Source organism: Nonomuraea sp. NPDC050790 (assembly GCF_044456745.1).
GTDB lineage: Bacteria > Actinomycetota > Actinomycetes > Streptosporangiales > Streptosporangiaceae > Nonomuraea.
The window spans coordinates 564050-675506 of sequence record NZ_JBITGF010000005.1; the positions used below are offsets into that span (position 1 = coordinate 564050).

The 111457-nt window shown below is 71.8% G+C and carries 102 protein-coding genes and 1 riboswitch (2 of these 103 cut by a window edge); of the genes, 45 read left to right on the forward strand and 57 right to left on the reverse strand.

Annotated elements, in window-relative coordinates; translation table 11 throughout:
• Nucleotides 1-572: the 3' portion of a GNAT family N-acetyltransferase gene (locus ACIBEJ_RS27845; protein ID WP_397185770.1), read on the forward strand. 346 nt of this gene lie to the left of the window's left edge; the window shows 572 of its 918 coding nt (coding positions 347-918); the start codon falls outside the window, past its left edge; its stop codon occupies nucleotides 570-572.
• On the opposite strand, the gene ACIBEJ_RS27850 is transcribed toward ACIBEJ_RS27845, so the two are convergent.
• Nucleotides 482-2791, reverse strand: a complete 2310-nt coding sequence (locus ACIBEJ_RS27850) for an MMPL family transporter (RefSeq protein WP_397185771.1) — start codon at nucleotides 2789-2791, stop codon at nucleotides 482-484. The genes ACIBEJ_RS27845 and ACIBEJ_RS27850 overlap by 91 nt on opposite strands.
• A gap of 93 nt (nucleotides 2792-2884) precedes the next feature.
• Here ACIBEJ_RS27850 and ACIBEJ_RS27855 point away from each other — a divergent pair, with 93 nt between their 5' ends.
• Complete coding sequence (locus ACIBEJ_RS27855) at nucleotides 2885-3490, forward strand: TetR/AcrR family transcriptional regulator (protein WP_397185772.1); 606 nt, start codon at nucleotides 2885-2887, stop codon at nucleotides 3488-3490.
• Here ACIBEJ_RS27855 and ACIBEJ_RS27860 read toward each other — a convergent pair.
• Nucleotides 3487-4194, reverse strand: coding sequence for an IclR family transcriptional regulator (locus ACIBEJ_RS27860; RefSeq protein WP_397185773.1), 708 nt, complete (start codon nucleotides 4192-4194; stop codon nucleotides 3487-3489). The two genes, ACIBEJ_RS27855 and ACIBEJ_RS27860, sit on opposite strands and share 4 nt — an antisense overlap.
• Before the next feature lie 83 nt (nucleotides 4195-4277).
• Here ACIBEJ_RS27860 and ACIBEJ_RS27865 point away from each other — a divergent pair, with 83 nt between their 5' ends.
• Genes ACIBEJ_RS27865 through ACIBEJ_RS27880 form a run of 4 tightly spaced genes read left to right on the forward strand, consistent with a single transcriptional unit; the run spans nucleotide 4278 to nucleotide 10234 of the window.
• Nucleotides 4278-5411, forward strand: a complete 1134-nt coding sequence (locus tag ACIBEJ_RS27865) for a pyridoxal-phosphate-dependent aminotransferase family protein (protein WP_397185774.1) — start codon at nucleotides 4278-4280, stop codon at nucleotides 5409-5411.
• Nucleotides 5408-8158 (forward strand): FAD-binding and (Fe-S)-binding domain-containing protein, encoded by a 2751-nt coding sequence (locus ACIBEJ_RS27870; protein ID WP_397185775.1) that lies wholly within the window; start codon nucleotides 5408-5410, stop codon nucleotides 8156-8158. Before ACIBEJ_RS27865 ends, ACIBEJ_RS27870 begins: the two co-directional genes overlap by 4 nt.
• A gap of 24 nt (nucleotides 8159-8182) precedes the next feature.
• Entirely contained in the window at nucleotides 8183-9577 is a 1395-nt protein-coding gene (locus ACIBEJ_RS27875; RefSeq protein WP_397185776.1) for an SLC13 family permease, read from the forward strand.
• A gap of 60 nt (nucleotides 9578-9637) precedes the next feature.
• A complete protein-coding gene (locus ACIBEJ_RS27880; protein ID WP_397185777.1) occupies nucleotides 9638-10234 on the forward strand; it encodes a TIGR03086 family metal-binding protein in 597 nt (198 codons plus the stop codon).
• A 46-nt stretch (nucleotides 10235-10280) separates the two neighbouring features.
• Here ACIBEJ_RS27880 and ACIBEJ_RS27885 read toward each other — a convergent pair whose 3' ends face one another.
• Nucleotides 10281-11909 (reverse strand): DUF4082 domain-containing protein, encoded by a 1629-nt coding sequence (locus ACIBEJ_RS27885; protein ID WP_397185778.1) that lies wholly within the window; start codon nucleotides 11907-11909, stop codon nucleotides 10281-10283.
• Between the two features lie 1040 nt (nucleotides 11910-12949).
• Between ACIBEJ_RS27885 and ACIBEJ_RS27890 the strand changes: the two genes are divergently transcribed.
• On the forward strand, nucleotides 12950-13822 hold the full coding sequence (locus ACIBEJ_RS27890) for a helix-turn-helix domain-containing protein (RefSeq protein WP_397185779.1): 873 nt from the start codon (nucleotides 12950-12952) through the stop codon (nucleotides 13820-13822).
• 438 nt (nucleotides 13823-14260) lie between these two features.
• Here ACIBEJ_RS27890 and ACIBEJ_RS27895 read toward each other — a convergent pair whose 3' ends face one another.
• On the reverse strand, nucleotides 14261-14482 hold the full coding sequence (locus ACIBEJ_RS27895) for a DUF397 domain-containing protein (RefSeq protein ID WP_397185780.1): 222 nt from the start codon (nucleotides 14480-14482) through the stop codon (nucleotides 14261-14263).
• Between the two features lie 164 nt (nucleotides 14483-14646).
• Between ACIBEJ_RS27895 and ACIBEJ_RS27900 the strand changes: the two genes are divergently transcribed.
• The 6 genes from ACIBEJ_RS27900 (at nucleotide 14647) to ACIBEJ_RS27925 (ending at nucleotide 22083) form a co-directional block, all read left to right on the forward strand.
• The gene (locus ACIBEJ_RS27900; RefSeq protein ID WP_397185781.1) at nucleotides 14647-15660 is read left to right on the forward strand and encodes a BTAD domain-containing putative transcriptional regulator; all 1014 of its coding nucleotides are present in this window, start codon (nucleotides 14647-14649) and stop codon (nucleotides 15658-15660) included.
• A complete protein-coding gene (locus ACIBEJ_RS27905) occupies nucleotides 15657-17843 on the forward strand; it encodes a hypothetical protein (RefSeq protein WP_397185782.1) in 2187 nt (728 codons plus the stop codon). Before ACIBEJ_RS27900 ends, ACIBEJ_RS27905 begins: the two co-directional genes overlap by 4 nt.
• Before the next feature lie 18 nt (nucleotides 17844-17861).
• On the forward strand, nucleotides 17862-18956 hold the full coding sequence (locus ACIBEJ_RS27910) for a hypothetical protein (RefSeq protein WP_397185783.1): 1095 nt from the start codon (nucleotides 17862-17864) through the stop codon (nucleotides 18954-18956).
• Between the two features lie 4 nt (nucleotides 18957-18960).
• A complete protein-coding gene (locus tag ACIBEJ_RS27915) occupies nucleotides 18961-19791 on the forward strand; it encodes a hypothetical protein (RefSeq protein ID WP_397185784.1) in 831 nt (276 codons plus the stop codon).
• On the forward strand, nucleotides 19782-21149 hold the full coding sequence (locus tag ACIBEJ_RS27920) for a hypothetical protein (protein WP_397185785.1): 1368 nt from the start codon (nucleotides 19782-19784) through the stop codon (nucleotides 21147-21149). The genes ACIBEJ_RS27915 and ACIBEJ_RS27920 overlap by 10 nt, the downstream gene beginning before the upstream one ends.
• Before the next feature lie 70 nt (nucleotides 21150-21219).
• A complete protein-coding gene (locus ACIBEJ_RS27925; protein ID WP_397185786.1) occupies nucleotides 21220-22083 on the forward strand; it encodes a D-alanyl-D-alanine carboxypeptidase family protein in 864 nt (287 codons plus the stop codon).
• A gap of 84 nt (nucleotides 22084-22167) precedes the next feature.
• Here ACIBEJ_RS27925 and ACIBEJ_RS27930 read toward each other — a convergent pair whose 3' ends face one another.
• A complete protein-coding gene (locus ACIBEJ_RS27930; protein WP_397185787.1) occupies nucleotides 22168-22479 on the reverse strand; it encodes a hypothetical protein in 312 nt (103 codons plus the stop codon).
• Nucleotides 22480-22550: 71 nt separating this feature from the next.
• Here ACIBEJ_RS27930 and ACIBEJ_RS27935 point away from each other — a divergent pair, with 71 nt between their 5' ends.
• Complete coding sequence (locus ACIBEJ_RS27935) at nucleotides 22551-23471, forward strand: GlxA family transcriptional regulator (protein WP_397185788.1); 921 nt, start codon at nucleotides 22551-22553, stop codon at nucleotides 23469-23471.
• 15 nt (nucleotides 23472-23486) lie between these two features.
• Here the strand turns inward: ACIBEJ_RS27935 and mmuM are convergent, their stop codons facing one another.
• From mmuM to ACIBEJ_RS27955, 4 genes are all read right to left on the reverse strand, one after another.
• Nucleotides 23487-24350 carry a homocysteine S-methyltransferase gene (gene mmuM / locus ACIBEJ_RS27940; RefSeq protein ID WP_397185789.1) on the reverse strand — a complete coding sequence of 288 codons (864 nt, stop codon included), beginning with the start codon at nucleotides 24348-24350 and terminating at the stop codon, nucleotides 23487-23489.
• 18 nt (nucleotides 24351-24368) lie between these two features.
• Nucleotides 24369-26609, reverse strand: coding sequence for an arylsulfatase (locus ACIBEJ_RS27945; protein ID WP_397185790.1), 2241 nt, complete (start codon nucleotides 26607-26609; stop codon nucleotides 24369-24371).
• 88 nt (nucleotides 26610-26697) lie between these two features.
• The gene (locus ACIBEJ_RS27950) at nucleotides 26698-29034 is read right to left on the reverse strand and encodes a VIT domain-containing protein (RefSeq protein WP_397185791.1); all 2337 of its coding nucleotides are present in this window, start codon (nucleotides 29032-29034) and stop codon (nucleotides 26698-26700) included.
• Nucleotides 29031-29633, reverse strand: coding sequence for a MerR family transcriptional regulator (locus ACIBEJ_RS27955; protein ID WP_397185792.1), 603 nt, complete (start codon nucleotides 29631-29633; stop codon nucleotides 29031-29033). The genes ACIBEJ_RS27950 and ACIBEJ_RS27955 overlap by 4 nt, the downstream gene beginning before the upstream one ends.
• Before the next feature lie 100 nt (nucleotides 29634-29733).
• Between ACIBEJ_RS27955 and ACIBEJ_RS27960 the strand changes: the two genes are divergently transcribed.
• Nucleotides 29734-30201, forward strand: coding sequence for a Dps family protein (locus tag ACIBEJ_RS27960; RefSeq protein ID WP_397185793.1), 468 nt, complete (start codon nucleotides 29734-29736; stop codon nucleotides 30199-30201).
• On the opposite strand, the gene ACIBEJ_RS27965 is transcribed toward ACIBEJ_RS27960, so the two are convergent.
• Nucleotides 30198-32600, reverse strand: coding sequence for a P-loop NTPase fold protein (locus ACIBEJ_RS27965; RefSeq protein WP_397185794.1), 2403 nt, complete (start codon nucleotides 32598-32600; stop codon nucleotides 30198-30200). The genes ACIBEJ_RS27960 and ACIBEJ_RS27965 overlap by 4 nt on opposite strands.
• A gap of 123 nt (nucleotides 32601-32723) precedes the next feature.
• Here ACIBEJ_RS27965 and ACIBEJ_RS27970 point away from each other — a divergent pair, with 123 nt between their 5' ends.
• Nucleotides 32724-33779: an alkaline phosphatase PhoX gene (locus ACIBEJ_RS27970; protein WP_397185795.1), complete on the forward strand. Its 1056-nt coding sequence runs from the start codon at nucleotides 32724-32726 to the stop codon at nucleotides 33777-33779.
• Between the two features lie 44 nt (nucleotides 33780-33823).
• Entirely contained in the window at nucleotides 33824-34279 is a 456-nt protein-coding gene (locus tag ACIBEJ_RS27975; protein WP_397185796.1) for a MarR family winged helix-turn-helix transcriptional regulator, read from the forward strand.
• Here the strand turns inward: ACIBEJ_RS27975 and ACIBEJ_RS27980 are convergent.
• On the reverse strand, nucleotides 34276-34983 hold the full coding sequence (locus tag ACIBEJ_RS27980; protein WP_397185797.1) for a lysophospholipid acyltransferase family protein: 708 nt from the start codon (nucleotides 34981-34983) through the stop codon (nucleotides 34276-34278). The genes ACIBEJ_RS27975 and ACIBEJ_RS27980 overlap by 4 nt on opposite strands.
• A 157-nt stretch (nucleotides 34984-35140) precedes the next feature.
• Between ACIBEJ_RS27980 and ACIBEJ_RS27985 the strand changes: the two genes are divergently transcribed.
• Together ACIBEJ_RS27985 and ACIBEJ_RS27990 are read left to right on the forward strand one after the other, a co-directional pair.
• A complete protein-coding gene (locus ACIBEJ_RS27985) occupies nucleotides 35141-35899 on the forward strand; it encodes an alpha/beta hydrolase (RefSeq protein ID WP_397185798.1) in 759 nt (252 codons plus the stop codon).
• A 25-nt stretch (nucleotides 35900-35924) separates the two neighbouring features.
• Entirely contained in the window at nucleotides 35925-36392 is a 468-nt protein-coding gene (locus tag ACIBEJ_RS27990; RefSeq protein WP_397185799.1) for a hypothetical protein, read from the forward strand.
• A 9-nt stretch (nucleotides 36393-36401) separates the two neighbouring features.
• Here ACIBEJ_RS27990 and ACIBEJ_RS27995 read toward each other — a convergent pair whose 3' ends face one another.
• The 7 genes from ACIBEJ_RS27995 to ACIBEJ_RS28025 all read right to left on the reverse strand — a co-directional run bounded on the left by ACIBEJ_RS27995 (nucleotide 36402) and on the right by ACIBEJ_RS28025 (nucleotide 42178).
• The gene (locus tag ACIBEJ_RS27995; protein ID WP_397185800.1) at nucleotides 36402-37520 is read right to left on the reverse strand and encodes a hypothetical protein; all 1119 of its coding nucleotides are present in this window, start codon (nucleotides 37518-37520) and stop codon (nucleotides 36402-36404) included.
• 205 nt (nucleotides 37521-37725) lie between these two features.
• On the reverse strand, nucleotides 37726-38418 hold the full coding sequence (locus ACIBEJ_RS28000) for an endonuclease/exonuclease/phosphatase family protein (protein ID WP_397185801.1): 693 nt from the start codon (nucleotides 38416-38418) through the stop codon (nucleotides 37726-37728).
• A 32-nt stretch (nucleotides 38419-38450) separates the two neighbouring features.
• Nucleotides 38451-39383, reverse strand: a complete 933-nt coding sequence (locus ACIBEJ_RS28005; protein WP_397186101.1) for an ROK family glucokinase — start codon at nucleotides 39381-39383, stop codon at nucleotides 38451-38453.
• Between the two features lie 2 nt (nucleotides 39384-39385).
• Nucleotides 39386-39802, reverse strand: a complete 417-nt coding sequence (locus tag ACIBEJ_RS28010) for a hypothetical protein (RefSeq protein WP_397185802.1) — start codon at nucleotides 39800-39802, stop codon at nucleotides 39386-39388.
• Nucleotides 39795-40952, reverse strand: coding sequence for an ArsA family ATPase (locus tag ACIBEJ_RS28015; protein ID WP_397185803.1), 1158 nt, complete (start codon nucleotides 40950-40952; stop codon nucleotides 39795-39797). The genes ACIBEJ_RS28010 and ACIBEJ_RS28015 overlap by 8 nt, the downstream gene beginning before the upstream one ends.
• Nucleotides 40949-41389 carry an SRPBCC family protein gene (locus ACIBEJ_RS28020; protein ID WP_397185804.1) on the reverse strand — a complete coding sequence of 147 codons (441 nt, stop codon included), beginning with the start codon at nucleotides 41387-41389 and terminating at the stop codon, nucleotides 40949-40951. The genes ACIBEJ_RS28015 and ACIBEJ_RS28020 overlap by 4 nt, the downstream gene beginning before the upstream one ends.
• 21 nt (nucleotides 41390-41410) lie before the next feature.
• The gene (locus tag ACIBEJ_RS28025) at nucleotides 41411-42178 is read right to left on the reverse strand and encodes a metallophosphoesterase (protein ID WP_397185805.1); all 768 of its coding nucleotides are present in this window, start codon (nucleotides 42176-42178) and stop codon (nucleotides 41411-41413) included.
• 127 nt (nucleotides 42179-42305) lie between these two features.
• On the opposite strand from ACIBEJ_RS28025, the gene ACIBEJ_RS28030 reads away from it, so the two are divergent.
• The 8 genes from ACIBEJ_RS28030 to ACIBEJ_RS28065 all read left to right on the forward strand — a co-directional run bounded on the left by ACIBEJ_RS28030 (nucleotide 42306) and on the right by ACIBEJ_RS28065 (nucleotide 52386).
• Nucleotides 42306-44069: an AMP-dependent synthetase/ligase gene (locus tag ACIBEJ_RS28030; protein ID WP_397185806.1), complete on the forward strand. Its 1764-nt coding sequence runs from the start codon at nucleotides 42306-42308 to the stop codon at nucleotides 44067-44069.
• A 175-nt stretch (nucleotides 44070-44244) separates the two neighbouring features.
• Entirely contained in the window at nucleotides 44245-45531 is a 1287-nt protein-coding gene (locus tag ACIBEJ_RS28035) for an ABC transporter substrate-binding protein (protein ID WP_397185807.1), read from the forward strand.
• Nucleotides 45528-46409 carry a carbohydrate ABC transporter permease gene (locus tag ACIBEJ_RS28040; protein WP_397185808.1) on the forward strand — a complete coding sequence of 294 codons (882 nt, stop codon included), beginning with the start codon at nucleotides 45528-45530 and terminating at the stop codon, nucleotides 46407-46409. The genes ACIBEJ_RS28035 and ACIBEJ_RS28040 overlap by 4 nt, the downstream gene beginning before the upstream one ends.
• Nucleotides 46406-47218: a carbohydrate ABC transporter permease gene (locus tag ACIBEJ_RS28045; protein WP_397185809.1), complete on the forward strand. Its 813-nt coding sequence runs from the start codon at nucleotides 46406-46408 to the stop codon at nucleotides 47216-47218. Before ACIBEJ_RS28040 ends, ACIBEJ_RS28045 begins: the two co-directional genes overlap by 4 nt.
• 63 nt (nucleotides 47219-47281) lie before the next feature.
• The gene (locus tag ACIBEJ_RS28050; RefSeq protein WP_397185810.1) at nucleotides 47282-48325 is read left to right on the forward strand and encodes a substrate-binding domain-containing protein; all 1044 of its coding nucleotides are present in this window, start codon (nucleotides 47282-47284) and stop codon (nucleotides 48323-48325) included.
• Nucleotides 48313-49449: an NPCBM/NEW2 domain-containing protein gene (locus ACIBEJ_RS28055; RefSeq protein WP_397185811.1), complete on the forward strand. Its 1137-nt coding sequence runs from the start codon at nucleotides 48313-48315 to the stop codon at nucleotides 49447-49449. Before ACIBEJ_RS28050 ends, ACIBEJ_RS28055 begins: the two co-directional genes overlap by 13 nt.
• Entirely contained in the window at nucleotides 49437-50936 is a 1500-nt protein-coding gene (locus tag ACIBEJ_RS28060; protein ID WP_397185812.1) for a sugar ABC transporter ATP-binding protein, read from the forward strand. The genes ACIBEJ_RS28055 and ACIBEJ_RS28060 overlap by 13 nt, the downstream gene beginning before the upstream one ends.
• A gap of 418 nt (nucleotides 50937-51354) precedes the next feature.
• A complete protein-coding gene (locus ACIBEJ_RS28065; RefSeq protein WP_397185813.1) occupies nucleotides 51355-52386 on the forward strand; it encodes an ABC transporter permease in 1032 nt (343 codons plus the stop codon).
• Between the two features lie 397 nt (nucleotides 52387-52783).
• Here ACIBEJ_RS28065 and ACIBEJ_RS28070 read toward each other — a convergent pair whose 3' ends face one another.
• The 8 genes from ACIBEJ_RS28070 to ACIBEJ_RS28105 all read right to left on the reverse strand — a co-directional run bounded on the left by ACIBEJ_RS28070 (nucleotide 52784) and on the right by ACIBEJ_RS28105 (nucleotide 59817).
• A complete protein-coding gene (locus ACIBEJ_RS28070; RefSeq protein WP_397185814.1) occupies nucleotides 52784-53164 on the reverse strand; it encodes a hypothetical protein in 381 nt (126 codons plus the stop codon).
• Entirely contained in the window at nucleotides 53161-53952 is a 792-nt protein-coding gene (locus ACIBEJ_RS28075) for a DUF4097 family beta strand repeat-containing protein (RefSeq protein WP_397185815.1), read from the reverse strand. Before ACIBEJ_RS28075 ends, ACIBEJ_RS28070 begins: the two co-directional genes overlap by 4 nt.
• A 305-nt stretch (nucleotides 53953-54257) precedes the next feature.
• Nucleotides 54258-55037, reverse strand: coding sequence for a hypothetical protein (locus ACIBEJ_RS28080; RefSeq protein WP_397185816.1), 780 nt, complete (start codon nucleotides 55035-55037; stop codon nucleotides 54258-54260).
• A gap of 69 nt (nucleotides 55038-55106) precedes the next feature.
• Nucleotides 55107-56204, reverse strand: a complete 1098-nt coding sequence (locus ACIBEJ_RS28085) for a glycosyltransferase family 4 protein (RefSeq protein ID WP_397185817.1) — start codon at nucleotides 56202-56204, stop codon at nucleotides 55107-55109.
• The gene (locus ACIBEJ_RS28090; RefSeq protein ID WP_397185818.1) at nucleotides 56201-57475 is read right to left on the reverse strand and encodes a M48 family metallopeptidase; all 1275 of its coding nucleotides are present in this window, start codon (nucleotides 57473-57475) and stop codon (nucleotides 56201-56203) included. The genes ACIBEJ_RS28085 and ACIBEJ_RS28090 overlap by 4 nt, the downstream gene beginning before the upstream one ends.
• Nucleotides 57472-58185: a hypothetical protein gene (locus ACIBEJ_RS28095; RefSeq protein WP_397185819.1), complete on the reverse strand. Its 714-nt coding sequence runs from the start codon at nucleotides 58183-58185 to the stop codon at nucleotides 57472-57474. The genes ACIBEJ_RS28090 and ACIBEJ_RS28095 overlap by 4 nt, the downstream gene beginning before the upstream one ends.
• A 69-nt stretch (nucleotides 58186-58254) precedes the next feature.
• A complete protein-coding gene (locus tag ACIBEJ_RS28100; protein WP_397185820.1) occupies nucleotides 58255-58731 on the reverse strand; it encodes a C40 family peptidase in 477 nt (158 codons plus the stop codon).
• Between the two features lie 67 nt (nucleotides 58732-58798).
• Nucleotides 58799-58963: riboswitch (cyclic di-AMP (ydaO/yuaA leader) on the reverse strand.
• Between the two features lie 221 nt (nucleotides 58964-59184).
• Nucleotides 59185-59817 carry a class I SAM-dependent methyltransferase gene (locus tag ACIBEJ_RS28105; protein WP_397185821.1) on the reverse strand — a complete coding sequence of 211 codons (633 nt, stop codon included), beginning with the start codon at nucleotides 59815-59817 and terminating at the stop codon, nucleotides 59185-59187.
• 70 nt (nucleotides 59818-59887) lie between these two features.
• Here ACIBEJ_RS28105 and ACIBEJ_RS28110 point away from each other — a divergent pair, with 70 nt between their 5' ends.
• Entirely contained in the window at nucleotides 59888-60766 is an 879-nt protein-coding gene (locus ACIBEJ_RS28110; protein WP_397185822.1) for a LysR family transcriptional regulator, read from the forward strand.
• 6 nt (nucleotides 60767-60772) lie between these two features.
• On the opposite strand, the gene ACIBEJ_RS28115 is transcribed toward ACIBEJ_RS28110, so the two are convergent.
• Both ACIBEJ_RS28115 and ACIBEJ_RS28120 read right to left on the reverse strand, forming a co-directional pair.
• Entirely contained in the window at nucleotides 60773-61726 is a 954-nt protein-coding gene (locus tag ACIBEJ_RS28115) for an NlpC/P60 family protein (protein ID WP_397185823.1), read from the reverse strand.
• Between the two features lie 313 nt (nucleotides 61727-62039).
• A complete protein-coding gene (locus ACIBEJ_RS28120; protein WP_397185824.1) occupies nucleotides 62040-63272 on the reverse strand; it encodes an NYN domain-containing protein in 1233 nt (410 codons plus the stop codon).
• 224 nt (nucleotides 63273-63496) lie between these two features.
• Here ACIBEJ_RS28120 and ACIBEJ_RS28125 point away from each other — a divergent pair, with 224 nt between their 5' ends.
• Complete coding sequence (locus ACIBEJ_RS28125; RefSeq protein WP_397185825.1) at nucleotides 63497-64570, forward strand: phosphotransferase family protein; 1074 nt, start codon at nucleotides 63497-63499, stop codon at nucleotides 64568-64570.
• Here ACIBEJ_RS28125 and ACIBEJ_RS28130 read toward each other — a convergent pair.
• Nucleotides 64552-65211: a response regulator gene (locus ACIBEJ_RS28130; protein WP_397185826.1), complete on the reverse strand. Its 660-nt coding sequence runs from the start codon at nucleotides 65209-65211 to the stop codon at nucleotides 64552-64554. The two genes, ACIBEJ_RS28125 and ACIBEJ_RS28130, sit on opposite strands and share 19 nt — an antisense overlap.
• Nucleotides 65208-66407, reverse strand: coding sequence for a sensor histidine kinase (locus tag ACIBEJ_RS28135; RefSeq protein ID WP_397185827.1), 1200 nt, complete (start codon nucleotides 66405-66407; stop codon nucleotides 65208-65210). Before ACIBEJ_RS28135 ends, ACIBEJ_RS28130 begins: the two co-directional genes overlap by 4 nt.
• Before the next feature lie 112 nt (nucleotides 66408-66519).
• Between ACIBEJ_RS28135 and ACIBEJ_RS28140 the strand changes: the two genes are divergently transcribed.
• The 3 genes from ACIBEJ_RS28140 to ACIBEJ_RS28150 are packed head-to-tail and all read left to right on the forward strand — an operon-like array spanning nucleotide 66520 to nucleotide 68850.
• A complete protein-coding gene (locus ACIBEJ_RS28140; RefSeq protein WP_397185828.1) occupies nucleotides 66520-66741 on the forward strand; it encodes a hypothetical protein in 222 nt (73 codons plus the stop codon).
• A 1-nt stretch (nucleotide 66742) separates the two neighbouring features.
• The gene (locus tag ACIBEJ_RS28145) at nucleotides 66743-67234 is read left to right on the forward strand and encodes a PH domain-containing protein (RefSeq protein ID WP_397185829.1); all 492 of its coding nucleotides are present in this window, start codon (nucleotides 66743-66745) and stop codon (nucleotides 67232-67234) included.
• On the forward strand, nucleotides 67231-68850 hold the full coding sequence (locus ACIBEJ_RS28150; protein WP_397185830.1) for a PH domain-containing protein: 1620 nt from the start codon (nucleotides 67231-67233) through the stop codon (nucleotides 68848-68850). Before ACIBEJ_RS28145 ends, ACIBEJ_RS28150 begins: the two co-directional genes overlap by 4 nt.
• Nucleotides 68851-68944: 94 nt before the next feature.
• Here ACIBEJ_RS28150 and ACIBEJ_RS28155 read toward each other — a convergent pair whose 3' ends face one another.
• The 3 genes from ACIBEJ_RS28155 to ACIBEJ_RS28165 form a co-directional block, all read right to left on the reverse strand.
• A complete protein-coding gene (locus ACIBEJ_RS28155) occupies nucleotides 68945-70456 on the reverse strand; it encodes a hypothetical protein (protein WP_397185831.1) in 1512 nt (503 codons plus the stop codon).
• Between the two features lie 89 nt (nucleotides 70457-70545).
• Nucleotides 70546-71988 (reverse strand): serine/threonine-protein kinase, encoded by a 1443-nt coding sequence (locus ACIBEJ_RS28160; RefSeq protein WP_397185832.1) that lies wholly within the window; start codon nucleotides 71986-71988, stop codon nucleotides 70546-70548.
• The gene (locus ACIBEJ_RS28165) at nucleotides 71978-73477 is read right to left on the reverse strand and encodes a protein kinase (protein ID WP_397185833.1); all 1500 of its coding nucleotides are present in this window, start codon (nucleotides 73475-73477) and stop codon (nucleotides 71978-71980) included. Before ACIBEJ_RS28165 ends, ACIBEJ_RS28160 begins: the two co-directional genes overlap by 11 nt.
• 124 nt (nucleotides 73478-73601) lie before the next feature.
• On the opposite strand from ACIBEJ_RS28165, the gene ACIBEJ_RS28170 reads away from it, so the two are divergent.
• Together ACIBEJ_RS28170 and ACIBEJ_RS28175 are read left to right on the forward strand one after the other, a co-directional pair.
• Complete coding sequence (locus ACIBEJ_RS28170; protein ID WP_397185834.1) at nucleotides 73602-75308, forward strand: DEDD exonuclease domain-containing protein; 1707 nt, start codon at nucleotides 73602-73604, stop codon at nucleotides 75306-75308.
• Between the two features lie 10 nt (nucleotides 75309-75318).
• The gene (locus tag ACIBEJ_RS28175; protein WP_397185835.1) at nucleotides 75319-75606 is read left to right on the forward strand and encodes an Lrp/AsnC family transcriptional regulator; all 288 of its coding nucleotides are present in this window, start codon (nucleotides 75319-75321) and stop codon (nucleotides 75604-75606) included.
• A gap of 394 nt (nucleotides 75607-76000) precedes the next feature.
• Here the strand turns inward: ACIBEJ_RS28175 and ACIBEJ_RS28180 are convergent, their stop codons facing one another.
• Genes ACIBEJ_RS28180 through ACIBEJ_RS28195 form a run of 4 tightly spaced genes read right to left on the reverse strand, consistent with a single transcriptional unit; the run spans nucleotide 76001 to nucleotide 80221 of the window.
• A complete protein-coding gene (locus tag ACIBEJ_RS28180) occupies nucleotides 76001-77656 on the reverse strand; it encodes a cytochrome bc complex cytochrome b subunit (protein ID WP_397185836.1) in 1656 nt (551 codons plus the stop codon).
• Complete coding sequence (locus tag ACIBEJ_RS28185; protein WP_397185837.1) at nucleotides 77653-78753, reverse strand: Rieske 2Fe-2S domain-containing protein; 1101 nt, start codon at nucleotides 78751-78753, stop codon at nucleotides 77653-77655. Before ACIBEJ_RS28185 ends, ACIBEJ_RS28180 begins: the two co-directional genes overlap by 4 nt.
• Complete coding sequence (locus ACIBEJ_RS28190) at nucleotides 78750-79559, reverse strand: cytochrome c (protein WP_397185838.1); 810 nt, start codon at nucleotides 79557-79559, stop codon at nucleotides 78750-78752. The genes ACIBEJ_RS28185 and ACIBEJ_RS28190 overlap by 4 nt, the downstream gene beginning before the upstream one ends.
• A 14-nt stretch (nucleotides 79560-79573) precedes the next feature.
• Nucleotides 79574-80221, reverse strand: a complete 648-nt coding sequence (locus ACIBEJ_RS28195) for a heme-copper oxidase subunit III (protein WP_397185839.1) — start codon at nucleotides 80219-80221, stop codon at nucleotides 79574-79576.
• 207 nt (nucleotides 80222-80428) lie between these two features.
• Between ACIBEJ_RS28195 and ACIBEJ_RS28200 the strand changes: the two genes are divergently transcribed.
• The gene (locus ACIBEJ_RS28200) at nucleotides 80429-80827 is read left to right on the forward strand and encodes a hypothetical protein (RefSeq protein ID WP_397186102.1); all 399 of its coding nucleotides are present in this window, start codon (nucleotides 80429-80431) and stop codon (nucleotides 80825-80827) included.
• A gap of 10 nt (nucleotides 80828-80837) precedes the next feature.
• The gene (gene trpD / locus ACIBEJ_RS28205) at nucleotides 80838-81881 is read left to right on the forward strand and encodes an anthranilate phosphoribosyltransferase (RefSeq protein ID WP_397185840.1); all 1044 of its coding nucleotides are present in this window, start codon (nucleotides 80838-80840) and stop codon (nucleotides 81879-81881) included.
• A gap of 287 nt (nucleotides 81882-82168) precedes the next feature.
• On the opposite strand, the gene ACIBEJ_RS28210 is transcribed toward trpD, so the two are convergent.
• From ACIBEJ_RS28210 to ACIBEJ_RS28230, 5 genes are all read right to left on the reverse strand, one after another.
• Nucleotides 82169-83731: an MFS transporter gene (locus ACIBEJ_RS28210; RefSeq protein ID WP_397185841.1), complete on the reverse strand. Its 1563-nt coding sequence runs from the start codon at nucleotides 83729-83731 to the stop codon at nucleotides 82169-82171.
• Between the two features lie 112 nt (nucleotides 83732-83843).
• Complete coding sequence (locus ACIBEJ_RS28215; RefSeq protein ID WP_397185842.1) at nucleotides 83844-85040, reverse strand: Ig-like domain-containing protein; 1197 nt, start codon at nucleotides 85038-85040, stop codon at nucleotides 83844-83846.
• Between the two features lie 141 nt (nucleotides 85041-85181).
• Nucleotides 85182-85595, reverse strand: a complete 414-nt coding sequence (locus tag ACIBEJ_RS28220; RefSeq protein WP_397185843.1) for a cytochrome c oxidase subunit 4 — start codon at nucleotides 85593-85595, stop codon at nucleotides 85182-85184.
• Nucleotides 85595-87247, reverse strand: coding sequence for a cytochrome c oxidase subunit I (gene ctaD, locus ACIBEJ_RS28225; RefSeq protein WP_397185844.1), 1653 nt, complete (start codon nucleotides 87245-87247; stop codon nucleotides 85595-85597). Before ctaD ends, ACIBEJ_RS28220 begins: the two co-directional genes overlap by 1 nt.
• Nucleotides 87244-87966, reverse strand: a complete 723-nt coding sequence (locus tag ACIBEJ_RS28230) for a cytochrome c oxidase subunit II (RefSeq protein ID WP_397185845.1) — start codon at nucleotides 87964-87966, stop codon at nucleotides 87244-87246. The genes ctaD and ACIBEJ_RS28230 overlap by 4 nt, the downstream gene beginning before the upstream one ends.
• Nucleotides 87967-88225: 259 nt before the next feature.
• Between ACIBEJ_RS28230 and ACIBEJ_RS28235 the strand changes: the two genes are divergently transcribed.
• The 3 genes from ACIBEJ_RS28235 to ACIBEJ_RS28245 are packed head-to-tail and all read left to right on the forward strand — an operon-like array spanning nucleotide 88226 to nucleotide 90092.
• Nucleotides 88226-89359: a cysteine desulfurase family protein gene (locus ACIBEJ_RS28235; RefSeq protein WP_397185846.1), complete on the forward strand. Its 1134-nt coding sequence runs from the start codon at nucleotides 88226-88228 to the stop codon at nucleotides 89357-89359.
• Nucleotides 89356-89601 (forward strand): sulfurtransferase TusA family protein, encoded by a 246-nt coding sequence (locus ACIBEJ_RS28240; RefSeq protein WP_397185847.1) that lies wholly within the window; start codon nucleotides 89356-89358, stop codon nucleotides 89599-89601. Before ACIBEJ_RS28235 ends, ACIBEJ_RS28240 begins: the two co-directional genes overlap by 4 nt.
• 56 nt (nucleotides 89602-89657) lie before the next feature.
• Nucleotides 89658-90092: a CBS domain-containing protein gene (locus tag ACIBEJ_RS28245; RefSeq protein ID WP_397185848.1), complete on the forward strand. Its 435-nt coding sequence runs from the start codon at nucleotides 89658-89660 to the stop codon at nucleotides 90090-90092.
• Nucleotides 90093-90142: 50 nt separating this feature from the next.
• Here the strand turns inward: ACIBEJ_RS28245 and ACIBEJ_RS28250 are convergent, their stop codons facing one another.
• Nucleotides 90143-91129: a carbohydrate kinase family protein gene (locus ACIBEJ_RS28250; RefSeq protein ID WP_397185849.1), complete on the reverse strand. Its 987-nt coding sequence runs from the start codon at nucleotides 91127-91129 to the stop codon at nucleotides 90143-90145.
• Between the two features lie 199 nt (nucleotides 91130-91328).
• The gene (gene erpA / locus ACIBEJ_RS28255; protein ID WP_397185850.1) at nucleotides 91329-91682 is read right to left on the reverse strand and encodes an iron-sulfur cluster insertion protein ErpA; all 354 of its coding nucleotides are present in this window, start codon (nucleotides 91680-91682) and stop codon (nucleotides 91329-91331) included.
• A gap of 184 nt (nucleotides 91683-91866) precedes the next feature.
• On the opposite strand from erpA, the gene nadA reads away from it, so the two are divergent.
• A complete protein-coding gene (nadA, locus tag ACIBEJ_RS28260; protein ID WP_397185851.1) occupies nucleotides 91867-93000 on the forward strand; it encodes a quinolinate synthase NadA in 1134 nt (377 codons plus the stop codon).
• A gap of 4 nt (nucleotides 93001-93004) precedes the next feature.
• On the opposite strand, the gene ACIBEJ_RS28265 is transcribed toward nadA, so the two are convergent.
• From ACIBEJ_RS28265 to ACIBEJ_RS28300, 8 genes are read right to left on the reverse strand one after another with little or no spacing between them, the layout of a single operon-like run.
• A complete protein-coding gene (locus ACIBEJ_RS28265; protein WP_397185852.1) occupies nucleotides 93005-93616 on the reverse strand; it encodes an SIMPL domain-containing protein in 612 nt (203 codons plus the stop codon).
• A 36-nt stretch (nucleotides 93617-93652) separates the two neighbouring features.
• Complete coding sequence (locus ACIBEJ_RS28270) at nucleotides 93653-96028, reverse strand: protein kinase (RefSeq protein WP_397185853.1); 2376 nt, start codon at nucleotides 96026-96028, stop codon at nucleotides 93653-93655.
• Between the two features lie 58 nt (nucleotides 96029-96086).
• Nucleotides 96087-99440, reverse strand: coding sequence for a bifunctional lysylphosphatidylglycerol synthetase/lysine--tRNA ligase LysX (lysX, locus tag ACIBEJ_RS28275; protein WP_397185854.1), 3354 nt, complete (start codon nucleotides 99438-99440; stop codon nucleotides 96087-96089).
• 17 nt (nucleotides 99441-99457) lie between these two features.
• A complete protein-coding gene (locus ACIBEJ_RS28280) occupies nucleotides 99458-100822 on the reverse strand; it encodes an alpha/beta fold hydrolase (protein WP_397185855.1) in 1365 nt (454 codons plus the stop codon).
• A gap of 51 nt (nucleotides 100823-100873) precedes the next feature.
• On the reverse strand, nucleotides 100874-101431 hold the full coding sequence (locus ACIBEJ_RS28285) for a hypothetical protein (protein ID WP_397185856.1): 558 nt from the start codon (nucleotides 101429-101431) through the stop codon (nucleotides 100874-100876).
• Nucleotides 101428-102321, reverse strand: a complete 894-nt coding sequence (gene htpX / locus ACIBEJ_RS28290; RefSeq protein WP_397185857.1) for a zinc metalloprotease HtpX — start codon at nucleotides 102319-102321, stop codon at nucleotides 101428-101430. Before htpX ends, ACIBEJ_RS28285 begins: the two co-directional genes overlap by 4 nt.
• Nucleotides 102322-102324: 3 nt before the next feature.
• A complete protein-coding gene (locus ACIBEJ_RS28295; protein WP_397185858.1) occupies nucleotides 102325-102603 on the reverse strand; it encodes a hypothetical protein in 279 nt (92 codons plus the stop codon).
• On the reverse strand, nucleotides 102600-103424 hold the full coding sequence (locus ACIBEJ_RS28300) for a PspA/IM30 family protein (RefSeq protein ID WP_397105181.1): 825 nt from the start codon (nucleotides 103422-103424) through the stop codon (nucleotides 102600-102602). Before ACIBEJ_RS28300 ends, ACIBEJ_RS28295 begins: the two co-directional genes overlap by 4 nt.
• A gap of 153 nt (nucleotides 103425-103577) precedes the next feature.
• Between ACIBEJ_RS28300 and ACIBEJ_RS28305 the strand changes: the two genes are divergently transcribed.
• On the forward strand, nucleotides 103578-104162 hold the full coding sequence (locus tag ACIBEJ_RS28305) for a DUF3043 domain-containing protein (RefSeq protein ID WP_397186103.1): 585 nt from the start codon (nucleotides 103578-103580) through the stop codon (nucleotides 104160-104162).
• A 27-nt stretch (nucleotides 104163-104189) separates the two neighbouring features.
• Here the strand turns inward: ACIBEJ_RS28305 and ACIBEJ_RS28310 are convergent, their stop codons facing one another.
• The gene (locus tag ACIBEJ_RS28310) at nucleotides 104190-105128 is read right to left on the reverse strand and encodes an SMI1/KNR4 family protein (protein ID WP_397185859.1); all 939 of its coding nucleotides are present in this window, start codon (nucleotides 105126-105128) and stop codon (nucleotides 104190-104192) included.
• An 80-nt stretch (nucleotides 105129-105208) separates the two neighbouring features.
• Here ACIBEJ_RS28310 and ACIBEJ_RS28315 point away from each other — a divergent pair, with 80 nt between their 5' ends.
• The gene (locus tag ACIBEJ_RS28315; protein ID WP_397185860.1) at nucleotides 105209-106207 is read left to right on the forward strand and encodes an aldo/keto reductase family protein; all 999 of its coding nucleotides are present in this window, start codon (nucleotides 105209-105211) and stop codon (nucleotides 106205-106207) included.
• Nucleotides 106208-106261: 54 nt separating this feature from the next.
• On the opposite strand, the gene ACIBEJ_RS28320 is transcribed toward ACIBEJ_RS28315, so the two are convergent.
• Nucleotides 106262-106468, reverse strand: a complete 207-nt coding sequence (locus ACIBEJ_RS28320; RefSeq protein WP_397185861.1) for a hypothetical protein — start codon at nucleotides 106466-106468, stop codon at nucleotides 106262-106264.
• Nucleotides 106469-106550: 82 nt separating this feature from the next.
• On the opposite strand from ACIBEJ_RS28320, the gene ACIBEJ_RS28325 reads away from it, so the two are divergent.
• Together ACIBEJ_RS28325 and ACIBEJ_RS28330 are read left to right on the forward strand one after the other, a co-directional pair.
• Entirely contained in the window at nucleotides 106551-107216 is a 666-nt protein-coding gene (locus ACIBEJ_RS28325) for an SCO2322 family protein (protein ID WP_397185862.1), read from the forward strand.
• Nucleotides 107217-107290: 74 nt separating this feature from the next.
• A complete protein-coding gene (locus ACIBEJ_RS28330; RefSeq protein WP_397185863.1) occupies nucleotides 107291-108358 on the forward strand; it encodes a bifunctional adenosylcobinamide kinase/adenosylcobinamide-phosphate guanylyltransferase in 1068 nt (355 codons plus the stop codon).
• Nucleotides 108359-108435: 77 nt separating this feature from the next.
• Here ACIBEJ_RS28330 and ACIBEJ_RS28335 read toward each other — a convergent pair whose 3' ends face one another.
• Nucleotides 108436-109290: an aldo/keto reductase gene (locus tag ACIBEJ_RS28335; RefSeq protein WP_397185864.1), complete on the reverse strand. Its 855-nt coding sequence runs from the start codon at nucleotides 109288-109290 to the stop codon at nucleotides 108436-108438.
• On the reverse strand, nucleotides 109281-110123 hold the full coding sequence (locus ACIBEJ_RS28340; RefSeq protein ID WP_397185865.1) for an NAD-dependent epimerase/dehydratase family protein: 843 nt from the start codon (nucleotides 110121-110123) through the stop codon (nucleotides 109281-109283). Before ACIBEJ_RS28340 ends, ACIBEJ_RS28335 begins: the two co-directional genes overlap by 10 nt.
• 71 nt (nucleotides 110124-110194) lie before the next feature.
• On the opposite strand from ACIBEJ_RS28340, the gene ACIBEJ_RS28345 reads away from it, so the two are divergent.
• Nucleotides 110195-111133 (forward strand): LysR family transcriptional regulator, encoded by a 939-nt coding sequence (locus tag ACIBEJ_RS28345; RefSeq protein ID WP_397185866.1) that lies wholly within the window; start codon nucleotides 110195-110197, stop codon nucleotides 111131-111133.
• Here the strand turns inward: ACIBEJ_RS28345 and ACIBEJ_RS28350 are convergent.
• Nucleotides 111080-111457 carry the end of an ABC transporter ATP-binding protein gene (locus ACIBEJ_RS28350; protein ID WP_397185867.1) on the reverse strand. It continues 423 nt past the right edge of the window, so the window shows 378 of its 801 coding nt (coding positions 424-801); the start codon falls outside the window, past its right edge; it ends in the stop codon at nucleotides 111080-111082. The two genes, ACIBEJ_RS28345 and ACIBEJ_RS28350, sit on opposite strands and share 54 nt — an antisense overlap.

Here is a 111457-nt window from a genome sequence, read left to right on the forward strand (position 1 = left end):
TCGCGCGGCTGCTCGACGGGCTGACCGAGGAGGACCAGGGGCGGCTGGTCGGCGGCATGGCCCTCATCCGCCGCCTGCTCGGGGACCCGGCCGTGGCCGGGCGGGAGCCGTACGTCATCAGAGGGCCGCGCGCCGGGGACCTCGGCTGGGTCGTGCAGCGGCACGGCGCCCTCTACGCGGAGGAGTACGGCTGGGGGCTGGCCTTCGAGCAGACCGTGGCCGGGATCTGCGCCGCCTACTCCCCCGAGCGCGACGCCGGGTGGATCGTCGAGGTGGACGGGGAACGGGTGGGCTGCGTGTTCTGCGTGCGCAGGGACGAGGAGACGGCTCAGCTCCGGATGCTGCTGGTCGAGCCGTCTGCCAGGGGGCTCGGCATCGGGCGGCGGCTGGTCGGCGAGTGCCTGCGGCACGCGCGGGAGCAGGGGTTCGGGCGGATCGTGCTGTGGACGCGCGACAGCCTGGTGAGCGCGCGCCGGATCTATCAGGAGGCCGGGTTCGCGCTGGAGTCGGAGGAGAAGGGCGAGGAGAACGGCGTGCCGGTGGTCGAGCAGATCTGGTCGCGGCCGCTCTGAGGCCGCCTGAGGTCGCGGCCGCTCTGCGGCCGGCTGGGGTCGCGGCCGCTCTGAGGCGGGCTGGGCCACCAGTTCAGCGGACCGGCCAGGCGCATGGCCGCCGGGACCAGGATCGCCCTGATCACCGTGGCGTCGACCAGGACGGCGATCGCCATGCCGACGCCCAGCATCTGCACGAACGACACGCTCGCCGTCGCATAGGCCGCGAACGACACCGCCAGGATGCCTCCGGCCGCCGTGATCAGCGGGGCGCCCTCGCGCAGGCCCGCGGCGACGGCGCGCGTGGTGTCGCCGGTGCGGTCGTACTCCTCCTTGATCCGCGACAGCAGGAACACCTCGTAGTCCATGGACAGTCCGTAGGCGACGCAGAGCATGAGGATCGGGATGCTCGCGTCCAGGGTGCCGGTCGCGGTGAAGCCGAGCACGCCTGACAGGTTGCCCTCCTGGAAGATCCAGACGATCGCGCCGAACATGACGCCCAGGCTGAGGATGTTCAGGAGCGTGGCCTTCAGCGGGATGAGCAGGCTGCGGGTCATGGCGAACAGCAGGGCGAAGGTGACGCCCAGCATCAGGGCCAGGACCAGCGGGAGGCGGTCGACGATGGAGGCCCGGTAATCGGCCAGCTCGGCGGGGTAGCCGCCCACCAGGCGCTGGAAGGGGGCGGGGGTTTCGCGGACCGCCGCCACCAGGTCCACGGGGTCCGCGGCCAGCGCCTCGGTGCCGGGGACGACCGACAGCCAGGTGCCCTTCTCCGCGGGGCCGAACCTGGAGGGGTCGCCGTCGCCGGTTCGTTCGCCCCTGGTGTAGGAACCGGCCGCGGAGTCGACCTGGGCCACGCCGGGGAGGCGGGAGAGAGTGGCCGCGTACGCCGAAATTTCGCCTGTCGGGGGACTTGTCGCGACGATCTGGATGGCGTCGGTCTCCTCGGCGGGGAAGCTCTGCCGGATGACCTCCTGGGTCTGGCGCGCGGGGGCCGAGGCCGGGAGGATCCGGTCGTCGGCGGTGCCGAAGTTGAGGCCCAGGAACGGCGAGGCCAGCGTGAGCAGCAGCGCGGTGGCCACGCCCCCGTAGACGAGCGGCCGCCGCATGACCAGCACGGCCAGCCCGTGCCAGAACCCCTCCCCCCGCGCCTCGCCGTTCGCGCGTGCCCGCGCCTTGGGTAGCACCGCGCCGCCCACCGTCGCCAGTACGGCCGGCAGCACCAGCAAGGCCACCGCCACCCCGCCCGCCACGACCGCGATCCCCGCGAAGGCGAACGAGCGCAGGAACCCGAACGGCAGCGCGAACAGCACCGCCAGCGACGCCGCCACCGTCAGCCCGCTGAAGAGCACCGTGCGCCCGGCGTGCTCCACCGCCCCCGCCACCGCGTCGGCCCGGTCGCGCCCCGCCCTGGTCTCCTCGCGGAAGCGGGCGATGACGAACAGGCAGTAGTCCACGCCCAGCCCGAGTCCCATGGCGAGCGTGAGGTTCAGCGCGAACGTGGACACGTCGGTGAAGACCAGCACGCCCCGCAGCAGCGCCAGCCCGATCGCCATCGCGAACACCCCGGCCAGGATCGGCACCAGCGCCGCCACCGGACGCCGCAGGTACCACCACAGCAGCACGAACACCAGCGGGAAGATCACCAGCTCGGCCCGCACGAAGTCCTGTCTGGCCAGCGGGACGGTCTGCCGGAACACCTCCTCGCCGCCGCCCGCCCGCACCGTGGCCACGCCCGCGACGCCCTCGCCCATCCTGGGCACCAGCGCGGGCAGCACCGTGCCGCGCACGTGGTCGGCGTCGCCGGGGATGCGGACCACGATGAGCGCGTGCCTGCCGTCGCCGCTGCGCAGGGTGGCGGGGTTGCCGCGGGTCCAGTAGGAGGCGGCCTCGGCCACGCCGGGCACGGCCTTGGCGCGGGCGGTGAGCTCGCGTCCCGCGGCGGCCACGGCCGGGTCGTCCACGCCGCCGCTGACGGCGGTGACCAGGAAGATCATGTCAGGGCTGCCGGTCTGGAAGCGGCCGGCCAGTTCGGCCTGGGCCCGGTCGGACTCCGACCCCGGCGCCTCGAACCTGGCCAGCGACAGTCTGGGCACCGCACCGGCCGCCAGGGCGGCGGCGATCACGAAGGCCAGGAGGGCAAGGGCCAGGACGGGGCGGCGGCGCCGTACCAGGAAATGTCCCAGCCTGCGCAGCCGCGGCGGCGGCGCGACACCCGGACGGATCGGCACAGCGTTCATGAGGGTTCCCCCCGAAACTCGGTAAACTACTCGTGTTTGTGCTCCTAGCCAGAAATACAAGTAAATGCTCGCATTTGTCAACGAGGTGTGCCCATGACCGAGCGACCCGTCCGCAGGCAGGCGCGCGGGCTCAAGCGCATGGCCGAGATCCTCGACGCCGCCGAGCTGGTGATCGCCGAGATCGGCTACCCGGACCTGACGACCAACCACGTCGCGGCGCGAGCGGGGCTGTCGCCGGGCTCGCTGTACCAGTTCTTCCGCAACAAGGACGAGATCCTCGACGGCCTGGTCGCCCGCTACACCGACGAACGCCAGGAGTTCTGGGCCGGCCGCCTGGCCACTCTCAGCCCGACGGTCCCCCTGGAGGTCCTGGTCGGCCAACTGGTCGACGAGAGCGTCGCCTTCAAGTCACGCGCCCCCGCCTACTGGGCCCTCCTGTACGGCACGGCCACCGGCGACCGCCTGGCCACCGCGTCGGCCCGCCTGCACGAGGCCATCGCCGCCAACGTGGCCACCATGCTCCGCCGCCGCTCCCCCGGCCTGCCCGAGCCCCGAGCGCTCCTGCTGGGCACCATGGCGGTCGCCATGGTCAAGGCGGTGATGCCCCTGCTCCCGGCCGCCCCGGACCCCGAAGCCCTGATCACCGAACTGAAGACCGCCCTGACCCGCTACCTCGCCCCACACCCGGCGGCGGGCTAGAGGGCGGCGGCTATGCGGGTGGCGGATTCGGTGACGAGCTTGCCGTACTCCGGGCGCAGGTCGTCGGTCATGCGGGTGGCCGGGCAGGAGATGCTGAGGCTGGCCACCGGGCCGTCGGCCCCCAGGACCCCGGCGGCCACCGCGGCGATGTCGGAGCGCCACTCCCCCCGGTTGTCGGCCCAGCCCCGGTCGCGGATCAGGGCCAGCTCCTCCCGCAGCACCTCCGGGTCCGTGATGGTGGCGGAGGTGTAGGGCTCCAGCGGCGGCAGGTCACCGGGCAGATGGGCCAGTACGGCCTTGCCGTTCGCCGAGGCGTGCAGCGGCAGCCGGATGCCCAGCGGCAGCACGATCCGCAGCGGCTTGTCGGTCTCCAGGCGTTCGATGAGCACGACGGCGTCCCCCTCGGGAACCATCAGGTGCACGGTCTCGCCGGTGCGCTGCCGCAGCTCCTCCATGACCGGCAGCGCCACGTCCCGCAGCCCCAGCTCGGCCCGCCGCCCGACCTGCAGCGCCTTAGTGGTGACCAGCCAGCGGGTGACCTCGCCCCCGGCGGGCCGGATCCAGCCCGCCTCGTGCAGGGTGCGCAGCGAGCGCTGCACGGTGCTCTTGGGCAGCCCAAGCGCGCGGGCGAGCTCGCCCACGCCGATGGGCTGCCGGGCCGCGACCTCTTCGAGGGCGCGCAGGGCGTTGACCACGTTCTGCATCCATTGACTCCTTCGACGACCCGCTTCTAAGGTTAGTGAACCGCAACACGGCACGCTGTGCCGCGAGACGGCACGGAGGAATCGTGCACTTCTTGCAAATCCCAGGCCCGACCAACGTCCCGCAGCGCGTGCTGCAGGCGATGGCCCGTCCGACCATCGACCATCGCGGGCCGGCGTTCGCCGAGCTCACGCTGGACCTGCTGCCGCGCCTGGCCGCGGTCGTCCAGACCGCCGGCGACGTGGTCGTCTACCCGTCCTCGGGCACCGGCGCCTGGGAGGCCGCCCTGGTCAACACCCTGTCGCCGGGCGATCGGGTGCTGGCCTTCGAGACCGGGCACTTCGCCACGCTCTGGTGCCGCATGGCCGCCGGCCTCGGTCTGGAGGTGGACGTCGTCCCCGGCGACTGGCGGCACGGCGTCGATCCCGACCTGGTCGCCGAGCACCTCACCGACGAGACCGCCGCCGTCATGGTGGTGCACAACGAGACCTCGACCGGCGTGCGCAGCCGGGTCCCGGAGATCCGGGCGGCGCTCGACCGCGCCGGGCACCCCGCGCTGCTGCTGGTCGACACGATCTCGTCGCTGGGCTCCATCGACTACCGGCACGACGAGTGGGGCGTCGACGTCACCGTCGGCTGCTCGCAGAAGGGCCTGATGCTCCCGCCCGGCCTGGCCTTCAACGCGGTCAGCCCCAAGGCGCTGGACCATCCGGGACGCCTGCCGCGCTCCTACTGGGACTGGGGGCCGATCATCGAGGCCAACCACTCCGGCTACTTCCCCTACACCCCGCCCACCAACCTGCTGTACGGCCTGGCCGAGGCGCTGGCCATGCTGGAGGAGGAAGGGCTTGCCCAGGTCTTCGCCCGGCACGACCGGCACGCGGAGGCGACGCGGCGGGCCGTACGGGGATGGGGGCTTGAGGTGTTGTGCGCCGACGAGCGGGAGTACTCCAGCGCGCTGACCGCGGTCGTGGTGCCGAACGGCTTCGACGCCGACGAGGTGCGCAGGGTGGTGCTAGAGCGCTTCGACATGTCGCTCGGCACCGGCCTGGGCAGGCTCGCCGGGCGGGTCTTCCGCATCGGCCACCTGGGCCACTTCACCGACCTCATGCTCGCCGGCACGCTGGGCGGCGTCGAGATGGGGCTGCGGGCCGCCGGGGTGCCGATCAAGGACGGCGGCGTCCAGCGGGCGCTGGCCTATCTGGAGGACGGGGCATGAGCCTCGCGCGGACGCTCGGTCCGCTGCTGTCCGGCGAGGTCAGGGACGACGACTACACGCGCCACCTCTACTCCTCCGACGCCAGCATGTACGCCATCGAACCCCTGGCCGTCGCCTACCCCAGGCACACCGACGACGTACGCGCGCTGGTCACGGCCTGCGGCGGGCTCGGGGTGCCGGTGCTGCCCAGAGGCGCGGGCACGAGCCTGGCCGGGCAGACCGTCGGCGCGGCGGTGATCGTGGATTTCTCCCGGCACATGAACCGCATCCTGGAGATCGACGGCGGCCTGGCCAGGGTCCAGCCCGGCGTGGTCCAGGACCAGCTCAACCGGGCCGCCGCCAAGCACGGGATGATGTTCGGCCCCGACACCTCGACCAGCAACCGCGCCACCATCGGCGGCATGATCGGCAACAACTCCGCCGGCAGCCACTCGATCCGCTACGGTTCGACGATCGACCACGTCGAGGCGCTGAGCGTGGTCCTGGCCGACGCCTCCACCCCCGATCTGGCCACGGACGAGAGGCTACGCGCCGGGGTGGCCGCGATCCTGGAGAACCTGGACCTCGCGGGCTACCCGCGGTTCTGGCGGCATTCCGGCGGCTACCGCCTCGACCGGGTCCAACCCGACGACCTCACCCCGCTGATCGTCGGCTCGGAGGGGACGCTGGCGGTGGTGACGGAGGCGACCGTACGCCTCGTGCCGCGGCCCGGCACGCGGGCGATCGCCGTCGGCCACTTCGACGGCACCCTGCCCGCGATCGCCGCCACCCACGAGGCCCTCGCCCTGGACGCCGCCTCGGTCGAGCTCATGGACAAAGCCATCCTCGACCTGTCGCGGCAGCGCGTGGACTACGCCGGGCTCGGCGACATCCTGGAGGGCGACCCGGAGGCGCTGCTGTTCGTGGAGTTCTTCGGCGACGACGCCGCCGACCGGGTGGAGGAACTGGCCAGGGCCTGGAAGGCGGCCGGGCACGGCTACCACACGCTGCGCGCCGTCTCCAAGGAGCAGCGCGAAGCCGTACTGAAGGTGCGCAAGGCCGGGCTCGGGCTGCTCATGGCCTCCAGCGTCGGCAGCCGGCGCCCGCTGGCCTTCGTCGAGGACACCGCCGTGCCGCCGGAGGCGCTGGTGCCGTACGTCGCGGAGTTCGCGAAGATCCTGGAACGGCACGGCATGAAGGCCGGCTTCTACGGCCACTGCTCGGTCGGCTGCCTGCACGTACGCCCCTTCGTCGACCTGCGCGCGCCCGGCGAGGTCGAGGCCATGCGCGCGGTCGCCGAGGAGGTCGCGGAGCTGGCCGCCCGCCACGGCGGCGTGAACTCCAGCGAGCACGGCGACGGCCTGGCCCGCTCGGAGTTCAACGAGCGGCTGTTCGGCGCGGACGTCTACGCGGCGATGCGGGAGGTCAAGCGGCTGTTCGACCCGGGCAACCTGCTCAACCCGGGCAAGATCGTGGACGCCGCCCCGATGACCGAGCACCTGCGCGACCCCTCCCGCCCCGAGCCGCCGCCGCTGCGCACGACGCTCGCGTTCGCCGACGGCATGCACGCCGCCGCCGACCGCTGCATGAACATCGGCGCCTGCCGCAAGGAGGACGCGGGCGTCATGTGCCCCTCCTACATGGCCACCCGCGAGGAGGAGCACTCCACCCGCGGCCGGGCCAACGCCCTGGTCAAGGCGCTGTCCTCGCCCGACCCCCGGGCCGCGCTCGGCGAGGAGCGGCTGCACGGCATCCTCGACCTGTGCCTGGAGTGCAAGGCGTGCACGTCGGAGTGCCCGCTCGGCGTGGACATGGCCTCGCTGAAGAGCGAGGCGCTGCACCAGTACCACCAGACGCACGGCGTGCCACTGCGCTCGCGGCTGTTCGGCGCGATCCGCACGCTCAACCGGCTCGGCTCGGCCACCGCGCCGCTGTCCAACCTGCTCGCCGCCCCGCTGCGCGGCGCGCTCGGCCTGGCCAGGCAGCGCCCGCTGCCCCGCTTCAGCCGCGAGACGCTGCCGCGCTGGCACGCCCGCCGCACCCCGGCACCCGGCGACAGGGGCGAGGTCATCCTGCTGGCCGACTCCTTCACCTCCTTCACCGAGCCCGCCATCGGCAGGGCCGCCGTCGAGCTGCTGGAAAAGGCCGGCTACACGGTACGGCTGGCCGCCGAAGGCTGCTGCGGCCGATCCAGCCTGTCCAAGGGCCTGCTCGACAGGGCCAGGGACATGGCCGAGTCGATGGTCACCCGCCTGTCCGCCTCCGACGCGCCGATCGTCGGGCTGGAGCCGTCCTGCCTGCTCACGCTCAAGGACGAGTACGCGGCGCTCCTGCCCGGCGACCCCCGCGTCAAGGAGGTGGCCGCGCGCGCCCGCCTCGTACCGGAACTGCTGCTGGAGGCCATCGACGGCGGCGCGCTGCCGCTCGGCGACGGCCTCGGCGGGCGCACGATCCTCTTCCACGGCCACTGTCACGAGAAGGCCGTCACCGGCACCGCCGCCACGCGCGAACTGCTCACGCGCATCCCCGGCGCCACGGTGAGCGAACTCGACGCCGGCTGCTGTGGCATGGCCGGATCGTTCGGGTTCGAGGCCGAGCACTACGAGTTGTCCATGAAGATCGGCGGCCTGCGGCTGTTCCCTGCCGTGTCCGCCACCACCGAGGACACCCTGGTCGCGGCCACGGGCGTGTCCTGCCGCCAGCAGATCGCCCACGGCACCGGCCGCACCGCCCGCCATCCCGTCGAACTCATCCGCCTGGTGACCTGACTCGGGGGAGAACGGAGTCATGTCATGTCCGCCGAACTCCTGTCCATACTCGCTCTCATCCTGATGTTCGTCGTGGCCACGGTCTTCCCCGTCAACCTGGGAGCCCTGGCCCTCGTCGGAGCCTTCCTCGTCGGCACCCTCGCCGCCGGGATGGGCACCGACGACATCCTCGGCGCGTTCCCCGGCAGCCTGTTCGTGATCCTGGTCGGGGTGACGCTGCTGTTCGCGATCGCCACCAACAACGGGACCGTCGACTGGCTCGTGCGAGCCGCCGTCCACCTCGTGCGCGGGCGCATCGTCGCCATCCCGCTGGTGATCTTCACGATCGCCGCGCTGCTCACCGCGGTCGGCGCGCCCGCACCCGCCGTCGCCGCCATCCTCGCCCCCATCGCGTACGGCTTCGCCGCCCAGTACAAGATCCACGCCCTGCTCATCGGCCTCATGGTCGCCCACGGCACCCAGGCGGGGGCCTTCTCCCCGATCTCGGTGCTGGGCGGCATCGTCAACGGGGTCACCAAGGAGGCCGGGCTGCCCAGCTCCAGCCTGGTGCTGTTCCTGGCCAGCTTCGCCTTCAACGCGGCGGCGGCGGTCATCGTCTTCCTCATGTTCGGGGGGCCGGCGCTGGCCCGCCGTACCGTGTCCGGCGGGCCTTCGGAGGAGCAGGTCGCGGAGGAGACGCTCGCCGAGGAGCACAGCGGGACCTCCGGCGGCGTGACTTCAGACGGCGGCTCGGCTTCTCCCGGCGGCGTGGCTTCTCCCGGCGTGGCTTCTGGTGGCGGCGGGACCGCGACCATCGCCAGGCCCGGGACGGGGCTGCGGCTGACCACGCACCAGGCGCTCACGCTGGCCGGGATCGTGGGGCTGTGCGCGGGGGTGCTGGCGTTCAAGCTGGACCTGGGGCTGACCGCGGTCACCGTCGCCGTGATCCTCTCGCTCACCTCGCCCAAGGCCAACAAGGGCGCGGTCGAGCGGGTGGCGTGGCCGACGGTGCTGCTGATCTGCGGCGTGGTCACCTACGTGGGCGTGCTGCAGGAGATCGGGACGATCGACTGGGTCGGCACGCACGTGGCGGCGATCGGGGTTCCGCTCGTGGTCGCGCTGCTCATCTGTTACGTGGGCGGCGTGGTGTCGGCCTTCGCCTCGACCGTCGGCATCCTGGGGGCGCTGGTGCCGATGGCGGTGCCGTTCCTGTCGCAGGGGACGCTCGGCCCGATCGCGATGATCGCGGCGCTGGCGGTGTCCTCGGCGATCGTGGACGTCAGCCCGTTCTCGACCACGGGCGCGCTGCTCGTCGCCAACGTCAGGGGCATGGACCGCGACGTCTTCTACCGCAAGCTCCTCGGTTACGGCGCCGCCGTCGTGGTCGTCGGCCCGCTGGCGGCGTGGGCGCTGCTGGTGGTGCCCGGCTGGCTCGGCTGACGCTTGACCGGTCCCCTCGTGAGCCGGTAGAAAACCATTAGGTTATGGAAACGAGGGGTTATGAACGAGATCGCCGACGTCTACCGCCGCCGGGCCGACGCCTTCGAGGCGAAGGTCGCCGCGGTCCGGCCCGAGCAGTGGGCGGACCCGTCGCCCTGCGCGCAGTGGACCGCCCGCGACGTGGTGGAACACATCGTGGACATGCACGCCGTCATGCTGAGCCCGGTCGGCCGCGGGCTCAGCCCTGCCCCATCGGTGAAGGAGGACCCGCTCGCCGCCTTCCGCGCCGCGCGCGCCGACGTCGAGGCGCTGCTGTCCGACCCGGCCGCGGCGAACACCGAGTGCGACACCCCGTCCGGGCGGATGACCGCCGCCCGGCACGTCAACGAGGTCGTGAGCGCCGACCTGCCGCTGCACGGATGGGACCTGGCCAAGGCGACCGGCCAGGAGGCCACCATCGATCCGGAGGACGTGCGGCTGTCGTGGGAGTCGGTGTCGGGGCTGCCGCCGGAGCTGCTCGAGAAGTTCCGGACGCCGGGGGCGTTCGGGCCGGGGATCGAGGTGTTCGGGCGCGAGGTTCCGGTCGCGCCCGAGGCTCCGCTGCAGGACCGGCTGCTGGGGCTGATCGGCCGCGACCCGGGCTGGCGGCGTCCCTAGGTTTTGTCCCCGGGGGCGGGCGTGTGCGCGCCCCCGGGGCAGGAGGTCAGCCGCCCGAGCCTACGGCCTGGCCGCCGTCCTCCCAGCGGTTGTTGCTCCAGACGTTGCCCTCGGCCTTGGAGTCGAAGTGGGCCATCGGGCCGTAGTAGCCGCACTTGCTGAAGACCTGGCGGCTGAAGACGTTGTCCTTGATGACCACGTTGTAGGGCGAGTAGGGGTGCTGGACGTGCTTGGCGCCGCCGTAGATGCAGTAGCCGCCTCCGGCCAGCAGGTTGCCGGTGACCTCCACGTCGTGGATCGGGCCGAAGACCGGGCTCAGGATGATGGCCGAGGTCTGGTTCTCCGGGTTGATGATCGTGTTGTGGCGGATGACCAGCTTGTTCTTCTCCTTGTTGCCGTTGGTCTGGATGCCGTCGGTGTGGTCGCCCGGGTTGGCCTGCCACATGTCGTGGATGTAGTTGTCCTCGATGAGGCCGGACTTGGCCATGATGGCGGCGTTCGACGTCGTGTGGATGTCGTTGCGGCGAACCGTCATGTCACCGGTGCCGTCGTTCCAGATGCCGATGTCGAGCTTGGTCTTCCTGTTCGAGCCGATCTCGCAGTTCTCGACCGTGAGGTTGGTGTGGCCGGGGCGTAGCTGGATGCCCCAGTAGCCGCTGGTGATGATCTTGCAGTTGCGGATCGTCACGTTGTCGGCCCAGATGTCGAAGCCCTCACTGACCTCCACCCCGTCGAACACCGCCCCGTCCTGCTTGACCTCGCCGCCCTTGATCTTCTTGAACGTGGAGACGGTGGGGCCGGTGTTGCCCTCGTTGGGGAAGCCGGCCATGGGGGGTGGGTCGGTGGGCTTGGTCGGGGTGGATGTGGGCTTCGTGGGCGTACTGGTCGGCGTACTGGTCGGCGTACTGGTCGGCGTACTGGTCGGCGTATTGGTTGGTGTGCTGGTCGGCTTGGTTGGTGTGCTGGTGGGCTTGGTCGGTGTGCTCGTGGGTGTGCTGGTGGGCTTGGTCGGTGTGCTCGTGGGCGTGCTGGTCGGCGTGGTGGTGGGCCGTGTGGGGGTGCTGGTCGGCTTGGTCGGGGTGCTGGTCGGCGTCACCGTGGGCTTCGTGGGCGTGACCGTGGGGGTGTTCGTGGGCTTGGTGGGGGTCGGCGTCGCCGTGGGGCTGGGGGACGGGCGGTAGTTGAAGATCACGTCGGTGAAGTAGTTGAACTTCGCCGGGTTGGCGTAGGCGGGGAAGCGGGGGCGCTTGCCGTACGCGAAGACGCCGTTGCGGTCGGACGGCGCGGACAGCGGACCGGACACGACCGGCTGCGAGAAGCCACCGCGCTGGGCGACATAGGTGCCGTGGCGGGTGTGGTACGAGGCGGTGTAGACCGCGCCCGCCGACACCGGGACGGGATCACCGAAGAGCGCCGTCTGCCACCCCTCGCGGGTCTCCTGACCGAACTGCGCCCTGGCCAGCACGCGGCCCCGGGCGTCCCAGAGAGTCCCGACATGTCGGCCACGCTCACCGCGCGCCTTGTAGAAGCGGATGCCGGAGATCTCGCCGTTTCTGTCGGCCGTGAAGCGTACGCCGAGTTCCAGGGGTATCCGCTCGACCCGGCGCGGGGCGGTGACCGGCCTTTCGTCCCAGAGGCTCGCCTGAAGGGTGCTGGGCGCCGACTGCGCCCGCATCTTTTCGACCTTCTGCGCTTTCTGCGTTTTCTGCGCCTGGCGGGCGGACCCCCCCGCCACGGCGCTCGTCGTCGGTATGGCGACCAGCGCGACGGCCACGAGCACCCCTAACGCCAGTCGCGATCTTTTACGCTTCGACCTGGCAGCATGAGATCCCACTGTTCGGCGCTCCGTCGTTTGAGGGTATCCGAATTTACTGTTTTGAGATAACCGCTTTCGAGCCCTCTTCTAATCTCGGCGCCAGATCATACCGACGCACCGAGTACACATACGGGAAATACCAAATTCCTCTCCATTTCCCCAATCCCCCCACCCCTCACCCCCTCCCCACCACCCCCGCCCCACCCCATCGCCCACCCCGCCATGGAGCCAGCCCACCCCGCGCCCTCACACCCCACACCCCACACCACCGCCAGGCATCACCACGCCCCCTCACCCCCGAGTGACTGCCCCACCGCGTCCCCACACCACCGCCAGGCGCCGCCACGCCCCCTCACCACCGTGCTACCGCCCCACCGCGCCCTCACACGCATGGGCCGGATGCCGGAGAGCAGGACGGGCGGCGCGCCCGAAAGCACGGCCCGGACGGAGCGGTTGGGCACGCACCGGGCGGGGCAGCAGAGGCGGAGCGGGTGCGGCAAGAGGGGTGCGCAGGACAGGAAGGGTGCGTGGGGCAGGAGGGGTGCGTGGGGCAGGAGGGGTGCGTGGGGCAGGGGTGGTGCATGGCGTGTGTAGGACGAGAGGGGTGTGTGGGGCAGAAGGGGCGTGTGGAGCGGAAGGGGCCTGTGGGGAGGGCGGGGGAGCATAGCGAGGGTGTGGGGGCTGAGGTGGGGTAGTGGATGAATCATGCTAAGTCGCTATGAGACATATATTTCGGTCTTTATACCGCTAACTGGGGAGCAGCCACCTGTACGGTGGTTGACTACTCACTGAATCACCCACAGACTCGCATCATAATGAATCATGTCGAATCGTCGTGCATCGTGCGCGGGGATCTCGGCCGATGCGGGAGGCACGTGCCTGTGGTGACGGACGACGGTATGGATCCGCAGATCAAGCGGCAGTGGCTTGGAGCAGAGTTGAGGCGTTTGCGTGACATGGCCGGCGTCTCGGGACGAGATCTCGCCGAACAGATCGGGATCAGCCAGTCCAAGGTCTCGCGGATCGAAGCCGGAGCGGCGATGCCGTCGTTTTCGCAGGTGATGGCGTGGGCCGAGGCGGTGAACGCGCCCGATGAAACGCGCGAGGTGCTCGCCTCGCTCACCCAGGCGGCCTTCACCGAGGTGCAAACGTGGCGCGCGGCCCTGCGCAACCGGCCGCATCTGCAGGGCGAGATCCAGAAGCTGGAGAGAGGGGCGCACCTGATCCGTACGTTTCAGCCCACGCTCGTGCCGGGGCTCCTGCAGACGGCCGAGTACGTGAAGCGGGTGCTGACCCTGTTTCAGCCCGGGTACGCGGAGGACAAGCTGGCCACCGTCCTCGCCGCCAGGCTGGACCGGCAGCTCGCCCTGTACGACGAGGCCAAGCGGTTCGAGTTCCTGATCACCGAGGCGGCGCTGCGGTGGCGTCCGGGACCGCCCCGGCTGCTGCTGGCCCAGCTCGATCGGATCGCCTCGCTCAGCACCCTGGAGAACGTCTCCGTCGGCCTCATCCCGCTCGCCACCGAGGCGGTCACCAGCATGGCCCACGCGTTCGTGATGTTCGAGACGGACGGCGAGGGCCACGACGACGAGGACGACGACGGTGCCGTGGTCACGGTGGAGACGGTGCACGCCAACCTGGTCGTCAAGGGGTCGGAGAGCGTGAGCCTCTACCACGACCGGTGGGCGGCGCTGTCCCGGATGGCGCTCTTCGACGACGCGGCCCGGTCCTTCCTGTCCCAGATCAGCGCCACCATCCGATCGGGAGGCTGAGCCATGCCCACCGCACCCTTACCCCGGCCTCCCACCCTCACCCCAGGAGTGGGCTGGGGCCGGCAAACCTGCCCGACCAGCGAGTCCCCACCCCCGAGCGCCGAGTGCCCGACCAGCGGAGCGCCACCCGCGAGGGCCGGGTGCCCGACCAGCGGAGCGCCACTCGCGGGAGCTGGGCGCTCAACCGACGGGGCGCCACCCACAGGGACCCGGTGCCCGGACGGCGGAGCGCCACCCGCGAGGGCTGGGTGCTCGACGGATGGGTTCCAGCCTGGATGGTCTGGGGTGGGGGTCCGTAAGGCGCTCGGGTCGGTGTCGGCCCGACGGCCGGCGTACGCGCGAGGGGTGCGTGGCACGCGGCCGTCCGGCCAGGCACGGCCCGAGTCGCGGCCGCCCGGGCTGGGTTCGCCCGGGCGGCCGCTCATCGGGTCAGGCCGGTCAGGCCAGCGCGGCCCGCCTGACCGGCAGGTCGAACTCGCCGGCCTTCACCGCCACGGTGAACGCCTCCCACTCCCTCTCGTCGAACAGCAGCACCGTCCCCTGCGGGTCCTTGGAGTCGCGCACGGCCACGACCTGCACCATGGCCACCTCCACGCAGGCGCCGCCGCCGTCGCAGGGCCGGCGGAAGTCCATCGGCGTCTCCAGCTTGATCTCGCTCATCTCGAGCCCTTCCTGGTGTCGGGTGTTTCTTCCTGACTCCAGACTCCACGGCTTCACCGTTAAGGATCTTGCCGTGACCTGCGAATACTCCGAATTTCGCCTGGGCCGCGGCCAGCCGTTTCTCCGGTTTCCCGGAGATCTTTCGAAGGAGGTAGACGAGGAACATGTCAACGGAAATAGCGGTCCGCGAGGGCCCGCCGCCGGTGCTGAGCCTGCTCGGCCCGGTGGAGGTCCTGCGGGGAGACTCGCGCTTCTCCCTGGGCGGCCCGCAGGTCAAGCGCATGATCGTGGCTCTGGTGGGAGCAGAGGGCAAGCACCTCTCCCACGCCAGGTTGAAGGAGTGGGTCTGGCCCGGCCAGCCCGCCGACGGTTACCCGGCCGACGCCCTGCACGGGCTGGCCAGCGCCGTGCGCAAGGCGTTCAAGGAGACGGGGATCCCGGCCGACCTCACCAAGGAGGGCCTGTCCTACCGGTTGCGGGTCGCCGACGAGCACGTTGACGTCCGTATGTTCCGTGAGGAGGTACGGCAGGCGCAGCACCTCCTGTCAGCAGGCCAGGACGCACCCGCGGTCCGCCTGCTCGGCCAGGCGCTGGCCAGGTCGAAGGGCGAACCGCTGACCGGCCTGGACGGCCGCCCGGTCGAACGCTTCCGGGAGGCGCTGATCGGGGAGGCCACCGAGGCCCGGCTGATCCTGGCCGCCGCCCGCATCAAGGGCGGCGACCACGGCGAGCAGATCGCCCCGCTGAAGGCGATCGTGGACCAGGACCGGAGCAACGTGGCCGCGGTCTGGCTGCTCATGCACGCCCACTTCCGCGACCACCACTGGGAGCTGGCGCACCGGGTGTTGCAGGGCGTCCCCGCGGCCCCCGAGTTCCTGCGCGACCTGGAACGCAGGATGCTCAGGTCCGACCCGGACCTGTACCGCCCCGAGGCGATCGACCTGCCCGGCGCGCCCGTCACCGTGACCCGCATCGAGCAAAACGACCCACCAAAACACGAAAAATCCCCGAGAATCGCGCTCACGCCAGAGGAGCCCCCACGAGCAGCCCCCGACACACCACCCGACAAGCCGCGAACACCCAGGCACCAGCGTGACACCGTCACCAACAACAGCTTCGGCAGCGGCGACATCCACACCTACAGCGCCGAGACCATGAACTTCGGGAACCGGTCATGACCGAGCTCATGCCGTACGGCGCGCCGTACCAGAAGGAAGAGCCGCAACCCGATCTCCCGCCCCGCAAGGAACCCGAGCCCGAGGAGGAGCAGCGCGAGGCCGACACCGAGCGCGGCCGGCGGGCCGACGGCCTGCGGTTCCTGTTCGGCCCCGGGTGGTACGCAGGCCCGGGCGGCGCGGGCCGCGACCGCACGACGTCGTGGGCCGCCCGCGACGTGCACAGCTACCACGCCGACACGGTGAATATGAACACCGTCTACCAGGTCGCGCAGGACTTCGTGACCCCGCCCAGGTTCGGCGGCCTGACCCGCGACGACCTGAACCTGCGGCACCGGCTCCACGTCGGCACCGGTTCCGACCTGTGGCTGCGCGAGAGCGTGGAGCGGCATCGCGCGGTGGTGCTGTGCGGCGAGGCGTCGACCGGGCGGCGCGACAGCGCGCTGTGGGTGCTGTCGGCGACCGTCCCGGTGGCCTCGGCGCCGCGGCACGAGTTCCCGGTGGAGATCGCCGAGGTGGGCACGATCGAGGCGTTGTTCCCGGAGTTTCCGGGCGGCGCGGCGCCGGGCTGGCGGATGGAGCGGGAACGCGCGTACGTGCTGGACGCGTCGGGCCTGAGCGGGCGGATCAACCACGCCCACCTGGCCGCGCTGAAGCGGGCGGCCGGCACGCGCTCGTGGGTGATCGTGCTGGCCTCGGAGCAGGCGCTGGCCGAGGATCTGCACGGGGCGCCCGAGGTGGTCGCGCACGAGCGCCCCGACCTGATGAGCGTGCTGGAGAACCACCTGCGGGGACGGCTGGAGGACGCGCCGGCCGGGGTCGAGGAGAACGCCCGCCGCCTGCTGGCCGCCGAGTCTCTGCTGATGGAGGTGTCCACGCTGCGCTTCCCCGCGGAGTCGGTACGCCTGTCCGGCGACCTGGCCATCCAGCTCCTCGCCGGCAGCACGGCCGAGGACGTGCTGACCCGGCTGCCGGGCCGGCGCGGGGAGAAGCTGCGCCGGTGCTTCCACGACGTCGATCCCCGGCACCTGGCGCTGCCGCTGGTGGCCGCCGCCGCGTTCCAGGGGCAGCCGGTCGGGAAGGTCGTGCGGGCGGCGGACCGGCTGCGGGAGAGCATGCCGGGCCAGAAGATCCCGCCGGACCCGTTCCTGCGCTGCCTGCCGGAGACCATGGACACGTTCGTCAGCGGCTTCAAGGGCATGGACGAGGAGGCCGCCCGGCGGGGGCGCGACCCCCGGGTGATCCTGCTGCCCGAGTCGCTCGGCCGGGACGTGCTGACCATGGCCTGGCGCGACCTGCCCGGCCTGCGGGCCACGATCCTCGGCTGGCTGGCGGCGCAGGCGGAACTGCCCGATCCGGCCATCCGGGTCCAGGCCGCCCAGGCCGTCGGCATGTTCGCCGTGCTGGACTTCGAGCACGTGGCCGTCACCACGCTGCTGCCGTGGCTCGAGTCCCCCGACCCGCGCCACCAGCGCGCGTTCAGCCTGGCGCTGGAGGCCGCCGCGGGCGCCGACGAGCGGACCGCGGAGCGGGTGCGCCGCCTGCTGAGGTCCGGCGGCTCGGCGGTGTCGCGGGGCACCCTCGTCGAGGCGTACGGCACGCGCATCGGCGCCCTCTTCCCCGACGACGCGTTGCGCGCGATCGACGCCTACCTGCGCGACACCCCCGACCGGCCCGGCGCCGCGGCCGGCGTCGGGCCGGCGAGGATCGCCAGGATCGTCACGGAGATCTTCGCGGGCGGCGCGGCCCACCAGGTGCTGAACCAGCTCCACGCGTGGTCGGGCGCGCCGCTGCGCGGCGTGGATCCGGTCGTGGCGCTCGTCCGGCGCCAGGTGGCGGTGCGCGCCTTGGTCCGCGTGGCCAGGCTGCCCGCGCCCGGCGTCGCCGTACCCCGGCCGCCGGCGCTCCTGCGCATGCTGGCGGGCGGCGAGGTCTCCGCGTCCAGGCTCCGCCCGTTGTGGCAGGTCAGCCTGACCGACCGGGACATGGGCAGCCGCGCGTGGGAGGTCCTGCGCCGCTGGGTCGAGGCCGCCGACGGCGACGACTCTCTGGTCGAGCCGGTGCGTGACCTCGTCGTCCCGCTCGCCGGCCGCAGCCGCCTGGAGAGCAAGCGGTTCTACCACCAGATCGAGCAGTGGAAGCGGCGCCGTGGGGGCGCCGCGTTCCAGGCATTCCCCTGTATCTGACTCTTTAGAGGAAGCCCAATGACGGCAACCACGACAACACCCCGGCCTGTCCGGCCGGGTCTGGGCCGGCGCCTGATGAGCTGGTTCCGGCGTTTCACCCCGGAGGTCCCGCCGGTCAACGTGATCGGCGGATTCTCCTTCACCTCCCCCGCCCGCGACGACGCGTTCTCCTTCACCGTCACCGTCCGGTGCTGCTGGTGCGCCCGCGGCGGCCTCGACCGCGGCGCGATGGAGAAGTTCGTCGGCGAACGGCAGCGGCTGGACGAGCAGGCCATCCGCCGGCTGGTCCGCGCCGCGGTGCGCCCGTTCCCGCCGTACGCGGCCAAGGACGCCGAGGAGGCGGCCAACAGGGCGCTGACCGACGACGGGCCGGTCCTGCTCGGCACCACCACGCGCGAGGGCATGAGCGCGACCTGCACGGCCTGGGTCGAGATCGACGTGGCCGAGCCGGTGCGCAGGTACCAGGAGCAGGAGTGGCGGGCGAGCCTGTCCTGGGCGGCGCACGCCCACCACTCCAAGCAGGCCGTCGCCACGCTGACGAAGCTGCGCGACGAGTGGCTGGTGTTCCTGGGCGCCGACCCGGGCAAGCTCGCGCACGACTGGCGGCTGCCGTTCGCGATCCGGCTGGCAGAGCACGGACGGCAGGTGACCGAGACGGTGGCCAGCATGCACTGGCGGCGCAGGCGCGACGTCACGTTCGCGGCGGGCTTCTACCAGGACGTCATCAAGCAGTTGCGCAGCGCGGGCCACTACGACTTCGCGGTGAGCGTGGAGGACCTGCTGCGCAAGATGGTCAAGGCCTACGACCTGCCCAGGTACGACCTGGTCGGCGAGATGCTGCAGAACGAGCTGCTGCCCTATGACGAGAACGACCCGATGCACCACGTCTTCGGCATGGGCCAGGAGCAGGGACCCGAGCCCGAGATGTTCGGCACGCAGGGCGAGCACGACCCGCCCGGCTGGCAGACCTGGCACGGCGAGCAGGTCGAGGAGCCGGTGGCCGTCCCCGATCCCGACGACGACGAGCCGGAGGAGGCCGAGCCGTCGCCGGAGTCCGGCGGGCAGGCCAACGGACAGGTGCCGCACCAGCGCGCGGCCGACGAGGGCGAGTGAGGCGATGACGACGCACAAGCCCCTCGCCGGCCTGCTCGCGGTGCTCTGCCTCACCGGCTGCGTGCGCACCGAGCAGCTGCAGCGGCCCGGCGCCGGCGACCCGTGCGCGGTGATGGCACCGCCGGGCGCGAGGGCCGCCGCCACGAACGTCATCCTGGTCGACCGCTCCGGCTCCACGCTGGCCAAGGGCAAGGCCGGGTTCGAGCCCAAGTGGGAGAAGCGCCTGGGCGCGGTGCTGCCGATCCGCGACGGCGAGCAGTATCTGATCGCGCCGTTCGCCGGCGGCGATTACCTGTCCTTCCCCGACGAGCCCCTGGTCGCGCCGCCGATCAGGGGGACCAGCAACAAGCAGGCTCCGCTCAGGAAGGCCGTGCGCGACTGCCTCACCCGCCGCGTCACCGGCGCGGCGCTGAAGAAGGGGATACCCAAGGGCACCGACATCCTGGGCGCGCTGCACGCGGCGGGCCGGCAGCTCACCGGGTTCCCGCAGGGTTCGGCCAAGCGCATCTTCGTGGCCACCGACGGCTACGCCAGCACCGGCTGCGCCGAGATCAAGATGGGCCGGCGGCTGAGCGAGCGCGACATCGCCCGCATCGCCGACGGCTGCGCGGGCGAACTGCCGACCGGTCTGAGCGGCGTCCCGATCACGATCGTCGGCATCGGCACGACCTCCAGCAAGATGCGCGCCGTCCGGCCCGACGCGGTCACCTCCCTGGCCAGGCTCTGGGAGACGCTGTGCCGGCGCATGACCACGACGTGCACCGTGGAGAGCGGCGCACCGACAGACGACGCGTCCGCCGCCGCGGGCGCGGGAGGAAGGCACGTATGGTCCTGACCGAAGAACCTCCCCGGGCCGCGGCCGGGCGCGGCCGTTCCCGCAGGGAGCCGCCGTCCTACTGCGCCGACGGGTGCCGGTGCGCGCTCTGGGAGAGCCTCGGGGAGGCGGAACCCGACGCGCCGGCCGTACGGAAGGAGCATCATCCCGATCCCGCGGTGCTCGGCTACGCCGAGACGTGCGCCCTGCTCGGCGGGACGCAGACCGGGCTGCGGCGGCTGCTGGACGCGGCCGAGACGATGCGCGCCCGCAGGCAGGCGCTCATCCGCGCGCACCACGACGCCGACGCGGCGGTGAACGCCTACGAGCGGTTCGTGGTGGAGGGCAGGCACGCGCAGCAGGTGGGGCGGGCCTGCCGGGACGAGCGCGCGCTGGCCGCGCGCGAGCGGCCCGCGCCGCCGACCTGGCTGCGGATCTTCCGCTGGCCGGCGATCCTGCTGATCGGCACGTTCGACGTGTGGTTCTTTCAGCAGTACTTCCTCGACGTCGGCTACACCGGCGCCGACGAGGACCCCGGCCTGGTGCAGAACCTGATCGCGCTGGTGCCCGGCATCGCGGTGGTCTTCATGGTGCTGCTGAGCGCCACGCTCGTCGGCGGCCTGGTGCGGCGCCGGTCGGCCGGGAGCCGGGTGGCGCGGTTGCTGGGCGTCGTGGTGCCGGTGGTCTACCTGGTGCTGGTGCTGGGGCTGGTCGGGTACTTCGCGTTCCTGCGGGCCTACGACTCCTTCGCGGACGAGATCGACAGGCAGGTCGCCGTGGACGACAAGGTGATCCTCATCGGGGCGCTGATCGGGCTGCTCACGCTCACCTCGATCCTGATGAAGGTCAAGGGGGACGATCCCGAGGCGGACGCGGTGTTCGTGGCGCGGCTGCGGCGCCGGCGCAGCGAGCGGCGGTGCGCCAGGGTCCAGGCTTCGGCGAAGGCGTCGCTGGCCAGGCACGTCGAGGCGTACTCGGATCTGCGGGCGGCGCGCGACGAGGGGCTCAGCCGCTTCCGCGAGGCGATGCTGGAGGCCTACCGGCGCGGCATCCTGGAGCCGAGGGCGCAGCAGCGGCCCGGCGCCGAGGTGCCGCCCGCGCTGACGCTGCCGCCCGTCCTGCACGCCACGGCGGTCAACGGCGCCGTCCCGGCCAAGGGGGCGGCGGCCCGCGAGTACGCCCGCCTGCTCGACGACTCGCTGGTGGACGGCGCCGGCCCGCTGCTGCCCGAGTTCGAGGACATCAGGCAGCCGCGGCCCTCGCTTGGGCCGCTGCCGGAGATCTGCAGGGTGCTGGCCAGGCTGGACCCGGCGCCGCTGCAGGAGCGCTGGCAGCGGGTGGAGCGGCGGCTCACCGAGGACATCGCGCGGCTGTCCTGATACAAAGCCGAGCGGCGGCGGCGACACGGGGACGGCGGGCCGGATGCGTCCGCCGTACACCGTTGCCGGTATGCGACTCTTCCTGCTGTTCCTCCTGCTGGCAGGCGCGCTGTCCGGCTGCGCCGCCGTCTCGGCGACCTCCCACGACCTCTCGCTGCCCTGGCCGGAGGAGGGCCAGTCCGCCGTGGAGATCGAGGGGCTGGGCGCCTTCGGGGCCGGCGACGACGGCGAGCCGGTCCCGATCGCCAGCGTGACCAAGGTGATGACCGCCTACGTCATCCTCGACGGTCACCCGCTGCGTCCCGGCGAGCGCGGCCCCCTGATCGAGGTGGACCGGACGGCCGCCGACGAGTCACACTCCCGCGTGGAGTCCTCCGCCCCGGTCCGGCAGGGCCAGCGGGTACGGCTGCGCCACCTGCTGGAGCTGATGCTGGTCCCGTCGGGCAACAACGTGGCCCGCCTCCTGGCCCGCTGGGACGCCGGATCCCAGGAGCGCTTCACCGCGAAGATGAACGCCGCCGCCCGCCGCCTCGGCATGCGCCAGACCACCTACACCGGCGCCAGCGGCAACGAGGACAGCACCGTCAGCACCGCCGCCGACCAGCTCAAGCTGGCCAGGGCGGCGATGCGCGACCCGGTCTTCCGCGAGGTGGTGTCGCTGACCGCGACGACGGCTCCCGGCGGCGGGCAGCGCCTGCCCAACACCAACACCCTGCTGGGCCGGCACGGCGTGGTCGGCATCAAGACCGGCTCAGGCACGGCCGCGGGCGGCAACCTGATGTGGGCCTCGCGGGTGCGCGGCCGTCTGGCGCTCGGCGTGATCCTGGGCCAGCGGCCGGGCGCCGGTCCCGCGGCGGCCAAGGAGGCGGCGCTGCGGGCGGGGGCGGAGATGACCGCCGCGGTCGAACGCCGGCTGCTGGGGCGGGGCGACTGACCACGGGCTGGAAGCGGTCCTGACGGCGCCCCCGCGATCCCCGGGAACTGCACCACCAAGCCGGCCCGCCCCCGCGGGCGGCGGTCAGCGGCTGCCCTCGCGTTCCACGACCAGGATCCGCGCCTCGGGAACGGGATGGGCGACGTGCTCGTCGCCGGGCTCGGCGTAGCAGACTCGGCCCGGGGTGAGCCGCTCGACGTGCTCCTCGCCGTCGCGCCGGTAGCGCATGTCCACGGCGCCGTCCAGGACCACGAAGACCTCGGGGCCGTCGTTGACGTGCCAGACGTACGGCGTGTCCGTCCAGTGCAGGCGCACGGTGGCCCGGTCGATCGCGGTGATGTCCAGCGCGCCCCAGGGGCGGCTCGCGGTGAACGCCGGGGCGTCGAAGAATCGCATGCCACCGATCCTGTCGGCGGCGGAACCGGCTGACGAGTGACAGGAATGCCGATATCCGTAAGAATCCTGCCATGCAGAAAGTCGTGGCGCTGGCGCTGCCGTCGGTGGTGGCCTTCGACCTGGCCATCCCGGCGGAGGTCTTCGCGGGCGAGGAGTACTCCTTCGCCGTCTGCGCGCAGGCCCCCGGCCCGGTGCCGACCACGACCGGCTTCGAGATCACCGTCCCGCACGGCCTGGACGCGCTCCAGGACGCCGGAACCGTCGTGGTGCCCGGCTACGATCCGCTCGACGAGCCCCCGGAGCCGGTCCTGGCGGCGCTGCGCGCGGCGGCGGCCCGCGGCGCCCGCATGGTCTCGGTGTGCACCGGCGCCTTCGCCCTGGCCGCCGCCGGGCTCCTCGACGGCCTGCCCGCCACCACCCACTGGATGGACGCGCCCGCGCTCGCCGAACGCTATCCGGACGTCGAGGTGGACCCGGGCAAGCTGTACGCGGGCGGCGGCAACGTGCTGACCAGCGCCGGGTTCGCCGCCGGCATCGACATGTGCCTGCACCTCGTGCGCGGCGACCACGGGGCGGAGGCGGCGGTGCGGGTGGCGCGGCGGCTGGTCGTGGCGCCGCACCGGGCGGGCGGCCAGGCCCAATACCTGGAGCAGCCGATCCCGGCCGCGGGCGACGGCATGGCCGAGGTGCGGGCCTGGGCCCTGGAACGGCTGGCCGATCCGCTCACCGTCGCCGACCTGGCCAGGCGGGCCGCCCTGTCCCCGCGCACCTTCGCCCGCCACTTCACCGCCCAGACCGGCGTGAGCCCGCACCGGTGGCTGGCCGCCCAGCGCGTGCACCTGGCCCGCCGCCTGCTGGAGCGCACGGACCTGCCCGTGGACGAGGTGGCGCGGCGCTGCGGCCTCGGCACCGCCGCCAACCTGCGCCTGCACCTGTCCCGCGAGGCGGACACGACGCCCACGGCCTACCGCCGCACGTTCCGCGGCCCCTGACCTTGCCGATCGGGGTCAGCCGACGCCGGCCGCCACGTGCCTGATGTGCTCCGGCGTGGTACGGCAGCAGCCCCCGATGAGCGAGGCGCCCAGTTCCTTCCACTCCTTGGCCGCCTGCCCGAACTCCACCGGATCGGACAGCCCCAGCCAGCGCCGGTTCTCCGCGTCCCAGGTCTCGCCCGAGTTCGGGTAGACGACGACGGGCAACTCGGTCAGCCGGGAGATCAGGCCGGGGATGTGGCGGGGCGCGGTGCAGTTGACGCCGACCGCCACCACCTGCGGTTCGCCGGAGAACAGCGCGGCCGCCTCGGCGATCGGGGTGCCGTCGTTGAGGTGCGCCTCGTCCCGGCAGGAGAAACTTACCCAAGCTTTGACCTGCGGCGTCTCGCGCAGCAGCCGGGCGATCGCGCGCGCCTCCTGGTAGGAGGGGATGGTCTCGACGGCCATCATGTCGGGCTCGGCGGCGGCCAGGATCTCCCAGCGCGGCTCGTGCCAGGCGCGCAGGCCGTCCTCGTTGAGGTCGTAGTCGCCGGTGTACTCGGCGCCGTTGGCCAGGTACGCGCCGTAGGGTCCCACGGAGGCGGCGACGAGGCCGCCTCCGGCCTCGTCGCGGGCCTGCGCGGCCAGTTCCACCGACAGCGTGATCAGCCGCGCGGCCTCGGAACCGTCCAGGCCGCGCGCCATGAAGCCGTGCACCGATGCCTGGTAGCTGGCCGTGGTGGCGACGTCCGCTCCGGCCGCGAAGTAGGCGGCGTGCACGGCGCGGATCAGGTCGGGGTTCTCCAGGAGCAGCCGCGCCGACCAGAGCTCGTCGCGCAGGTCGGCGCCGAGCGCTTCGAGGTGGGTGGCCAGGCCACCGTCCAGGACGAGGGTTTTCACCTCAACAGCCTATTCGCCCTATTCAAAGCGTAAGCCGATCTCCCTGACCAGATCTACGAAGTTCGTCCCCGCGTCCGGCGCGAAGTCACCCGGTGTGTAACACACCTCACGCAACCGGCCGCTGAACGGGAAGGGTCCGTGCCGCTCGAACACCTCCCAGGATACCGGCGAGCGCCGGTCGGCCCCCACGTCGATGCCCTCCATCGGGCAGAACGCCGCCAGCATCGGCAGTCCGGTGAGCTTGCCCCGCTCCTGTCCGTCGACCAGGACCGCCGCCTCCCACACCCAGTTGCCGGGCGCGCGGACCTCCACCTCGACCCGCTCCCCCGGCGGCCCGGCCCGCAGTTCGCGTGACTCTCCGTAACCGTTGTGGACGAAGACGACCTCGCCGTCCGCCACGTACAGCAGGTAGCCGCCGCCCTGGCCGCCGTGCGCCACCAGCACGCCCTCGCCGGGCTCGGCGATGTCGGCCGTGATCGTGAACGAGCGCCACTGGATCAGTTGCAGGGCCCGCCAGCGCTCCAGCGTGGGGACGGGCGGCGTCAGCCGTACCGGGGAGGGGTCCTGCTGCCACGGCGGGCGCAGCAGGTAGCGCAGGCGCGAGCCCTCGTCGAGCGGGTAGACCTGGCCGTCGCGGGCGGCGCGCTCCCACGCCGCGGCGACTTCGCGCACGATCTCGGGGTGGCGGGCGGCGAGGTCGCGCGTCTGCGTGCGGTCCGACGGGCGGTGGTAGAGCTCCCACTCGTGCTCGCCGAACGGCGTCAGCGGCGCGTGCCTGGTCACGATCTCCCACTCGCCGCGCACCTGTCCGCGGTGTCCCTGCAGCTCGGTGTGCTGCTCCACATGATCGTGTACGGCCAGCGGCTCGCGCAGCACCCTCACCAGCGACGAACCCGAGCGCGGCAGCCCCTCGGCCGCCTCCACCCCGGTCAGCTCGATCAGCGTCGGCAGCACGTCGGTGACGTAGGCCCACTGGTGACGCAGCCCGCCGCACCCGGCCAGCCCGTCCGGCCACGAGATCAGCAGCGGTACGGCGTGGCCGCCCGCGTGGGCGTTGCGCTTGTACAGGCGGAAGGGGGTGTTGGAGGCCATGGCCCAGCCGCGCGGGTAGTGCGACAGCGTGCGCGGCCCGCCGACGAGGTCGATCCTGGCCAAGTCGGCGGCGGGGTCCTCGCGGTCGTGGCGGCTGTTGGACGACAGCAGCGTGCGCAGGTACTGGGTGGTGCCGTGGCGCTCGCCCTCGCGGGAGGCGCCGTTGTCGGAGGTGAACACGAAGATGGTGTTGTCCAGTTTGCCCAGCTCGCGCAGCGTCTGCCGCAGGGCGCCAACGCTGCGGTCGATCCCGGCGATCATGGCGGCGTAGACCTCCATGTAGCGCTGGAAGAGGCGGCGGGTGTCGTCGTCGAGGGTGTCCCAGGCGGGCACGTCGTCACCGTCCTCGGCGTTGCGCTCGGGAAGGACGGTCCCCTCGGGATGGAGTCCGAGCTCCTGCTGCCGCCGGAACCGACGTTCGCGGATGGCATCCCAGCCCCGCTCATATTTACCGAAAAATCGCGAAATATCGGCCTTCGGTGCCTGAAGTGGGGCGTGCGCCGCGCCGTGCGCCAGATAGAGGAAGAACGGCTGGTCGCCCGCCTGCCGCATCATGGCGACGGCCTCGCGGGTGAGATCGTCGGTCAGGTGATACCCGTCCGGATAGCGGTCGACCTCGACGGCCGAGTTGTCGCGGATGAGCCGGTGCGGATGATGAAAATTGGTGAACGCCTCCAGGAACCCGTAGAAGCGGTCGAACCCCCGCTGCAGCGGCCAGGCGTGGCGCGGACCCGAATCCGACATGTCGGAGTCCTTGGTCAGGTGCCACTTCCCGACGGCCAAGGTGAGCCACCCCGCGTCCCGGAAGATCTCGGCCATCGTGACCGCGTCCTGGGCCAGTTCCCCCGCATAGCCGGGAAACCCGGGATCGGAGTTGGCCACGTGCCCCACGCCCGCGCGGTGCGGATCGACCCCGGTCAGCAGCGCCGCCCTGGTCGGGGAGCACATGGGCGTGACGTGGAAGTCGGTCCACTGGGTGCCGTGGGCGGCCAGTTCGTCCAGGTGCGGCGTGGGTATCTCCGACCCGTAGCACCCCAGATCCGCGAACCCGACGTCATCCACCAGCACCACCACGACATTGGGCGCCTGGGCCCCGGGCACCCGCCGAGGCGGCCACCACGACTCCGAACCCGCGAACGTCCGCCCCACCCGTCCCTGGAACTCCATGCACCGGGTTATAACCCGAAAGATCACCCCCCACCACCCCTCCCCTGAGCGCGGGGCGGGGTGGCGGGTCACGTGTGGCACCGAGGAGTCACGGGCGCTTCCAGAAGGCGGTGCGGGAAGCGCCCTCCGAGCCGCCCCCACCGCCCGACGTCAGCGACGTCAGCACCTCGATGGCGCGCGCCCACAGGGCGGCCAGGTCGGCGCCCGGCCGGTCGGCGGACTCCAGTTCGCGGGCCAGCGCCGCCAGTTCCGCGTGCCCGCCCAGGAACGCCGCGAGCACCGCCAGCCGCGAGGCCAGGTCGGCCAGGTACAGCGGGTCGGGCACGCCCCGGGCCGCCTTCAGGCGGTCCAGTTCGGCCACGAGCTGGGGGCGTACCGCGTCCAGGGAGTGGCGGACCGCGCCGGGGGCGAGGGGCCGGGAGGCGGGCACGGCCCTGGCGAAGCCGCGTCCGCGCTTCATCGCCTGGCCGCCCGCGGCGGCAGGCGGGGCGAAGCCGCGCGGGCCGCCGCCTCCCCCGGCGCCGCCGAAGCTCGACAGATTGTCGGCGGCCTCGTGGATCCCGGCGGCCGGGGCGGACAGCGGCGAACCAGGCGCGGGCATCTGGAAGGCGGCCATCGGCGCGGCCGCCGCCGGCGTCTCCCAGCCGCGGGGCAGCTCGACCGGCTGGATCACCCGGTGCTCGGGCCCGCCCTCGGTGACCTGCCGGGTGTCGGCGGCCACGTAGGCGGTGAAGCGGCACAGCACGCCGTACTCCAGAGAGGTCCGGACGATCTGGCCCTCCAGCTCGTGCTCGCCCATCGCGTAGCGGTCCTCCAGCTCGCGCAGGTGGGCGCGGGCCCAGACGGCCTTCAGGGCGGGGTTGTCCACGACCGTGGCGGCCACCCGCTCCTCCCAGGGCGCGCCCGCGGCCAGCCCGCGCACGGTGACGGCGGCGGCCTCGCGGTAGCGCCCGTACACGCGCAGCGGCACCCCGGGGAAGATCGAGCCCAGGTGGGTGACGGTGCCGGGCTCGGTCTCCAGGCCCTTCAGCGACAGGTCGGTCACCAGCGGCGCCCCGATCCTGCGGTGGATCTGCTCCATGGCGGCGTCCAGCCGGTCCTCGGACTCGACCAGCTCGCAGCGCCCGGCCCCGAGACCGGCCAGGCGGCTCAGGAACCCGGCGTTGACCGCCTGGTCGATGCCGACCGTGTGCACCCGCATGGCCGACAGCGCGCCGCCGGTCTGTTCGAGGATCTGGTCCTCGTTGCCGACCTGGCCGTCGGTGACCAGCACGATGACGCGTTCGCGGGCGGTCTCGCCGAGCAGGGCGATCGCCTGGCGCAGGGGTTCGAGGAGCTCGGTGCCGCCGCGCGCGTCCATGCGTGACAGGTGCTCGACGGCGCGGTAGCGGTTGCGGTCGCTCGCCTCGCGCAGGCCGTCGAAGGCCGCCTCGACGTAGGAGTCGAAGGCCAGTACGGCGAAGCGGTCCTGGTCGGTCAGCGTGTCGACGATGCGGGAGGCGGCGCGGCGGGCGGCGACCATCTTCCAGCCGCCCATGCTGCCCGAGCGGTCGAGCAGGAGCACCAGGTCCCGGGGCGTGCGTGTCCCCTCCAGGGGCGGCGGCACGACGGTGAGCGCGAACGTTCCGGCGCCGTCGAGCTGCAGCGCGGTCGAGGCGTCGAAGCCGAGGCGCAGGATGAAGTCCCTGTCCAGCCGTTCGCCGGGCTCCAGGCTGAGCCGGTCGCCCTCCCGCCTGACCACGTGCAGGCTGGAGGCCAGCTCGCGCAGCTCGAGGCCGGCGGCGTCCACGTCGACCGTGAGCGACAGCCGTACCGGATGGGGGAAGCCGGGCAGCAGCACGGGCGGCGAGATGCGCGAGGCGTCGGGCACCGCGTCGGTGTCGGGCGCGACGCCGTCACCCGCGGAGGGCCCGTCGAGCGGCGCGCCGGGAACGTAGCGCGGCGCGACCACCAGCGGGAAGCGGAAGGTGGCGGCGCCGTCCTCGTAGGGCAGCGGCTGGCTGAGCGTGAGCCTGACCGTGACCCGCTCGCCCGGCACGATGTTGCCCACCCGGATCGTGAACACGTCCGGCCGGTCCTCCTCGGCGATCGCCGCCCGGCGGCCCTCGCGCAGGGCCTGGTCGTAGTCGGCCCTGGCCGCGCCGCGCTCCTTGAGCACGCCCTCGATCACGCGGTCGTCGGCCTCCATGCGGAAGGCGGTGACGGCGGCGCGGTCGGGCAGCGGGAAGACGTAGGTGGCCTCCAGCGGCACCTCGAACGGGTTCCTGAAGCCCTGGGCGACCTCGACGCCCGCGACCAGCCCCGAGATCGAGGCGGTCACGTCGACGCTCTCCAGCGGGAGGTTGCCGCGCTCGGTCTCCAGCGCGCCCAGCCCGGCGTCGGGCAGGGGCAGGCAGCGGGCCGGATCGAGAGAAGTGATCTTCATGTGAGCTTCCTCTCCTGTAGCACTCGAAGAAGCGGTCCGGCCGCGGCGAGGACTGCCTCGATGTCATCGTCTGTGGGGGTACGGCCCGCGCCGTCCAGCACCAGCGCCACCCCGGGCGCCAGCCGGACACCGGAAACCCGCCCGCCACCCACCGGAGCCGGGATATCCGCCTTTGCGCGAGCCGGAGCGTCCGCCGTAGCCGGGATGTCCGCCGGAACCGGGATGTCCGTCGCGGGGCGGGTGGTCCAGAAGCGCGGCCGGGCGCCCTCGGCCCGTGGCGCGTCGGGAAGCTCCAGCAGCGCGGCGGCCTCCAGCGTGGCGTCGGTGGCGCCGGTCAGGCGGGTCTGGATCTCGGCGATCGAGTGGCCTGCCGCCTGCAGGCGTTTGACGGCCACCACCTGGAGCAGGTGGCGCCGGCCGTACTGGGCGATGCGGCCGCGTCTGGTCAGGGGCGGGTCGACGAGGCCGATGGTGGTGTACCAGCGGATGAGACGCTCGCCCGGCACCTCGCGGATCCGGCCGTTGGCGCGCTGGAGACCGGGCCGCAGCGCGTCCGCCGCCCGTTCGGCCAGCTCACCGATGGTCCAGGTCTCACTCATACCCTCACAGTGACACTGTCACTATTGCAGTGTCAACGCGGAAGAATCGGGCATCAAGATCTGTTGTTCAGAGGAAAGCGATTCAAAGGGGGATTCAGACATGGCACCGATCACCGGACCACTCTCCGGGGACGCCAAGAAGGTCGTCGCCGACGCGCTGCAGGGGGCGCTCGTCGACCTCATCGACCTGTCCTTGGTCGCCAAGCAGGCCCACTGGAACGTCATCGGCTCGCACTTCCGTTCGCTGCACCTGCAGCTCGACGAGCTCGTCGCGATCGTGCGCGAGCACGCCGACACGCTCGCCGAGCGGGCCGTGGCGCTGGGTCTCAACCCGGACGGCCGGGCCGCCACCGTCGCGGGCTCCACCAAGGTGACCCAGCCGGAGCGCGCGTGGATCGAGGACGGCAAGGTCGTCGCCCTGTTCACCGACATCCTGGAGGGCGTGATCCAGCGCCTGCGCGAGCGCATCGCGGCCACCGACGAGCCGGACCCGGTCACCCAGGACCTGCTCATCGCCGTCGCCCAGGACGTCGAGAAGCAGCACTGGATGTTCCAGGCCCAGCGTTAGAGCAGCGTGCGGGCCAGCGCGGCGATCGGCGGCCGGGTGGCGAGGAGCTGGCGCAACGCCTCCTCCTCCGCCAGCCCGGCCTCTGCCATCGTCCTGGCCCACGCGTCGCCGTCGCACGACAGCGCCGCCTCCTCCAGGCGCTCCAGGACGGTGGCGCCCGGATGTGCCTCCTGCGCCAGCGCCCACAGCAGGTGCGGCCACCTGATCGTCAGCGCCGCCACCTTCGCCACGCACTCCTCGCCGTGATGCGGCTGCCCGGCCAGGTGGCGCCGGTAGGTGATGAAGGAGTAGAAGCGGAACACGTTGAGGTAGCGCTTCACCTCGCGCGGGTTGGTGAGGTTAAGGGCGGGCAGCGCCGTCTCCGCCGCCCGGCAGGCCCGCTCGTCACTGTAGAGCTCGTCGAACACCCGGTCGGCCGCCCTGGCCGCGGCCTCGGACGATCCGGCGATGCCCGCTCCGGCCACCCCGAGGGCGGCCTGCGCGCGGCGGGCGGCCTGGTCCAGCGTCTCGATCGTCGGCGCCATACCGCGGATGGCCGTCTCCAGCCGGTCGACCAGCTCCGCCCTCGGCTCGGGCACGGGCTCGGGCCTGGGCGCGGCCGAGCGCAGCCCCAGCACCTGCCTGACGTAGTCGGGCGCGCCCTCGTCCAGCGACGGCACGCTCAGCGGCAACTGCACGATCTTCTCCAGGAAGCGCCAGCCGAGCCGGGAGGTGCGCTCGTCGGGCAGCGTCCCCATCAGCTCCCGGTAGGCCAGGCCGACGTGCGCCGCGACCACCTCGGGCTCCATGCCGAGCACGAACACGCAGTTGCCGAAGTCACCGGCCACGAACAGGTTGATCGCCTCGATCACCTGTGACACCGTGCCGGGCGAGCAGCGGTCGAGGTCGTCCACGAACACCACCAGCGGGCGTTCCTCGGTGGCGACCAGGTCCAGGACCCGCCGCATGTCGCCCTGGACGAGGTGCAGCAGCCCGGCCTGGTTGCGATAGCCCTGGTCGGCGACCCCGAAGCGGGCCAGCGGGTCGGGCTGGCGCACCAGCGGGCCGAAGGCGCCGTCGGCCGACTCGGCCAGGAACCTCGCCATCCGCATCACGCCGGCGCCCACGGAGGCCAGGCAGCCGGCCGAGGCCACGGCGGCGGCCGTACCCTCCAGGGCGGGGAACAGGGCGCTGGCGGCGGTGCAGGCCGCGGTGACCAGCGCCGTGGCCAGCAGCCCGAGCGCCACCGGCGCGAGGCGGGTCAGCGCCAGCCAGTACATGCGCCGGCGCACCTCCTCGGTGTCGATGCGCGACAGGTTCAGCTCCAGCCAGAAGCGCTCCCGCTCGGCGGCGGGCAGCCGGCCGGTGATCTGGCTGATGATCTCGTGCGCGAGCCCGGCCCAGACCTGCTCGCCGTTCTGGTACATCCACGGGTTGAACCACACCGTCGGCCGCCACCCCGCGTCCGCGGGCGCCTGCGCGCAGGCGTCGGCGGGCCGCCGCGCGCGCAGCCGTCCGAGCACGTCGAGGTTGGTCAGCCTCCCGGTACGGCGCCGCAACCGCAGCCCGCCCGACCCCGGCGGATCCAGCAGTTCCTGCACCATCCGCATGAGCGAGGTCTTGCCCGCGCCCCACGGCCCCTTGATGCCGATCGTCAGCGGCGGCGAGGTGTCCCGGTGCCGCAGGAACGCCGCGACCGCCTCGGCGTAGACGCGGTGGCCCAGCCGGTCGTCGAGCGTCCAGCGGTCGGAGGCCAGCAGGGTGCGCGGCCGCACGGCCCGCCGCAGCGCGTCACGCCGCCGCCTGGCCGGATCGGGGGCCCGCTGCCCGGTGCCGACCGGCACGTTCGCGATGTCGCCGTGGCTGAAGAGCATCGCGGTCAGGCCCGAGCCCGCGTACTTGCCGGCCGCCAGCTCGTGCAGTTCGGCGACGGTGAGGGGCCCCTCGGCGGCCAGCAGCGCGTCGGCCAGCACGCCGGTCAGGCTGGGCGCGCCGCCGGGCCGGTCGCCGGTCGAGGCCATGGAGGCGGTCAGGGCGGCCGCCGCTATGGGCGGGTCGCCGGGCACGTTCAGGCGGGCCTCGCCGTCACCGTTGACAACCCAGCCGAAGTCCACGACCAGCACCAGCGCGGCGGCGGGCGAGTCGCCGAGGCGGCTGCCGAAGTCCATGATGAGCCGCGTGAATGCGCTCGGCGCCCAGCCCGCGCCGGACGGCCAGCGCACCAGCAGCAGTTCGTCCGGCTGCGCCGAGGTCAGGAACGCCGCCAGCTCCCGGGGAGCGGCGTCGGCGGCCTCCACCGTGGTCACGTCGTAGCCGCTCACGCGCAGCGCTCTGGCCAGGCGCGGCGCCGACGGCGTCCCGTCGAGATAGACCAGTGCCCTGCGCGTCTTGATCGCGGGCGCCAGCCGTACAGCAGTCATGATCGAAATGTGCCGACTCCGGGGTGCCGGTGGCCCCGGGTTTGCGGAGAGTTTGGCCTTGCGAGTACCTCCCATTCACGTGGGTGCGATCGACTGGCGTGGCATCCACAGGGGAGGCCCCACATGTCGCGCAGCACGCCACTTCGCGCGAGCGCCGTCGTCGTGGTGGGCTCGCCCTGGCTGGGCGCCGCTCGTGCCGGCGCCGGTCCGTACGGGCCGCTGCTGCCTCCCAACGGCGACGGGCTCGCGCTGCCCGAGGGGTTCACGAGCAGGACGGTCGCGCGGAGCGGGCGGAAGGTGGCGGGCCTGAAGTGGCACGCCGCGCCCGCGGGCGGGGCCTGCTTCCCCGACGGCGACGGCTGGATCTACGTCTCCAACGCCAAGGTCCCCCTGCTGGGCGGGGCCTCCGCGCTGTGCTTCGGCTCCAACGGCACCGTGATCGAGGCCTACCGCGTCCTGTCGGGCACCACGCTCAACGCCGCCGGCGGCGCCACCCCGTGGAACACCTGGCTGTCGTGCGAGGAGACCGAGAGCGGGCGCGTCTTCGAGTGCGACCCGTACGGCGAGCGCGCCGCCCGCCCGCGCCTGGCGATGGGCAGGTTCCGGCACGAGGCGGCGGCCTGCGACCCGGAGCGCCAGGTGGTGTACCTGACCGAGGACGAGCCCGACGGCTGCTTCTACCGCTTCCGCCCCCGCGACTGGGGCGACCTGACCGAGGGCACGCTGGAGGTCCTCGCCATGGGCGGCGTGTGGCGCCCGGTGCCGCACCCCGCCGCGCCGGTGGAGCCGACCCGCTTCCAGGTGCCCGACGCGCTGCGTTTCGACGGCGCCGAGGGCTGCCACTACGCCGACGGCGTCTGCTCCTTCACCACCAGGGGCGACGGCCGGGTGTGGAGCTACACCGCCTCCACCGGCCGGCTGGAGGCGGCGGGCGGCCCGGAGGCGGGCGAGCGGTTCGTCGTGCGGGGCGGCGGCCCGATGGAGATCAGCGTGATCACCCGTTCCGGCGAGGCGGCGCCCTTCGCCCGGCTGGAGGGCCACGGCCTGTCCACGCCGGCGGGCCCCGCCTTCAGCCCGGACGGCACCCGCCTCTACCTCTCCTCCCAGCGCGGACGCACGGGGGCCAGGGCCGGCACCGACGGGCACACGTTCGAGGTGACCGGCCCCTTCCGCGGGTGAGAGGTGATCGCGCGAGCGCCCGCCCGGGGTGGTGCAATGGTGGGGTGACACAGACACGGTGGCTCGACGAGACGGAGGCGGCCGCCTGGCGGGCCTTCCTGTTCACCGCGCACCTGCTCGAACGCCGCATCGAGGAGCAGTTGAAGACGGAGTCCGGCCTGACCCATCCGCAGTACGAGATCCTCGTGCGGCTGTCCGACGAGCCCGACCGGCGGCTGCGGATGACCCAGCTCGCCAGGGAGGTCGTGGTCACCAAGAGCGCGCTGACCTACCAGATCACCCAGTTGGAGAAGGCGGGGCTGGTGGAGCGTGCCACCTGCCCCTCCGACGACCGGGGCGTGCTGGCGGTGCTGACCGAGAAGGGTCTGCGCTGCCTGGAGCGCACCGCGCCCGGGCACGTGGACGTGGTGCGCGAGTACCTCATCGACCACCTGTCGCCCGAGGAACTGCGCACGATGACGCGGGCGCTGCTGAAGGCGCAGACGGCGCTGCGGGGCTAGGACTGCTGGCGGGCCGCGCGGGCGGCGCGCTCCATCTCGACCCTGGCGCTGGCGGCGTACTTGTCGACGTACTCCTGGCCGGACAGCTCCATGAGCGCGTACATGATCTCGTCGGTGACCGCGCGCAGCACCAGGCGGTCCTCCTCCATGCCGTAGTAGCGGGAGAAGTCGAGCGGCTTGCCGAAGCGCACGCCCGGACGGATGCCGAGCTTGGGCAGGGCGCGGCCGGGCGGCATCATCTCGAAGGTGTTGACCATCGCCCACGGGATCACCGGGACGCGCGACTCCAGGGCCATGCGGGCCACGCCGGTCTTGCCCTTGTAGAGGCGGCCGTCGGGCGAGCGGGTGCCCTCGGGATAGATGCCGAGGACGTTGCCCTCGCGCAGGATGCGCTTGCCGGTGCGCAGCGCGGCCTCGCTGGCCTTGCCGCCGGAGCGGTCGATGGGCACGGTGCCGACGCCGCTGAAGAACATCCGGGTGAAGAAGCCCTTGATGCCCCGGCCGGTGAAGTAGTCGGACTTGCCGAGCGAGATGACCTTGCGCCGGAGCTGGAGCGGGCCGAAGAAGTGGTCGGCGAACGACAGGTGGTTGCCGGCGAGGATCGCCGGGCCGTGCTTGGGAACGTTCTCGACGCCCTCTGCCCAGGGGCGGAACACCACGTGGAGGATCGGCGCCAAGATGGCCTTGACCACCCAATAGAACACCCGGCCACCCCTTCGCGAATCTGGTTCTGCGAGCAGAGTCATCTTCGCATCCCAGGGGCGATGCTCCTACACATGCTCTCGCACATCGGCCACAACCGTGCGACGATCGGGCAATTCCGGGATGAATTACAAACACGCCGATGTTGTGGGAGCTGTCATGCCGCTCATGCCTGGCGCGGAGCCATACCACCACGAGGCCGGTCCGGTCGGCGTGTTGCTGTGCCATGGGTTCACCGGCACGCCGCAGTCGCTGCGGCCGTGGGGTGAGTACCTGGCCGGGCACGGGCTGACCGTCTCGCTGCCGCGCCAGCCGGGTCACGGCACGACGTGGCAGGAGATGAACCGCACCCGCTGGGACGACTGGTACGCCGAGGTGGAGAAGGCGTTCCAGGATCTTCTCGGCAGGTGCTCGGAGGTGTTCGTGGCCGGGTTGTCGCTGGGCGGCTGCCTCGCGCTGCGGCTGGCGGAGGTCCACGGAGAGGCGGTCAAGGGGGTGGTGGTGGTCAATCCGTCGATCACGCTCGACGTGCCCCTGCTGCGGCTGGCGCCGGTACTCAAGTGGTTCCTGCAGTCGGTGCCGGGGGTGGCCAACGACGTCAAGAAGCCAGGGGTACGCGAGCTGGCGTACACGCGGACTCCGGTGAAGGCGGCGGCCTCGCTGCCGAAGCTGTGGTCTCTGGTCCAGGCGGACCTGTCCAAGGTCACGCAGCCGCTGCTGGTGTACCACAGCACCGATGACCACGTAGTCAAGCCGACATCCGTCGCGATACTACGAAAAGTCCTCAAACACGCGACGATCGAGGAACTCTCCGATAGCTACCATGTTGCGACGCTGGATAATGATGCCGACAGGATCTTTGCCGGGAGCCTCGACTTCATCCGGACACATGCCTCGGTACCCTTGCAGAGGGACTGAACGCACCCAGGGGGAAGGCGCGTAGGTGACGCCCCAGAGTGACGAGGACGAGGTCTGGCGTCAGATCGTCGCGTCCTTCAACGAGACAGCCGAGCGCGACTCGGCCGACCAACCATGGCCCGACAGCGAGAACGTGCCGGAGGAGCCGACCCGGCGGGTGGTGCGACCGCCTGAGTTCCGCGAGGTCGACACCGACCTCGCCGAGCCCGAGGGTGAGAGCGAGCCCGAGCGCGAGGAGGAGGAAGAGGGGCACTACGTGCCGCCTCCCCCGCCTCCGCTGCCCAAGCTCGACCTGCCCACCAAGCTGGCCTGGGTCGCGCTGTTCGGCGGCCCCGCCTATCTGCTGCTGGCCGCGATGGCCGAGTGGGAGATGGAGGGCTGGGCGCTGTTCACCGCCGTGGCCGCCTTCATCGGCGGCTTCGTGGCGCTGGTGGTGCGGATGGGCGACGGCCCGCCCAACGACTCCGGCTGGGACGACGGCGCGGTCCTGTAGCGCCCGGCCTCAGGACTGGGTGGGCGTCTTGGGGCCGAACGTCTCCACGACGTCGGTGTAGCGGTCGGTGGCGTCCACGACGTGCCCGACCGCCCACACCGAGCCCTTGCCCGGCAGGTAGGTCACCGCCTGCAGACGTACGGCGTCGCGCCCCTTGAGCGTGCCGCCGCCCCTGATCACCTGGAAGCCGTCCTTGCCCTGGCGCATGAGGAAGCCCTCGGTCGGCCGCGCCGCGTCGTAGCCCGCGATCCAGTAGCGGCCCTTGCCGTCGCCCGTGACCCCGTAGAGGCGCGCCTCGACGGCAGGCAGCTTCTCGCGCGACCACTTCTTGCCGTTCCACGACAGCACCAGCGGCTCGACGCTGCCGGGACCGTGGTAGACGCCGCCGACGGCCAGCGCCCGCTTGGCGTTGTCGACCTGGATGTCGCGCAGGTAGCCGCCGGGCACCGACGGGACCGGCATCGCCTTCCACGAACTGCCCGACTGCCGCACGATCAGCGGCTGCTCCCCCGTGTCGCCGACCGCGAACCCCGAGGACACCGCGTACAGCGCGCCCTTCTCCTTGGTCTTCTGCACCGTCCAGGAGTTGCCCTGCCCGGTGACGATCAGCCCGGTCTTGTCGCGCCGGCCGACCGCGACGACCTTCCCGCCGCGCGCGTCGAGCCCGCCGAGCCAGTCGCCGCTCCACAGGCCGGGCACCTGCACGCGGTCGAAGCCCGCGAGATCACCCTTGGCCAGGTACGGCAGGCCGTCGTGCCCGTCGCCCAGCGCCCACACCTCGCCCGGCCCGGCGGCGGCCACGCTGCGCAGGTTGCCCGCGCCGGTGGAGTCGCGGATGGCGACCTCGCCCCAGGCGCTGCCGTTCCAGTGGCGGATGGTGCCCCGATTCTTCCAGACGTCCCAGATCTCCTGCTGGCCGACGGCCCAGATGTCGCCCGCCGACAGCGCCAGCACGTCGGACAGCGAGCCGTCGGCGTCCAGCCGCGCGCTCGTCGACTGCTGCCACGCCTCGATCGTGGCAGGGCGAGGGTCGTCGGCATGCGCCACCCCGGGCGGGACGGCCAGCGAGGACGCCAGGCACACAGCCGCGGTCAGGGAGAGCGCACGCCGCCGAGAGCGACGGGTCATGAGCAAATGGTACGGGCTGCCCGGGCACGCCCGCCCGGGGACCCCGTCATGAGTCCACCGGCCGCCCCACCGCCCCAGCGCTGCGGCAATCCCCTTTCACCTGCCCTGACCTGCGGAAGATCACCGAGCGTGCGCGATCGGACACGGGAAGATGTTCAGCTTTCCGTTGCCGGGGCGTGACCGTCGGCACCCCTGGATCACGCCCTCACCGGGGGTCCGGGGCGAGTTCGGCGAGGACGGGGAGGTGGTCGGTGGCGGCGATCAGGTCGTCCCCGGCGGCTCCGGTGCCGCCGCAGCCGGTCACCCGGACCCCGGCGCCCGCGAACACCCCGTCGATCCGCTTGCGCGGCTGCCTGGCCGTGAACGTCAGCCCGTCGCCCCGCGGCGCCCAGGCGTAGGCGTCCACCAGCCGTCCGGCCAGGTACCGCCAGGTGGGCGCGTCGCTCTGCTCGTTGACGTCCCCGCACAGCACCGGCGCCGCCCCGAACCGGGAGGCGACCGCCTCCAGGCGGGCCAGGGCCTCCACCGCGTGGTGGAACCTGGCGGCGGCGTTCAGGTCGAGGTGGACGGAGGCGACGGCCAGCCGTACCCCGTCGAGCTCCACCACGGCGATGGCCACCGCGCGGATCTCCAAGCCCAGGAAGATCTTCAGCACGTGGTGCTCGGCGTGCAGGACCCGCGCCCGCGGGCCCACGTAGACCGACACGCCGCCGAGCCGCCCGCCGGCCGCCACGCGCATCCCGGCCGCCTCGGCCAGCGCCTGGCGCCGTCCCCGCCAGTAGAGCAGGCGCGGCGCCTCCTGCACGCACAGCACGTCGGCGCGCATCGCCGTGATCACCCTGACCAGCGCGGGCACGCTGTCCTTCAGCCCGCGCACGTTGTAGGTGCCGACCCTCACGCTGGGGAACCCAACCCCGCCGTGCGCCGCTGTCAGCGCTGCCGGGCCAGGTCGGCCGCGCCCACCACCCCGGCGGAGGCGCCGAGCTCGGCCAGCCGTACGTCGGCGACCGGGCGGTGCCCGCGGCCGGTGAGCTGGCGGGCGAAGGTCTCCTTCGCCCGCTCGAAGAACAGGTCGGCGGCCCGCGAGACGCCGCCGCCGATGATGAAGCAGCCGGGGTCGAGCACGGCGGCCAGGTCGGCCAGCCCCTGGCCCAGCCAGTCGGCCAGCGAGGCGAAGGCGGCCAGCGAGGCGTCGTCGCCCTTGCGGGCGGCCTCGGTCACCTCCTCGCCCTCGATCTTCTCCCCGGCCAGCTCGAACAGGATCCTGGCCCGCTCGGGCTGCTGCCTGGCGATCTCCCTGGCGTCGGCGACGAGGGCGTTGCCGCTGGCGTACTGCTCCCAGCAGCCCAGGTTGCCGCACCCGCACAACCGGCCCTCGGGGACGACCTGCATGTGCCCGAGCTCGGCGCCCATCCCCCACCGGCCGCGGTACAGCTTGCCGTCGAAGACGAGCCCGCCGCCGATGCCGGTGCCGACGGTGATGCAGACGACGTGGGTCTGGCCGCGCCCGGCGCCGAAGTTGGTCTCGCCCCACGCCATGGCGTTCGCGTCGTTCTCGACGACGACGGGCAGGCCGACCAGGCCCATGATCTTCTTCTGCAGGGGTTCCTCGCGCCAGGCGAGGTTCGGGGCGAACCGTACGATCGACCGCGTCTCGTCGACGAACCCGGCCGCGCCTACGCCGATCGCCTCGATCTCGCGGCCCTCGGCCAGTTCCTTGACCACGTCGGCCACGGTCTCGGCGACGAGGTCCGGCTGGTCGGCCGGCGTCGGCCGCAGCGCGTGCGCGACGATCTCGCCGTCCTCGTCGACCACGCCGGCGGCGACCTTCGTGCCGCCGATGTCCACCCCGATAGTCAGCATGCTCACCCCAGGTCGATGTGTTCCACGTCGTCGCCACCGCGCTCGTCGCGCGTGCGGGTCCTTTCGGCCGCCCCGGGGGTGGGCCTGTTCAGCGCGTCGAACGCGCCACGGACCGCGGCGAACAGCTCTCCGCCCGCGGCCACCAGGTGCCCGGCCACGTCGGAGCCGGACTCCCGCTGTGCCGCGATCGCCCGGCAGACCGGGCAGGCGCGGCAGATGTACTCGTCGTGCGGCTCGGACACGGCCTCGCCCCACACGTCTCTCTCCCTGCGCCCGCCGCCGGTGACGCTGCTGGCGAAGGAGTTGATGACGGTCTTGCCGACCTGCCTGGTCGCGCGGTTCTGGATCACGCCGAACAGCTTGCGCGCCTCGTCCGCCACGGACCCGATCGGATCCCTGTCGTTGTTCGTCTCAGTCATCAGACCCTCCTGAAACGAACCGTACCTTCAGGAAACCCTCTCGGAGCACGGCGGAGCCGATCTTCCTGCGGGCGAGGGCCGCGGGCAGCGCGATGATCCTGCGGTACGGCCCCGCCGTCACGATCAGCTCGTCCCGCTTGCGGGCCAGGTCGACCTCGCCCTTGACGGCCCCGGGCAGCGCCAGGCTGAGCTCGTCGCCGGTCAGGACCAGCGGCGGCGGGGTGGCCGGCGGGGCGAAGGGGTCGGCCGTGCCGTACAGGCGCTCGCCGAGGGCGGTCAGGGCGTCGGCGCCGACGGGCTCCTCGGGCAGGTAGGGCACCACGTGGATGGGCAGCGGGGCGAACGACTCCTCGGCCTCGCCGAGCAGCCGGGCCTGGGCGCGTACCCACTGGGCGCGCCACTCGTCGGCGTCACCGGAGGGGAAGACGCGGTTGGCGATGACGGCGTCGACGCGGTAGCCGTACAGGTTGAGGGAGGTGAGGGTGCGCCGCGCCTCGGCCAGCACCACCGACTCGGGCGTGAGCACGAGGCGCACGGACGCGCCGGGACCCGTGAGCAGCTCGCGGATCTCCATGAGCCCGCGGTGCAGCCGCTCGCCGGCGCTGACCACGTCGTCGCCCGGCGCGCTGACGTGGGCGACGCTGCGCATGAACGGCGAGACGACCTTCATGATCCGGCGGCCGACCGGCAGCAGGCGGCTGACGTGCCAGTCGAGCGCCTCGGGCAGCGCGAGCAGGCGCAGCGTCTCGGCGGTGGGCGCGCAGTCGACGACGATGACGTCCCAGCCGCCGGAGCGGGCGTGCTCGCGCAGCTCCAGCAGGGCGATGACCTCTTCGGCGCCGGGCAGGACGGTGATCTCCTCGGCGGTGATCTGGTCGAGGCCGAGTTCGCCGAGCACGCCGCGGGCGTAGTCCTGCAGCTCGCCCCAGTGCTCCTCCAGGGACTTCTGGGTGTCGACCTGGTGCAGGCACAGGCCGGGCGCGATCTCACCGGGCTGGGCGGCCAGGGCGTCGGCCAGCGAGTGGGCGGTGTCGGTGGAGATCACCAGCGTCTTGAGCCCGCGGCTGGCGGCGAGCGTCGCGGTGGCCGCGGCGACGGTGGTCTTGCCGACGCCGCCCTTGCCGGTGAACAGCAGGACGCGGGGGCTCACCTGTGGCCCTCGACCCGCTTCTTCAGGCCCTTCAGAGCCGTGTCGACGATCACCTTCTCGGCCTTGCGCTTGATCATGCCGATCATCGGGACCTTGAGGTCGACCGCGAGTTCGTAGGTCACGGAGGTGCCGCTGCCCGTGTCGGCCAGCGCGTAACTCCCGCTGAGCTCGGAGACCATCTTGCCCTGCTCGACGACCCGCCAGCGGACGCCGGTGTCGTCGTCCCAGGTGTAGCCGAGGGTGTAGGAGTCGCTGATCACGCCGGCGTCGAGCACGAAGCGCACGTCGGCCGGCCGGCCGTCGGGGCCGGTGGTGACGACCTCCGCGCTCTTGACCGCGCCGGCCCACTCCGGGTAGCGGGGCAGGTCCGCGATGACCGCCATGACGGCGGCCCGGTCGGCGGAGATGGTGATGCTCGAAGTGGTGCGATCAGCCATGCGACCACAGTATCGGTCCACTCACCACTCCAGCACGAACGGCTGTCCCTTTCCCCGGAAATGACCGACGTTCCAGCATTCTGTGCGGCCGATCCTGGTGTGGGAGTAGAGCGGCTGGTGAACGTGCCCGAACAGGGCGTAGCGCGGCTGGACGCGCCTGATGTAGTCGAGCGTCGCCTCACTGCCGCGCTCGAAGCGCCTGGCGACCGTGTCGTACAGCAGTTGCGGCACCGCGGGCGGGATGTGCGCGCACAGCACGTCCACCTCGCCGAGCGCGGCGACCTTCGCCGCGTACTCCTCGTCCTCGATCTCGTACGGCGTGCGGTACGGCGTCTTCAGCCCGCCCCCGACGAACCCGAAGCGCCGTCCCCCGATCTCCGCCTCCTGCCCGTCGAGCACCGTGTGCCCCGGTTTGAGGTAGTCGGCCCACAGCCGGGGCACGTCCACGTTGCCGTAGGTGAGGTAGGCGGGCTCGGGCATGGCGGCGAACAGCGCGGCGTACTGCCGGCGCACGTTGGCCTCGATGTGCTCGCGCGGGTCGCCGCCGAGCCCCTTCCACAGCTCCGCCGACATGGCCCTGGCCTCGTCGAAGCGCCGGGCGGTGCGCAGTGCGATGAACGTGGCGGCGTTGCCGGCGCCGAACAGGTCGGCGAAGATCCCCTGCGCGTGGTCGTCGTAGTCGATGTAGAGGATGAGGTCGCCGAGACAGACCAGGGCGTCGGCCCCGTCGCCCGCCCTGGACAGCGCCTCGACGCTTCCGTGCACATCGCTCACGACATGGACCCGCATGCGGGAAATCCTATGAGCGGCGGCGGCTAGCATGAGGTTTGCCCTTCATAACGCCTGGATGACGAAGCTACCGGTGCGTAACTTAACGCGGTAACGTCGCGCCGGTCCCCGAAGAGGAGTTTGATCCGTGCGCGAGTACAGCGTCCCCGTCCTGGTGGATGTGCCGGCCTCGGCCGGCCTGACCGACACCGTGTTCAGGCGTGGCGAGCAGGAGCCGGGCGCGGTGATGTTGCGCCGCAAGTCGGGCGACGACTGGCCGGCCGTGACCGCCGCCGAGTTCAGGGACCAGGTGGTGGCGCTGGCCAAGGGCATGGTGGCCGCGGGCGTCGAGCCGGGCGACCGGGTCGCGATCATCTCCCGCACCCGCTACGAGTGGACGCTCGTCGACTACGCGATCTGGGCGGCGGGCGCGGTCTCGGTGCCGGTCTACGAGACCTCCTCGGTCGAGCAGGTGCGCTGGATCCTGTCCGACGGCGGCGTCAAGGCGGTCTTCGCCGAGCTGGACGACCACGTGGGGACCGTACGCGAGGCGGCGCCGGAGCTGAAGGCGATCTGGCGGATGGACGAGGCGCTCGACGGCTCGGGCGTCGCGGACGAGGAGATCGAGCGCCGCCGCGCCGAGCAGACCGGCGCGGACCTGGCCACGATCATCTACACCTCGGGCACCACGGGGCGGCCCAAGGGCTGCCGCCTGACCCATGACAACCTGCTGTTCACCGCGCGCAACGTGGCCGGCGGGCCGCTGGAGACGGTGTTCACGACCGACGAGCCGGGCGTGCTGCTGTTCCTGCCGCTGGCCCACGTCTTCGCCCGGCTGATCCAGGTGGTCGCGATCGAGACGGGAACGGTCCTTTCGCACACGCCGAACATGAAGAACGTGGCCCCCGACCTGGTCTCGGCCAAGCCGACGCTGCTGCTGGGCGTGCCGAGGGTCTTCGAGAAGGTCTACAACGGCGCCGAGCAGAAGGCGATCCAGGGCGGCAAGGGCAAGATCTTCGCCCGCGCGGCGGACGTGGCCGTCGCCTACAGCAGGGCCTCCGGCAAGGCCGGGTTCGGGCTGCGGCTCAAGCACGCGCTCTTCGACCGGCTCGTCTACTCCAAGCTGCGCGCCGCCACCGGCGGCCGCCTCTCCACGGCGATCTGCGGCGGCTCGGCGTTGGGCGAGCGCCTCGGCCACTTCTTCCGCGGCGTCGGCATCGAGGTGCTCGAAGGGTACGGCCTGACCGAGACCTCGGCCCCCTCGACGGTCAACCTGCCCGGCGGGAACAAGATCGGCACGGTCGGCAAGCCGCTGCCCGGCGTCACGGTGCGCATCGGCGAGGATGGCGAGATCCTGGTCAAGGGCCGCCACGTCTTCGCGGGCTACTGGAACAACGAGCAGGCCACGGCCGAGGCGATCGACGCCGGAGGCTGGTACCACACCGGCGACGTGGGCGAGCTGGACGAGGACGGCTACCTGCGCATCACCGGCCGCAAGAAGGAGATCCTGGTGACCGCGGCGGGCAAGAACGTCGCGCCGGGCCCGCTGGAGGACGCGCTGCGCGCGCACCCGCTCGTCTCCCAGGCCATGATCGTGGGCGACGACCGGCCGTTCGTGGGCGCGCTGGTCACGCTCGACCCCGAGGCGCTGGAGCACTGGAAGAAGGAGAACGGCGCCGACGGCGCGAGCCTGGCCGAGCTGAGCCGCGACCCGAGGATCCTGGCCGAGGTGCAGCGGGCGGTCGACGCCGCCAACCTGACGGTCTCGCGGGCCGAGCAGATCAAGAAGTTCGTGGTGCTCGACCTGGACATCACCGAGGAGAGCGGGCACCTGACGCCCACGCTGAAGATCAAGCGCAACATCGTCATGCGCGACTTCGCGGACACGGTCGAGGCCCTGTACACCCCGTAACCCCTCCGATCACTCTTCTGTTTGAGAACGGTTGCAGGGCCGTTATTGACAACTTGAGACGGATCACAGCTACTAGAGGTCGTATCATTCAGCGGCCCTGACTAGCAGTGCTCCGATGAATGGGCCGCACAGTCAACCCGCCGGTTCGTCACGCCCGGCGAGGAAGGCGGCAAGGGTGAACAGGACCCTCGCAGCAGGCTTAGCGGCCCTGCTCGCGCTCACCGCGTGCTCGGTGAACGAGGCGGCCGCGCCGTCGTCGCCGGGCCAGGCAGGCGCCAAGGAAGTCACCTTTCTGCTGTTCGAGTCGCCCAACCTGAACGCGGCGTACTGGGACGCGCAGATCAAGCGGGCGACCGACGCGGTCCCCGGCATCACCGTGAAGAAGGTCGTCGCGCCCGCGGCGGGCAGCCGCGACGAGTTCGCCAAGCAGCTCATCGCCTCGGGCCAGTTCCCCGACGTCCACATCGGCCTGCAGGACATCCTCGGCTTCGCGCCGAACCTCTACTCCTGGACGCCCGAGGACCTCAAGGACTTTGAGTGCACCGCCTGCGGCGCCATCGGCGGCAAGGTCGTGCAGTTGCCGACCAACACGCAGACGCACTCGAACGTCTACTACAACAAGGGCCTGTTCGAGAAGGCCGGCATCACCGCCCCGCCCAAGACCTACGCCGAACTCCTCGACGCCGCGGCCAAGCTCAAGGCCAAGGGCATCACCCCGTTCGTGACCGGCGGCGGCCCCGACGCCTTCGCCTCCACGCTGGCCTGGACCGGCGTCCTGACCACCGACGTGTACGGCGTGAACCCGGAGTGGATGAAGCAGCGGCGCGAGGGCAAGGTCAAGTTCTCCGACCCCGGCTTCAAGGCCGCCACCCAGAAGTTCGCCGACCTCGCCGCCAAGGGCTACATCGACAAGAAGGACCTCTCGCGCGACTACGGCGCCACGCAGACCGCCTTCCTGGAGGGCAAGGGCGCCATGTACCCGATGGGAAGCTGGTTCGCCTCCCCCAGCGCGGGCGACAACCCGGAGAACACCATCGAGATCGGCCGGTTCACCTGGCCGGGCGAGACCGGCGCGGACAAGCTGGCCGCCTTCACCGGCGGCGGGCTCACCGTAAGCGCCGCCGCCAAGGACCTGGAGTCGGCCAAGAAGTTCGCCCTGGCCTTCCAGCTCGACAAGGCCAACCTGGACGCCTCGGTCAAGGCCGACGCGCTCTTCCCGGCGATCAAGGGCTATACGCCGCCGTCGATGGGGCCGGTGTTCACGGAGTCGTACAAGGCGTGGTCGGACGCCAAGACGGCGGGCGCGATCGTGCCGTCCTTCGGCTGGGAGGCCGGCGACGAGGCGATGCTGCCCGGCATGAAGGAGAAGTGGTGGTCCTCGGCCCAGGACCTCGTCAGCGGCAAGAAGACCGTGGACGAGGTGCTGAGCTACCTCGACGACGAGTGGGACAAGTCCTCTTGAGAGTCGCGTACGGCAGGGCCTGGCACTTTCTCAGCTTCGGCGCCCCCGGGCTGCTGATCTACGTGTGCTTCGTGCTCGTGCCGATCCTGCTCAGCGTGGGCTACAGCATGACGAACTACAGCCTGCTGCGTCCCGGCTGGAGCTGGGTGGGGCTGCGCAACTACGAGCTGCTCCTCACCGACCAGGCGTTCCTGACCTCCCTGCGGGTCACGACCGTCCTGACGGTCATGGTCCTGGTCCTGCCCAACCTCCTCGGGCTGGCGATCGCGGTGCTCCTGGACCGCCGCGGCTGGTTCTACAACGCCATGCGCAGCGTCTACTTCACCCCGATGGTGCTCAGCTCCGTCGTGGTCAGCGTGATCTGGACGCGGGTCCTCGACGACGAGGGCCCGCTCAACCAGGCGCTGCGCCTGCTCGGCGTGGCCGACCCGCCCGGCTGGCTGTCCGACCCGGACTACGCGCTGTTCTCCCTGGGCGGGATCGTCTCGTGGCAGATGCTCGGCTTCTGCGTCGTGGTCTACCTGGCCGGGCTGCAGGGCGTGCCGACCGAACTCGCCGAGGCCGCCTCCATCGACGGCGCGGGCCCGTGGACGCGCTTTCGCCGCATCACCTGGCCGCTGCTGGCCCCCGCGCTGACCGTCAACACCGTCGTCCTGCTGATCACCACGTTCAAGATCTTCGACCATGTCAAGGTCATCACCAATGGCGGGCCGGGCACCGGCACCACCGCCACCGTCGCCTTCACGATCATGCAGGAGGGCTTCGTCGAGAACCACCAGGGCTACGCCTCGGCCATGGCCGTGGTCATGCTGGTGATCATCGCCGTGGCCTCCGTCGTCGCGCTGCGCGTACTCCAGAGCAGGGAGGTGCAGCTGTGAGGCGGCCACTCCTCACGCTCGCGGTCACCAGCGTCTTCTTCGTGCCGCTCTACGTGGCGCTGGTCAACGTCGTCAAGCCGAGCGCGCTCATCCCGGGGGCGGGCGCGATCGCGCTGCCGATCCCGCCGACGCTGGACAACCTGACCGCGGTCCTCACCGACCCGACCAACCTGTTCTGGGCGAGCCTGGCCAACAGCGTCATCGTCACGACGCTGTCGGTGATCGTGCTGACGCTGCTGTCGGCGATGCTCGCCCACTACCTCGCCCGTACGGCGGGCCGCTGGGGCCGGCTCGTCACGGTCCTCCTGCTGTGCGGTCTCATGATCCCGCCCCAGGTCATCCTGGTCCCGATCACCCAGGTGCTGCGGGCCTTCGGCCTCATGACGACGGTCCAGGGACTGGTGCTGTTCAACGTCGGCTACTACATCCCGTTCGGGGTGTTCGTGTTCACCGGGTTCCTCAAGGGCATCCCCGCCGACCTGGAGGAGGCGGCGGCGATCGACGGCGCGGGACGCGGGCAGGCGTTCTGGCGCATCGTCTTCCCGCTGCTGCGCCCGGCCACCGCCAGCGTCCTGATCTTCCTGTCGGTGTGGATCTGGAACGACTTCCTCAGCCCGCTCATCATCCTCGGCCCCGGCCAGGGCACCACGGTCACCACCGGCATCTACCGCTCGCTCGGTCAGTACTCCTTCGACTACGGCGGCGTGTTCGCCCTGATGTTCCTCTCGACGCTGCCCGTCCTGATCTTCTATCTCGCCCTGCAGAAGCAGTTCGTCAAGGGACTCACCGGCGGTGCCACGAAGGGGTGAGTTTAGCCGGCCTGACAAACGGAAAAAGATCTCAGTCAACGCAAGGAAGCAGGTGCACCCCCCATGATCCTGCCGTCCACCAGAACCGCCGTGGCGTTGCTCGGCACCGCGCTGGTCCTGGCCGCGTGTTCGTCCGGCAGGGAGGAGACCACCGCGGGCGCGAGCAAGGCGCCGGCGGGCGGCAAGGTCTCGATCGCCTACCTCCAGAAGCAGGGCGACCAGGAGTACTTCATCGGCGAGGCCCAGGGCGCCAAGGACAAGGCCGCCGAGCTGGGCGTCGACCTCCAGGTCGTCGACCTCGGCGAGGACACCAACAAGGCGGTCACCGAGACCCAGGCGGCCATCGGCAAGAAGGTCGGCGGCATCATCATCGTCGTCCCCGCCCCGGCCGTCGGGCCCCAGATCGTGCAGCTCGCCAAGGACGGCGGCGTACCTCTGCTCACCTCCGACGACCAGGTCTGCGTCGACGGGCCCGACCCCGCCGCCTGCGACAAGTCCAAGCTGGTGCCCCGCGTCGGCTTCTCCGGCGCCCAGATGGGCGAGTCCGTCGGCACCCGCGCGGGCGAGGAGTTCAAGAAGGCCGGGTGGAAGAAGGAGGACACCGCGATCATCACGGCCTGGCAGCAGGACGTGACGGTCTGCACCGACCGCGTCAAGGCCGCGGTGCCGAAGTTCGAGGCGGCGGCGGGCGTCACCGGCGTGAAGGTCATCGAGGTCGGCACCGACAACACCCCGACCGGCGCCCAGGACAAGGTCGCGGCCACGATCAGCGGCAACCGGGCGGTCAAGAACTGGGTGATGCTCGGCTGCAACGACGAGAACGTCAGCGGCGGCGTCACCGCCATGCAGAACGCCGGGATCAAACCGGAGAACATCATCGGGGTGGGTTTGGGCGCCTATCTCGCGTGCAAGGACTGGAACAGCGGCAAACCTTCAGGTATGAAGGCAGCGTTGTTCATCAACGGATACGAGGTCGGCAAGCTCGCCGTGCAGACGATGTATGACACCATCAAGAACGGCACCGCCATGCCGGCCGAGGCCTTCGCACCAACGAAGATGGTGGATGCGACCAACTGGCAGGCCGAGGGAGTCAAGTGCAGCGCCTGACACGGTTATCGGTGGCCGCCGCGGCGGCGGCCACCGCTCTGGCAACGCTCGCGAACCCGGCGGCGGCCGACGAGGTGCCCGAAGGCGCCCTCCTCGGCGACGGCAGCCGGGTCGTGCGCGTCGACGACGGCCGCTGGGTGGTGGCCAAGCAGCTACCCAACGGCGACCTGGCGGTGGCGCTCTACAACGAGAGCGGGCACCCGCAGCGCATCGCCACCACGGTGACCGACCTCGGGCTTCCCGCGGCGGCGCCCGCCTACCGCGTACGCGAGCTGTTAACCGGCGCCGACGCCCACACCTCGGGCGTCCTGGCCGCCAACGTGCCCGCCAGGCAGGCGCTCCTCTACCAGATCTCCAGGGACGCGGCCTGGTCCTCCTACCCGCCGCTCCTCGAGTTCGACCTCCAGGTCCCCACCCCCTACCAGGGCGCCGCCGCGCTCATCGAGCCCGGCGCCACCACCCAGGTCACCACCGTCGTCACCAACCACGGACTCACCAACGCCGCCGACATCGCCTCGTCGCTGCGCGCGCCCGAGCGCTGGATCTCCACCGCCGCGACCCCGGCCGCCGCCAAGATCCTCGGCCCCGGCCAGCGCCTGGCCACCACCTGGAACCTCACCACCCCGGCCGGCCTGCCCCGCAACGCGTACTGGCTGGAGGCCGCCGCCGCCAAGCTCCGTGCCGCCTCCGTCTTCGTCGTGCCGCCGCCCGCCCCCGCGGGCACCGCCTACGTCAGCGACCTGAGCTGGCTCAGCATGGCCAACGGCAAGGGCGCGGTCGAGCGGCGCAAGGTCACCGTCAACGGCGCCGCCTACAACAAGGGCCTGACCGCCCACGCCCCCGGCACCCTCGACTACTACCTCGGCGGGCGCTGCACCAAGCTCACCGCGCACGCGGGCGTCGACGACGCCGCGGGCACGGGCGGCACCGTCACCTTCGAGATCTGGGCCGACGGCCGCAAGGCCGCCGACTCCGGGGTGCGGACCGGCGCCATGGCCGCACTGCCGCTCGCCGCCGACGTGACCGGCGCGCGTCTCGTCAGGCTCGTCGTCACCGACGCGGGCGACGGCCCGGGCGGAGACGCGGCGGCCTGGGGAGACCCGGTGGTCACGTGCTCAGGGTAGAGGAGCTGGCCAAGCACTTCTCCGGAGTACAGGCGCTGCGCGGCGTCACCCTCGACTTCCCCGCCGGCCAGGTCACCGCCCTCATGGGCGAGAACGGCGCGGGCAAGTCCACGCTCATCAAGATCGTCAATGGTGACCACCGCCCCGACGGCGGCCGCGTCCTGCTCGACGGCCGTCCCCTCGACCTGCACTCCCCCGCCGACGCCCGCCGTCACGGCATCCGCGTCATCCCCCAGGAACCGGAGATCATCCCGCACGTCTCCGTCGCCGAGAACGTCCACGCCGGCGCCCTCCCCCGTCGCCGCGGCCGCCTGCTCGACCGCGCCGCGCTGCGCGAGCGCGTCCAGGCCCAGCTCGTACGGCTCGGCTTCGAGCACGCCCTCCACCCCGACGCCCTCGGCTCCGCCCTCACCCCCGCGCAACGCCAGCTCGTCGAGATCCTGCGCGCCCTGACCGGCGAGGCCCGCGTCATCGCCTTCGACGAGCCCACCTCCTCCCTCGGCGAACACGAGACCGAAGCCCTCTTCGCCCTCATCGCCCGGCTGCGCGAGCAGGGCCTGGCCATCGTCTACGTCTCCCACCGGCTCAAGGAGATCTTCCGCCTGGCCGACCGCATCGCCGTCCTGCGCGACGGCGCCCTGGTCGGCGTACGGCCGGCCGCGGAAGCCGGTGAGAACGAGATCGTCCGCATGATGGTGGGCCGGGACCTGTCGTCCATGTTCGAACGCCCCGGCACCGAGGCGGGCGAGGTCGTCCTCGACGTCCGGGGGGTCACCACCGACGACGTGCGCGACATCACCTTCCAGGTGCGCGCCGGGGAGGTCGTCGCCCTGGCCGGCCTGGTCGGCGCCGGCCGGTCGGAGCTGTCCCGCGCGCTGGCCGGCGACCTGCCGATCCGCTCGGGAACGGTGAGCGTGGCGGGCCGCGTGCTGCGGCTGCGCCACCCGGGCGACGCCGTACGGGCCGGGCTCGGCTACGCGCCCGAGGAACGCAAGGCCCAGGCACTCTTCCTCGACCGGAGCGTGCGCGACAACACCTCCCTGGTCATCCTCGACCGGCTGCGCAGGTTCCGCTTCGTCCGCCGCGCCGCCGAGAACCGCGCCGTGGCCGAGTTCGTCGACCGGCTGCGCGTGCGCACCCCGTCCCTGGAGCACGAGGTACGCAAGCTGTCCGGCGGCAACCAGCAGAAGGTCGTCCTGGCTCGCTGGCTGGCCCGCCGCCCCAAGGTGCTCATCCTCGACGAGCCGACCCGGGGGATCGACGTCGGGGCGAAGGCGGAGATCTACCACATCATCGCCGACCTGGCCCGCTCCGGAGTGGCCGTCCTGGTGGTCTCCTCCGAACTCCCCGAGATCCTGGGCCTGGCCGACCGCATCCTGGTGATGCAGAACGGCCGCATAACCGGCGAACTCCCCCGCACCCACGCCACCGAGGAATCCATCCTCTCCCTGGCCATGACCGACGACCTAACCCCCACCCCCTCCTAACCCACCCCACCCCTTCGCCACCTCCCACCCCCACACCCTCTCCAGCCCAACACCCCACCCCGGCGCCCCTCTCCGGCCCAGCACCCTCTCCCGCGCCCTCTACGACCCAGCACCCCTCTCCCGCGCCCTCTACGACCCAACGCTTCACACCGCCGCGTCCCCTCTCCGACCCGACGCCCCAGCCTCACGGCACCTGCGGCCCAGCACGCCACGGCACCTTCGGCCCAGTGCCCGGCAGGCAACCCGGAACCCCACCGGGAACCTCCAGACCTCCGACCCCACCACCACCCGGGCTCACGCGACCGCCGACGCCGTACCAGCGCGCCCGGCTCCTCACCCCCGCCGCCAGAAACCTCCGACCACCCCGAGGCCCGCACCCCATGACCACCACAGCAGACCCCACACCAGGAGGCGCGCGATGACCTCCCAGACCAGCGCCCACGAGGCCCCCAGCGACCCGAGCCGGAACCGGGGACGGCTGGCCGGAGCCGTCGCGGCCATCGGCGCCCAGAACCTGATCCTGCTGCTGGCCATCGTGGCCGTGGGGGCGCTGTTCGGGGTGCTGGATCCCGGTTACCTGGCGTGGAGCAACATCCGGGTCATCGGCGACGCCGTCACGATCGCCGGGCTGCTGGCGGTGGTCCAGACGGTCGTGATCATCTGCGGCGCCCTGGACATCTCCGTCGGCTCGGCCACGGGCGTGGCGTCGGTGGTCAGCGCGATGGCGTTCATGGCCACCGGCCGCAACCCGATGCTGGGCATGGCCGCCGCCCTGGCCGTGGGTCTGCTGCTCGGCCTGATCAACGGCATCATCATCGTGTACGGCCGCGTCAACGCCGTCATCGCCACCCTGGCGACGCTGGCCGCGTACAAGGGCCTGGCTCAGTTGTTGTCCGGCGGCGCCGCGCAGGGCTACGTGCTGGGCGACGACCTGTTCATCTTCATCTCCCGGGGCAGCGTGGCGGGCCTGCCCACGATGGTGTGGATCCTCATCCTGGTCGCCCTGGCCATCCACATCCTCCTGAAATACACCGACATTGGCCGCAACCTCTACGCCATAGGCGGCAACGACGTCGCCGCCCGCCTGGCAGGCATCAACATCAACAAATACCTCATAGCCGTGTACGCCCTGGCGGGCCTGGTAGCCGCGATAGCCGGCATCATCCTCACCGCCCGGATCGGCTCCGGCCACCCCACCTCGGGCAGCGCCGGCCTGGAACTGAAGGCCATCACCGCCGCCGCTCTGGGCGGCTGCGCCCTGAAGGGCGGAAAGGGCGGAGTGGGCGGCACCCTCCTGGCAGTGGTCCTGCTGGGCGCCCTGGAAAACGGTCTCACATTCCACGGCATCAGCACCTTCTGGCAGAACGTCGCCCAGGGCGCCCTCCTCGTCGTGGCCGTGGTGATCCAGCAACGCCGCAGCGGCGAACGAGCCGTCGGCCTCCCCACCTAGCACCACCCGCAACCGCTTGCAAGGTAGTCGCAGTAGGCCGGGTGCGCATGGAATTGGCGTGCGATCAGCGGGCGTGCGACGCGGCCGACCCGTAGGTACGCGCCTGACGAGGCAGTCGCGGAGATGTGTGGGCTTGGTGCACGAGAGGACTGCGTGTGGAGGGCTCGGAGGCTGAACGCTCCGGTGGTCTCGGGCAGGTGGGCTCAGGGTGTGGCGGGCGCGGCCAAGGTGGCTCGGCGAGCGGACAGATCGGGCCTGGCTGGCGCGGCATTCTCGGGCGGAGACGGGTGGAGGCTAGAGAGACAGGCAGGGCTGACGGGTCGCGGGGTAGGGGTGGTTGAGCGGGGGCGGTGGAGCGGGGATGGTTGAGCGGGGGTGGTTGAGCGGGGGCGACGGGCTAGGGGGTGGTGGGGTGGGGGTCTATGGCGTTGGCGAGGGTGTGGAGGGCGCGGGCTGCTCGGCGGCGGAGGCCGCCGCCCGACGTGGCGGCACGTGTGCTGTAGGGCGGTGAGCCGAGGGTTCGTGAACCATGGGGTGGCGAGGTGGCGGACCGTGAGTTGGCGGGCCCGGAGGCGGGGGTGGACGGGGCGTTGGCGGGGGTGGACGGGGTGTTGGTGGGGGTGGACGGGGCGTTGGCGGGGGTGGGTGGGGTGTTGGTGGGGGTGGACGGGGTGTTGGTGGGGTGGAGGTGGGCGGTGGCGGTGCGTTCGGCGGTGGCTTCGGCTATGAGGTCGGCGTGGCGGGTGCGGATGTAGTCGGTGATCATCTGCTCGTTCATGAGGTGGGCTCCGCTCGGATGATGGCGATGTCACCGCTCAGGCTGCGGGCGGTGATCTCGACGGTCTGCTCGGTGGGCGCGGGTTCGGTGGTGTCCTGGTTGAGGGCGGAGGTGACGTGGCCGGTCAGGGAGTTGACGTCCAGCCAGGCTGCGGTGCCGAGGGGGACGGCGACCGTGGTGTCGCCCGAGGCGGTCTGGATGCCGATCTTGCCGTTGGTGACGCCTCGGAGAGACACGTCGCCGGAGGTTGACTTGATGGCGGCGCCCGCGGTGGCCTTGCCGATGATCAGGTCGCCGGAGACCACGCTGGCGGTGACGGGGCCTCGGGCGTCGTTGATGCGTACGTCGCCTGATGCGCTTCTGACGTCGGCGACGCCTTCGATGACGTCAAGGGTGATGTCACCTGACGCCGTCTTGGCGGTCGCGGTGGCGGCGTGCTCGGCGTCCAGGTCTCCGGAGGCGCTGGAGAACTCGATTCCGGCCAGCGTTCCCTGGATTCTGACGTCGGCCGAGGCGGTGTCGACCAGCACTCGGGAGCCGGTGGGGAGGTCCACGACGATGTCCAGGCTCGGGGTACGGCGCAGGCGGGAGCCTTCCGGGGCCTTCACCTGTACGACGCCGTCACGGTGTGTGATCTTGACCGACTCCGCGTACTCGGCCCCGAGGTCCAGGTTTTCCGGGGTGACCTCGACGGTCGTGTCCCGGCGGTCGGAGGCGGTGACGACCAGGTCACCGGCGGGGAAGTTCACGTGGAGGGTGATGGGGTCCGGTGTGCTGAACGTCGGCATGACGGGATCTCCGTTCGGCGCGGTGAGGAGCACCCTCGGCGCGGGATGCGGTGAGGGCGTGCTGGATGACCGCCCCGGCCTGGACGGGCCGGAGCCGATTTGGTCACGGACTGTTCGGGACGAGCCTGGGTCTGGTCGCGGCCTGCTCGGGACGAGCGCGGGTCTGGTCGCGGCCTGCTCGGGACGAGCGCGGGGCCCGGTCGCGGACTGGTCGGGGTGAGCCCGGGTGAGGAACTCTGCGGGCGTGGCTGGGGTGCGGGGTTCTGCGGGCGTGGCTGGGGTGCGGGGTTCTGCGGGCGAGGCGGTTAGCGGGCCCAGCCGGTGATGCGCTGGCCGGGGAAGCCCGAGGACGGTGGGGGTGTCGGCTGGCCGGAGACGGCCTGGGTCAGGGCGCGGACCATCCACGCGTTCACCGACATGCCCGCCTGCCCCGCGACCTGCTCGATGCGCGACTTCAGCGGCTCGGGCAGGCGGAGCGTCATCCTGGCGGTGCCGGGATCACCGTCACCCGAACCGGACGGCTCGGGGGGCGCGGGAGGGGCCGGTGGCGCGGGAGGGACGGGCGGCACCTGGTCGGGCCAGCCGGGCGGAGCCGGCGGACCATACCCGCCAGGGCCATACCCGCCCGCACCATAGCCATCCGGACCAAAGCCGCCCGCGCCATAGCCTCCCGGACCGTGGCCGCCCGGACCATAGCCGGCGGCAGCGTAACCGGCGGGGCCGACACCGCTGCCGGGATCAGCACCACCAGCGGGGCCGAAGCCGTGGCCGGCCCCACCGGCGGCGAACCCGCCGGCGCCGTGCCCGGCAGGAGCGAAGGCGCCGTGGAAACCGGGGTCGCCCGGTGGGACGGTGACCACCAGCTCCGGCTCCCTGCCCCGGATCCGCAACTCCACCAGACCGGGCTCGATCTGGCTGGTCACGGACTCGGCGGCATCGGACAGCACCTCCAGCAGCGTCAGCCGCACCGACGACTCCAGCGCCGAGGTCAGCGACTCGGCCGCGGCGCGCATCTCCGCGCCGCCCACGTCGGCGGCGGCGGCCAGCTCCCTGCGGAGGGTGTCGATGTGGGGCGTCAGATCCATGACGTCATCATGACATCAGAGTGCTGTCACCGCAAGCCGCCGAGCGACACGGACCGCATCAAAGTGACGTCACCCGAGAGGCGCCTCTGCCAGGATGTCGTGGAAGCGCCGCGCCACCAGCTCCCACGACCAGGCCGAAACGATCCACTCCCGTCCCAAGGCCCCCATCTTCCGCGCCCGTTCCCGATCCACCAGCAGTTCCACCAGCGCCTGAGCCACCGCCCCAGCCGACCGGCCGTCCACGACCAGCCCGCTCTCCCCCGGCCGCACGGCATCGGGCGCCCCGCCGGAAGCCCCCGCCACCACCGGCAACCCGGTCGCGGAGGCCTCCAGGAACACGATGCCGAGCCCCTCCACGTCCGCCCCGCCCAACCGCGTACGGCACGGCATCGCGAACACGTCCCCCGCCGCGTAGTACCCCGGCAACATCTCCCCGGACACGGCCCCGGCGAACACGACCGACCGCGTCCCAGCCGCCAGCCGTTCCAGCCGCCGCCGGTCGGGCCCATCCCCCACCAGCAACAACACCGCATCCGGCACCGCACGCAACACGGCGGGCCAAGCCCGGATCAACTGATCCTGCCCCTTGCGCCGCACCAGCCGGGACACGCACACCACCACCGGCCCGCCGAAGGCCCGGACAGCCTCCACCCCAGGATGAAAGGCCGCGGTGTCGACGCCAGGCGCCAGCCGTACCAGCTTCCCGGAGGGAACCACCCGCGCGAGCCGCTCCCGCGTGTACTCCCCCAGGTAGGTCACCACGTCCGCATGCGCGCCGATACGACGCAGCACCCCGCGCAGCATCGGCGTGCCCGCCCACGACGCCTCGTGGCCGTGGGTCAGCATCACCACCCGCCGCGCCCCCGCCGCCCGCAGCCGGGGCGCGAGCAGCCCCAGCGGCGCCGCCGCGCCGAAGACGACGGTCTCGGCGCCGAGGCGGGTCACCAGGCGGGCGGCCCGCCGCGCGACGCCGGGCGTGGGCAGCATGAGCGAGGTGGGGTGCCGCACGATCGGGTACGGCTGCCGCCGGTCGAACTCGGCGCTGCCCGCCCAGGCCGGCGCGTAGACGACCGCCCCGGGCGTGCGCACCGCCAGCCCGTGCACGAACGACTGGATGCCACCCTGCCGGGGCGGGAAGTCGTTCGTGACGAAGAGGACGCGCCTCACGGCTCGGGGACGCCGTTCAGCAGCGCCCAGGAGCGGGCCATGGCGATGCGCTGCGGCGCGGTGGGGTGGGAGGAGTACAGGACGTGCTCAAGGGGGTCCGGCGCCAGGTCGGAGATGTTGGTCGTGGCCAGGCGCTTCTGCATGGCGGTGAACGTCGCCGGGTCGCGGGTGAGGTCGAGGGCGTGGGCGTCGGCGCGGGCCTCGACGTGGCGGCTGACGACGTTCTGGGCGGGTCCGGACAGGACGGTGGCCAGGCTCATCAGGCCCATGACGGCGCCCACGGCCAGGGGTTCGGTGATGGCGGTGACGCGGGCGCGCCGCCGTACCAGGGGGAAGACCGCGAACAGCAGGGCGGCGCCGAACGCGGCCCCCAGCGCGCCGATGAGCGTGCCGTTGAGCACGTCGTCGTACTTGGCGTGGCCGAGTTCGTGAGCCACGACGAGTTCGACCTCCGGCTCCGGCGCCTTCAGCAGCGTGTCGTAGACGACGATGCGGCGGGTGGCGCCGAAGCCGGAGACGTAGGCGTTGAGCGCGGTGGTGCGGCGGGAGGCGTCGGCGACGAGCACGTCCTCGACCAGCACGCCGTCCCGCTCGGCCATGGCCAGCAGGCTGGTACGCAGCGGCGAGGCCGGCATGGAACGGAAGTCGTTGAACAGCGGCTCGAAGACGACCGGATACACGAACGAGGCGGCGACGGTCAGCCCGGCGGCGCCCACGGCCGCGGGCACCCACCAGCGCCGGAACCTGCGCGCCAGACCCACCAGCGCCACGATCATGATGGACAGCAGCACGACCCGCACCGCGATGTTCTTCAGCCGGTCGCCGCTCCACGCCGCCCATTCCTGGGTGGACAGGCCGAACTCGCGCAGCCGTACCTCGAACCACATGCCGAGCGGCCAGCGCACGACCTCGACCAGCGCGGTGAGCAGCAGCACGCCCAGCACGGCTCGCAGCCACCACGGGCCCCTGAGCCGTCCCAGGACCTTCGCGCCGAGCGGCGTGGCGACCAGCAGCCCCGCGAACAGGATCGTGAGGCCGAGCGACAGGTACGACGGCAGGCTGGTGGCCGCGTCGAACGCCTGCGACCTGGCGATCTCGGCGGCGGAGAAGTCGCGGGCCGGGTCGGGGGCGACCTGGGGCGCGTCCGGCGGCAGGGCCCGCCAGGGCGTGGTGAGCGCGGCGGCCACGACCACGGCGGCGCCGAGCACGACGGCGGCGACCCCGGCCTGGCGCCGTACCCGCGCGGGGGCCTTCTCCCGCTGATCGGTCACTCGAGTTCCTTCCTTAGGTAGGCGCGCCACCCGGCGGCCAGCTCGCGGGCGGGCAGGGGCAGGGCCCGCTCCACACCCAGCCGCCGCGCGTCGCGGTAGAACCTCACCAGCCTGTCCTCGCCGAAGCGCGCGGCGAGGAAGCGACACGCCAGCCAGGCCTCCTGGTAGGACTGTGCCAGCCGCGCGGCCCCCGGCGCGAACGCGCCCGCTCCCGGCAGTTCCCGCGGCACCCGGCCCGCGCGCACCTCGGCGGCCAGTTCCGCCGCCGCCACGGGCACGGCCAGTGCGGCGTCCTTGTAGGCCACGTAGTCGGCGAAGCCCTCGTACAGCCAGGCGGGCAGCCCGCCGGTCCCCGCGGCCACGTGGGTGAGCTCGTGGGCGAGCACGACGTCGCGCCCGGTGGGGGTGAGCCGGGCGTAGTTCTCGGGGATCACGATGACCCTGCCGTCGTGGGCGAGCGCGGCCAGTCCCTCGGCGGAGGCCGTGCCCGCCGTCCGCGCCGCCTGCGCCGCGTCGGCGGCGACCTCGACGCTGGGGCGCACCGGATGGCCGAGCACCGCCGCCACCCGCTCCGCCGCCCGCCGCGCGCGCAGCGACAGGTCCGCGCGGTCCACCCCGTCCCGAGGGGTACGGCCGGCCGGCTCGCGCGCGCAGCCGACCGGCACGACGACCAGGAGGGCCGCGAGGGCGGCGCGACGGCTCACGACCACGGCCCCGATGGTAGCCGGACGCGCGAAGGCCCCGTCCCGGGAGGGGACGGGGCCTTTCGGACCGGGCGGCTACAGACCGGGCCGGACGGCTCCTGCGAAGGACGACTTGCGCCATCCGCCGAGCTTCTCGATGCGCACCCGCTTGCCCGAACTGGGCGAGTGGACCATCTTGCCGTCGCCGACGTACATGCCGACGTGGCCTCGACCGCGGAAGAACAGCAGGTCACCCGGCTGCAGCGACTTCCACGAGATCTTCTTCTTGATGCGCGCGTACTGGCTGTGCGTCACGCGGGGGATCTTGACTCCGGCCTTCTTCCAGGCGTACTGGACGAGACCGGAGCAGTCGAAGGCGCCGGGTCCCGTTCCGCCGTAGCGGTACGGGTCGCCGATCTGCGCCCTTGCCGCGGAGACGGCCTTGCGGGCCTTGCTCTTCTGCCGTGCAGTCGCCGACTGCTTCGCCGTCTTGGCCGTCACGGTGGTCTTGACCGCGGTCTGCGCCTGGGCCGCCGGGGCATGGAGGGCGAACCCTCCGGCCGTCACGGTCATGGCGATCGCCGCACCACTCAAGACAAGACGACGGGGGTTGTGCAGGGAGGTAGACAGGATTTCTCCTTGGTTCTTCCACGAACGCCTACCGGGTTAGCTGACGGATTCGGGCCTGGAAGTCGCCCTACGGCACGCCGAAACGCGCCGATTCACCCCTTGATCCCGGGGGAATGGGATCGGTGGTTCCCCGGCTCCGTGCCTCCTGGCTGCACGGACTCGGCAGGTCACGGCCCCTTGTCGAGCAGGGGGTGACCGGCGGATCTCTGTGGGACTCGGCGACATGGCTTGTTCGCCGCGACGCCAGAACGTACTCGCGGGTTCACGGCTCGGCAAAGTCCCGGCAAAGTTGTCAAGATCCGACAGAGGTGTCAGTCAAGTCGGGAACTCCTGCTGGACACAGGGGTCCGTTACCGGAATGTGACCCTCCTCACACTTGGAGCTCCAGGGGGTGAGTCAGGTCCCATTCGTCACACCTGTCACACGGGTCACAGCGGTCAGCCGGAAGCCGGTCGGCTGGTGCCGTACCTCCTCGATCTCCTTCAGCCGCGCCGCGTGCTCGCCGCCGAGATACCGGAAGAGGTACGGCACCCGCCGCATCCGCACGACCTCGAACCGGGCGGCGACGGCGTCGAGCATGTCCCCGGCGGGCGAGTGGTCGACGTGCGCCGCGCGCCATCGGGCCAGGGGGTCGGGCTCGGGCCGGTCGAAGCGGCCGAGCAGCCTCCCGACGTCGTAGAACCAGGTCGCGGCGGCCGCGTCGGCCCAGTCCCAGGCGAACTCGTCCACCACCAGCCGGCCGCCGGGCCGCAGCAGCGCGGCCGTCCGGTCGAGCGCGGCCTCCAGCGGGTGCATGTGGTGCAGCGACAGTGACAGCACGATGACGTCGAACGGGTCGTCCTCGTAGACCGTCAGGTCGGCCTCCCGCGCGGGCACCCCCGCCGCCCTGGCCGCGGACGGGTCGAGGTCGATGGCGGTGACGTCGTGTCCGCGCGCGATCAGCGCCGCGGCCAGGGCGCCCGCGCCGCAGCCCGCGTCGAGCACGCGGGCGGGGGCGTCGGGGAGCGCGGAGAGCATCCAGGTGTCCATGACCCGATCGTGCGCGGCCCGAGCCATGCGCACCACTGCGGGATCGGCATGAAAGACATAAGCTCCATGCATGCTTGACGTCTGGTCGCTGAAGGTGCTGTCAGAGGTGGGGCGGCTGGGGTCGTTCTCGGCCGCCGCCGAGGCGCTGTCGATGACCCAACCGGCCGTCTCCCGGCAGATCGCCGCCCTGGAGCGCCGGGCCGGGGTGCTGCTGTTCCACCGGCTGCCACGCGGCGTACGCCCCACCGGCGCCGGACAGGCCGCCCTGGAGCAGGCCGCGCACGTGCTCGACGGGATCGCGCTGCTGGAGACCCGGCTGGCCGCGCATGCGAGCGGCGAGCGCGGGCGGGTGCGGGTGCAGGCGTTCCCGAGCGCCGCCACCGCGTACGTGCCCGAGTGCTTCCGCCTCTTCGCCGCCCGCCACCCGGCGGTCGAGCTGTCGCTGACCGTGGGCGGGGGCGCCGCCGCCGTCCTGTCCGGACAGGCCGACCTCGCGCTGGTGACGTCGTGGGACCCCGCGCCGCAGGGCCTGGAGCTGGTGCCGCTGCTCGACGACGAGCTGCTGGTCGCACTGCCGGGCGCGCATCCGCTGGCGGGCGGCGACAGCGTGCGGCTGCGGGCGCTGGCCGGGGAGGCGTGGATCGACGGCAGCCACCCCGACTGCCTCGGGCCGCTGTCGGAGCTCGCCGCCGCGCTCGGGGCGCCGCCACGTGTCAGCCACCTGTGCGACGACTGGAACGGCCGTCAGGGGCTCGTGGCGGCGGGCGTCGGCGTGATGGTCTTCCCGTCGATCGCCGGGGGGACGGCCGTGCGCCCGGACATCAGGCTCCTGCGTCCCGAGCCCGCCCTGCCCGCGCGCCGCGTCCTCGCCGCCGTCCTGCCCGCGCCGGGGCGCTCACCCGCCGTGGAGGAACTGCTGCGCACCATGCTCGGGTACGGCCGGCCGTGACGCCACTCAGGGGCGGATGGCGCCCACGACCCGCCTGCCGTAGGAGGAGAACTTGACCACCTTGATGACGTCGCCGGTCTGGGGCGCGTGCACGATGTTGCCGTTGCCCGCGTAGATGGTGACGTGGCCGAGGCCCTCACTGAAGATCAGGTCACCGGGCCGCAGCGAGTCCATCGAGACGCGGCGCTTGGCCCCCCACGCCCACTGCTGCCAGGTCGTGCGCGGCAGCGAGACGCCGCCCGCCCGCCACGACGCCTGGGTGAAGCCCGAGCAGTCGTACCCGCGTGGCCCGGTGCCGCCGTAGATGTAGGGCTTGCCGACCTGCGCGAACGCGAACTGCAGCACCGCCGCGGCGTTGCCGGTGGCGGGGCCGGTGTACTTGATGCCGGTGCTGTTGGGGTCGCCCGCGTTGTACGCGCCGAGTTCGCGCAGGAGCTTCTTCTGCTCCTGGATGAGCTTGAGGATCTCCGCGCGTTCCTTCTCGACCTTGTCGCGCTCGTCGTCGGCGGCGACCAGGGCGTCCTGGGCGAGGTCGCGCTGGGTCTTGAGCCCCTTGTTCTCCCGGTCGAACGCGGCCAGCCGCTCGGCGCGCTCGGCCTGGAGCTGGCCGGTGAGCGCCATGCCGCCGAGCAGGCCCGAGGGGTCGCCCTGCCCCATCAGCGTGGGCCAGGAGGTCATGTCGGCGCCGATCTGGTAGTCGTTGACTGCCATGTTGATGACCTGGGCGCGCAGGCGGGCCACGGAGGCCAGCTTCTCCTTGTAGGTGGCGTTGAGCGTGCCGTACTTCTTCTTGGCCGCCTTGTGGCGTTCGGTGGCGGTGTTGAAGCGCTCGACGACGTGGTCGGCCTTGTTGTTGAGGCGGGAGAGCTTCGCCTTGGCCTGTTTGATGGTCGGCTTGGGATCGGCCACCGCCACACCGACCGGCGACGCCAGCAGCCCGATCGCCAGACCAGCAGCCAACGAAACCCGGCCAAACCTCACAGCGTCGCCTCCCAGTGATCACACCTGGGGGCAAATAGTACAGAAGTGCTGGGTGAGTTCTCAGCCTTTAGCCGGATTTGTAACCCACGCCCCACCACCCTCACCTCTCCCATCCGACTCTCGTCCGGCAAGGACGAAGCCCGCCACCGCGCGACCGGCCGCCCTTCTGGTGCCCGGGACCGCTGAGGGTGTGCCGTCGGGCGACCGGCCGCGCCGATGGGCGCAGATCGGAAGGTACGCCCGGCCGGGCCGTCCGCGCAGCAAGGCAGACCGATCCGGTCTGGAGCAGGGGTCAGGCGCGGCCGAGGCGGCGCAGGAGGAGGGCGGAGGAGACGGGGCGGGCGCCCATGCGGCGCACCGACTCGGCCACCTCGCGGTCGGTCGACACCACGGCGATGGCGCGGCCGGGCGGCTCGGCCCTGACCAGTTGCCTGATCACGTCGTCGGCGATCTCGCCGGGCGCGCTGAACAGCACGCGGACCCCGCGCGGCGCCACCACCTGGACGGGCGAGTTGAGCTCGGCGCCGTCGAAGACCACGGTGACCTCCACCCGGGTCTGCGCGACCAGGCCGCCGAGCCCGGTCATCAGGCGGGCGCGCTGGTCGGCGAGGGTGAAGTTGCCGTAGCCGGTCTTGGTCACGTTGTAGCCGTCGATGATCAGATGGACCTGCGGCAACGCCAGCAACTGATCCAGCAGTTGCGGATCGTCGTCGGCCAGGGCGCGCGCGGGCACGCCCCGCACGCCGGGGGCGCCGGGCGCGACCGCGGCCACCGAGTCGGCGGGGCGGCTGATGGTGGTGGGCAGGGCCAGTTCCCTGCGCAGCCCGGCCGAGGCGTCCTGCAGCGCGTCGAGCAGGACCCGGATGCGGGCGTCCTCGATGCTCCTGCCCTCGCGGGCGGCCCGCCGGGAGGCCTCCAACTGTTTCTCCACGTCGCTGAGGCGCTCGCGCAGCCGGCGCAGCTCCGCCTCCCCCGCGCTCCCGGCCGCGGTGGCGGCCGTCTTGGCCTCGTCGGCGGCCTGCTCGACGGCCGAGACCCGCTGCTCGGCGGCCTTGGCCCGCTCGCGGGCTTCGTGGAGCTTGCGGCGCAGGTCGGAGTTCTCCGCGCGGGCGGTCTTGAGCTGCTCGCGCAGCCGGTCGGCCTCCTCCTTGGCGGCGCTCTTCTGCCCGGCCAGTTGCTCGCGCAGCCGGATGACCTGCTGCTCCTGCGCCGAGCCCTCGGCCACGACGGCGGACTGCTCCAGGTCGGCCCGCGCCATCTCCACCATCTCCGCCCAGCCGGGCGGGCGGGTGAGGTAGGCGGCAGCGGCCACCAGCACGGGGTCGGCGGCGGGCGGCACGTTGCCCTCCGCGAGCGCGGCCACGAGCTCGGGCCAGCCGGCCGCGACCGACTCGGCCACGGCCTCGCGGAACTCCTTGTCGCTCTCAAGCTGGGCGGCGATGGGCGCGCTGCCCAGCTTCGCGCGCTTGCGCGGATCGAACCTGGCGATCCCGCGCAGCGGCGGAGGCACGATGGCGGCCGGCATCGACCCCAGGACCTGCGCCGCGAGGTCGACGACGTTCAGTCTTACCTGCTCAGGGAGCGGGCGAGACAGGCCTTCACCGGCTGAACTCATCCCGTTGTGTCCCTTCGCGCCTTGCTCTTTCAGTCAAGGGTACGGCTGTCGCGTACCTAACCGTAACTGTGCGTCGCATCTGGACAAGCGCTTGGTTGGCGGTATACGACTGTGCCAGGCCAGGGAGGTCCAGGGTGACGGAGCAGATGCGTACCTCCACGCGTGACCTGGAGGAACTGCACGATCGGGTGTCCGCGTGGCTCGGCGCCAAGCTGGGCCGGGCCGTCCCGGTGTCGGAGCTGGAGCGTCCTTCGGGCAATGGAATGTCCAGCGAAACGTTATTTTTCACCGCACGATTAGCCGAAAACCCCACACGATGTGTCGCCCGCATGGCCCCGGCCGCCGAGGCGGTGCCCGTCTTCCCGGCCTACGACCTCGGCGCCCAGTTCGAGGTCATGCGCCTGGCCCGCGAGCGCGCGGGGGTGCCCGCGCCCAGGCCGCTGTGGTTCGAGCCGGACCCGGAGCCGCTCGGCATGCCGTTCTTCGTGATGGAACGCGAGGAGGGGCTGGTCCCGCCCGACGTCATGCCCTACACCTGCGAGGGCTGGCTGCTGGAGGCCGGTCCCGAGGACGCCCGCACGCTGCAGGACGAGACCGTGGCGATCCTCGCGGCGCTGCACGAGGCGCCCGTCCGTCCCGCCGAACTGGCCTTCCTGGGCGCCGCCGGGCTGCGGGCGCACGTGGAGGAGCAGCGCGCCTACTACGCCTGGGCGCACGGCAGGCGCCGCATCCCCGTGCTGGAGCGGGCCTTCGACTGGCTGGAGGCGCACTGGCCGCAGGACCCCGGCCCCGACGTGCTGACCTGGGGCGACGCCCGGCCGGGCAACGTGATGTACCGGGACCTGCGCCCGGTGGCGGTGCTGGACTGGGAGATGGCCGCCGCGGCGCCCAGGGAGTTGGACCTCGGCTGGATGATCTTCCTCCACCGCTTTTTCCAGGACATCGCGGAGATGCTGGAACTGCCCGGCATGCCAGGCTTCATGCGCCGCGACGACGTCTGCCGGAAATATCAGGAGCTGACCGGCTACCAGCCCCGCGACATGGACTTCTACGAGATGTACGCCGCCCTCCGGCACGGCATCATCATGGCCCGCGTGTGGCAGCGGCGCATCCACTTCGGCGAGCAGGCCGACCCCGAGGATCCCGACGACCTGGTCATGCACCGCGCCGCCATCGAGCGGATGCTGGCTCAGGGCCCCGCGTCGTAGACGGTCAGCGCGATCTGGACCCTGTTGTTCAGCTCCAGCTTGGTGAGGATGCGCGACACGTGCGCCTTCACGGTGGCCACGCTCATGAAGAGCTCGGCCCCGATCTCCGCGTTGGACCTGCCCTGCCCCACGGCCGCCGCCACCTCCCGCTCACGCTCGCTCAGCCGCCCCAGCAGCTTCCGCGCCCGATCGGTGCGCTGCCCGGCGCCCCCGTCGGAGACGTGGGTGATGAGCTGCCTGGTGACCGCGGGCGACAGGATCGGCTCCCCCGCCGCCACCCTGCGGATCGCCGCCACCAGGTCGCCCGGCGGTATGTCCTTCAGCAGGAACCCCGCCGCCCCCGCCCGCAGCGCCCGCAGCACCTGGGCGTCGGCGTGGAAGGTCGTCAGCACCACCACCTCGGGCGGCGCGGCGGTGGCGCGCAACGCCTCGGTGGCGGTCAGTCCGTCGACGCCGGGCATGCGGATGTCCATGAGCACCACGTCGGGCCGGTGCTCGGCCACGCTCGGCGGCACCTCGGCGCCGTCGGCCGCCTCGCCCACGATCTCGATGTCGCCCGCCCCCGAGAGGATCATCGACAGCCCGGCCCTGACCAGGGCGTCGTCGTCGACGATCAGTACGCGGATCGGTGCGGTGGTCATGTCGTCCACGGTAGCCATGCCTTCACCAGAAAGTCCCCATCAGATCGCGGGCCGTGCTCCAGCCGGCCGCCGGACAGCTCCGCTCGTTCGGTCAGGCCGATCAGCCCGGCCCCCGCGCCGGGGATGGGCGAGCCGAGCCGTACCCCTGTCGGGTTGCGCACCTCGACCGTGAGGCCGTCACCCGGACCGCCCGAGACCCGCACCGTCACCGGCGCGCCCGCGGCGTGCTTGCGCGCGTTGGTGAGCGCCTCCTGGACGATGCGGTAGGCGTTGCGGCCCAGCGCGTCGGGGACGCCGTCGTGGTCGGGCAGGATCAGCGCGACGTCCATGCCGGCCTGGCGGCACTCGGCCACCAGGCCGCTGAGGTCGGCGAGCGTGGGCTGCGGGCGCTCGGGCACCGCGTCGTCGCCGCCGTGGCGCAGCACGCCGATCACCCCGCGCAGGTCCTGAAGGGCCTGGTGGGCGCTCTCGCGGATGGCGCCGGCGGCCCTGGAGATCTCGGCGGGCCCCGCGTCGGGATGGAACTCCAGCGCGCCCGCGTGCAGGCTCAGGATCGACAGCCGGTGGGCGAGCACGTCGTGCATCTCCCTGGCGATGCGCTCGCGTTCGAGATGCCTGGCCTGCTCGGCGGCGGTGTCGGCCTGGGCGCGCAGCGACCAGACGAGCTGCCGCCTGGCGCGCACCACGAGCCCCCAGGCGAACAGCGCGGTCACGATCGAGGCGCCGAGCGTGAAGTTGCCCCAGAAGCCCAGGTCGGGGCTGGGCCGGAAGTAGGCGAGCGGGAAGAGCGTGATCATGCCCGCCACGGCGACCGGACCCGAGATCTTGAACGGGCGGTGCACGGCCACGGTGAACAGCGCCACCGCCGAAGCCCCGCCCACCAGGACGAGCCCGGTCGAGAGCACGTTGAGCACGAGCGCCAGCGTCACCGGCCAGCGCCGCCGCAGCCACACCGACGCGCAGGCCAGCGCGCCGATCACCTGCTCGGTGGCCTGGAGCGGCTCCGGGTCGCCGCTGATGTCCGGCAGGGTGAGCAGCGTGAGGCCGCAGGCCAGCATGAACATGACGGTGTCGACGATCCAGTCGCGCGTCGAGCGCTTGACCGGCCGCCCCTCCTCGCCGTCGCCGAGCAGGACCGAGGGCAGCGCCCAGCGGTACTCCTGCCCGGGTGCCCGGGCGCCGTCCGACTCCTTCATCGTTTTCCGAGGTTAGGGCCTTCCTCTGACAGAAAGACAGCGACCAAAGTCGATGTCTCGCTCAACCTACGGACGAGGCGGCGTCCACGCGCGCCTTGCCAGGCTGGACGGCATGAGAGTGGTCCTCGAGATAGCCGGCTGGCTGCTTCTGCTCCAAGGGGCGGGCGGCGTGATCAATACCCTGTTCGGCTGGTGGAGCTGGGCGCACGACCTGCTGCTGGTCAACAGGCTGTCGTTCGTGAGCGGGTACGAGGTGTTCGCCAGCATCGTCCTCGGCGTGCTCGGCGGGGCCCTGCTGGCCGCCACCAGCGCGACCAGGAAGCGGGAGGGCTGAGATGAGCACACTCGCCCTGCGCCCGCCGCGCCACCAGGCCGACCCGAGGGCCGTCTCCTGGTGGACGGTCCAGGCGTTCATGCTGGCCGTGCCGCTCGCCGCGGCGGCGGTCGCCGCGTACTGGTTCTTCTCCGGCCGGCCGGTGTGGCTGGGGCTGGTGGTGACCGCGTTCGTCCTGCTCTGCCTGGTGCTGGCCCTGGTGGCGCCGCGCGCGTACTACCGGGTGCAGCGCTGGGAGGTGACCGACGACGCGGTCTACACCCGGCAGGGGTGGCTGACCCACACCTGGCGGGTGGCGCCGATGTCGCGCATCCAGACGGTCGACACCGCGCGGGGGCCGGTGCAACGGCTGTTCGGGCTGGCCGACGTCACGGTGACCACCGCCTCGGCCGCCGGCCACATCAAGATCGAGGCGCTCGACCACGAGCTCGCGGCCCGGCTGGCCGAGCGCCTCACCGCGATCACGCAGGCCACCCCGGGTGATGCCACATGACCGCCCCACGGGACCAGACCGCCCAGGAACAGTCCGCCCAGGAACAGGACGCTCAGGGACAGGACGCTCAGGGACAGGACGCGCGGGAGCATTCCCCGCGGGAACAGGACGTTCTTCGCGAGCAGGACGGCTGGCGGAGGCTGGCGGGCAGGAGCGTGGCCGCCTCGATGGTGTTGTCGGTGGCGATCGTCGTGCCCGTGGTCGTGGTGCTCGGCCGCATCATGCTGGGCGTGGACTGGTCGTTCGCCGCCGTGGCCGGCGTCAACGCGGTCGCCGCCATCGCCATCGTGGCCGCCGTCGCCGTCTACGACGTGCTGCGCCTGCGCACCACCCGCTGGCGGCTCACGGACGAGCGCCTGGAACTGCGCTCGGGCATCGCCGAGCGCCGCCACCGGTCCGTGCCGCGCGAGCGCGTGCGCAGCGTGGACATCACCGCCGATCCGGTACGGCGAGCCTTCGGTCTCGCCGTGGTCAAGATCGGCACCGGCGAGCACACCGGCGAGACCAAGGAGCTGACCCTCGACCCCCTGCTCAGACCGGAGGCGGAGACGCTGCGCCGTACCCTGCTGGAGCAGGAGCGCCCGGAGGGCGCGCAAGCGCACCCGGCGGCCCGCGACACGACGGTGGCGCGGCTGGACTGGGCCTGGATCAGGTACGCCCCGCTGAGCGTCTGGACGTTCGTCGGCGGCGCGATCGTGGCCGGAGCGCTCTACAAGGGTCTCGACATGCTCGGCTTCGACCTGGTGAGCGGCGGCACGCTGACCGCGCTGTGGGCGTGGGCCACGGCGCACCCCTGGGCGGCGGTGCTCGCCGTCGTCGGCGCCAACGTGCTCGTGGGCGTCGTGGGAGCGCTGGGCCTGTTCGCCGAGACGTGGGGACGCTACCACCTGGAGCGCGAGCCGGGACGGCTGCGCCTGCACCGCGGCCTGCTGACCACCCGCTCGCTGACGCTGGAGGAGCGGCGGCTGCGCGGCGTGGAGGTGGCCGAGCCGCTGCTGCTGCGGCTGGGCGGCGGCGCCAAGGTGAAGGCGGTGGCGACCGGCCTGCGCAAGGCCGCGGAGAACGAGACCGAGGACGTGGCGGCGCTCACCCCGCCGATGCCGCGCGAGCTGGCCTGGCGGGTGGCCGCGGCCGTCCACGGGCCGGGCGGCGAGCCCCCGGTGCTGCTGCGCCACCCGCGCGCGGCCAGGATGAGGCGGCTGCGCTGGGCGGTGGCGTGGGTGGTGGCGCTGGCCGCCGTCGTGGGCGTCCTGGACGCGGTGTTCGCCTGGATGCCGGTCTGGGCCTGGGCGGCGCCCGTCGTGGCCCTGCCACTAGCCCTGGGGCTCGCGGTGGACGCCTACCGCGGGCTCGGGCACGGGCTGGGGCCGGCGCACCTGGTCACCCGGTCAGGGTCCGCGCTGCGCAGCACGGTGGCGCTGGACCGCTCGGGCATCGTGGGCTGGACCGTGCGCCAGTCGTTCTTCCAGCGCCGCGCCGGGCTCCTCACGGTCTCGGCGACCACGGCCGCGGGCAAGGGCCACTACGACGTCCTGGACGTCGCCCAGGACGAGGGCCTGCGCACGGCCGCCGCCGCGGTTCCCGGACTCCTGGAGGCGTTCGTCGTCCGGCGGTGAGGAAGTCGTGCTTTGCCCAGGCCCCTGTGCTGGGCAAAGCACGACTTCGACGGATAACCGTAGTCAGCGCACTTGCAACCCAGTTGCAACAACCTCAGCTACCGATCGGTTGTTCCTTCAGCGCGGCGGCGAAGGCTCGGGCCAGCTTGAGCGCGCCCTCGCGAGCCTCCCGGTCGGGCAGCAGCCGCGCCTTGGCGCCGTTGGGCGCGGCGCCCTCCGGCACGTCCACGCCGGCGTAGTCGACCAGGATCACCTTGGCGCCCACGCGCATGACGACCGTGCCGCTGCCGTTGTGGAGCAGGCCCTTCTTGAACGTCACGTACTGGCTGAACGCGCCGTCGCCCAGTCCCTTGACGTCGGTCATCTCGCTCCACGTGATGCCGCCGAAGCCCATCTCCTGGTTGGCGCCGCGCCGCTGCGCGTACATGCCCTTGGCCGCGCCCTGGTCCTCGGCGCCCGCCCGGTTGGTGAACTCGTGCACCGTGATCATGGCGCTGCGCAGCTTGTAGCCGGCGCCCTCCATGGGGATCTTCCGGTTCAGCCAGCGGCACTCGCTCTGGCGCTCCTGGCCCGCCTGCGCCTCGCGGGCGCGGGTCTCGCCCTCGGGCACGAGCTCCAGCGCGACCTGGGCGACCTTCTCGCACACCGGCGGGAAGGCCGCGACCGGCGTGGGCGAGAGCGTGGGACGGGCCGTCGGCGAGGTGGTCACCTTGGGCTTGGGCTGGGCGAGCACGTGCGGGTTGGCCGCCTGCCAGGCCGCCATGCCCTTGACCACGTGCCCGACCAGGCCGCTGACCTCGCGCAGGGCGTTGTCCTCGTTGATGGACTGGGTGCCCTCGTTCGTGAGCATGCCGGCGTCCTTGGGCTGCTGGCTGGCCTGGAACTTGACCTTGACGGTCATGTCGCCGCTCCTGGCCTGGGCCTCGCCGTAGGAGTACCACAGCAGGTTCCCCGAGCGCCGCCAGGTGTACTGGACGAACGCGCCCTCGCCCACGCCGGGCAGCTCGCGCATCGGGGAGATGTACTCCTTCTCGCCCTTGCGCGGCTCCGGCTTGGCGGTCTCGCGGAACTTGGCGCTGCTCAGGTCGAGCTCGTAGGAGCTCTGGGCCATGGCCCTGCCGGTCTTGGCGCCCTCGCCCTTGTGCTGCTCGACGCGGACGTCGATCTCGCGGCTGCGCCAGTACTCGTTGAAGGAGATGCGGTTGTTGCGCCAGTTGCAGGTGAAGGAGATCGTGTAGGAGTCGGGGGTGTCGCGCGAGTCGCCGCTGACGGTGGCGCCGGGCACCAGCCGCTCCACCTCCTGGCCGGGGACCATCGCGCAGACGTCGAGCGCGGACGGCGCCGCCGGCTTGCCCGTTCCGGACCCGGAGGGCGGGCTCGTCGGCTGAGCCGCGGGCGGCCTGGCGCCGGGCAGCGCGACCCTGCCGGTGAGCACGAGCGCGGCCACCGCCCCCGCGCCCAGGACCACCACGACCGCGGCGGCGATCAGTGCGACCAGCCAGCCCCTTCGGCGGGGCGGCGGCAGTTGGGCCGGCGGCATGGTCGGCTGCTCGAACGGTCCGCGGTACGGGTTGGTCGGCGGCTCGAACTGGCTACCGGGGTTCACTGCGTCACTCCTGACTTGCCCGGGAACGGTGGGGAAACATGCTAGTCATGGGGCTTGCAAGGCACTTGCAGGCATAAGCCCGTTGCGTATCAGCCCTTCAGCGCGCCCGCGACGGCCTTCGCGGCCCGCGCGGCGAGGTCCTTGTCGTCCGCGCCGACCCGTTCCGCGTCCTGTTCGTACACCAGGACCTCCCCGATGAGGTTGCTGTCGCGGAACACCACCCGCGCGGTCGCCTGCCCGCTGTCGCCCGTCAGGTGTCTCTTGAACGTCTCCTGCGCGAACGCCGCCTCGCCCACGCCGGGCACGTCGGCGACCTCGCCGGTGGTCAGCCGGAACGTCGTCCCCTTGGAGGCGGCGCTGTTGACCCGGTCGGCGTCGAACAGCGTGCGGGCCGCGCCGGGCCCGTCCAGGCCGCCGCGCGGCTGCTCGACGCGGGTGCGCACGGTCAGCTCGCGCGCCGGGCGCGAACCCCGCCAGACCCGCCAGCGGCACTCGCCCTCGCGGGTGCGCTCCGGCTTCGCCGCGCTCTTCATCAGCTCCGCCGCCCGCGCGTCGGGGAGCAGGGTGCACGGGTCGGGGGCGGCCTCGTACCTTCCCGTTTCGGGTGCGGCCAGTACGGCCACGCCGTACCAGATCCCGCCTCCCAGCACGAGAACGGCGGCCAGCGCGGCGGGCAGCAGCCACCGCCGCCGGCGTGGCGCGGCGGAGCGCACGACAGGCGGCGGGCCGCCCGACAACGCGGACCGGACCTGCGCGGCGGTGGGCCGGGCGGCGGGGTCCTTGGCCAGCATCGCCATGAGCAGCCCGCCCAGCTCCCTGCCCGCCCGCGCGGGGAAGGGCGGCTCGTGCAGCAGCACGGCGGCGGCCACCGCGGCGGGCATCGGCCGCTCGAACGGCGGCCGCCCCTCGACCACGGTGTACAGGCTCGCGCCGAGCGACCACAGGTCGGAGGCGGGCCCCGAGGCGTGGCCGTTGAGCCGCTCGGGCGCCATGTAGCCGGGCGAGCCCGCGCTGCCGTAGCGGTCGCCGCGCCCGCCCACGGGGGCGGCGATGCCGAAGTCGGTGAGCATCGCGGTGCCGTCGGCGTCGAGCAGGATGTTGGCCGGCTTCACGTCCTGGTGGACGATCCCGGCAGTGTGCGCCGTCTCCAGCGCCGACAGTACGCGCAGCCCGATCCTGGCGACCAGCTCGGGCGGCAGCGGGCCGTGCTCCTTGACGATCTTGTCGAGCGAGCGGCCGGTGGACAGGTCCATGATGATCCACGGCTGGTCGCCGTCGAGCACCACGTCGTGGATGAGCACGATGGCCGGATCGCGCAGCCGTCCCGCCGCCCTGGCCTCGTGGATGGCCCGGTGGGCGAACTCGGCGCGTTCCTGCGGGCTCAGCCCGGCGGGCACCCTGACCTGCTTGACCGCGACCGAACGGTGCAGGGTCTCGTCCAGGGCCCGCCACACCGTGCCCGCGCCGCCCTCGCCGAGCCGCTCCAGCAGGCGATAGCGGCCGGCGAGCAGGTAGGAGCCGTCAGCCCGCACGGCGCAGCCCCTGCTCGATCAGCCGCGCGGCCTGCTGGGCGGTGTTCCTGATCTGCACGTCGGTGGGCTTGTTGTTGAGCGTGGTGTATTCGACCTGCACGACCAGGTTCGCCGCGCGGAACAGCACGAACGAGCTGTGGACCCGGCCGGTGCTGCCGGACAGCTCGAAGGCGAAGCCGCCCTCCGCCGGAGCCGTGACCTTCCTGATGGCGCCGCGCTTGGCCGTCAGGCTCTTCTTCACGCCGATCTCCTCCCAGGTCCACTGGACCTGGGCGGCGCGGTTCCAGGCGCGCTCCTGGTTGGTCAGCAGCCGACCGGCCGTGACCGGGGTCATCCGCCAGGGGTCGGGCGTGTCGGAGTCCTTCTGCACCTGGACGCCGACCCCGGCGCCCGGCGTCGCCCAGCCGCACTTGGGCCCCGCCTCGTCGGCCGACGGCTTGCCCGTGGGCGGCTGACGGGAGCCGAGCAGCGTGCCCACCTCCTCGGGCGTGAGCAGCTTGCACAGGTCCAGCGGCACGTTGTACGCGCTGGGCGGCGCGCTCTCCCCCGGCCGCAGCAGGAAGAAGCCGCCCACGCCCGCCACCAGCAGAACGGCGGCCGCGGCGGCGATCCAGATCCACACCCGGCTCCCGCCCTTGCGGCGCGTGGGCACGGTGGCGTCACGGTCCCTGGGCAACTGGGCGTCCTGCCCGGCGGCGAGCTGCCGCAGCGCGTGCAGGGCCGTGCCCGCGTCGGGGCGGGCGAAGGGGTCGCGGGCGAGCATGGCGGCCAGGAGCAGGCCGAGCTGGCCGCGCGCGGGCCTGGGCGGCCTGGTGAGCGTGTCCTTGATCCGCTCGGCCACCGGCCCGTCGTACAACGGGCTGCCCTCGACCGCCAGGAACAACGTGGCCGCCAGCGACCACAGGTCACTGGCCGGGCCGCCGGGATGGCCCTCCAGGCGCTCGGGGGCGATGAAGCCGGGTGAGCCGATCATCAGGCCCTGCTCGGTGAGCGTGGCCTGGCCCTCCTGGCGGGCGATGCCGAAGTCGGTCAGCACCACGCGGCCCGAGTCGGTCAGGAACACGTTGCCCGGCTTCACGTCCCGGTGCTGCAGCCCGCGGGCGTGGGCGGCGGAGAGCGCGTCGAGCGTCTCGGCGCCGATGCGGGCCACCTGGGCGGGCGGCAGCGGCCCCTGTGCGGCGACCAGGGCGCCGAGGTCGCGGCCGCGCAGCAGTTCCATGACCAGCCAGGGCCGGTCGTGCTCGACGATGACGTCGTGCAGCGCGACGATGCCGGGGTGGCGGAGCTGGGCGGTGGCCTGCGCCTCGCGGACCGCTCTGGTCACGGCCTCGTGGCGCTCGCGCGGGCCCAGGTGTTCGGGCAGCGTGAGCTCCTTGACCGCGACCTCGCGATCAAGCATCTCGTCCCTGGCCAGCCAGACGCGGCCCATGCCGCCGCTGCCGAGCGGCCGGATCAGGGCGTACCTGTTGGCGAGTCGTCCCCCGGACATAGGTAGGAGACTAACGAAAGATCTGGATTTATCGGTCAGCTACCGCACGACAGACCTCTTCGTCCGGCACTACAGGGGATGCGGGGCGGATAACTGTCGGTCCCCCCTTCTATGGTCTTGGTTCGTGGACGCGGTTCAAGGCACTCTCGACGAGCTCGGCACCCCCCTCAGCGAAGTCACGTTCGTCGTCTTCGACCTTGAGACGACCGGCGGCTCCCCCGCCGAGCACGCGATCACCGAGATAGGCGCGGTCAAGGTCAAGGCCGGCGAGGTGCTGGGCGAGTTCTCCACGCTGGTCGACCCCGGTGGACCGATCCCGCCGTTCATCTCGGTGCTGACCGGCATCACCGACGCCATGGTCGTGGCCGCGCCGCGCATCGAGGCGGTGCTGCCGAGCTTCCTGGAGTTCGTCAGCGGGGCCGTCCTCGTCGCCCACAACGCCGGCTTCGACACCCGCTTCGTCAAGGCCGCCTGCGCCGCCCTGGGCTACCCGCCCCCGGTCAACCCGGTCGTCGACACCGTCGACCTGGCTCGCCGCGTGCTCACCCGTGACGAGGTGCCCAACGCCAAGCTCGGCACGCTCGCGCGCTTCTTCCGCAGCCCCACCGAGCCCTGCCACCGCGCCCTGCAGGACGCGCGGGCCACCGTCGACGTCCTGCACGGCCTCATCGGCCGGGCCGGCTCGTTCCAGGTCCACACGCTGGAGGAGCTCAAGTCGTTCGTCCGCGCCCCCACGCCCGAGCAGCAGCGCAAGCGCCACCTCGCCGAGTCGGTGCCCCACGCCCCCGGCGTCTACCTGTTCGAGGACGAGCGCGGCGAGATCCTCTACATCGGCAAGTCCACCAACCTGCGCAACCGCGTCCGCTCCTACTTCACCGCCAGCGAGACCCGCCCGAGGGTGCGCGAGATGATCGGCATCGCCGACCGCGTGCGCCACGTCGTCTGCGCGACCGCCCTGGAGGCCGAGGTACGCGAGCTGCGCCTCATCGGCGGCGCCAAACCCCGCTACAACCGCCGTTCCCGCTTCCCCGAGAAGGTCGTCTGGCTGAAGCTCACCCAGGAGCCCTTTCCCCGGCTCTCGATCGTGCGTGAGGTGCGTGACGACGACGCCGCGTACCTGGGCCCCTTCAGCAGCGCCAGGGCGGCCGACGACGCGCGCACGGCCCTGCACGAGGCGGTGCCGCTGCGCCAGTGCACGCAGCGCCTGACCGCCTCCACCCGCGTGCCCGCCTGCGCCCTGCACGAGATGGGCCGCTGCGGCGCCCCGTGCGCGGGCCACGAGAGCCCCGCCGACTACGCGCTGCACGCCGAGGCCGCCAGACGCGCCATGCAGCACGACGCCGACGCCGTCTACACGGCCGTCAGCGCCCGCATGGAGCGACTGTCGGTCGAGCAGCGCTACGAGGAGGCGTCGGTCGACCGCGACCGCCTGGCCACGTTCATCCGGGCCGCGGCGCGCATGCAGCGGCTGTCCGCGCTGACCCGCATCCCGCAGATGGTCGCCGCCAGCCCCGCCTTCGACGGCGGCTGGGACATCCACGTGATCCGCTACGGCCGCCTGGCCGCCGCCGGCGTCATGCCGCGCGGCACCCACCCCGTCCCCTTCGTCGAGTCGCTGGTCGCCACCGCCGAATCCGTCCTGCCCGGCCCCGGCCCCACCCACGCCGCCACGGCCGAGGAGACCGAGTGCATCCTGCGCTGGCTGGAGTCCCCCGGCATCCGCCTCGTCGAGGTCGACGGCCAGTGGAGCCTGCCCGCCCAGGGCGCCGCCCGCCACAAGGCCCGCATCGACCTGGCCTACCGCGGCCTCGACCACAAGGCGCTGCGATAAGGTTGCGGTCATGGTCACGGCAATCGTTCACATCAACGCCGAGGTTGACCGCATCCCGGAGGTCGCCCAGACGATCGCCGAGATCGACGGGGTCAGCGAGGTCTACTCCATCACCGGCGAATACGACCTGCTGGCCATGGTCCGCGTGGCGGCCTACGAGGAGATCGCCGAGGTCATCCCGGGCCGCCTGAACAAGGTGCCGGGCGTGCTCCACACCGAGACCCACATCGCCTTCCGCACCTACTCCAAACACGACCTCGACGCGGCCTTCTCCCTCGGCCTCCCCGAAACCGACTAGCCGCCTCCCGCGTCCGCCCGCGCGGCCCTTCAGCGTCCTCTCCGCGGTCCTTTCGTGCCTCTCCGCGGTCCTTCACGTGCTTTTCGCGGTCCTTCACGTGCTTTTCCGTTACGGCAAAGCCACACCCCCGCCACCCACCGCCGTGGGCTCGCGCCGATCGTGGGGATCGCTTCTCACGTCGGACGTGGTCCCCACCGCAACGGCCCCCGTCAGCCCCTTCCCGCGAAACCCCTCGCCGGCCAGACACCGCGCGTGCGGCCGCACAGGAAGAACGGCAAGGACCCCAACAGCAGGCCCCGAGCAGAAGCCCGCAAACGGCAGCACGCCGAAGGGTCGCACGTCAAAGGGCCCGGACCAGTGGAGAACTGGTCCGGGCCCTTTGCTGATGCTGAGATCAGTGACGGGTGATGGACTTGTCGTCGGAGGCGCCGATGGCGGCGTGTTCCTCTTCGTGACCGTGCCCGTGGCCGTCGTCCAGCGGGATCTTCTCGCCGCCGTAGGACTTGGACATGGCCGCGCGCAGCTTGCCCAGCGGCCCGCGCATGCCCTTGGGCGGGATGCCCGCGCTGTCCTCCTCGACCGGCAGCATCGGCACCGGCTGCTTGGAGCGCAGCGAGTCCTCGACCGTGTCGATCGGCGCGGTGTGCACCTCGATGAACTCGCCGTGCGGCAGCCGCTTGATGACGCCCGACTCCACGCCGTGGCCGATGACCGCGGCGTCGGAGCGCTGCAGCCCCAGGCAGATCCGGTAGGTGATGACGTAGGCCAGCACCGGCCCGACCAGCACCAGGACGCGACCGATGTACGTCGTCCAGTTCAGGCTGATCTGGAAGACGTTGGAGATCTCGTCGTTGGCGCCCAGCAGCCACAGCACGCCGTAGAACACGATGGCGGACATGCCGATCGAGGTCCGGTGCGGGTTGTTGCGGGGACGCTCGGAGACGTGCATGGCGCGGTTGTCTCCGGTCACCCAGCGTTCCAGGAACGGATACAGCGCCAGGCCCGTCATGATGATGCCCATCGGCACCAGCGCCGGGACGATCACGCTCAGCGGCAGCGTGCCCGCGTGGGCAGTGCCGAAGAGGTTGATCTCCCAGGCGGGCATGAGCCGCAGCGCGCCTTCCAGGAAGCCCATGTAGAAGTCGGGCTGCGAGCCCGCCGAGATGTCCGCCGGGTTGTAGGGCCCGAAGATCCAGATCGGGTTGATCTGGGCGAACGTCCCGAGCCCCGCGACGACCGCGAAGGTGAACAGGAACATCGCGCCGGCCTTGAGCATGAACGCCGGGTAGAACGGCGCGCCGACCACGTTGTGGTTGTTGGCGCCGCGGCCGGGCATCTGCGTGTGCTTCTGCACCCAGGTGAGGACCACGTGGGCGCCGATCAGCGCGAGCAGGATGCCGGGGATGAGCAGGATGTGCAGCGAGTAGAACCGCGAGATGACATCCATGCCCGGGTACTCACCGCCGAACAGGAAGAACGTGATGTACGTCCCCACGAGCGGCAGCGAGATCGCCACGCCCTCGGTGATGCGCAGGCCCGCGCCGGACAGCAGGTCGTCCGGCAGCGAGTAGCCGGTCAGGCCCTCGGCCAGCGCCAGCGTGAGCAGGATGACGCCGATGACCCAGGTCAGCTCGCGCGGCCTCTTGTAGGCGCCCATGAAGAACACCCGCAGCATGTGCACCATCATGCTGGCCACGAACAGCAGCGCCGCCCAGTGGTGCATCTGCCGCATGAGCAGGCCGCCACGCACGTCGAAGCTGATCTCCAGCGACGACGCGTACGCCTGCGACATCCCCACGCCCTTGAGCGGCGCGTAGGAGCCGTCGTAGATCACGTGCTCCATGCCCGGCTTGAACCACAGCGTCAGGAACGTGCCGGTCAGCAGCAGGATGATGAACGAGTAGAGCGCGACCTCACCCAGCAGGTACGTCCAGTGATCCGGGAAGATCTTGCGGAGGTTGCGCTTGAGGAACTTGCCCGCGCCGAGCCGGTCGTCGAGGAACCCCGACGGCCCGCTGATGGCCTTGGGCACCGAAGTGAGCTCGCTCATGCCGTGCTCCCTTCCCTGGCCGCCTTCTCGGCGTCACCGCGCTCCCAGTAGCTGGGACCGACGGGGACGTTGAAGTCGTCCTTCGCGATGAGGTAGCCCTCGGCGTCGACGCCGATGGGCAACTGCGGCAACGGCCGCGCGGCCGGGCCGAAGATGACCTTGGCGCCGTCGGCCGCGTCGAACGTCGACTGGTGGCACGGGCACAGGATGTGGTGCGTGGTCTGCTCGTAGAGGGCCGCGGGGCAGCCGACGTGCGTGCAGATCTTGGAATACGCCACGATCCCGTCGTGCGTCCAGTTCTTGTTCGTGCCCGCCTTGATGTCCTCGGGCCTGAACTTGATCAGGATCAGCGTGGCCTTGGCCAGCGCGTTCATGTCGTGCTCGTAGCCTTCGGGCACGACCGACAGGATGCCGCCGGGCGAGTTGAAGTCCGCGGCGCGGATCGGCTGCCCGGTGCCCTCGACGACCAGCTTCATCGGCTTCTTGCGCGTCTCCGCCCAGACGGTGTGGCGCAGGAGCTTGTTGAAGTTGGCGCCGGTCATCTTGGAGTTGTCGAGGTCGCGCAGCAGTACCAGCGGCAGCAGGCCGAGCGGCGCGGAGGCCAGCAGCAGCGTGCGGCGCAGCAGCGGCCGCTTGACGAAGCCGCTCTCGTTGGCGCCCTGGACGAACGTCTCGGCGACGTCCTCGCGGGTGGCCGAGTCGCTGGCCAGGTCGTGACGCTCCTGGATCAGGTTGTACTTCGGCATGACCGAGCGCACCCACACCGTGATGCCGACGGCCAGGCCCAGCAGCGCCAGCGTCAGGGTGCTGCCGAGGGCCAGGTTGGACTGGCCGGTGGCCTCCGGCGTGCCGACCTGGATCACCACGTAGAGGATGATGAAGGCGATCGCCGACAGGAACGTGATCGTGAAGCAGAGCGCCACGACCTTCTCGGCCCTACGCGCCTTCTGCTCGTCGGGGATCATCACGCCGGGGACGTCGGCGTCCTCGACGGTCTCCTTCGCCCCGAGCATCGAGGTGCCCGGCGCGGGGGTGCCGATGACGCGCTTGGGGACGCGCTCATCGGGCTGCTCGATCTCGTGCTCTCTGTCTGTCATGACTTCTTCCGCTTCTTCGCGGTGATCCAGATGGCGGCGAGCGACATGAAGCTGAGGCCCACGATCCATGCTACGAGACCTTCGGTGACGGGGCCGATGCGGCCGAGACCGAAGCCTCCGGGGTCCTTCATCGAGCGGATCTCGGTGATGTAGGCGATCATGTCGCGCTTCTCCTGCGGCGTGATCGTCGTGTCGTTGAAGACCGGCATCGCCTGCGGGCCGGTGGCCATCGCCTCGTAGATCTGCAGAGGAGAGGACTCGTTGAGGCTGGGGGCGTACTTGCCGCGGGTCAGCGCGCCGCCGGCGCCGCCCCAGTTGTGGCACTGGATGCAGTTGGCGCGGAAGAGCTCACCGCCCTTGGCCGAGTTGCCCTTGGCCGGGTCGACCTGGTCCTTGGCGGGGATCGTCGGCCCGCCGCCGAGCGACTGCACGTAGGCGGCGAGCTGGCGGGTCTTCTCCTCGGTCACCCACGGGGCGACGGGCTTGCGCGGCGCCTGGGCGCCGGGGTTGGCCGCGGGCATGCGGCCGCTGCTCACCTGGAAGTCGACGGCCGCGGCGCCCACGCCCACGAGCGTGGGGCCCGTGGAGGTGCCTTCCGCGTTGAGGCCGTGGCAGCTTGAGCAGTGGGCCTGGAAGAGGCTCTTACCCTGTGCGACGTCGTCGAGCTTGCCGGACGCGAGCGCCGCGTCCGCCGGCCGGCTTCCCTGCGCGAGCGTGGCGTAGGCCACCCCGATCAGCGCCAAGGCCAGTACCAGGACGGCATATCTCGCGAGGGGATGCCGCCGCCAGGCGGTGGTCCTAGTCACAGAGATCCCGTTCCTTAACGAATGATGTAGATGGTCGCGAAAAGACCGATCCAGACGACGTCGACGAAGTGCCAGTAGTAGGACACGACGATCGCGCTGGTGGCCTGCTCATGCGTGAAGCGCTTCGCGGCGTACGTGCGTCCCAGCATGAACAGGAACGCGATCAGGCCACCGGTCACGTGCAGGCCGTGGAAGCCCGTCGTCAGGTAGAACACCGAGGTGTAGGCGTTCGCCGACAGGGTCGCGCCCTCGCTCGCCAGCTCCGCGTACTCGTAGAGCTGACCGGCCACGAAGACCGCGCCCATGAGGAAGCTGACGAAGTACCAGAATCGGAGCTTGCCGACCTGGCCCTTTTCCGCGGCCCACACGCCGAGCTGGCACGTCACGGAGGACAGCACCAGGATGATCGTGTTGACCGTCGCGAACGGGATGTTCAGGTGAGCGCCGGCCTCCGTGCCCGCGGGCTGGAGGGACGGGCCCCATTCGAAGCCGTCACCGATGCTCACCGACCGGATGGTGAAGTACATCGCGAACAGCGCCGCGAAGAACATGAGCTCAGAGGACAGCCACACGATCGTCCCGACGCTGACCAGGTTCGGTCTGCGCGACGAATGTGCTGTCGTCGTCGAAGTTATTGCGGATGCTGTCGCCACGGGCAGCATTATTGCGGTTCCTGTGGTCGGTCCGGCGCACGACCCCCCGTTAGGAGGAACAAACACGCCACCAACCAGGGATAATTGGGGCAAAACGCCCGCCGGGCACGGCGGCCTGGGATTCCGTCCGGCGCCCCCGGTACGATCCAGTTGACCCTACCTCTACGACCGATAGCGAGCGCAGCAGTGAGCACCACTGGGAGCACCGACGAGACCATGAAGGTCCTCGTCTACAGCGACGACGCCGGCACCCGGGACAAGGTGCGGCAGGCGATCGGGCACCGCCCGGCGGCCGACGTGCCGTTCGTGGAGATCGTCGAGTGCGCCACCGAGCCCAAGGTGCACCAGTGGCTCGGCTCGGGCGAGATCGACGTCGCCGTGCTCGACGGCGAGACCCAGCCCGCGGGCGGCATGGGCGTGTCCCGCCAGGCCAAGGACGAGGTCTACGACTGCCCGCCCATCTGCCTCATCATCGCCCGCCGCGACGACCGCTGGCTGGCCGACTGGTCCAAGGCCGACGCCGTCGTACCCCAGCCGATCGAGCCGATGGTGCTGGCCGACGCGATCGCCGGTCTGATGCGCCTGCGTTCCTCCTCCCGACTCAACGCGAAGTAGGTACCCGACGATGGACTCCCGTACGACCTGGCCGGCCCTGCTGTCAGCCCTGCTCGCCGGAGAGCATCTCACCGCGGACGAGACCGCGTGGGCCATGCGGGAGATCATGTCGGGGTCGGCGACCCCCGCCCAGATCGCCGGGTTCGCGATCGCGCTGCGCGCCAAGGGCGAGACCGTGGCCGAGGTCGTGGGCCTGTCGCGGACCATGCTGGAGCTGGCCACGCCGCTGCAGGTGGAGGGGCCCGTGGTGGACGTCGTGGGCACCGGCGGCGACCGCGCCCACACCGTGAACGTCTCCACGATGGCCGCCATCGTCGCCGCCGCGGCCGGCGCCCGCGTCGTCAAGCACGGCAACCGGGCCGCGTCCTCCTCGTGCGGGGCCGCCGACGTGCTCGAACACCTCGGCATCCGCCTCGACCTCACGCCCGAGCAGACGGCCGACGTGGCGCGCGAGGCGGGCATCGCCTTCTGCTTCGCGCCCGTCTACCACCCGGCGCTGCGCTTCGCCGGGCCGCCGCGCAAGGAGCTGGGCGTACCGACCGTCTTCAACTTCCTGGGCCCGCTCACCAACCCCGCCCGCCCCAGCGCGCAGGCGATCGGCGTCTACGACGCGGACATGCTGCCGGTGCTGGCCGGGGTGTTCGCCGAGCGCGGGGTGTCGGCGCTGGTGTTCCGCGGCGACGACGGCCTCGACGAGCTCACCATCGCGACCACGTCCACGGTGTGGGTGGTCAGGGACGGCACCGCGACGCAGACCACGTTCGACCCGGCCGTGCTCGGCATCCCGCGCGCCGAGGTGGGGGCGCTGCGCGGCGGCGACGTCGACTTCAACGCCCAGGCCGTCCACAACCTGCTGCGCGGCGACAAGGGGCCGGTGCGCGACGCGGTGCTGCTCAACACCGCGGCGGCGCTGGTGGCCCTGGACGGCTCGGGCGACGACCTCGACTCGGCCATGATCGACGGGTATGCGCGCGCGGTCCAGGCCGTCGACTCCGGCCGCGCCGCCGCCACCCTCGACCTCTGGATCGAGACCAGCCGCTCGATATCTCTCTGACCTTCTTCAAGCCTTCCATCCATCACGGCGCACGCCACCCTCTATCCATTACGGCGCACGCCACCTTCAAGCCTTCCATCCATTACGGCTGACGCCGTGGTTGCCCGGACTCGCCGACGCGGGCTGAGGTCTGTCGAGCGCCGGTCGTGAGGGCTCACGGGGTGCTCGCCGCCACGACTACGCCCTTGACCGGCCACCGTGCCCCACCCCGGCCGCCGCACCACGGCGCCGAGCCCCGCCGCTCCCCACCCCACCGCGCGGCGCCGCAAAGCCCTCGCGGGCCGAGGTCAGGTGGTTGTACTGGCCTTGACGTCTGAGGTGTGCGCCGCAGTCGGCTCTGGGGTCGGTTCCGGGGATGGGATGTGGCGGAGTAGGCGGGCGATGAGGATGGCCATCGCGGCCAGGGCCACTGCGGCTACCAGAGCCACCAGGTTCATACCGGTCGTGAACGCCTCTCTGGCGGCCCTTGCCAGGGCTGCGCCCGTCTCGCCGCCTATCTGTTGTGCCGTGGTCAGGGCGGTGGCCAGGGTGTCTCTGGAGGCCGTCTGGGCGGACTGGCCGAGGGAGGCGGGCAGGGGCAGGGTGGCCCGGTAGACGGCGGTGCCCAGGCTGCCGAGGATGGCGATGCCCAGGGCGAAGCCCAGCTCGCCGCTGGTCTCGTTCAGGGCGGCGGCGGAGCCTGCCTTCTCGGCCGGGACCGAGCCCATGATCAGGTCCGTGCTCAGCGTCACCAGCGGGCCCGCGCCCAGGTTGATGAGCATCCAGCCGGCCACCAGGGTGACCGGGCCGGAGACCGTGTCCACCTGGGTGATGACCAGGAGGCCGGTGACCGAGACGGCCAGGCCGTACCCGATCAGGTAGGCGGGGCGGATGCGGCGGGCCAGCAGCGGCGACAGGAGGAAGCTGATGCCGTTGGCGGCCACCGCGGGGAGCATCCAGAGGCCGGCGGCCAGCGGGGACAGGTTCTCCACCAGTTGCAGGTGCTGGGTGAGGAACAGCATGAGCGCGCCCATCAGGAGCGTGGCGGCCATCATGCCGGCCAGGGCGGTGCTGAAGGCGCGGTTGGCGAAGAGCCTGAGGTCCAGGAGCGGGTGGGCCAGGTGGCTCTGCCTGCGGGCGAAGAGGATGCCCATCGCCAGGCCCAGGGCCAGCGAGGCGACGGCCACCGGCTGCCAGCCGTGCTTGGCGATCTCCTTGAGGCCGTAGACGAGCGGGAGCACGGCGGCCAGCGACAGGGCGACGCTGACCAGGTCTGTGCGGGCCGCGGACGGGGCGCGGTACTCCGGCAGGAGGACGGGGCCGAGGATCAGCAGGAGCACCATCGCCGGCACGCCCAGCAGGAAGGCCGAGCCCCACCAGAAGTGTTCGAGCAGGGCGCCGCCCGCGACGGGCCCCAGGGCGGCCCCGCCCATGAAGCAGGCCAGCCACACCCCGATCGCCAGCCCGCGCTGGCGGGCGTCAGTGAACATGTTGCTGATCAGCGCGAGCGTGGACGGCGCCAGCGTCGCGCCGGCCAGTCCCAGCAGCGCCCGCGCGGCGATCAGCATGCCGGGGCTGGTGGAGTAGGCGGCCGCGATCGAGGCGAGCCCGAAGGCCGCCGCGCCGATCAGCAGCAGCCTGCGGCGGCCTATACGGTCCCCCAGCGTGCCCATCGTCACCAGGAAACCGGCCAGCACGAACCCGTAGATGTCGGTGATCCACAGTTGCTGGGTGCTGCTCGCGCCCAGGTCGGCCGCCAGGTGGGGCAGGGCCAGCAGCATCACGAACACGTCGATGGAGACCAGCAGCGAGGTCAGGGCCAGCACCGCCAGCCCGGTCCATTCGCGGCGTCCCGCCTTCGTCGCCGTCATGGCGAGTCCTTCCGTCGTGTCTCCCGCCTTCGCGGGAGATCTCTCCTGCTTTCACGGGAGAGTCGGAACGGCTCGCGCGTTCTCTACATGACGCGGCGCAGAGTTTTCCGTACTACATGGCGTGGGTGCGGCCCGACTTGATCGAGCTCCACTGCAGCCACTGCTTCCAGTCCTCCTGCCAGTGCCCCCAGCCGTTGGTGGGCTCCAGCTTGCGCGGCGTGCCGGTGATGATGATCGGGTCGCCGATCAGGGTGTTCTTGATGAACCAGGAGGCGTTGGTCGGGCTGATGTTCACGCAGCCGTGGCTGACGTTGGAGTAGCCCTGGGAGCCGACGGACCAGGGGGCGCTGTGGACGTACTCGCCGCTGTTGGAGATGCGGACGGTGTTGTAGACGGTCATCCGGTAGTAGCCGGGCGAGCCGGGGCCGATGCCGGGCGAGATCATGATGGTGACGGGCTCGCGGGACATCGCCAGGTGGACGCCGGAGGTCGTGTGGTACTTCCAGACCCCGCCCTGTCCCGCGCTCATCGGGATGTCGCGGATCTTCTTGCCGTCGCGGCGCACGGTCAGGTAGTGGGTGTCGGTGCTGCCCTTGGTGATCTGCTCGCGGCCGATCCTGAAGTCGAGGACGTGGTCGCGCTTGCCGTACATGCCGGGGCCGCCGCGCACGCCGGCCAGGCGCGCTTCGAGGCGGACCTTGGTGTGCGCGGGCCAGTACGCCTTGGGGCGGAAGTCCACGTGCCGGTCGTCGAACCAGTGCCAGGCGCCCTCGACGGGCTTGCTGGCGCTGACGAACAGGTTGCGCTCGACGCTGACCCGGTCGGTGATGTCGCGGTCGAAGGCGATCATGATGGGCATGCCGACGCCGACGGTCAGCCCCGTGAGGTTCTTGTGCGGGGTGATCTGCTCGATCTCGAAGGTCTTGGTGGCCTTGACCGTGGTGAACGTGCTCGTGGTCCGCTTGCCGTCGGCGGTCGTGACGGCGACGGTGTAGACGGTGCCGGGCCGGGCGGTGCGGGTGCTGCGCCAGCGGGTGCCGTCGGCGCTGAGCACGCCGGCCAGCGTGGTGCCGGGACCGGTGACGCTCACGCTCTTCAGGGTGCCGCCGCCCGGGGCGGCGACGATCACGGTCTCGTCGGTGCCGATGTTCGCGGCCTGGTTGGCCGGGAGGACCGACACGGTCGTGGTGTTCGCCGGCGCCGCCACGGGGCTCGCGCCGCCGTCCGCTCCAGCCGCGTTGCTCGCAGAGCACGCGCTCGCCAGTGCCAGGGCAAGCAGCCCGGCCGATCCAGTCGTTACGCGCCCCACGACAACTCCCCCGTATGTGATCACTCCGCTCACGTCCCGTTACTACCCTGAGTGAGCGAAACGCCACGTATGGCAGGCGGTAAAAAACGCGAAAAACGGGTGCCCTCCTCCGGCCAGGAGGAGAACACCCGCTATCGGTGACTAGTGGGAGAAGTTGCCCCGGTAGTACTGGAACACGAACCCGATCATGGCCATGATCACCATGAACAGCCCGATCAGGAACATCCACAGGCCGATCGCGAACCCGGCGAAGGCGAAGGCCGCCGCCAGGCACAGGAACAGCGGCCACCAGGAGCTCGGGCTGAAGAAGCCGATCTCGCCGGCGCCGTCGCTGATCTCGCCCTGCTTGTTGTCCTCCGGCTGGTCGCCGATACGGCGGGCCGTGAACATCAGGTAGTAGCCGATCATGAAGGCGAAGCCGACCGAGATGGCCATGGCCGTGGTGCCGACCGGCTCGCCCTGCCCGGTCGCCGCCTTGGTCCAGAACCAGTAGGCGACGTCCACGGCGGCGAAGAACAGGCCACAGAGCAGGAACAGCCAACCCTGTACCTTCATCAGGCCTCAACCTCCTGCTTGGCCGAAACGTGCGGGTAGTGCAGGTCGAACGCGGGCCGCTCGGAGCGGATGCGCGGCAGCGAGGTGAAGTTGTGCCGCGGCGGCGGGCACGAGGTCGCCCACTCCAGCGAGCCGCCGTAGCCCCACGGGTCGTCCACGGTGACCTTGGGCGCGCTGCGCGCGGTCTTCCAGACGTTGTAGAAGAACGGCAGCACCGAGATGCCCAGGACGAACGCGCCCACCGACGAGATCATGTTGAGGTCGGTGAAACCGTCGGCCGGGCTGTAGTCGGCGTAGCGGCGCGGGAAGCCCAGCACGCCCAGCCAGTGCTGCACCAGGAACGTGGTGTGGAAGCCGATGAACAGCAGCCAGAACTGCAGCTTGCCGAGCCGGTCGTCGAGCATCTTGCCGGTGAACTTGGGCCACCAGAAGTAGAAGCCCGCGAACATCGCGAACACCACGGTGCCGAAGACCACGTAGTGGAAGTGGGCGACGACGAAGTAGGTGTCGGAGATGTGGAAGTCGAGCGGCGGCGAGGCCAGGATGACGCCGGTCAGGCCGCCCAGGAGGAAGGTCACCAGGAAGCCGACCGAGTACAGCATCGGCGACTCGAACGACAGGTGTCCCCGCCACATCGTGCCGATCCAGTTGAAGAACTTCACGCCCGTCGGCACCGCGATGAGGAACGTCATGAACGAGAAGAACGGCAGCAGCACCTGCCCGGTCGGGAACATGTGGTGCGCCCAGACCGTGATCGACAGACCCGCGATGGAGATGGTCGCGGCGACCAGCGAGATGTAGCCGAAGATCGGCTTGCGGCTGAAGACCGGCAGGACCTCGGTCACGATGCCGAAGAACGGCAGCGCGATGATGTACACCTCGGGGTGGCCGAAGAACCAGAACAGGTGCTGCCAGAGCAGCGCGCCGCCGGTCTCGCTGGCGAAGATGTGGGTGCCGAGCTTGCGGTCGGCCTCCAGCGCGAGCAGCGCGGCGGCCAGCACCGGGAAGGCCATCAGCACGAGCATGCTGGTGAGCAGGACGTTCCAGGTGAAGATCGGCATCCGGAACATCGTCATGCCCGGCGCGCGCATGCAGATGATCGTGGTGATGAAGTTGACCGAGCCGAGGATCGTGCCCAGGCCGGACAGGGCCAGGCCCATGATCCACAGGTCACCGCCGAGCCCCGGCGAGCTGATCGCGTTCGACAGCGGCGTGTAGGCGAACCAGCCGAAGCTGGCCGCGCCGTTCGGGGTGAAGAAGCCGGACACCGCGATGATGCTGCCGAACAGGTAGAGCCAGTAGCTCACCATGTTCAGGCGGGGGAAGGCCACGTCGGGGGCGCCGATCTGCAGCGGCATCAGCTCGTTGGCGAAGCCGGCGAACAGCGGCGTCGCGAACATCAGCAGCATGATCGTGCCGTGCATGGTGAACAGCTGGTTGAACTGCTCGTTGGAGGTGAACTGCAGGCCCGGCTGCGCGAGCTCGGCCCGCATCACCAGGGCCATCACGCCGCCGATCAGGAAGAACGCGAAGGACGTGATGAGGTACAGGTGACCGATGATCTTGTGGTCGGTCGACGAAAGCCACTTGGCGATGATCCGGCCCTTGGGAGTCGGACGCGCCGTGGTGATCGGCTCTTGGATGGCGGTCACTGAGTCCTCCGGAGCTGGTCCGCGAAGTACGTGTCGAACTCAGCCTGCGGAACGAGCTTCACCGAGAACAGCATGCGGCTGTGGTCGACGCCGCACAGCTCCGCGCACCGGCCCGCGTAGACACCGGGCTTGTTCAGCGTCTTGATCTCGAAGACGCGGCCGGGGTTGCCTTCCTTGATGCCGGGGATGACGTCCCGCTTGAACAGGAACTCCGGAACCCAGAAGGAGTGGATGACGTCCGGCGAGGACAGGTCGAACTGGACCGTCTTGCCGACCGGCAGCACGAGCTGCGGGCCCTGCTTGTAGTCACTGACCGGCTGGCCCACGACCGGGAACGGCATCGTCTTGCCGCCGACCTCGGTGGTGAAGCGCCAGCTCCACTGGAAGGCCTCGACCTTCACCTTCACGTCGGGATTGGCCGACACCTTCTCCAGCGCCTCGCTGTCGCGGGCGGTGTAGAAGAAGAACACCGACACCATGACGAGCGGCACGAGCGTGTAGAAGATCTCGATCGGCAGGTTGTAGCGAACCTGCGGCGGCAGCTCGGCCGACGACTTGCGCTTCCGGTGGAAGACGCATGCCCAGATGATCAGGCCGAGGACCACCGCGCCGGTGGCGAGAGCGGCGATCCAGGCGCCGTTCCAGAGGCTCTGGACAATGGTGCCCTGCTCGGTGACATGGTCAGGAAGCAGTCCACGGGACCAATCGGCCTCGGGCACATCATTCGCACACGCCGTAGCGGAGGCCAGCAGCAACGCCAAAGCGGCGGCGCGTGGCACTCTGCCCCGGACCAACGAACGCCGCGTCGAACGGCGAGTCGGACTCACGGATCGCCTACCCCACAGATGAAGCCCAGGAGTCACTCCTGGGCGCTCGTATTTCCAAATGCACAGCTGATTGCAGACACATTAGCGTGGAAGGGCCTCGCCCTCCCGCCCGCCCCCTCGATGGCGCGCCGGGAGTGGGACGATAAGTCGCGTGGCGTACTTCGACGCGGCCTCCACCGAGCCGCTCCACCCCCAGGCACGCGAGGCGTATCTGGCGGCGCTGGACGTCGGCTGGGCCGACCCCGCACGGCTGTACAACCAGGCCCGCCGCGCGCACATGCTGCTGGAGCAGGCCCGCACGGAGGTGGCCGAGGTGCTCGGCGCGCGTCCTGACGAGGTGTCGTTCACCTCGTCGGGCACGCAGGCCGTGCATCTCGGCGTGCTCGGCACCCTACACGGGCGGCGCCGTACCGGCCGCCGTCTGGTCACCAGCGCGGTCGAGCACTCCAGCGTCCTGCACGCGGCCGGGGTGCACGAGCGCGACGGCGGCACGGTCGAGACCGTGGGCGTCGGGCTGACCGGCCGCGTGGACCTGCCCGCCTTCACGGCGGCCGTCGCGGCGGAGGGTACGGCTCTCGCCTGCCTGCAGACCGCCAACCACGAGGTGGGCACGCTCCAGCCGGTGGCCGAGGCGGCGGCGGCCTGCCGCGAGCACGGGGTGCCGCTGCTGGTGGACGCCGCCCAGACGGCGGGGCGGCTGCCGATCCCGGAGGGCTGGTCGGTGCTGGCGGCCAGCGCACACAAGTGGGGCGGCCCGGCCGGGGTGGGCGTGCTGGCGGTGCGCAAGGGCACCAGGTTCCGCTCGTTCCTGCCTGAGGACGAGCGCGAGCGCCGCCGGGTGCCCGGCTACGAGAACGTTCCGGCGATCGTGGCCGCGGCGGCGGCGCTGCGCGCGATGAGCGCGGAGGCGGCGCGGGAGCGCTCGCGGCTGTCGGCGCTGGTGGACCGGATCAGGAACACGGTGGCGAAGGTCGTGCCCGACGTGGAGGTGATCGGGGAGCCGGTCGAGCGGGCCCCGCACATCGTCACCTTCTCCTGTCTTTACGTGGACGGCGAGGTGTTGCTGACCGAGCTCGACAAGGCGGGATTCGCGGTATCGTCCGGGAGCTCGTGCACCGCTAGTACGCTTCGACCATCGCATGTTTTGGAGGCGATGGGCGTGCTCACGCACGGGAACGTCAGGGTCTCGCTGCCCCGTGGCGCTTCCTCGGCAGAGGTGGACAGGTTCCTGGAGATCCTTCCCGAAACGGTGCGCAGGATCCGCCAGGACGCAGGAGTGGCATGACAGAGGTGACTCAGCCCGCGCTGACGATCGACGCGCTCGGGAAAAAGTGCCCGATCCCGATCATCATGCTCGCCGAGCAGATCAACTACGTCCCGATCAACGCGGTGGTGGCGGTGCTGGCCGACGATCCGGCCGCCTACACCGACGTGCCGGCGTGGTGCCGGTTGAAGTCGCATCCGCACGTGGGCACGTACGAGCTGCCCGGCGGCGGCTGGGCCATCCACGTGCGCCGCAATTACTGACCTGCGATTTTGGGTAGAACCGTGCGGGAATGTCATCTCTTTTCGGGGGGAATCCGATGACCGCTGGACACCCGCACGAGACCGCCCGCGACCTGATGAGCGCGGGCGTGGAGTGCATCGCCGCTCACGAGACCCTGGACAGGGCCGCTCAGATGATGCGTGACCGGGGTGTCGGCGCGCTGCCGATCTGCGGCTCCGACGACCGGCTCAAAGGCATCATCACCGACCGCGACATCATCACCAAGTGCATCGCCGAGGGCCACGACCCGTCCAGGGTGACCGCCGGCGACCTGGCCACGGGGCTGGTGTGGGTCCCCGCCGACGCCACCGTCGAGGAGGCGCTGGCCCGGATGGAGGAGAACCAGATCCGCCGGCTGCCGGTGATCGAGAACCACCGCATCATCGGGATGATCAGCGAGGCGGACCTGGCCAAGCACCTGCCGGACGACCAGCTCGCCGGGTTCGTGCACCGCGTCTACGCGGGCGCCTGACGCGGCGGAGGACAAAGAGCGGGCGCGGCCGGGCCGCGCCCGTCTTCAGGTCAGGCGTAGTGGCACTTGAGGTGGCCGGTGACCTCGGCGGCCGCCTCGGCGCCGTAGGCGGCGGTGAAGCGCTCGACGAAGGTCTTCTGGCCCAGCTCGTACTCCTGGCCGCCGACGCGCTCCAGGACGTGCGTGGCGGTGAGGTTGCCCACCTGGCCACAGCGCTCCAGCGACAGGCCCCACGCCAGCCCCGACAGGAAGCCCGCGCGGAAGGCGTCGCCGACGCCGGTCGGGTCGGCCTTGCCCAGCTCGGGCGCGGGCGCGACCTGGATGGACGGCTCGCCCTTGCGCGCGATGACGGCGCCCTTCGGGCCGAGCGTGGTGACGCGCACGCCCACGCGCTCCAGGATCTCCTCGTCGGACCAGCCGGTCTTCTGCTCGATGAGGCCCTTCTCGTAGTCGTTGGAGAAGAGGTACGCGGCGCCGTCCACGAGCTGACGGATCTGCTCGTCGGCCATGCGGGCGAGCTGCTGGGAGATGTCGGCGGCGAACGGGATGCCGCGCTGGCGGCACTCGTCGGTGTGCCTGAGCATGGCGTCGGGGTCGTTGGGGCTGATCAGCACCAGGTCGAGCCCGCCCACGCGGGCCGCGGTCGGCTGCAGCTCGATGTTCCTCGCCTCGGCCATGGCGCCGGTGTAGAAGGAGGCGATCTGGTTGTGGTGCTCGTCGGTCGTGCACAGGAACCTGGCGGTGTGGTGAGTCTCCGACACGTGCACCGAGTCGCAGTCGACGCCGTGGCGCTCCAGCCAGGAGCGGTAGTCGGCGAAGTCCGGGCCGACGGCGCCCACGAGCAAGGGGGTCAGGCCCAGGCAGCCCATGCCGAACGCGATGTTCGCCGCACAGCCTCCCCGCCGGATCTGCAGGTCGTCGACCAGGAACGAGAGTGACACCCGATCCAGTTGCTCGGCGATGAGCTGGTCGCCGAAGCTTCCTGGGAACGTCATCAGATGGTCTGTCGCGATGGAGCCGGTGACGGCGATGCGCACGGGATTCTTCTTCCTCGTTGTCTGCAGGCCAAGTAGAGCCTCACGAGGATATGCGAAGGCCACGCCCACACCAAGGTGAACGCGGCCTCCCACCAGCCGGCCACCAGACCGGCTGGACGACGACCACAACCCCGGCGCCCGCCATGCGGTCCGGGGGCGGATCGGTTATGCCTTCTTAGTTGAAATCGGTTATGCCTTCTTAGTTGAAGGAGTCACCACAGGCGCACGAGCCGGTGGCGTTGGGGTTGTCGATCGTGAAGCCCTGCTTCTCGATGGTGTCGACGAAGTCGATGGTGGCGCCCAGCAGGTACGGCGCGCTCATCCGGTCCGTCACCACGCCGACGCCGCCGAAGTCGGTCACCACGTCGCCGTCCATCGAGCGGTCGTCGAAGAAGAGCTGGTAGCGCAGGCCGGAACAGCCACCGGGCTGGACGGCCACCCGCAGCTGCAGGCCTTCCTCACCCTGCTGCTCCAGCAGGCTCTTGACCTTGGCGGCGGCCGCGTCGGTCAGGATCAGGCCCTGCGTCGTGGTCTCGCTGCTCTCAACCGTCATGTGCGAACTCCCGCGGTCTGTTTCTGACTTCCTACTAAGACGTTAGCAACACCGGCCGACCTCTTCACATTCCCGTCCTCGCTGCGGCCGGCCGTACCACCGCAAAAGGGGTGGGGTACGGCAAAGCACCGGGAAACCGTATGCCATCATGAGTATCGTCACTTCGACGATAAGGGGTTCGGCCATGACCACCACCCAGCTGTTCATCCTTGGCAGGGGCGCCGACACGGGCAGTGAGCGCGGCGTCGACTGTCCCGGCGAGCTTCCCCCCGCCTCCGACCCCGACCTGGTCGAGCGGGCGCGCAGAGCCAAGCTGGCGCTGGGCGAGCGCGTGTTCGTGCTCGGCCACCACTACCAGCGCGACGAGGTCATCCAGTTCGCCGACGTGACCGGTGACTCCTTCAAGCTGGCCCAGCAGGCGGCCGCCCGGCCGGAGGCGGAGTTCATCGTCTTCTGCGGCGTGCACTTCATGGCCGAGTCGGCCGACATCCTGACCGGGCCCGGCCAGCGCGTGGTGCTGCCCGACCTGGCGGCCGGGTGCTCGATGGCCGACATGGCGACCTTCGACCAGGTGGAGGAGTGCTGGGAGGCGCTGGAGGACGCGGGGCTGGCCGGCGACGTCGTGCCCGTCACGTACATGAACTCCAGCGCCGACATCAAGGCCTTCTGCGGACGGCACGGCGGCGTCGTGTGCACCTCCTCCAACGCCAGGCGGGCGCTGGAGTGGGCGTTCGAGCAGGGCAAGCGGGTGCTGTTCCTGCCCGACCAGCACCTCGGGCGCAACACCGCGGTGCTGGAGATGGGCATGTCCCTGGACGACTGCGTGGTCTGGAACCCGCACCGGCCCAACGACATGGGCAAGGTCGCCGAGGCGAAGATGATCCTGTGGAAGGGCCACTGCTCGGTGCACGGGCGCTTCACCGCCGAGTCCGTGGACGACGTGCGCGAGCGCGTCCCCGGCGTCAACGTGCTGGTCCACCCGGAGTGCCGCCACGAGGTGGTGCTGAAGGCCGACCACGTCGGCTCGACCGAGCACATCATCAAGACCCTCCAGGCCGCCCCCGCCGGGTCGAGCTGGGCCGTCGGCACCGAGTTGAACCTGGTCAAGCGGCTGGCCCAGATGTTCCCCGACAAGAACGTCTCGTTCCTGGACAAGACGGTCTGCTACTGCTCGACCATGAACCGGATCGACCTGCCCCACCTGGTGTGGGCGCTGGAGTCGCTCGCGCTCGGCGAGACGGTCAACCAGATCACGGTCGACGCCGAGACCTCCCACTGGGCCAAGGTCGCCCTCGACCGGATGCTGGCGCTGCCGTAACGGGTCAGCCGCCGAAGGCGTAGACCACCCGGACCGAGACCGTGACGGACTGCTCGCCCGGGTTGATCGAGGACTGGTCGGCCACCGCCGCCGCGGCCATCATCATCGGCACCGGCGGCGCGTCGGCCTCCTCGCTGACCGACACCACCTGGCCGAGCGGGCGCCCGGCCAGGCCCGCGTACTGCTCCGCCTTGGCCCTGGCGTCCTTGAAGGCCCGCTCGCGCGCGTCCTTCAGCGCCGCGACCGGGTCGGAGATCTCGAAGCTCACGCCGTTGAGCCTCGCCTCCTCGCCGACCCCGGCCACGAGGTCGATGATCCGGTCGGCCTGCGACAGGTCGCGCACCAGCGCCTCGACGCCCTGCGCGGCGCGGTAGGCGGAGACCTTCGGGTAGTTCTCGTACTCGGGCCCCAGCGACAGCTCGCTGGTGCGCAGGTCCTTGGGCTGCAGGCCCGCCTCGGCCAGCGTCCTGACCAGCCGGACGGCCGCGGCCCGGACGGCGGCGAAGGCCTCACCCGCGCTCGCCTTGCGCACCTCGACGCCGGCGTTGAGCCGCATGGCGTCGGGAGCGGCCGAGACCGCGCCCTGACCGAGCACGGTGATCTGCTGGCTGTCCACGTGTACCCCCTGAGGAGTCCGGATGATCCTTCGCTCCTAGTGTGCCCCTCTGGTGTAGAGGAAGCCCATGTTGTCGAAGTCCTTCTTCTTCGGGGCGGTGGCCAGGACCCTCCGTGTCTCGCCCTGCATGTCCACGACCACGGCCTGGTAGCCGCCGCCCTGCGCGAGCCAGACCGCCACGTGGTCCTCGTCCCACCAGCCGATCAGCCGGTTGGTGCGCACCGGGATGGGCGGCCGGCCGCCGCCCGTGCCCGAGACGGGCTTGGCGCACAGGCTGCTGCCCGCCTCGTCGCAGTAGGCGAGGTAGTGGGTCCCGGACGGGGACAGCACGTCGCTCTCGACCCACAGCGGGTGGCCGCCGTCGGGCAGGGCGCCTCCGGGCGCGGGCCGGCCGTCGAGGTCGAAGAAGCGCATGGCGCCATCGGCCCAGGCGCCGACGTACTGGCCGTCGTCGTCCCAGAAGTAGTCGTAGGTGCTGGTGTCGACGCCCTTGACCGGGATGATGCGGGGTTTGCCGGTGGCGACGTCGAGGATGGCGAAGCCGTACGGGACGCTGTCGTCGTCGGTGGCCTTGTACAGGGTGAACAGGCCGAGCCTGCCGTCCGGCGACCAGCGCGGCGCGCTCGGGTAGACGGGGGCGGCGGTCATCTTGACCGTGCGCCTGGTGCCGGTGACGTGCTCGACGATGGAGACCTGGGAGTAGCCGTCGCCGCTGTAGTCGGCGTCGGTGGCCAGGGCGCGGGTGCCGGTGGTGTTGAGCGCGTACTCGAAGTAGGCGCGGTTGAGCACGAAACGGTCGGTGCGCGCCTTCCTGACGTAGACGCGCTTGCCGCTGTCGGCGCTGTAGGAGACGAGCTTGATCGGATCGTCCTCGTGCTCCTCGACCGTCACCACCGTGCCGGGCAGCGTGAAGCGCTTGGTGGCCGCGGGGGGCGGGGTGGGGGCCCTGGTGGTGGGGGCGGTGGTGGCGGGACGCGAGGTCCTGGGGGTGGCCGAGGTCGTCACCGGGCCGCCCGCCAGCTTGGTGGCCGTGACCACGCCGACGACCGCCAGCACCACGACCGCGACGGCCGCCGCCGCGATCACCCAGCCGGTGCGCATGCCGCGCGGCACGGTGGGTGGTGGCTGGTGCAGGGGCCGCGAGTGCTGCGGCGGCGGCAGATGAGCAGCCGGCACGGCAGGCGGCCCACCCCAGTTCCCCGGCGGCACCCCCTGCCCAGGCTGGGACCCGTGACCCGGCTGACCCCCATGGCCCGGCTGAGACCCGTGACCTGAGCCCATTCGCTGGCCGGGCGGCGTCGGGTGGCTTCCCTGTCCCGGGGGCGTTCCCGTGTGCTGGGGCGTTCCCGTGTGCTGGGGCATTCCTGTGTGCTGGGGCATTCCTGTGTGCTGGGGCATTCCTGTGTGCTGGGGCATTCCTGTGTGTTGCGGCGTTCCTGGGTGGCCAGGGGGTGGTGCGGTGGGGCCCGGGTAGGGGCGGGAGTCCGGGGGTGCGAAGGGGGCGCCGGCGGGCCCCGCCGCCACGGCCGTGCCCTCGACCAGCAGCCCGGGTGACGGCTGGGCCGGCCCCTGGGCCTCGCCCTGGCCGTACGGCCCGCCGGGCGCGTGCCCCAGCAGCCGCATCAGCGCGTCCCCCGCGCTCGGCCGCCGCCCCGGGTCCTTGGCCAGGCAGTCCTGGACCAGCGCGCGCAGTTGCGGATCGGTGATGCCGCTGATGTCGGGCGTCGTGTGAAGGATGCGGTTGACCATGGCGGGCAGGCTGTCGGCGCCGAAGGGGGTGTGGCCGGTGGCGGCGTACAGCATCGTGCTGGCCCACGCGTGCATGTCCGCCCGAGGGCCGGGCACCGCGTCGGTGAGCTGCTCGGGCGCCATGAACGCGGGGGTGCCGATGGCGGTGGCGGTGAGCGTGGAGGTGAGGTCGAGCGCCTTGGCGATGCCGAAGTCGATCACTCTCGGCCCGTCGGGCGCCAGCACCACGTTGGACGGCTTGAAGTCGCGGTGCACGATCCCGGCCTGATGGATGGCGACGAGCGCGGTGACGGTGCCGATCGCCAGGCGATGCAGCGCGGGCCCGGAACGCGGCCCCTCCCGCTGGACGACCTCGTGCAGCGTCGGCCCGTCGATGTACTCGCTCACGATGTACGGCCGGCCGTTCAGCAGCCCCGTCTCGATCACCTGGGCGGTGCAGAAGGGCGCGACCCGGCGTGCCATGGCGACCTCGCGGACGAAGCGCTGGGAGGCGTCCTCGTCCCCGGCCAGGTCGGCGCGGAGCAGCTTGACCGCGACCCTGCCTCCGTCGGAGGTCTCGCCGAGGTAGACGGTGCCCTGGCCGCCCTCGCCCAGACGGCCGGTCAGGGTGTAGACCCCGACCCTGCCGGGGTCCCCCGCCCGCAGGGCAACGAGCTCCGGCATCCCCACCCCCACATTTGGCGACTTTTCCGGCCATTGTGGTGGGTGTCCGGTGATCCCGTCATCTCTTTGAACGACGTACCAGCGGGAAAGGCAGCGTCTGGCGGATGGGCGCGCCGGTCAGGAACATGACGAGCCGGTCCACGCCGAGGCCGAGCCCGCCGGTCGGCGGCATCGCGTACTCCAGCGCGGCCAGGAAGTCCTCGTCCAGCTCCATCGCCTCGGGATCGCCTCCGGCGGCCAGCGACGACTGCTCGGTCAGGCGCCGCCGCTGCTCGACCGGGTCGGTCAGCTCGGAGTACGCGGTGCCCAGCTCGGCCCCGAACGCCACCAGGTCCCAGCGCTCGGCCAGCCGGGGGTCGTCGCGGTGCGGCCGGGTGAGCGGCGAGACGTCGGCGGGGAAGTCGACGTAGAAGGCGGGCGCGGTGGTGCGCGCCTCGACCAGCCGCTCGTACAGCTCCAGGACCAGCTCCCCGCGCCGCCACTTCGGGCTGTAGGCCACGCCGAGCCGGTCGCAGAGCTTCCTCAGCTCGGGCGCACCGGTGGCGGCGTTCACCTCCTCGCCCGCCGCCGCGGAGATCGCCTGGTTGACCGGGACCACCGGCCACTCGCCCGAGATGTCCACTCCCTGCACGGTCAGCCCGCCGAGCGCCGCCTGGGCCGCCTCCTGGATGAGCGCGCGGGTGAGCTCCAGCATGTCGCGGTAGTCGGCGTAGGCCTGGTAGGCCTCCAGCATGCTGAACTCGGGGTTGTGCTTGTAGGACACGCCCTCGTTCCTGAACGTCCTGCCCAGCTCGAACACCCGCTCCACCCCGCCCACGCACAGCCGCTTGAGGTAGAGCTCGGGCGCGATCCGCAGGTACAGATCCAGGTCGTAGGCGTTGATGTGGGTGCGGAACGGGCGCGCGCTGGCTCCGCCGTGCACCGGTTGCAGGATCGGGGTCTCGACCTCCAGGAAGCCCCGCCGTACCAGGCCGTCGCGCAGCGCGTGGACGGCGGCGGCGCGTACCCGCAGCATGTCGCGGGCGGCGGGCGAGGTGATCAGGTCGAGGTGGCGGCGGCGCACGCGCGCCTCCGGGTCGGTGAGGCCGCGGTGCTTGTCGGGCAGGGGGTGCAGGCACTTGCCGGTCAGCGTCCAGTCCTCGGCCAGCACGGAGACCTCGCCGGCGGCCGAGCGCCCGACCCGCCCGCGCACCCCGACGTGGTCGCCGAGATCCACCACCCGCCGCCAGCGCGCCAGCAGCTCCGGGTCGGTCAGCATGAGCTGCCGCTCCCCCGCCCAGTCGCGCAGCGTCGCGAACAGGATGCCGCCGTGGTCGCGCACCAGCATCACCCGCCCGGCCACCGCCACCTCCTCGCCGACCCGCCCCGCCTGCGCCGTCGTGTGCGTGCGCGCGAAGTTCACCGGGTACGGCTCCGCCACCAGCCCCAGCTTCCCCGCCCTGACGCCCTCCTGCCCACCGCCCCCGGCCACCCCGGAAGACATCGACCCGCCGCCCTCAGCCGGCCCCATGGCCCCGGCCGCCCCGGTGGACCCTGCCGGCCCAGCGGTCGCCACGCCCTCCAGCGCCGCCCCCTCCAGCGCGTCCCTCTCCGCCGCGGCCCCCTCCAGCGCGGCCCCCTCCGGCGCCGTCCCCACAGCCCGCGTCTCGGGGGCCGTCGGCAGCGCGGGTGACAGTTCCGGTGGCAGTGCGCCGCGCTCGCCGCGCCGCAGCAGCGTGGGCAGGCTCGGACCGGCCAGGAACCCCTCCGCCACCGCCGAGGCCAGCCCGACCTTGGGCAGGTCGCGGTTGTCGGCGTAGGCGAGGAAGCGCGGCACCCACTCGGGCCGGTACTTCACGTTCGACCGGTAGAGCGACTCGAGCTGCCACCAGCGCGAGAAGAACAGCAGCAACCGCCGCCACGCCCGCAGCACCGGCCCCGCCCCGATCCTGGCGCCCTCCTCGAACGCGGCCCGGAAGACGGCGAAGTTCAGCGAGACCCGCTCCACACCCAGCTCGGCGGCCCGTTCGACGAGGCCGGTGACCATGAACTCCATGAGCCCGTTGTCGGCCTCGCGGTCGCGCCGCATGAGGTCGAGCGACAGCCCGCGCTCCCCCCACGGCACGAACGACAGGATCGCCGCCTCGTCACCGCCCGCGGTGAGCGCCTCGACGAGCACGCAGCGCCCGTCGGCCGGGTCGCCGAGCCGGCCGAGCGCCATGGAGAAGCCGCGCTCGGTCTCGGTGTCGCGCCAGGCGTCGGCCCTGGCGATGACGCTGCGCATCTCCTCGGGTGACAGCTCGGCGTGCCTGCGCACCCGCAGCGTGTATCCGGCCCGCCTGACCCGGTTGACGGCCTGCCGTACGCCGCGCATCTCGCGTCCGTCGAGCGTGAAGGCGGACACGTGCAGGACCGCCTCGTCGCCGAGCTGCAGGACCTTGAGCCCGGCGCGGGCGTAGGCGCGGGCGCCCTCCTCGCCGGCGCCGATGGCGGCGGGCGTCCAGCCGTACTCCTCGGCCTGACGCCGCCAGCGGGCGATGGCCGGGTCCCACGCCTCGGGGTCGCCGATCGGGTCGCCGCCCGCGAGGCTGACCCCGGCGACCACCCGGTAGGAGACCGCGCTCTTGCCGCTCGGTGAGAAGATCGCGGCTCGGTCGCGGCGGGTGGCGAAGTAGCCGAGCGAGTCGCGTTCGCCGTGCGCGGCGAGCAGTTCGCGCAGTCCGGCCTCGTCGGCGGGCAGCAGTTCGGCGATGGCCCGCTGGGAGCGGAACAACACCGCGAAGGCCAGCAGCAGCGCGAGCGCGCTCAGCAGCCCGATCGTGAACGCCACCCACGCCGGCCCGGCCCCCTCGCGGTCGAAGTCGAGCGTGACCGCGCCGCCGAGGGCCTTCTCGATCACCCACGGCAGCCGGTCCTGCCGCCTGAGCGTGCCGTGGAAGGCGCTGATCAGCGCGTACCCGACGCCGACCGAGACCAGCAGCCCCGCCACCAGCACGAGCACGGCCTTGCGGAAGGCGGCCCGCTGCGTCTTGGCGAAGAACTCCTTGCGCGCGGCCACCAGCAGCACGAGCAGGACGAGCGTCACGACGAGGTTGACCTCGACCCGCCAGGCCGGATAGTCGTCGCCCGCCTCGGGCTCCAGCCAGACGATCAGCCCGTAGAGGGCCAGCAGGACCAGCGTGACGACCAGGAAGACCAGCATGAGCCGGTACGCCGCCCGCTTGCGCCGCGCGACCGCCCCGGCCAGCAGGGCGAGGAAGACGGCGTAGGCGAGGTTGGGTTCGGCGGGGAAGACGAGGTCGTTGAAGGTGTCGGTGACCGGGCGCAGGAGCGCGCGCAGCGGGCGGACTAGCGCGATCAGGGCGCAGTAGACGGCCAGGACGGCGAGGGTCCCCGCCAGGACCCTCGGCACCCACCTCCAGCGCGTGGTCATTGGCCGGATATACCCGGCTACTTTCCGTTAAATGACCTGGTGATGGCCTCGGGAGCGTCAAGCTGGACCTGGTGTCCCACGCGCGGCAGCCGGAGCAGCTCGGCGCCGAGCGCGTCCGCCAGCCGCTCCTGGCACCCGTCGGTACGCCCCGCCGTGATCACCAGCGTCGGCACCCGGGGATAGGGGTGCTCGCGGCGGATCAGCTCCAGATCGGCGGCCATGTCCCGGTAGGCCAGCCACTCCCCCGCGACCGCCGCCAGCACCTTGCCCTCGCGGTAGACGCCCGCCCGGTCGGGCCCGCCGCCGGCCAGCCGGTGCGCCAGCGGCCCGAGGCAGCGGGCCAGCGCCGCGGCGGCCCAGGTGCCGCCGAAGGCCGGCAGCCAGCGGCCCAGCGCCCTGCCGGGGGCCGAGGTGCCGCGACCCGGCTTCCTGCGGCAGCTCGGGTCCACCAGGACCACCCGGGAGACGCGCAGCGGGTGCAGGCGGGCGAACGCCTCGGCGTGCCAGGCGGCCACCGAGTGGGCGATGACCGCGACCTTCTCGGGGTGGGAGGGCGCGAGGGCGGCCAGGCGGGCGGCCTCGCCGTACAGGGTGGGCGGGGTCTGGGGGGCGGGGCTGCGGCCGAGTCCGGGCCGGTCGAAGCGGATCACGCGGTGCGCGGCGGCGAGCCCGGCGGCCACGGCGTCCCAGTGGAACCAGGCGCCGCCCATGCCCGCGGCGACCAGGACGGCGGGGCCGCGGCCGTCCTCGACCACGTGCGGGCGGCGCTCGTCCCTGTCCGGCTGGGGCGCGGCCAGCAGGCGCGCGGCCACGTACATGAGCCAGAGCGCGATCACCGCCACCTGGATGCGCTGGGCGACCCCGATGAGGTGCGCGGCGGTGACGGCCACCAGGGTGAGCAGCGAGGCGAGCGCGTACGCGCCGGCCAGGACGACGGCGGCGCGCGTACGCCAGCTCCTGGCCAGCTCCACCATCGAGGCGAGGGCGGCCACGGCGGCGAGCGTGCTGGTCACCGTGTGGAGGTGGTGGGAGAGCGAGAGCGGCCCGCGCTCGCACGCCGGGTCGCTGACCACCGCGCAGTCGAGCGGGAACGCGCCGTCGGCGATCGTGAACGCCCCGAACAGCGCCGTCGCCAGCCAGCCGCCCCACTCGGCGGGCGCCCTGGGCGCCAGCGCGACGCCGATCACGACGGCCAGCCCCGCCAGGATGTCGGCCACCCGGAACAGCGGCGACCACGGCTGGTCGCGGGCGGCCAGCTCGCTGAGGTAACCCTCGGCCGCGCTCACCGCCGGGTTGGCGAGCTGGCCCGGGACCCACGCGCTGTAGACCACGCCCGCGACGAAGAAGGCGCAGGCCGAGACCATGATCAGACGACGCTCCACGTCGCCATTAGATCACTCTGCGTGACAATTCCGGCGCTCCGGGGCACCGTGTCAGAGACCGGGCGCGCCCCAGACCGGGAACCAGCGCGACAGATCCTCCTCGATCGGCAGCTCTCCGGCCAGCGCGCCTCTGGCCTGGAGTTCGAGGGCGTTGTCGCGGCGCTCGCCGGGCTGCGGGGCGAACGGGTAGAAGGTTCCGCGCTTGTAGAGGTAGACCACGGCCATGCGGCGGCCCGCCGGGCCGGCGAAGGACACCAGCGAGCACAGCAGTGACGGGCCGAACCCGGCGCCCTCCAGCGAGGAGTTCACCGCGTGGAGTTCGGTGACCAGGTCGCTGAGGTCGGACGGGGCCCGCCGTACCAGGAGCCAGGTGTAGCCGTAGGCGTCGGTCGAGCGCTCCACGCGCTCGCCGAGCAGCGCGCGCACGTCGGACTCCAGCGTCGCGAACGCGCCCCCCTCGGCCGCGCGGAAGCTCACCGACCCGAGCCCGGTCGGCGCGAGGCCCGTCGCGGCCTGCAGCGTGACCGCAGCCGACGGCAGCGCGAACAGCGCGTCGAGGTTGGGTTTGACCGCCTTGGTACGGCCCAGCAGCGAGTCGAGCCACTTCATCGGCCCAGCTCCGCCGAGATCCTGGCCAGGTTGTCCAGGCGCTTCTGCAGCGGCGGGTGCGTGGCGAACAGGTTCGCCAGCGACTGGCCCTTCGACAGCGCCGGAGCGAAGTAGAAGGCGTTGAACGGCTCGGCCGCCCGCAGGTCGCGGGTCGGGATCCTCGCCATCTCGCCGCTCACCTTGGTCAGGGCGCTGGCCAGCGAGCTGGGCCGCTGGGTGAGCAGGGCGCCGGCGCGGTCGGCGGCCAGTTCGCGGTAGCGCGACAGGGCTCTGGTCAGCAGGAAGCTGACCGCGTAGACGAGGACGGAGACGAGCAGGATGATCAGACCGACGGGCAGCCCGCCCCGGTCGTCACGGCTGCGGCCGAGACCGGCGTACAGGGCGAAGCGGGTCATCAGCCCGGCCACGATGCCGAGGAAGGAGGCGATCGTCATCACCGCCACGTCGCGGTGGGCGACGTGCGAGAGTTCGTGGGCCAGCACCCCTTCGAGCTCCTGCGGCTCCAGGCGGCGCAGGAGGCCGGTCGTGACGCAGATCACGGCCTTCTTCTGGTTGCGGCCGGTGGCGAAGGCGTTGGGCACGTCTGAGTCGGCGACGGCCACGCGCGGCTTCGGCATGTCGGCCATCGCGCACAGCCGGTCGATCAGGCCGTGGAGTTCGGGCGCCTCCTGCGGCGACACTTCCCGCCCGCCCATCGCGAACAACGCGATCCGGTCGGACAGGAAGTACTGCGCGAACAGCATGACACCGGCGATGAGCAGCACGGTCAGCGCCCTCACGCCCAGGGCGATGAGGACGCCGACGAAGGCGACGTAGAGCAACCCGAGCAGGAACATCGTCACGACCATGCGGCGGGTCAGGCCGCCGTCGGACGCGAACCGCGTACGCACGGGTTAACCAGGGATCAGGCCCTGGTCGCCCAGCATCTCCCGGACTTCCTCGATCGAGGCGTCCGCGGGGGGAAGGATCAGCTCAGACGGCTCAAGGCTGTCGTCGGAAAGGGCCTTGCCCACGTGGCGCACCTTGTCGAGCAGGGCGTGCAGCCGTACCCGGAAGGTCTCCTCGTCGTCGGCCTCGATGGCGGACTCGAGCTCGGCGTCGAGCTGGTTCAGCACGGCGATGTCGTCGGCGGAGATCTCCACCTGACCCTCGCCCATGATCCTTACGATCATGCTCCGTCCCCCTGCCTGGGAAGCTGCTGGGTCTGGGGCTGCTGCTGCGGCTGGGCCTGCGGCTGAGGCTGCTGAGCCTGCTGCGGCTGCCCCTGCTCGATCGAGCCCTGCGGCGCCGGCCCCTGACCGAGCTCGGCCTTCATGCGGGCCAGCTCGAGCTCGACGTCCATGCCGCCGCCCATGCGGTCGAGCTCGGCCTGGATGTCGTCGCCGCGGGTGCCGCTGAAGTCGTCGAGCGCGCCGCTGGCCAGCAGTTCGTCGATCGCCCCCGCCCGCGCCTGCATCTGCGCGGTCTTGTCCTCGGCACGCTGGATCGCCAGGCCGACGTCGCCCATCTCCTCGGAGATGCCGGAGAAAGCCTCGTTGATGCGCGTCTGCGCCTCGGCGGCCGTGTAGGTCGCCTTGATCGTCTCCTTCTTCGTGCGGAAGGAGTCGACCTTGGCCTGCAGACGCTGGGAGGCCGTGGTGAGCTTCTCCTCCTCGCCCTGAAGGTTGTCGTGCTGGATGCGCAGATCGGCGATCTGCGTCTGCAGGCCGGAACGACGGCTCAGCGCCTCACGCGCCAGGTCCTCACGGCCAACGGACAGCGCCTTGCGGCCCTGGTCCTCCAGCTTCCTGGATTGCTGCTCCAGGCCATTGATCTGCAGCTCGACCCGCTTGCGGGAGGTGGCGACGTCGGCCACGCCCCTGCGTACCTTCTGCAGCAGCTCAAGCTGGCGCTGGTACGAATAGTCGAGGGTCTCGCGTGGATCCTCCATTTTGTCCAGGGCCTTGTTGGCCTTGGACTTGAAGATCATCGAAAGTCTCTTCATCACGCTCATGCGCGTCGGCCGTCCCCTTCTTAGGTCGTGCTGTCGGTCACCCACTGCAGCGCAGCCGCCTTGGGATTACCCTACGCATAACGCACGAGGGCGTCACTAAGTTGCAGTCCAGGTAGGGTTGACGTCGTGTTGCGACGCCGTTCCCAGACCTCCGTGGACGACACCCCCGTCCCCGCTGACGATCCTAAGCCCCAGGGTAAGGGTCGTCCCACACCCAAGCGCCGGGATGCCGAAGGCAGAAGGCGCCAGCCGGTCTCCGCGCCGAAGGATCGCAAGGAGGCCTACCGCGCCATGCGGGCCAAGCAGGCCGCCGAGCGCGACCGCGCCAGGAAGGGCATGCTGGCCGGTGACGAGAAGTACTTCCCGGTCCGTGACCGGGGGCCCGCGCGCAAGTACGCCCGTGACTGGGTCGACTCGCGCCGCCTGCCCAGCCAGTACTTCCTGCCGTTCTCGCTGCTCATCCTGCTGCTGACCTGGATCCCCTGGCCGGCTGGCCAGCGGGAGGTCGTCCTTTACTGGGTGATGCTGACGGGCTGGCCGATCATGATGGTCGGCGTGCTGTTCACGTCGGTGTACGTCTCCTGGAAGGTCAAGAAGGAGGCGGCGGCCAAGTTCCCGAACGAGCCCATGAAGGGCGTCGGGTTCTACGCCGCGATGCGGGCGCTGCAGATCCGCAAGCTGCGCTTCCCGCCGCCGCAGTTGCTTCCCGGCGGCAGGCCCGTCCCGCCCAAGAAGTAGGAGATCTTTTCCGGTACGGCGCCGCGGTCAGTGCTCCGGCACCCACTGGAGCACCCCGTCCTTCACTCGTGGCATCCAGCCCGAGAGGCCACCACCGCGCTCCAGCGCGTCCGCGGTGGTGCGCAGCAGGAGCGTGAAGGAAGCGACCCCCGCCTCGGCGGGGCCGTCGTTCCAGCCCACCTGTCCCGACTCGGCGTCGACCACGGCCCAGCGCGCTTCGCCTCGGTACTGGAACGGGATCTTCCCTGGGGCCTGCCACCACTGTCCGTCCACGCGGCACTGGCCGCGCCAGGTGTCGCGGATTTGCCTGATCGTGAGGTCGAGTCCGCCCGCGAACACCCCGTCGTTGCGTCCGTTGTGGCGCAGCAGGGAGGCGCGCAGGTCGTCGGGGAAGTCCACGCCCATCTGCGACTCGGCCACCGCGATCGTGCGGGCCCTGCCGGGGTCGCCGAGCGTGCGGTAGGTCACGGGCGCGTTCTTCCTGAGCCAGCGCTCGATCCTGCGCCAGTCGCCGGTGACCTGCCGCCTGACCGCCGGGTCGATGGGCCGGATCGTCACGGGGCGCCTGGCGGGCGTACAGGTGGTTTGCACGCCGAGCGCCTGCGGCGTCGCCTCCACGTCCGTGGGTGACATCGCTGTTGTGGACGACGGCGTCGCGTTCATGGGGGTGGGCGTCGGGTGAATGGGAGTCGGCGTCGGCTGAATGGACGACGGCGTCGGCCACTCGCCCTCCGGCGGCTCGTCCTCGGTCGATCCGCGCGCCGGGACCAGCGCGATGACCAGGACCAGCGCGACGATGCCCAGGATGGCCGCCCAGGCGAGCAGCATGCCCGTCCTCCCGCGCGCCTCCACCACTGCGGGAGCGGGCGGGGGCACCGGGCTCGGCCTCCGGGCGCGGCGGCGCAGCCGTACCCCCAGTGCGATCAGGATCGCGGCCGTCAGCGCGACCCGCACGAGCTTCAGCACGCCGGGCACCCTATCCCGAAACCTCCGCCCGGACGGCCCCATGGTCGGGCGCCTCGCCCAGAGCACCTAAGGTCGGATGTATGGAATTCCGTCACCTCGGCCGCAGCGGTCTCCTGGTCAGCGAGATCAGCTACGGCAACTGGATCACCCACGGCTCACAGGTCGAGGAGGACGCCGCCAAGCTGTGCGTGCGGGCGGCGCTCGACGAGGGCATCACCACCTTCGACACCGCCGACGTCTACGCGGGCACGAAGGCCGAGGAGGTCCTCGGACGGGCGCTCAAGGGGGTGCGCAGGGAGTCGCTGGAGATCTTCACCAAGGTCTTCTGGCCGACCGGCCCGGGGCAGAACGACCGTGGCCTGTCCCGCAAGCACATCACCGAGTCGATCCACGGCTCGCTGCGCCGCCTGCAGACCGACTACGTGGACCTCTACCAGGCGCACCGCTTCGACTACTCGACGCCGCTGGAGGAGACGCTCAAGACCTTCGACGACCTGGTCCGCCAGGGCAAGGTCCTGTACGTGGGCGTCAGCGAGTGGACCGCCGGCCAGATCGCCCAGGCGCTGAAGATCGCCGACGAGATGGGCTTCGACCGGATCGTGTCGAACCAGCCGCAGTACTCGGCGCTGTGGCGGGTCATCGAGGCGGAGATCGTGCCGCTGAGCGAGAAGGAGGGCGTCAGCCAGATCGTCTGGTCGCCGATCGCCCAGGGCGTGCTGAGCGGCAAGTACCTGCCCGGCCAGCCGCCGCCCGCGGGCTCGCGCGCCACCTCTGAGTCGGGGGCCGGGTTCATCTCCCGCTTCCTCGAGGACGACGTGCTCACCCGCGTGCAGGAGCTCAAGCCGATCGCCGCCGACCTCGGCCTCACCATGGCGCAACTGGCCGTCGCCTGGGTCCTGCAGAACCCGAACGTGGCCAGCGCCATCGTCGGCGCCACGCGCCCCGAGCAGGTACGCGACAACGTGAAGGCCGTCGGCGTGAAGCTCGACGCCGACGTGCTGAAGCGCATCGACGACGCGCTGGGCCCGATCGTGGAGCGCGACCCGGCCAAGACGGTCAGCCCGGAGAAGCGCCCCTGACGTCATTTCCGGCGGAAAAACAAAAACCCCTTGAGTCACTCAAGGGGTTTTTTGTTACTCCGTGCGCAATGCCATTCCCGCGTATTCGACGCGGTCCTCCTCAAGCAAAGCCACTTGTTCGACACCGGCTTCGAGCAGCTCACGGTAGTTTTCCCCGAGCCACGACTCGGCATCGGCCTGACTCGGAAAGACTTCTCGCGGCAATGGGCGGTCGGTTACCTCACTACCATTTGCATTTTCGTAACGCCACCGCCATGTCATGCCATACGCTCCTTTTTCCGCGGGTTCGCCGGTGCACCTTCCGACGGTTATGGAACCCTACTCCCCACCAGGAGGTCATTCGATGCTGCACGGAATTCGGATCGCCGCCGGAAGCGCGGCGGCCGCCCTGGCCGCCCTGGCCCTCCTTGCCGTTCCCGCCCTCGCCACTCCCCCGGTCTCACCCGATCCCGGCGCCGTACGCATGTGGAGCGTCTGGGAGAGCGACGGCACCGCCTGGCTGGCCGCCGCGGCCACGGATGTCCCTGCCGACGGCGACGTGGTGGGCTGGCGCTTCGCCGCCACCCCCGACGGAACCCCCGCCGAGCCGCCCGGCGGCGAACTGGCCGACTTCACCGCCGTGTGCGGGCAGCAGGCGGGCGGCGACGGCAAGCGCGTGGCCGTGCTCGTGGACTTCGGCGACGCCGCCGCCGACGCCTACCCGGGCGAACGGCCGCCCACGCCGATCCGCACCTGCGTGCGGGGCGCGAAGGAGTCGAGCGCCGCGCAGTTGCTCGCCCAGGCCGCCAAGGCTCGTGTGGACGCGCAGGGACGGGTCGTGGCCGTCAACGGCTACCCCGCGCAGGAGAAGGGCGGCACCGAGCTGTCCACCCCCGCGCCCTCGTCCGCGGGCGGCCTGTCCCTGCCCATGCTCCTGGGCGGCGCGGGCGTCCTGGTCCTGCTGGCGGCCGGCGCCGTCGTCGCCACCCGCCGCCGCGCCCGGCCCGCCGCCCACGGCACCCGCTCCTGACCCGGCCTCTGCCGCGAGGCTCCGCAGCGTGCGGAAAGCACTGCTGACCTCGCCCGGCGCTAGGCTCACGGACCGTGAAGATCGTGCTCTCCGGTACGGCGGGGCCGCGCGGCTGGCCGGAGCCCGGCTGCCCGTGCGCCTCCTGCCTGGCCTTGCCCCCGGGCCATCGACGGCCCGCCGAGGTACTCGTGGACGGGCGGCCTCTGGCACCCGGTTCGCATGTGGTGCAGGGGCTGCGGGTGCTGTATGAGCCAGAGGCGGGCTCGCTGGGCGCGGCGGATCTGGGCGCGGCGGGCTCGCTGGGCGCGGCGGATCTGGGCGCGGCGGACTCGGTGGGCGCGGCGGATCTGGGCGCGGTGGGCTCGGCGGGTGTGGCGGGCTCGGCGGGTGGTGCTTCCGGTGGGCCCTACGACGTGGTGTTGCTTGATCTGCTTGGGCGGCCGGAGCGGCTTGGGGAGCTGCGTGGGGCGGGGCTGGTCGCCGAGGGTGCGCAGGTGGTGGCCGTGGGGCTGGATCACCGGGTGCGTTCGGAGGAGGAGCTGGGCAGGCGGCTGGGGTTGTGGGGGGCGCGGGCCGTACCGGATGGGACGGTCTTGGAGCAGTCCGCGCCGGCGCGGGTCCCTCGGCCGCGCAGGACGTTGCTGCTCGGTGGGTCGCGGTCGGGCAAGTCCGCCGAGGCCGAGTTGCGGCTGGCGGGCGAGCCGCGCGTGACCTACGTGGCGACCGGGCCGTCGGGGGCGGGTGACGGCGAGTGGGCCGCGCGGGTGCGGGCGCACCGTGAGCGGCGGCCGGCGCACTGGGAGACCGTCGAGACCACCGACCTGGCCGCGACCATCGCGGCGGCCACCGCGCCGCTGCTGGTGGACGGGCTGGGGACGTGGGTGGCGGCGGTGTTCGACGAGCACGGGGCGTGGGAGGGGCCGCGCGAGCCTGTGCTGCGGCGGTGTGAGGAACTGGTCGAGGCTTGGCGGCGTACGCCGGTCCCGATCGTGGCCGTCTCCGACGAGGTGGGGCTGGGTGTAGTGCCCGACACGGCGAGCGGGCGGGCCTTCCGTGACGTGCTCGGCAGGCTCAACGAGCGGCTGGCGGCCGAGTCGGAGTACGTGGCACTGGTGGTGGCCGGGCGGCTGCTGCCTCTCTGAGCGCGGAAGCCGGTGCAGCTGAGCTTGACTCCGGTGCTTCTCTGCGCGCAGTAGCCGGGGGTGATCGCGGGAGACGGTTACGGGAGGCGGGTCAGTTCGGCTGGGGTCAGCGTCAGGTCTGCGGCGGCGGCCGAGTCGGCGATGGAGGTGGGCCTGGTGGCGCCGGGGATCGGGATCACGTTCGGCGCGAGCGACAGGTGCCAGGCCAGGCAGACCCGCTGCGGGCTGACTCCGCGCTCGGCGGCGATGTCGTGGAAGGGGCCGCGGGCGGGCGTGGTGGCACCGGGTTCCAGTGCGCTCGGTGAGATGCCGCCCAATGGGCTCCACGGCAGGTAGGCGATGCCCAGGTCCGCGCACAGCCGCAGTTCGGACAGGCCCTCGGGTGCCGCGGGGGAGAAACGGTTCTGCACCGAGGCCAGCCGTCCCCCGAGAACGGCGGCGGCCTGCCTGATCTGGGCGCCGTCCACGTTGGAGATGCCTGCCATGCGGATCTTGCCCTCGTCGAGCAGGTCGCGCAGCGCCCCCACGGACTCCTCGAACGGCACCGCGGGATCGGGCTTGTGCAACTGGTAGAGGCCGATCGCCTCCACGCCCAGCCGCCGCAGCGACGCCTCGCAGGCCGCGCGCAGGTGGCGGGGGTGGCCGTCCACGGTCCACGAGCCGTCGCCCGGCCGGGCGCGCCCGCCCTTGGTGGCCACGAGCACGTCGGCGGGCCCGTAGGCGGCCAGGGCGCGGGCGACGAGGCGCTCGTTGTGCCCGCTCTCGCCGGCGTGCCAGTGGTAGGAGTCGGCGGTGTCGATCAGGGTGACGCCCGCGTCCAGCGCCGCGTGGATGGTCGCCACCGCCCGTGCCTCGTCCGGACGTCCCTCGATGGACAGCGGCATCGCGCCCAGGCCCACGGGACCGACCTTGACCGCTCCGATCAGACGCATGCCCGGGCCTCCTTGACGACGCCGGGCAGCCAGTCGCCGACGTTCGAGAACGTGAAGCCGAGCGCGGTGGCGCGGCCGTTGTCCATGGTGTAGTCGCGCTCGAAGGAGTACGGCGACTCCCCGCGCGTGTAGACCGGCTCCCCGATCGCCGCGCACAGTTGCCTGACGTCGAGCGTGCCGTGTGAGCAGGCGTTGACCGGCCCGGTGAAGCCGGCGAGCGCCGTCCAGGCCAGGAAGGCGGCGATCTCGCGCTCCTCGATGAAGGAGGCGGGACGCGGGTCCGCGCAGACGCCGATGGGAAGGCCCGCGCTCATCCGCCGCACGTAGTGGCCGAGCCGCCCGGTGAAGTCGGCGCCCCCGAGCACGTGGGCGGTGCGCACGGCCGCGAACGCGAACCCGCCGGCCCGCCCCAGCACCGCCTCAGCCCGCCGCTTCCCCTCGCCATAGGACAGCGAGTCATCCGCGGGATCCTCGTCGTCGGGGAGGTCGAGCGCGTCCTCCCGGTACGGCCCGCCGCCGCCGAGATCGGCGTAGACCTCGACCGTGGAGGTCATCACGTACCGCCGGGTCCTGCCCTCGAAGACCCGGCGGGCGACGGCGGCGTGCCGCGGGGTGTAGCAGACCTGGTCGACGACGACGTCGAAGGTGCGCCCGGCCAGTGCCAGCCGCAGCGCCTCCTCGTCACCCCGGTCGGCGCGCAGGTGGGTGACGCCTTCCGGCGGCGCGGACGATCCCCGGTTGAGGACCGTGACGCGCTCGCCCCGGTCGCGAAGGTTCTCGACGAGCCGTCTACCGAAGTAGCGGCTGCCGCCGATGACACAGATCTCGTTCATGGCGTCAGCATGCCGACCGTATAGTCGACAGCGGTAGTGACTGCCTACTCAATCGGTCATTAGGAGAACTGTTGATCGACGTTCACCGGCTCAGCATCCTGCGCGAGGTGGCCAAGCACGGCAGCTTCAACCGCGCCGCCGGCGCCCTGCGCTTCACCCCCTCGGCCGTCTCGCAGCAGATCGCCGCGCTCGAACGCGGGCTCGGCGTCGCCGTGGTCGAGCGCAGCACCCGCGGGGTGCGGCTGACCGAACCCGGCCGCATGCTCGTGGAGGCGGCCGACGCGATCGCCGCCGAGCTGAGCGACGCCCAGGAGCGCATCGACCGCCTGTCCTCGGAACGCTCCCGGCTGACCGTGGCCGCCTTCGCCAGCGGCGGCAGGGCGCTGCTGCCCGCGGCGCTGGCCGCGTTCGCCGCCGAGCACCCCGAGGTGGAGCTGACCATCCTCGAACGCGAGCCGGAGGACGCGCTCCCGCTGGTCCGCGCGGGCCAGGCGGACCTGGCGCTCGCCTACCACTTCGACGGGCTGCCGCCCGCGCGTCCCGGTGACCGTTCCGGACTCGACTGGACGCCGCTGGTCAGCGATCCGCTGCGGGTGGTGCTGCCGCGCGGGCATCGCCTGGCCGGACGCGAGCGGGTCGCGCTGGGCGAGCTGGGCGGGGAGCGCTGGGTGCTCGGCTGCCTCAAGACCGTGGACCTGCTGCGGCACTACGCGGCGCTGGCCGGGTTCGAGCTGCGGGTCTCCTGCAGCGCCACCGACTACTTCTTCGCCCAGTCGCTCGTCTCCTCGGGCATCGGGGTGGCGCTCGTGCCCGAGATCGCCCTGACCGGGGCGGCCGATCTGGTCGCGCTGAAGGTGGAGCCGCCCAGTCCGTCGCGGTTCATCGGGGTGGCCACCGCCCGGCGGCGGGGGGGTACGGCGGGGCCGTACGTGGAGAGGCTGATCGGACTGCTGCGGTCAGGGGCGGACGGCGCGGGCGTACCAGCGGCCGTCGAGACGGTCGGCGTGTAGCGGACGGCCGAAACACTCCGAGAGGTTGTCCGGGGTCAGCACGGCGTCCACGGGACCGGCGGCGAGCACGCGGGCGTCCTTCATGAGCATCGCGTGCGTGGTCGTGGCCGGCACCTCCTCCAGGTGGTGGGTGACCGTGACCGTGGTGAGCACGGGCCGGGTCGCGGCCAGGTCCTCGATGGCCGAGATGAGGTCCTCGCGGGCGGGCAGGTCGAGCCCGGCGGCGGGCTCGTCGAGCAGCAGGACGGCCGGGTCGGCCATGAGCGCCCTGGCGATGCGTATCCGCGCCCGCTCCCCCTGCGAGCAGACGCGGAACTCCCGGTC

Excerpts from the sequence above, each read along its gene's own strand:
- ACIBEJ_RS27900 (WP_397185781.1), top strand. The coding sequence starts at position 14,647 with ATGTCAACGGAAATAGCGGTCCGCGAGGGCCCGCCGCCGGTGCTGAGC.
- ACIBEJ_RS28145 (WP_397185829.1), top strand. The coding sequence starts at position 66,743 with ATGAGCACACTCGCCCTGCGCCCGCCGCGCCACCAGGCCGACCCGAGG.
- ACIBEJ_RS28065 (WP_397185813.1), top strand. The coding sequence starts at position 51,355 with ATGACCTCCCAGACCAGCGCCCACGAGGCCCCCAGCGACCCGAGCCGG.
- ACIBEJ_RS28270 (WP_397185853.1), bottom strand. The coding sequence starts at position 96,028 with ATGCCGGAGCTCGTTGCCCTGCGGGCGGGGGACCCCGGCAGGGTCGGG.
- ACIBEJ_RS28320 (WP_397185861.1), bottom strand. The coding sequence starts at position 106,468 with ATGACATGGCGGTGGCGTTACGAAAATGCAAATGGTAGTGAGGTAACC.
- ACIBEJ_RS28180 (WP_397185836.1), bottom strand. The coding sequence starts at position 77,656 with ATGAGCGAGCTCACTTCGGTGCCCAAGGCCATCAGCGGGCCGTCGGGG.
- ACIBEJ_RS28210 (WP_397185841.1), bottom strand. The coding sequence starts at position 83,731 with ATGACGGCGACGAAGGCGGGACGCCGCGAATGGACCGGGCTGGCGGTG.
- ACIBEJ_RS28165 (WP_397185833.1), bottom strand. The coding sequence starts at position 73,477 with ATGTCCGGGGGACGACTCGCCAACAGGTACGCCCTGATCCGGCCGCTC.
- ACIBEJ_RS27895 (WP_397185780.1), bottom strand. The coding sequence starts at position 14,482 with ATGAGCGAGATCAAGCTGGAGACGCCGATGGACTTCCGCCGGCCCTGC.
- ACIBEJ_RS28335 (WP_397185864.1), bottom strand. The coding sequence starts at position 109,290 with ATGCGTCTGATCGGAGCGGTCAAGGTCGGTCCCGTGGGCCTGGGCGCG.
- ACIBEJ_RS28325 (WP_397185862.1), top strand. The coding sequence starts at position 106,551 with ATGCTGCACGGAATTCGGATCGCCGCCGGAAGCGCGGCGGCCGCCCTG.
- ACIBEJ_RS28050 (WP_397185810.1), top strand. The coding sequence starts at position 47,282 with ATGATCCTGCCGTCCACCAGAACCGCCGTGGCGTTGCTCGGCACCGCG.
- ACIBEJ_RS28110 (WP_397185822.1), top strand. The coding sequence starts at position 59,888 with ATGCTTGACGTCTGGTCGCTGAAGGTGCTGTCAGAGGTGGGGCGGCTG.
- ACIBEJ_RS28130 (WP_397185826.1), bottom strand. The coding sequence starts at position 65,211 with ATGACCACCGCACCGATCCGCGTACTGATCGTCGACGACGACGCCCTG.
- ACIBEJ_RS28005 (WP_397186101.1), bottom strand. The coding sequence starts at position 39,383 with ATGCTGACTATCGGGGTGGACATCGGCGGCACGAAGGTCGCCGCCGGC.
- ACIBEJ_RS28080 (WP_397185816.1), bottom strand. The coding sequence starts at position 55,037 with ATGGATCTGACGCCCCACATCGACACCCTCCGCAGGGAGCTGGCCGCC.
- ACIBEJ_RS28075 (WP_397185815.1), bottom strand. The coding sequence starts at position 53,952 with ATGCCGACGTTCAGCACACCGGACCCCATCACCCTCCACGTGAACTTC.
- ACIBEJ_RS28175 (WP_397185835.1), top strand. The coding sequence starts at position 75,319 with ATGGTCACGGCAATCGTTCACATCAACGCCGAGGTTGACCGCATCCCG.
- ACIBEJ_RS28100 (WP_397185820.1), bottom strand. The coding sequence starts at position 58,731 with ATGACCGTGACGGCCGGAGGGTTCGCCCTCCATGCCCCGGCGGCCCAG.
- lysX (WP_397185854.1), bottom strand. The coding sequence starts at position 99,440 with ATGACCACGCGCTGGAGGTGGGTGCCGAGGGTCCTGGCGGGGACCCTC.
- ACIBEJ_RS27885 (WP_397185778.1), bottom strand. The coding sequence starts at position 11,909 with ATGCGGGCGCAGTCGGCGCCCAGCACCCTTCAGGCGAGCCTCTGGGAC.
- ACIBEJ_RS27905 (WP_397185782.1), top strand. The coding sequence starts at position 15,657 with ATGACCGAGCTCATGCCGTACGGCGCGCCGTACCAGAAGGAAGAGCCG.
- nadA (WP_397185851.1), top strand. The coding sequence starts at position 91,867 with ATGACCACCACCCAGCTGTTCATCCTTGGCAGGGGCGCCGACACGGGC.
- ACIBEJ_RS27950 (WP_397185791.1), bottom strand. The coding sequence starts at position 29,034 with ATGAAGATCACTTCTCTCGATCCGGCCCGCTGCCTGCCCCTGCCCGAC.
- ACIBEJ_RS27890 (WP_397185779.1), top strand. The coding sequence starts at position 12,950 with ATGGATCCGCAGATCAAGCGGCAGTGGCTTGGAGCAGAGTTGAGGCGT.
- ACIBEJ_RS28135 (WP_397185827.1), bottom strand. The coding sequence starts at position 66,407 with ATGAAGGAGTCGGACGGCGCCCGGGCACCCGGGCAGGAGTACCGCTGG.
- ACIBEJ_RS27910 (WP_397185783.1), top strand. The coding sequence starts at position 17,862 with ATGACGGCAACCACGACAACACCCCGGCCTGTCCGGCCGGGTCTGGGC.
- ACIBEJ_RS28150 (WP_397185830.1), top strand. The coding sequence starts at position 67,231 with ATGACCGCCCCACGGGACCAGACCGCCCAGGAACAGTCCGCCCAGGAA.
- ACIBEJ_RS27930 (WP_397185787.1), bottom strand. The coding sequence starts at position 22,479 with ATGCGATTCTTCGACGCCCCGGCGTTCACCGCGAGCCGCCCCTGGGGC.
- ACIBEJ_RS28300 (WP_397105181.1), bottom strand. The coding sequence starts at position 103,424 with ATGAGCGTGATGAAGAGACTTTCGATGATCTTCAAGTCCAAGGCCAAC.
- ACIBEJ_RS27995 (WP_397185800.1), bottom strand. The coding sequence starts at position 37,520 with ATGACCCGTCGCTCTCGGCGGCGTGCGCTCTCCCTGACCGCGGCTGTG.
- ACIBEJ_RS27925 (WP_397185786.1), top strand. The coding sequence starts at position 21,220 with ATGCGACTCTTCCTGCTGTTCCTCCTGCTGGCAGGCGCGCTGTCCGGC.
- ACIBEJ_RS28185 (WP_397185837.1), bottom strand. The coding sequence starts at position 78,753 with ATGACAGACAGAGAGCACGAGATCGAGCAGCCCGATGAGCGCGTCCCC.
- ACIBEJ_RS28025 (WP_397185805.1), bottom strand. The coding sequence starts at position 42,178 with ATGCGGGTCCATGTCGTGAGCGATGTGCACGGAAGCGTCGAGGCGCTG.
- erpA (WP_397185850.1), bottom strand. The coding sequence starts at position 91,682 with ATGACGGTTGAGAGCAGCGAGACCACGACGCAGGGCCTGATCCTGACC.
- ACIBEJ_RS28010 (WP_397185802.1), bottom strand. The coding sequence starts at position 39,802 with ATGACTGAGACGAACAACGACAGGGATCCGATCGGGTCCGTGGCGGAC.
- ACIBEJ_RS28120 (WP_397185824.1), bottom strand. The coding sequence starts at position 63,272 with ATGCCGGCCGCCATCGTGCCTCCGCCGCTGCGCGGGATCGCCAGGTTC.
- ACIBEJ_RS28240 (WP_397185847.1), top strand. The coding sequence starts at position 89,356 with ATGACAGAGGTGACTCAGCCCGCGCTGACGATCGACGCGCTCGGGAAA.
- ACIBEJ_RS27915 (WP_397185784.1), top strand. The coding sequence starts at position 18,961 with ATGACGACGCACAAGCCCCTCGCCGGCCTGCTCGCGGTGCTCTGCCTC.
- ACIBEJ_RS27870 (WP_397185775.1), top strand. The coding sequence starts at position 5,408 with ATGAGCCTCGCGCGGACGCTCGGTCCGCTGCTGTCCGGCGAGGTCAGG.
- ACIBEJ_RS27965 (WP_397185794.1), bottom strand. The coding sequence starts at position 32,600 with ATGACTGCTGTACGGCTGGCGCCCGCGATCAAGACGCGCAGGGCACTG.
- ACIBEJ_RS27985 (WP_397185798.1), top strand. The coding sequence starts at position 35,141 with ATGCCGCTCATGCCTGGCGCGGAGCCATACCACCACGAGGCCGGTCCG.
- ACIBEJ_RS27920 (WP_397185785.1), top strand. The coding sequence starts at position 19,782 with ATGGTCCTGACCGAAGAACCTCCCCGGGCCGCGGCCGGGCGCGGCCGT.
- ACIBEJ_RS27960 (WP_397185793.1), top strand. The coding sequence starts at position 29,734 with ATGGCACCGATCACCGGACCACTCTCCGGGGACGCCAAGAAGGTCGTC.
- ACIBEJ_RS27945 (WP_397185790.1), bottom strand. The coding sequence starts at position 26,609 with ATGGAGTTCCAGGGACGGGTGGGGCGGACGTTCGCGGGTTCGGAGTCG.
- ACIBEJ_RS27875 (WP_397185776.1), top strand. The coding sequence starts at position 8,183 with ATGTCCGCCGAACTCCTGTCCATACTCGCTCTCATCCTGATGTTCGTC.
- ACIBEJ_RS27850 (WP_397185771.1), bottom strand. The coding sequence starts at position 2,791 with ATGAACGCTGTGCCGATCCGTCCGGGTGTCGCGCCGCCGCCGCGGCTG.
- ACIBEJ_RS28200 (WP_397186102.1), top strand. The coding sequence starts at position 80,429 with ATGAAGGTCCTCGTCTACAGCGACGACGCCGGCACCCGGGACAAGGTG.
- ACIBEJ_RS28105 (WP_397185821.1), bottom strand. The coding sequence starts at position 59,817 with ATGGACACCTGGATGCTCTCCGCGCTCCCCGACGCCCCCGCCCGCGTG.
- ACIBEJ_RS27970 (WP_397185795.1), top strand. The coding sequence starts at position 32,724 with ATGTCGCGCAGCACGCCACTTCGCGCGAGCGCCGTCGTCGTGGTGGGC.
- ACIBEJ_RS28315 (WP_397185860.1), top strand. The coding sequence starts at position 105,209 with ATGGAATTCCGTCACCTCGGCCGCAGCGGTCTCCTGGTCAGCGAGATC.
- ACIBEJ_RS28295 (WP_397185858.1), bottom strand. The coding sequence starts at position 102,603 with ATGATCGTAAGGATCATGGGCGAGGGTCAGGTGGAGATCTCCGCCGAC.
- ACIBEJ_RS28245 (WP_397185848.1), top strand. The coding sequence starts at position 89,658 with ATGACCGCTGGACACCCGCACGAGACCGCCCGCGACCTGATGAGCGCG.
- ACIBEJ_RS27935 (WP_397185788.1), top strand. The coding sequence starts at position 22,551 with ATGCAGAAAGTCGTGGCGCTGGCGCTGCCGTCGGTGGTGGCCTTCGAC.
- ACIBEJ_RS28195 (WP_397185839.1), bottom strand. The coding sequence starts at position 80,221 with ATGCTGCCCGTGGCGACAGCATCCGCAATAACTTCGACGACGACAGCA.
- ACIBEJ_RS28340 (WP_397185865.1), bottom strand. The coding sequence starts at position 110,123 with ATGAACGAGATCTGTGTCATCGGCGGCAGCCGCTACTTCGGTAGACGG.
- ACIBEJ_RS28285 (WP_397185856.1), bottom strand. The coding sequence starts at position 101,431 with ATGAAGTGGCTCGACTCGCTGCTGGGCCGTACCAAGGCGGTCAAACCC.
- ACIBEJ_RS28220 (WP_397185843.1), bottom strand. The coding sequence starts at position 85,595 with ATGAAGGTACAGGGTTGGCTGTTCCTGCTCTGTGGCCTGTTCTTCGCC.
- ACIBEJ_RS28140 (WP_397185828.1), top strand. The coding sequence starts at position 66,520 with ATGAGAGTGGTCCTCGAGATAGCCGGCTGGCTGCTTCTGCTCCAAGGG.
- ACIBEJ_RS27860 (WP_397185773.1), bottom strand. The coding sequence starts at position 4,194 with ATGCAGAACGTGGTCAACGCCCTGCGCGCCCTCGAAGAGGTCGCGGCC.
- ACIBEJ_RS28020 (WP_397185804.1), bottom strand. The coding sequence starts at position 41,389 with ATGGCTGATCGCACCACTTCGAGCATCACCATCTCCGCCGACCGGGCC.
- ACIBEJ_RS27955 (WP_397185792.1), bottom strand. The coding sequence starts at position 29,633 with ATGAGTGAGACCTGGACCATCGGTGAGCTGGCCGAACGGGCGGCGGAC.
- ACIBEJ_RS27855 (WP_397185772.1), top strand. The coding sequence starts at position 2,885 with ATGACCGAGCGACCCGTCCGCAGGCAGGCGCGCGGGCTCAAGCGCATG.
- ACIBEJ_RS27880 (WP_397185777.1), top strand. The coding sequence starts at position 9,638 with ATGAACGAGATCGCCGACGTCTACCGCCGCCGGGCCGACGCCTTCGAG.
- trpD (WP_397185840.1), top strand. The coding sequence starts at position 80,838 with ATGGACTCCCGTACGACCTGGCCGGCCCTGCTGTCAGCCCTGCTCGCC.
- ACIBEJ_RS28070 (WP_397185814.1), bottom strand. The coding sequence starts at position 53,164 with ATGAACGAGCAGATGATCACCGACTACATCCGCACCCGCCACGCCGAC.